The 115,343-nt window shown below is 40.5% G+C and carries 116 protein-coding genes, 1 pseudogene and 1 riboswitch (1 of these 118 running past the window's edge); of the genes and pseudogenes, 55 read left to right on the plus strand and 62 right to left on the minus strand.

Translation table 11 applies throughout. The features are described from left to right. On the plus strand, positions 1-673 hold the 3' portion of the coding sequence (locus tag V7783_RS02910; protein WP_335677458.1) for a LacI family DNA-binding transcriptional regulator. Its footprint begins 329 nt before the window's first position; only the last 673 of its 1,002 coding nucleotides appear in the window; the start codon falls outside the window, past its left edge; its stop codon occupies positions 671-673. A gap of 25 nt (positions 674-698) precedes the next feature. Here the strand turns inward: V7783_RS02910 and V7783_RS02915 are convergent, their stop codons facing one another. Beyond that, positions 699-1,643, minus strand: coding sequence for a LysR family transcriptional regulator (locus V7783_RS02915; protein WP_335677459.1), 945 nt, complete (start codon positions 1,641-1,643; stop codon positions 699-701). Between the two features lie 143 nt (positions 1,644-1,786). On the opposite strand from V7783_RS02915, the gene V7783_RS02920 reads away from it, so the two are divergent. Further along, on the plus strand, positions 1,787-2,734 hold the full coding sequence (locus tag V7783_RS02920) for a sodium-dependent bicarbonate transport family permease (RefSeq protein ID WP_335677460.1): 948 nt from the start codon (positions 1,787-1,789) through the stop codon (positions 2,732-2,734). A gap of 44 nt (positions 2,735-2,778) precedes the next feature. Here the strand turns inward: V7783_RS02920 and V7783_RS02925 are convergent, their stop codons facing one another. The 3 genes from V7783_RS02925 to V7783_RS02935 form a co-directional block, all read right to left on the minus strand. Then, a complete protein-coding gene (locus V7783_RS02925) occupies positions 2,779-5,712 on the minus strand; it encodes a UvrD-helicase domain-containing protein (RefSeq protein WP_335677461.1) in 2,934 nt (977 codons plus the stop codon). An 82-nt stretch (positions 5,713-5,794) separates the two neighbouring features. Next, complete coding sequence (locus tag V7783_RS02930) at positions 5,795-6,310, minus strand: M23 family metallopeptidase (RefSeq protein WP_335677462.1); 516 nt, start codon at positions 6,308-6,310, stop codon at positions 5,795-5,797. Between the two features lie 47 nt (positions 6,311-6,357). Next, on the minus strand, positions 6,358-7,275 hold the full coding sequence (locus V7783_RS02935) for a Gfo/Idh/MocA family protein (protein WP_335677463.1): 918 nt from the start codon (positions 7,273-7,275) through the stop codon (positions 6,358-6,360). A gap of 304 nt (positions 7,276-7,579) precedes the next feature. On the opposite strand from V7783_RS02935, the gene V7783_RS02940 reads away from it, so the two are divergent. Next, positions 7,580-8,749: an MFS transporter gene (locus V7783_RS02940; RefSeq protein WP_335677464.1), complete on the plus strand. Its 1,170-nt coding sequence runs from the start codon at positions 7,580-7,582 to the stop codon at positions 8,747-8,749. Positions 8,750-8,813: 64 nt separating this feature from the next. Here V7783_RS02940 and V7783_RS02945 read toward each other — a convergent pair whose 3' ends face one another. Next, the gene (locus tag V7783_RS02945; RefSeq protein ID WP_335677465.1) at positions 8,814-9,221 is read right to left on the minus strand and encodes a hypothetical protein; all 408 of its coding nucleotides are present in this window, start codon (positions 9,219-9,221) and stop codon (positions 8,814-8,816) included. 298 nt (positions 9,222-9,519) lie between these two features. Here V7783_RS02945 and V7783_RS02950 point away from each other — a divergent pair, with 298 nt between their 5' ends. From V7783_RS02950 to V7783_RS02960, 3 genes are all read left to right on the plus strand, one after another. Further along, complete coding sequence (locus tag V7783_RS02950; protein ID WP_335677466.1) at positions 9,520-10,311, plus strand: hypothetical protein; 792 nt, start codon at positions 9,520-9,522, stop codon at positions 10,309-10,311. 126 nt (positions 10,312-10,437) lie between these two features. Continuing rightward, a complete protein-coding gene (locus tag V7783_RS02955) occupies positions 10,438-10,767 on the plus strand; it encodes a hypothetical protein (protein ID WP_335677467.1) in 330 nt (109 codons plus the stop codon). A 211-nt stretch (positions 10,768-10,978) separates the two neighbouring features. Then, positions 10,979-11,155, plus strand: coding sequence for a DUF6435 family protein (locus V7783_RS02960; RefSeq protein WP_335677468.1), 177 nt, complete (start codon positions 10,979-10,981; stop codon positions 11,153-11,155). Between the two features lie 118 nt (positions 11,156-11,273). Here V7783_RS02960 and V7783_RS02965 read toward each other — a convergent pair whose 3' ends face one another. Both V7783_RS02965 and lepB read right to left on the minus strand, forming a co-directional pair. Next, positions 11,274-11,840, minus strand: a complete 567-nt coding sequence (locus V7783_RS02965; protein WP_335677469.1) for a GNAT family N-acetyltransferase — start codon at positions 11,838-11,840, stop codon at positions 11,274-11,276. A gap of 84 nt (positions 11,841-11,924) precedes the next feature. Further along, positions 11,925-12,572 (minus strand): signal peptidase I, encoded by a 648-nt coding sequence (gene lepB / locus V7783_RS02970; protein ID WP_335677470.1) that lies wholly within the window; start codon positions 12,570-12,572, stop codon positions 11,925-11,927. 190 nt (positions 12,573-12,762) lie between these two features. Here lepB and V7783_RS02975 point away from each other — a divergent pair, with 190 nt between their 5' ends. Both V7783_RS02975 and V7783_RS02980 read left to right on the plus strand, forming a co-directional pair. Further along, complete coding sequence (locus tag V7783_RS02975) at positions 12,763-13,461, plus strand: flagellar brake protein (protein WP_335677471.1); 699 nt, start codon at positions 12,763-12,765, stop codon at positions 13,459-13,461. A 13-nt stretch (positions 13,462-13,474) separates the two neighbouring features. Further along, entirely contained in the window at positions 13,475-13,933 is a 459-nt protein-coding gene (locus V7783_RS02980; RefSeq protein ID WP_335677472.1) for a GNAT family N-acetyltransferase, read from the plus strand. Between the two features lie 90 nt (positions 13,934-14,023). Here V7783_RS02980 and V7783_RS02985 read toward each other — a convergent pair whose 3' ends face one another. The 4 genes from V7783_RS02985 to aceK form a co-directional block, all read right to left on the minus strand. Then, complete coding sequence (locus V7783_RS02985; protein ID WP_335677473.1) at positions 14,024-14,278, minus strand: DUF2999 family protein; 255 nt, start codon at positions 14,276-14,278, stop codon at positions 14,024-14,026. A gap of 76 nt (positions 14,279-14,354) precedes the next feature. Then, positions 14,355-15,317 carry a zinc-binding dehydrogenase gene (locus tag V7783_RS02990; RefSeq protein WP_335677474.1) on the minus strand — a complete coding sequence of 321 codons (963 nt, stop codon included), beginning with the start codon at positions 15,315-15,317 and terminating at the stop codon, positions 14,355-14,357. A 27-nt stretch (positions 15,318-15,344) separates the two neighbouring features. Further along, positions 15,345-15,737, minus strand: a complete 393-nt coding sequence (locus V7783_RS02995) for a hypothetical protein (protein WP_335677475.1) — start codon at positions 15,735-15,737, stop codon at positions 15,345-15,347. 83 nt (positions 15,738-15,820) lie between these two features. Next, positions 15,821-17,611, minus strand: a complete 1,791-nt coding sequence (aceK, locus tag V7783_RS03000; protein WP_335677476.1) for a bifunctional isocitrate dehydrogenase kinase/phosphatase — start codon at positions 17,609-17,611, stop codon at positions 15,821-15,823. Positions 17,612-17,715: 104 nt separating this feature from the next. Between aceK and V7783_RS03005 the strand changes: the two genes are divergently transcribed. Beyond that, positions 17,716-18,663: a LysR family transcriptional regulator gene (locus V7783_RS03005; RefSeq protein ID WP_335677477.1), complete on the plus strand. Its 948-nt coding sequence runs from the start codon at positions 17,716-17,718 to the stop codon at positions 18,661-18,663. A gap of 121 nt (positions 18,664-18,784) precedes the next feature. On the opposite strand, the gene rluB is transcribed toward V7783_RS03005, so the two are convergent. The 3 genes from rluB to V7783_RS03020 form a co-directional block, all read right to left on the minus strand. Continuing rightward, positions 18,785-19,654 carry a 23S rRNA pseudouridine(2605) synthase RluB gene (gene rluB, locus V7783_RS03010; RefSeq protein ID WP_064666048.1) on the minus strand — a complete coding sequence of 290 codons (870 nt, stop codon included), beginning with the start codon at positions 19,652-19,654 and terminating at the stop codon, positions 18,785-18,787. After that, positions 19,651-20,253, minus strand: coding sequence for an SMC-Scp complex subunit ScpB (gene scpB, locus V7783_RS03015; RefSeq protein WP_064666047.1), 603 nt, complete (start codon positions 20,251-20,253; stop codon positions 19,651-19,653). Before scpB ends, rluB begins: the two co-directional genes overlap by 4 nt. A gap of 144 nt (positions 20,254-20,397) precedes the next feature. Beyond that, positions 20,398-20,829 (minus strand): exonuclease III, encoded by a 432-nt coding sequence (locus V7783_RS03020; protein ID WP_335677478.1) that lies wholly within the window; start codon positions 20,827-20,829, stop codon positions 20,398-20,400. A 248-nt stretch (positions 20,830-21,077) separates the two neighbouring features. On the opposite strand from V7783_RS03020, the gene xthA reads away from it, so the two are divergent. From xthA to rlmA, 3 genes are read left to right on the plus strand one after another with little or no spacing between them, the layout of a single operon-like run. Beyond that, positions 21,078-21,884 (plus strand): exodeoxyribonuclease III, encoded by an 807-nt coding sequence (gene xthA, locus V7783_RS03025; RefSeq protein ID WP_335677479.1) that lies wholly within the window; start codon positions 21,078-21,080, stop codon positions 21,882-21,884. Positions 21,885-21,912: 28 nt separating this feature from the next. Further along, on the plus strand, positions 21,913-22,560 hold the full coding sequence (locus tag V7783_RS03030; RefSeq protein ID WP_335677588.1) for an energy-coupling factor ABC transporter permease: 648 nt from the start codon (positions 21,913-21,915) through the stop codon (positions 22,558-22,560). After that, positions 22,557-23,366, plus strand: a complete 810-nt coding sequence (gene rlmA, locus V7783_RS03035) for a 23S rRNA (guanine(745)-N(1))-methyltransferase (protein WP_335677480.1) — start codon at positions 22,557-22,559, stop codon at positions 23,364-23,366. The genes V7783_RS03030 and rlmA overlap by 4 nt, the downstream gene beginning before the upstream one ends. On the opposite strand, the gene yfbV is transcribed toward rlmA, so the two are convergent. After that, entirely contained in the window at positions 23,350-23,796 is a 447-nt protein-coding gene (gene yfbV, locus V7783_RS03040) for a terminus macrodomain insulation protein YfbV (RefSeq protein WP_335677589.1), read from the minus strand. The two genes, rlmA and yfbV, sit on opposite strands and share 17 nt — an antisense overlap. Positions 23,797-24,122: 326 nt before the next feature. Here yfbV and V7783_RS03045 point away from each other — a divergent pair, with 326 nt between their 5' ends. The 7 genes from V7783_RS03045 (at position 24,123) to V7783_RS03075 (ending at position 30,785) form a co-directional block, all read left to right on the plus strand. After that, positions 24,123-25,337 (plus strand): acetate kinase, encoded by a 1,215-nt coding sequence (locus tag V7783_RS03045; protein ID WP_335677481.1) that lies wholly within the window; start codon positions 24,123-24,125, stop codon positions 25,335-25,337. A gap of 2 nt (positions 25,338-25,339) precedes the next feature. Further along, complete coding sequence (pta, locus tag V7783_RS03050) at positions 25,340-27,490, plus strand: phosphate acetyltransferase (protein WP_335677482.1); 2,151 nt, start codon at positions 25,340-25,342, stop codon at positions 27,488-27,490. A gap of 224 nt (positions 27,491-27,714) precedes the next feature. Next, on the plus strand, positions 27,715-28,113 hold the full coding sequence (locus tag V7783_RS03055) for an ACT domain-containing protein (protein ID WP_335677483.1): 399 nt from the start codon (positions 27,715-27,717) through the stop codon (positions 28,111-28,113). Continuing rightward, on the plus strand, positions 28,113-28,607 hold the full coding sequence (locus V7783_RS03060) for a PTS glucose transporter subunit IIA (RefSeq protein ID WP_335677484.1): 495 nt from the start codon (positions 28,113-28,115) through the stop codon (positions 28,605-28,607). The genes V7783_RS03055 and V7783_RS03060 overlap by 1 nt, the downstream gene beginning before the upstream one ends. Before the next feature lie 5 nt (positions 28,608-28,612). After that, positions 28,613-28,960 (plus strand): ArsC family reductase, encoded by a 348-nt coding sequence (locus V7783_RS03065; RefSeq protein WP_335677485.1) that lies wholly within the window; start codon positions 28,613-28,615, stop codon positions 28,958-28,960. Beyond that, complete coding sequence (gene dapE / locus V7783_RS03070; RefSeq protein ID WP_335677486.1) at positions 28,957-30,087, plus strand: succinyl-diaminopimelate desuccinylase; 1,131 nt, start codon at positions 28,957-28,959, stop codon at positions 30,085-30,087. The genes V7783_RS03065 and dapE overlap by 4 nt, the downstream gene beginning before the upstream one ends. Then, positions 30,084-30,785: a M15 family metallopeptidase gene (locus tag V7783_RS03075; RefSeq protein WP_335677487.1), complete on the plus strand. Its 702-nt coding sequence runs from the start codon at positions 30,084-30,086 to the stop codon at positions 30,783-30,785. Before dapE ends, V7783_RS03075 begins: the two co-directional genes overlap by 4 nt. Here the strand turns inward: V7783_RS03075 and V7783_RS03080 are convergent. From V7783_RS03080 to bufA2, 4 genes are read right to left on the minus strand one after another with little or no spacing between them, the layout of a single operon-like run. Next, positions 30,718-31,647: a DMT family transporter gene (locus V7783_RS03080; protein ID WP_335677488.1), complete on the minus strand. Its 930-nt coding sequence runs from the start codon at positions 31,645-31,647 to the stop codon at positions 30,718-30,720. The two genes, V7783_RS03075 and V7783_RS03080, sit on opposite strands and share 68 nt — an antisense overlap. A gap of 12 nt (positions 31,648-31,659) precedes the next feature. Continuing rightward, complete coding sequence (locus tag V7783_RS03085) at positions 31,660-32,439, minus strand: DNA-binding domain-containing protein (protein WP_335677489.1); 780 nt, start codon at positions 32,437-32,439, stop codon at positions 31,660-31,662. After that, positions 32,432-33,271: an MNIO family bufferin maturase gene (gene bufB / locus V7783_RS03090; RefSeq protein ID WP_335677490.1), complete on the minus strand. Its 840-nt coding sequence runs from the start codon at positions 33,269-33,271 to the stop codon at positions 32,432-32,434. Before bufB ends, V7783_RS03085 begins: the two co-directional genes overlap by 8 nt. Before the next feature lie 47 nt (positions 33,272-33,318). After that, positions 33,319-33,777 (minus strand): BufA2 family periplasmic bufferin-type metallophore, encoded by a 459-nt coding sequence (gene bufA2, locus V7783_RS03095; RefSeq protein WP_335677491.1) that lies wholly within the window; start codon positions 33,775-33,777, stop codon positions 33,319-33,321. A 183-nt stretch (positions 33,778-33,960) separates the two neighbouring features. Between bufA2 and V7783_RS03100 the strand changes: the two genes are divergently transcribed. Genes V7783_RS03100 through V7783_RS03115 form a run of 4 tightly spaced genes read left to right on the plus strand, consistent with a single transcriptional unit; the run spans position 33,961 to position 36,894 of the window. Beyond that, positions 33,961-35,325 carry a COG3014 family protein gene (locus tag V7783_RS03100; RefSeq protein ID WP_335677492.1) on the plus strand — a complete coding sequence of 455 codons (1,365 nt, stop codon included), beginning with the start codon at positions 33,961-33,963 and terminating at the stop codon, positions 35,323-35,325. Positions 35,326-35,333: 8 nt separating this feature from the next. Continuing rightward, on the plus strand, positions 35,334-35,759 hold the full coding sequence (locus tag V7783_RS03105) for a YcfL family protein (RefSeq protein WP_335677493.1): 426 nt from the start codon (positions 35,334-35,336) through the stop codon (positions 35,757-35,759). An 11-nt stretch (positions 35,760-35,770) separates the two neighbouring features. Further along, on the plus strand, positions 35,771-36,406 hold the full coding sequence (gene lpoB, locus V7783_RS03110) for a penicillin-binding protein activator LpoB (RefSeq protein ID WP_335677494.1): 636 nt from the start codon (positions 35,771-35,773) through the stop codon (positions 36,404-36,406). Between the two features lie 20 nt (positions 36,407-36,426). Beyond that, positions 36,427-36,894, plus strand: coding sequence for a glycine zipper 2TM domain-containing protein (locus V7783_RS03115; RefSeq protein WP_335677590.1), 468 nt, complete (start codon positions 36,427-36,429; stop codon positions 36,892-36,894). 85 nt (positions 36,895-36,979) lie between these two features. Here the strand turns inward: V7783_RS03115 and V7783_RS03120 are convergent, their stop codons facing one another. Together V7783_RS03120 and V7783_RS03125 are read right to left on the minus strand one after the other, a co-directional pair. Beyond that, positions 36,980-38,197, minus strand: coding sequence for a pyridoxal phosphate-dependent aminotransferase (locus tag V7783_RS03120; RefSeq protein ID WP_335677495.1), 1,218 nt, complete (start codon positions 38,195-38,197; stop codon positions 36,980-36,982). A gap of 104 nt (positions 38,198-38,301) precedes the next feature. Beyond that, entirely contained in the window at positions 38,302-38,646 is a 345-nt protein-coding gene (locus tag V7783_RS03125) for an Hpt domain-containing protein (RefSeq protein WP_335677496.1), read from the minus strand. 150 nt (positions 38,647-38,796) lie between these two features. On the opposite strand from V7783_RS03125, the gene V7783_RS03130 reads away from it, so the two are divergent. Together V7783_RS03130 and V7783_RS03135 are read left to right on the plus strand one after the other, a co-directional pair. Beyond that, the gene (locus V7783_RS03130) at positions 38,797-39,402 is read left to right on the plus strand and encodes a tRNA-uridine aminocarboxypropyltransferase (protein WP_335677497.1); all 606 of its coding nucleotides are present in this window, start codon (positions 38,797-38,799) and stop codon (positions 39,400-39,402) included. Next, positions 39,399-40,178, plus strand: coding sequence for a CLCA_X family protein (locus V7783_RS03135; RefSeq protein ID WP_335677498.1), 780 nt, complete (start codon positions 39,399-39,401; stop codon positions 40,176-40,178). The genes V7783_RS03130 and V7783_RS03135 overlap by 4 nt, the downstream gene beginning before the upstream one ends. Here V7783_RS03135 and V7783_RS03140 read toward each other — a convergent pair. The 3 genes from V7783_RS03140 to apbC form a co-directional block, all read right to left on the minus strand. Continuing rightward, positions 40,129-42,651, minus strand: coding sequence for a putative bifunctional diguanylate cyclase/phosphodiesterase (locus V7783_RS03140; protein WP_335677499.1), 2,523 nt, complete (start codon positions 42,649-42,651; stop codon positions 40,129-40,131). The two genes, V7783_RS03135 and V7783_RS03140, sit on opposite strands and share 50 nt — an antisense overlap. Positions 42,652-42,926: 275 nt before the next feature. After that, positions 42,927-43,514: a dCTP deaminase gene (gene dcd, locus V7783_RS03145; protein WP_145233702.1), complete on the minus strand. Its 588-nt coding sequence runs from the start codon at positions 43,512-43,514 to the stop codon at positions 42,927-42,929. A 3-nt stretch (positions 43,515-43,517) separates the two neighbouring features. Then, a complete protein-coding gene (apbC, locus tag V7783_RS03150) occupies positions 43,518-44,597 on the minus strand; it encodes an iron-sulfur cluster carrier protein ApbC (protein WP_335677500.1) in 1,080 nt (359 codons plus the stop codon). 176 nt (positions 44,598-44,773) lie between these two features. Between apbC and metG the strand changes: the two genes are divergently transcribed. After that, positions 44,774-46,798, plus strand: coding sequence for a methionine--tRNA ligase (gene metG / locus V7783_RS03155; protein ID WP_335677501.1), 2,025 nt, complete (start codon positions 44,774-44,776; stop codon positions 46,796-46,798). Positions 46,799-46,864: 66 nt separating this feature from the next. Here metG and V7783_RS03160 read toward each other — a convergent pair whose 3' ends face one another. Continuing rightward, a complete protein-coding gene (locus V7783_RS03160; protein ID WP_335677502.1) occupies positions 46,865-47,353 on the minus strand; it encodes a GNAT family N-acetyltransferase in 489 nt (162 codons plus the stop codon). Positions 47,354-47,496: 143 nt separating this feature from the next. Beyond that, complete coding sequence (locus V7783_RS03165) at positions 47,497-47,904, minus strand: hypothetical protein (RefSeq protein ID WP_335677503.1); 408 nt, start codon at positions 47,902-47,904, stop codon at positions 47,497-47,499. A 325-nt stretch (positions 47,905-48,229) separates the two neighbouring features. Here V7783_RS03165 and V7783_RS03170 point away from each other — a divergent pair, with 325 nt between their 5' ends. Together V7783_RS03170 and V7783_RS03175 are read left to right on the plus strand one after the other, a co-directional pair. Further along, positions 48,230-49,051: an AraC family transcriptional regulator gene (locus tag V7783_RS03170; RefSeq protein WP_335677504.1), complete on the plus strand. Its 822-nt coding sequence runs from the start codon at positions 48,230-48,232 to the stop codon at positions 49,049-49,051. A gap of 16 nt (positions 49,052-49,067) precedes the next feature. After that, on the plus strand, positions 49,068-49,664 hold the full coding sequence (locus V7783_RS03175; protein ID WP_335677505.1) for a LysE family translocator: 597 nt from the start codon (positions 49,068-49,070) through the stop codon (positions 49,662-49,664). A 489-nt stretch (positions 49,665-50,153) separates the two neighbouring features. Here the strand turns inward: V7783_RS03175 and V7783_RS03180 are convergent, their stop codons facing one another. Then, positions 50,154-50,315, minus strand: coding sequence for a hypothetical protein (locus tag V7783_RS03180; RefSeq protein WP_335677594.1), 162 nt, complete (start codon positions 50,313-50,315; stop codon positions 50,154-50,156). 412 nt (positions 50,316-50,727) lie between these two features. On the opposite strand from V7783_RS03180, the gene sbcB reads away from it, so the two are divergent. Beyond that, complete coding sequence (gene sbcB, locus V7783_RS03185) at positions 50,728-52,173, plus strand: exodeoxyribonuclease I (protein ID WP_335677506.1); 1,446 nt, start codon at positions 50,728-50,730, stop codon at positions 52,171-52,173. 91 nt (positions 52,174-52,264) lie between these two features. Here sbcB and V7783_RS03190 read toward each other — a convergent pair whose 3' ends face one another. Beyond that, on the minus strand, positions 52,265-53,146 hold the full coding sequence (locus V7783_RS03190; RefSeq protein WP_335677507.1) for an NAD(P)-dependent oxidoreductase: 882 nt from the start codon (positions 53,144-53,146) through the stop codon (positions 52,265-52,267). A gap of 122 nt (positions 53,147-53,268) precedes the next feature. Here V7783_RS03190 and V7783_RS03195 point away from each other — a divergent pair, with 122 nt between their 5' ends. Both V7783_RS03195 and V7783_RS03200 read left to right on the plus strand, forming a co-directional pair. Further along, positions 53,269-53,790: a glutathione peroxidase gene (locus tag V7783_RS03195; RefSeq protein WP_335677508.1), complete on the plus strand. Its 522-nt coding sequence runs from the start codon at positions 53,269-53,271 to the stop codon at positions 53,788-53,790. Then, complete coding sequence (locus tag V7783_RS03200; RefSeq protein WP_335677591.1) at positions 53,756-54,736, plus strand: 2-hydroxyacid dehydrogenase; 981 nt, start codon at positions 53,756-53,758, stop codon at positions 54,734-54,736. The genes V7783_RS03195 and V7783_RS03200 overlap by 35 nt, the downstream gene beginning before the upstream one ends. Before the next feature lie 87 nt (positions 54,737-54,823). Here V7783_RS03200 and V7783_RS03205 read toward each other — a convergent pair whose 3' ends face one another. The 4 genes from V7783_RS03205 to V7783_RS03220 all read right to left on the minus strand — a co-directional run bounded on the left by V7783_RS03205 (position 54,824) and on the right by V7783_RS03220 (position 57,542). After that, entirely contained in the window at positions 54,824-55,171 is a 348-nt protein-coding gene (locus tag V7783_RS03205) for a hypothetical protein (protein WP_335677509.1), read from the minus strand. 27 nt (positions 55,172-55,198) lie between these two features. Beyond that, positions 55,199-55,678: a zinc-ribbon domain containing protein gene (locus V7783_RS03210; protein WP_335677510.1), complete on the minus strand. Its 480-nt coding sequence runs from the start codon at positions 55,676-55,678 to the stop codon at positions 55,199-55,201. 5 nt (positions 55,679-55,683) lie between these two features. Continuing rightward, positions 55,684-56,088 (minus strand): biotin/lipoyl-containing protein, encoded by a 405-nt coding sequence (locus V7783_RS03215; protein ID WP_335677511.1) that lies wholly within the window; start codon positions 56,086-56,088, stop codon positions 55,684-55,686. 131 nt (positions 56,089-56,219) lie between these two features. After that, positions 56,220-57,542 carry a sodium-dependent transporter gene (locus tag V7783_RS03220; protein WP_335677512.1) on the minus strand — a complete coding sequence of 441 codons (1,323 nt, stop codon included), beginning with the start codon at positions 57,540-57,542 and terminating at the stop codon, positions 56,220-56,222. Between the two features lie 152 nt (positions 57,543-57,694). Here V7783_RS03220 and V7783_RS03225 point away from each other — a divergent pair, with 152 nt between their 5' ends. Next, complete coding sequence (locus V7783_RS03225) at positions 57,695-58,441, plus strand: 4'-phosphopantetheinyl transferase family protein (protein ID WP_335677513.1); 747 nt, start codon at positions 57,695-57,697, stop codon at positions 58,439-58,441. On the opposite strand, the gene lysC is transcribed toward V7783_RS03225, so the two are convergent. Both lysC and nhaD (V7783_RS03235) read right to left on the minus strand, forming a co-directional pair. Next, positions 58,418-59,821 (minus strand): lysine-sensitive aspartokinase 3, encoded by a 1,404-nt coding sequence (lysC, locus tag V7783_RS03230; protein ID WP_335677514.1) that lies wholly within the window; start codon positions 59,819-59,821, stop codon positions 58,418-58,420. The two genes, V7783_RS03225 and lysC, sit on opposite strands and share 24 nt — an antisense overlap. Positions 59,822-59,898: 77 nt before the next feature. Continuing rightward, positions 59,899-60,070, minus strand: a riboswitch (Lysine riboswitch). 115 nt (positions 60,071-60,185) lie between these two features. Then, a complete protein-coding gene (gene nhaD, locus V7783_RS03235; protein WP_064666008.1) occupies positions 60,186-61,433 on the minus strand; it encodes a sodium:proton antiporter NhaD in 1,248 nt (415 codons plus the stop codon). Between the two features lie 178 nt (positions 61,434-61,611). Here nhaD (V7783_RS03235) and V7783_RS03240 point away from each other — a divergent pair, with 178 nt between their 5' ends. The 7 genes from V7783_RS03240 (at position 61,612) to V7783_RS03270 (ending at position 69,345) form a co-directional block, all read left to right on the plus strand. Then, positions 61,612-62,907: a hypothetical protein gene (locus tag V7783_RS03240; protein WP_335677515.1), complete on the plus strand. Its 1,296-nt coding sequence runs from the start codon at positions 61,612-61,614 to the stop codon at positions 62,905-62,907. Positions 62,908-62,910: 3 nt separating this feature from the next. Next, complete coding sequence (locus tag V7783_RS03245; protein WP_335677516.1) at positions 62,911-63,456, plus strand: condensin complex protein MksE; 546 nt, start codon at positions 62,911-62,913, stop codon at positions 63,454-63,456. Next, positions 63,456-66,254 (plus strand): ATPase, encoded by a 2,799-nt coding sequence (locus V7783_RS03250; protein ID WP_335677517.1) that lies wholly within the window; start codon positions 63,456-63,458, stop codon positions 66,252-66,254. Before V7783_RS03245 ends, V7783_RS03250 begins: the two co-directional genes overlap by 1 nt. Positions 66,255-66,395: 141 nt before the next feature. After that, entirely contained in the window at positions 66,396-66,944 is a 549-nt protein-coding gene (locus tag V7783_RS03255; protein ID WP_335677518.1) for a DUF4136 domain-containing protein, read from the plus strand. Positions 66,945-67,122: 178 nt separating this feature from the next. Continuing rightward, positions 67,123-68,133, plus strand: a complete 1,011-nt coding sequence (locus V7783_RS03260) for a hypothetical protein (protein ID WP_335677520.1) — start codon at positions 67,123-67,125, stop codon at positions 68,131-68,133. 19 nt (positions 68,134-68,152) lie between these two features. Beyond that, positions 68,153-69,028, plus strand: a complete 876-nt coding sequence (locus V7783_RS03265; protein ID WP_335677521.1) for a formylglycine-generating enzyme family protein — start codon at positions 68,153-68,155, stop codon at positions 69,026-69,028. A 17-nt stretch (positions 69,029-69,045) separates the two neighbouring features. After that, complete coding sequence (locus V7783_RS03270) at positions 69,046-69,345, plus strand: hypothetical protein (protein ID WP_335677522.1); 300 nt, start codon at positions 69,046-69,048, stop codon at positions 69,343-69,345. 394 nt (positions 69,346-69,739) lie between these two features. On the opposite strand, the gene V7783_RS03275 is transcribed toward V7783_RS03270, so the two are convergent. Further along, entirely contained in the window at positions 69,740-70,240 is a 501-nt protein-coding gene (locus V7783_RS03275) for a peptide-methionine (S)-S-oxide reductase (protein ID WP_335677523.1), read from the minus strand. A 144-nt stretch (positions 70,241-70,384) separates the two neighbouring features. Here V7783_RS03275 and V7783_RS03280 point away from each other — a divergent pair, with 144 nt between their 5' ends. Beyond that, positions 70,385-72,241, plus strand: a complete 1,857-nt coding sequence (locus V7783_RS03280) for a TonB-dependent receptor plug domain-containing protein (RefSeq protein ID WP_335677524.1) — start codon at positions 70,385-70,387, stop codon at positions 72,239-72,241. Between the two features lie 47 nt (positions 72,242-72,288). Here V7783_RS03280 and V7783_RS03285 read toward each other — a convergent pair whose 3' ends face one another. Then, positions 72,289-72,552, minus strand: coding sequence for a YkgJ family cysteine cluster protein (locus V7783_RS03285; RefSeq protein ID WP_335677525.1), 264 nt, complete (start codon positions 72,550-72,552; stop codon positions 72,289-72,291). Between the two features lie 126 nt (positions 72,553-72,678). Between V7783_RS03285 and V7783_RS03290 the strand changes: the two genes are divergently transcribed. Both V7783_RS03290 and V7783_RS03295 read left to right on the plus strand, forming a co-directional pair. Continuing rightward, complete coding sequence (locus tag V7783_RS03290; protein ID WP_335677526.1) at positions 72,679-73,851, plus strand: efflux RND transporter periplasmic adaptor subunit; 1,173 nt, start codon at positions 72,679-72,681, stop codon at positions 73,849-73,851. A gap of 3 nt (positions 73,852-73,854) precedes the next feature. Next, entirely contained in the window at positions 73,855-77,034 is a 3,180-nt protein-coding gene (locus V7783_RS03295; RefSeq protein WP_335677527.1) for an efflux RND transporter permease subunit, read from the plus strand. 116 nt (positions 77,035-77,150) lie between these two features. On the opposite strand, the gene V7783_RS03300 is transcribed toward V7783_RS03295, so the two are convergent. Continuing rightward, positions 77,151-78,089: a LysR family transcriptional regulator gene (locus V7783_RS03300; RefSeq protein WP_335677528.1), complete on the minus strand. Its 939-nt coding sequence runs from the start codon at positions 78,087-78,089 to the stop codon at positions 77,151-77,153. Positions 78,090-78,226: 137 nt separating this feature from the next. Between V7783_RS03300 and V7783_RS03305 the strand changes: the two genes are divergently transcribed. Further along, positions 78,227-78,883 (plus strand): nitroreductase family protein, encoded by a 657-nt coding sequence (locus tag V7783_RS03305; protein ID WP_335677529.1) that lies wholly within the window; start codon positions 78,227-78,229, stop codon positions 78,881-78,883. 114 nt (positions 78,884-78,997) lie between these two features. On the opposite strand, the gene nhaD (V7783_RS03310) is transcribed toward V7783_RS03305, so the two are convergent. Further along, positions 78,998-80,434 carry a sodium:proton antiporter NhaD gene (nhaD, locus tag V7783_RS03310; protein ID WP_442961341.1) on the minus strand — a complete coding sequence of 479 codons (1,437 nt, stop codon included), beginning with the start codon at positions 80,432-80,434 and terminating at the stop codon, positions 78,998-79,000. Positions 80,435-80,843: 409 nt separating this feature from the next. Here nhaD (V7783_RS03310) and V7783_RS03315 point away from each other — a divergent pair, with 409 nt between their 5' ends. Then, complete coding sequence (locus V7783_RS03315) at positions 80,844-82,043, plus strand: Nramp family divalent metal transporter (protein WP_335677530.1); 1,200 nt, start codon at positions 80,844-80,846, stop codon at positions 82,041-82,043. Between the two features lie 104 nt (positions 82,044-82,147). On the opposite strand, the gene V7783_RS03320 is transcribed toward V7783_RS03315, so the two are convergent. Continuing rightward, positions 82,148-82,603 (minus strand): hypothetical protein, encoded by a 456-nt coding sequence (locus tag V7783_RS03320; protein WP_335677531.1) that lies wholly within the window; start codon positions 82,601-82,603, stop codon positions 82,148-82,150. Here V7783_RS03320 and V7783_RS03325 point away from each other — a divergent pair. Further along, positions 82,588-83,769 (plus strand): PQQ-dependent sugar dehydrogenase, encoded by a 1,182-nt coding sequence (locus tag V7783_RS03325; RefSeq protein WP_335677593.1) that lies wholly within the window; start codon positions 82,588-82,590, stop codon positions 83,767-83,769. The two genes, V7783_RS03320 and V7783_RS03325, sit on opposite strands and share 16 nt — an antisense overlap. Before the next feature lie 149 nt (positions 83,770-83,918). Here the strand turns inward: V7783_RS03325 and V7783_RS03330 are convergent, their stop codons facing one another. The 12 genes and pseudogenes from V7783_RS03330 to V7783_RS03390 all read right to left on the minus strand — a co-directional run bounded on the left by V7783_RS03330 (position 83,919) and on the right by V7783_RS03390 (position 91,977). After that, positions 83,919-84,356, minus strand: coding sequence for a hypothetical protein (locus tag V7783_RS03330; RefSeq protein ID WP_335677532.1), 438 nt, complete (start codon positions 84,354-84,356; stop codon positions 83,919-83,921). A gap of 104 nt (positions 84,357-84,460) precedes the next feature. Then, positions 84,461-84,730, minus strand: a complete 270-nt coding sequence (locus V7783_RS03335; RefSeq protein ID WP_335677533.1) for a Txe/YoeB family addiction module toxin — start codon at positions 84,728-84,730, stop codon at positions 84,461-84,463. Then, positions 84,723-84,977: a type II toxin-antitoxin system Phd/YefM family antitoxin gene (locus tag V7783_RS03340; protein ID WP_335677534.1), complete on the minus strand. Its 255-nt coding sequence runs from the start codon at positions 84,975-84,977 to the stop codon at positions 84,723-84,725. The genes V7783_RS03335 and V7783_RS03340 overlap by 8 nt, the downstream gene beginning before the upstream one ends. A gap of 498 nt (positions 84,978-85,475) precedes the next feature. Then, the gene (locus V7783_RS03345) at positions 85,476-85,886 is read right to left on the minus strand and encodes a hypothetical protein (protein WP_335677535.1); all 411 of its coding nucleotides are present in this window, start codon (positions 85,884-85,886) and stop codon (positions 85,476-85,478) included. 206 nt (positions 85,887-86,092) lie between these two features. Continuing rightward, positions 86,093-87,630, minus strand: a pseudogene (locus V7783_RS21195) (transposase). 182 nt (positions 87,631-87,812) lie between these two features. After that, a complete protein-coding gene (locus V7783_RS03360; RefSeq protein ID WP_335677538.1) occupies positions 87,813-88,607 on the minus strand; it encodes a hypothetical protein in 795 nt (264 codons plus the stop codon). A 103-nt stretch (positions 88,608-88,710) separates the two neighbouring features. Beyond that, complete coding sequence (locus V7783_RS03365; RefSeq protein WP_335677539.1) at positions 88,711-88,998, minus strand: DUF7716 domain-containing protein; 288 nt, start codon at positions 88,996-88,998, stop codon at positions 88,711-88,713. Positions 88,999-89,097: 99 nt separating this feature from the next. Then, positions 89,098-89,604, minus strand: a complete 507-nt coding sequence (locus tag V7783_RS03370; RefSeq protein ID WP_335677540.1) for a tetratricopeptide repeat protein — start codon at positions 89,602-89,604, stop codon at positions 89,098-89,100. Between the two features lie 118 nt (positions 89,605-89,722). Then, on the minus strand, positions 89,723-90,301 hold the full coding sequence (locus V7783_RS03375; RefSeq protein WP_335677541.1) for a hypothetical protein: 579 nt from the start codon (positions 90,299-90,301) through the stop codon (positions 89,723-89,725). A 126-nt stretch (positions 90,302-90,427) separates the two neighbouring features. Then, positions 90,428-90,868, minus strand: coding sequence for a hypothetical protein (locus V7783_RS21200; protein WP_442961342.1), 441 nt, complete (start codon positions 90,866-90,868; stop codon positions 90,428-90,430). Between the two features lie 150 nt (positions 90,869-91,018). After that, positions 91,019-91,417 carry a GNAT family N-acetyltransferase gene (locus V7783_RS03385; RefSeq protein WP_335677542.1) on the minus strand — a complete coding sequence of 133 codons (399 nt, stop codon included), beginning with the start codon at positions 91,415-91,417 and terminating at the stop codon, positions 91,019-91,021. Positions 91,418-91,527: 110 nt separating this feature from the next. Beyond that, positions 91,528-91,977 carry a GNAT family N-acetyltransferase gene (locus V7783_RS03390; protein ID WP_335677543.1) on the minus strand — a complete coding sequence of 150 codons (450 nt, stop codon included), beginning with the start codon at positions 91,975-91,977 and terminating at the stop codon, positions 91,528-91,530. Between the two features lie 281 nt (positions 91,978-92,258). Here V7783_RS03390 and V7783_RS03395 point away from each other — a divergent pair, with 281 nt between their 5' ends. Next, positions 92,259-92,387 (plus strand): phage integrase N-terminal SAM-like domain-containing protein, encoded by a 129-nt coding sequence (locus V7783_RS03395; protein ID WP_335677544.1) that lies wholly within the window; start codon positions 92,259-92,261, stop codon positions 92,385-92,387. Positions 92,388-92,693: 306 nt separating this feature from the next. On the opposite strand, the gene V7783_RS03400 is transcribed toward V7783_RS03395, so the two are convergent. Next, entirely contained in the window at positions 92,694-93,626 is a 933-nt protein-coding gene (locus V7783_RS03400; protein WP_335677545.1) for a LysR family transcriptional regulator, read from the minus strand. A 112-nt stretch (positions 93,627-93,738) separates the two neighbouring features. On the opposite strand from V7783_RS03400, the gene V7783_RS03405 reads away from it, so the two are divergent. Next, complete coding sequence (locus V7783_RS03405) at positions 93,739-94,851, plus strand: VarG family subclass B1-like metallo-beta-lactamase (protein WP_335677546.1); 1,113 nt, start codon at positions 93,739-93,741, stop codon at positions 94,849-94,851. Between the two features lie 176 nt (positions 94,852-95,027). On the opposite strand, the gene serS is transcribed toward V7783_RS03405, so the two are convergent. The 6 genes from serS to lrp form a co-directional block, all read right to left on the minus strand. Further along, entirely contained in the window at positions 95,028-96,326 is a 1,299-nt protein-coding gene (gene serS, locus V7783_RS03410; protein WP_335677547.1) for a serine--tRNA ligase, read from the minus strand. Between the two features lie 9 nt (positions 96,327-96,335). Continuing rightward, on the minus strand, positions 96,336-96,698 hold the full coding sequence (gene crcB, locus V7783_RS03415; protein WP_016707454.1) for a fluoride efflux transporter CrcB: 363 nt from the start codon (positions 96,696-96,698) through the stop codon (positions 96,336-96,338). A 10-nt stretch (positions 96,699-96,708) separates the two neighbouring features. Next, entirely contained in the window at positions 96,709-98,052 is a 1,344-nt protein-coding gene (locus V7783_RS03420; RefSeq protein ID WP_335677548.1) for a replication-associated recombination protein A, read from the minus strand. 5 nt (positions 98,053-98,057) lie between these two features. After that, positions 98,058-98,684, minus strand: coding sequence for an outer membrane lipoprotein chaperone LolA (gene lolA / locus V7783_RS03425; protein ID WP_335677550.1), 627 nt, complete (start codon positions 98,682-98,684; stop codon positions 98,058-98,060). Beyond that, the gene (locus tag V7783_RS03430) at positions 98,685-101,144 is read right to left on the minus strand and encodes a DNA translocase FtsK (protein ID WP_335677551.1); all 2,460 of its coding nucleotides are present in this window, start codon (positions 101,142-101,144) and stop codon (positions 98,685-98,687) included. A gap of 155 nt (positions 101,145-101,299) precedes the next feature. Beyond that, complete coding sequence (gene lrp / locus V7783_RS03435) at positions 101,300-101,779, minus strand: leucine-responsive transcriptional regulator Lrp (RefSeq protein WP_335677552.1); 480 nt, start codon at positions 101,777-101,779, stop codon at positions 101,300-101,302. Between the two features lie 140 nt (positions 101,780-101,919). On the opposite strand from lrp, the gene ald reads away from it, so the two are divergent. Beyond that, positions 101,920-103,041 (plus strand): alanine dehydrogenase, encoded by a 1,122-nt coding sequence (ald, locus tag V7783_RS03440; RefSeq protein WP_335677553.1) that lies wholly within the window; start codon positions 101,920-101,922, stop codon positions 103,039-103,041. A 72-nt stretch (positions 103,042-103,113) separates the two neighbouring features. Here ald and V7783_RS03445 read toward each other — a convergent pair whose 3' ends face one another. Continuing rightward, positions 103,114-103,911, minus strand: a complete 798-nt coding sequence (locus V7783_RS03445) for a M48 family metallopeptidase (RefSeq protein ID WP_335677554.1) — start codon at positions 103,909-103,911, stop codon at positions 103,114-103,116. A gap of 193 nt (positions 103,912-104,104) precedes the next feature. Between V7783_RS03445 and V7783_RS03450 the strand changes: the two genes are divergently transcribed. Further along, positions 104,105-105,304 (plus strand): Bcr/CflA family efflux MFS transporter, encoded by a 1,200-nt coding sequence (locus tag V7783_RS03450; protein ID WP_335677555.1) that lies wholly within the window; start codon positions 104,105-104,107, stop codon positions 105,302-105,304. Between the two features lie 59 nt (positions 105,305-105,363). Here the strand turns inward: V7783_RS03450 and grpE are convergent, their stop codons facing one another. Further along, positions 105,364-105,972: a nucleotide exchange factor GrpE gene (gene grpE, locus V7783_RS03455; protein ID WP_064665981.1), complete on the minus strand. Its 609-nt coding sequence runs from the start codon at positions 105,970-105,972 to the stop codon at positions 105,364-105,366. 58 nt (positions 105,973-106,030) lie between these two features. Beyond that, the gene (locus V7783_RS03460; RefSeq protein ID WP_064665980.1) at positions 106,031-106,996 is read right to left on the minus strand and encodes a hypothetical protein; all 966 of its coding nucleotides are present in this window, start codon (positions 106,994-106,996) and stop codon (positions 106,031-106,033) included. A 100-nt stretch (positions 106,997-107,096) separates the two neighbouring features. Here V7783_RS03460 and nadK point away from each other — a divergent pair, with 100 nt between their 5' ends. The 5 genes from nadK to V7783_RS03485 all read left to right on the plus strand — a co-directional run bounded on the left by nadK (position 107,097) and on the right by V7783_RS03485 (position 111,322). Then, positions 107,097-107,981 (plus strand): NAD(+) kinase, encoded by an 885-nt coding sequence (gene nadK / locus V7783_RS03465; protein ID WP_064665979.1) that lies wholly within the window; start codon positions 107,097-107,099, stop codon positions 107,979-107,981. Positions 107,982-108,060: 79 nt separating this feature from the next. Next, positions 108,061-108,603: a hypothetical protein gene (locus V7783_RS03470; RefSeq protein ID WP_335677556.1), complete on the plus strand. Its 543-nt coding sequence runs from the start codon at positions 108,061-108,063 to the stop codon at positions 108,601-108,603. Positions 108,604-108,692: 89 nt separating this feature from the next. Further along, the gene (gene recN / locus V7783_RS03475) at positions 108,693-110,366 is read left to right on the plus strand and encodes a DNA repair protein RecN (protein WP_335677557.1); all 1,674 of its coding nucleotides are present in this window, start codon (positions 108,693-108,695) and stop codon (positions 110,364-110,366) included. Between the two features lie 121 nt (positions 110,367-110,487). After that, a complete protein-coding gene (locus tag V7783_RS03480) occupies positions 110,488-110,913 on the plus strand; it encodes a hypothetical protein (RefSeq protein ID WP_335677558.1) in 426 nt (141 codons plus the stop codon). A gap of 103 nt (positions 110,914-111,016) precedes the next feature. Then, complete coding sequence (locus V7783_RS03485) at positions 111,017-111,322, plus strand: GRAM domain-containing protein (protein WP_335677559.1); 306 nt, start codon at positions 111,017-111,019, stop codon at positions 111,320-111,322. Between the two features lie 331 nt (positions 111,323-111,653). Here V7783_RS03485 and V7783_RS03490 read toward each other — a convergent pair whose 3' ends face one another. Beyond that, positions 111,654-112,007, minus strand: coding sequence for a DUF6404 family protein (locus V7783_RS03490; protein ID WP_335677560.1), 354 nt, complete (start codon positions 112,005-112,007; stop codon positions 111,654-111,656). Between the two features lie 146 nt (positions 112,008-112,153). On the opposite strand from V7783_RS03490, the gene V7783_RS03495 reads away from it, so the two are divergent. After that, positions 112,154-114,658 carry a M1 family metallopeptidase gene (locus V7783_RS03495; protein ID WP_335677561.1) on the plus strand — a complete coding sequence of 835 codons (2,505 nt, stop codon included), beginning with the start codon at positions 112,154-112,156 and terminating at the stop codon, positions 114,656-114,658. The last annotated feature ends 685 nt before the right edge of the window (positions 114,659-115,343 follow it).

Below are 115,343 nucleotides of genomic sequence, written 5' to 3' on the forward strand. Positions count from 1 at the left end.
TTTGATCAGCCGTAATTGCGATGCCATCATTGCCCATGTTGAAGCCGTCTCAAACGAGTACTTAATTGAACTGAGTAAAGGTAAAACACCTATTTACTTAATGAGCCGTTATGTAGAAGAAATCAAAGAAAACTGCATTAGTTTAGACAACGTAATGGGTGGTTACTTAGCGACTAAAACCATGATCACCCGCGGACATAAAAATATAGCTTATATTGCAGGGCCACAATTTAAAATAGATGCATCAGATCGACTTAAAGGCCATAAACAAGCTCTAAAAGAGTTTGATATCGAGTTTGATGAAAACTTATTTTACATTGGCGATTTCAAAGAAACAGGCGGTAATGATGGCTTAAAGTCGTTCATCGATAACAACGTTTCTTTTACAGCACTGGTTTGCGCTAATGATGAAATGGCCTCGGGAGCCATGAAATATGCCCGAGAGCATGGCTTTAATCTACCAAGCGACCTTGCCATTATAGGCTACGATAACGTTATTTTTACCAATTACCTGTACCCAACGCTTACAACAATTAATAACCCAGTGCCAGAAATGGGCAAAATGGCTGCTAACTTAGTACTTAAAGATATTTATAAGCACACCGGCATCACGATTAGTCATGTATTCCAGCCAAATTTAATTTTGCGCGACTCAACGCCCACTGTTAAATAACTTGTAGGTAAATAACAATATTGACTCAGTTTAGGTCAAGACCGTGAAGCTCGTTACACACCCAACGAGCATCTAAAAAGCGCTCTAAATTGTGCTCTGCAAATTGCAAAAAGCTGCGTGCTGCATGGGATAGATGTCGATCGGTACGGATCACAAAATACCAATGACTGGCAAGTTGAGACTCACTGACACTGAGTACTTTAATACTCTCATCGCCTTTTGGCAGTACATGACGAGAAAGCACTGCAACGCCCATTCCTGATGAAACCGCCACCCGAATCGCCTCATTACTCGCCATTTGTACGCTGTCACTTAGCACTAAGCCTCTACTTTGTAATTCGCTTTCAAATAACATCCGCGTAGCGGAGCCGGGCTCTCTTAATAAAAACCGATAATTTGTCAGCTCAGCTAAGGTGGTCTCAGTTGCTGCTGCAAGAGGATGTTCGCTTGGCACAATGAACTCGAGTGGGTTTTGTAAAAAGCGCGCAGCTTTTGCGTGCTCTAGAGATGGTGGGTGACTAAATACATAAATGTCGTCCTCTCCACGCTCAAACCTTGCTAACACTTCAGCCCTGTTACCAATTTCTAGCGGCAGTTCAACATGCGGGTGCATATTACTATAGGGCCCAAGTAATTTAGGCAAAATATATTGCGCCGTATTGACCATAGCAATTTTACAGCGGCCGCGTTCACCGCCTCTAAGCTCTGCTAAAAAATCTTTGTAATCATCAAACTGACCGAATACTTGCTGGCAAGTTCTAAATAACGCTAGCCCTGCTTCGGTAACGGTTAACTTTTGCTGCTGGATTAAAATTAACGGTTCACCAACCGCCTCTTGTAAGCGCTTAATTTGCAAAGATACCGTAGGCTGAGTTAAATGCAGCGCTCTTGCGGTCTTACTGATTGAACCCGTTTTTACCACACTCATAAATACTTCAAGGAGTCGAAATGATATGTGCCTTAAATCCATGCCAGCCTCTTAAGTAAAGTAAAAAAATAACGAATGAAAAAAACCTATAGATAATAACCTATACATAACCACTAATCATTTTATTATTTTCTATGCAATATTTTCACTACAATAGCGCCACTTCAAATATAAAGGAGAAAGGTGTGCCAGATATTGTTGTTATGTTTTTTATTTTAGGCTTAGTTGCAGGGCTGTTGCGATCTGATTTAAAAATACCACAAGCGACCTACGAAACGCTCAGCTTGTTATTAATGCTCACTATTGGCTTAAAAGGTGGCATGGTTTTACATGGTAATTTGAGCTGGCAGTTACTACCAGAAATGGGCTCGGTGATGTTGTTGGGGGCATTTATTCCGTTAATGCTCTACCCCATTTTAAAATACCTCGTAAGACTCTCTGTCGCTAATAGCGCAAGTATTGCAGCCCATTACGGCTCAGTAAGCGCAGGGACATTTGCCGTTGCACTGGCTTATGCAGAATCGTCACAACTCATTGTTGGCGCAGAGGTTACACTTTATTTAGTAATGCTAGAATTACCAGCAATCATTGTAGGGTTATTACTTTACAGACGTCTTAATAAAGAAAATAACAATACAGGCACGCTTTCATTAAAAACACTCTGGCATGAAACCCTAACCAATAAAAGCATCATTCTGTTAGTCGGTGGCGTGATTATCGGCATGCTTTACGGCACACAACAAGGCAGCCAAGTCACTAACCTACTGACTAGCAGCTTTAAAGTCGTGCTGGCGTTATTTTTACTGGAAATGGGATTAACAGCAGCCAAAACACTGCGCCCTATTCCATGGCATCACTGGCGGGTTGCATTATTTGCGTTAGTCACACCGCTATTTTTAGGCGTAATTGGTGTCGCTGTCGGCACAGTATTAAAGCTCGAGTTAGGTTCTGTGGTTGTGCTAGCAAGCTTAGTGGCCAGCGCCTCCTATATTGCCGCCCCCGCAGCGATTAAAGCCGCCATTCCAAAAGCAGATATAGGCTTGGCAATGCTCAGCTCTCTGGGTATTACCTTCGCATTTAACGTCACGCTAGGGATTGGTTTGTATCACCAATTGGCAGGAATGATGCAATAAATTAAACAACAGATAAGGGCTAATTAGTCCTTATCTGTCTACTGTTAAACTACCTCAGGCCATTTAATTGCTTTACTGTCTTTGCCATTTTTACAGCTGAGCGGATCATTGCCTTGATAGTTTTTACACCCCCAAAACGACCCCTTGACACCTTGGCGCAATACCATCTCAGCGCCGCATTTATCACATATAGGTTGCATGTGATTGCACGACTCATTAACGCACAATTTAAATCCGGCATGGCGGCTGCGGGTCATTGGGCTTTGGCACTGCTGACAAGGCTTTTCTTTGTGCTCACAACGCGGAAATAACGAACAGCTGTAAAATAAACCAAAGCGCCCCGTTTGTTTTTTCAATACGCCGGTATCGCAGCGCATACAATTAATTTCTCCACTATGACTTTGCGCTATGTCACTGTTAAATTCATTCAGCTCTACATCGTATTCGGCGATTAACTCTGTAACAAAACAGCTTGCATTGGTCATATCTGCAATTATATAGGCCCGCTTTTTAGCCCGACTCAGTGCAACGTAAAATAACCGTCGCTCCTCAGCAAATGCGAAATCCTCTTGCTCAGGCAGCAATGCATCAATAATGGCAGGCGTTATTTTTTCGCTTGGAAAACCATGTTTCCCTTTTTGTAAACCGATGATCACCACATATTCAGCCTCTTTGCCTTTTGCTGCATGAAAGGTCTGAGACTGAATTTTTAACAGCGGATATTTCGCTTGCATAGCGTTAATATCTGTTTGGGTTGGTAGTTGAAACCAAAACCGTGCCAAAAAATAAACCGTCGTGGGTTTGCACACTGTAGCGTGAATTGCACCCAGTACATCGGCTATTGCGCCATTACTAAGCTCTGGGAGCTGGCTGTGATTATGGGCAAAAGTAGGGTTAAAAGTAAAAGTCGGCGCTTTATTGCCACGTCTTAGTATTGATACCGCAGGCTGCGTTACTTGAGTTAAAGACGTTATGGTTTTATTAAGTTGCGCAGGATTTTTACTTATAAATGCTGAAGCAACCTCGGCTATTTTATTATTGAAACGAAAAGTAGTGTCCAATTGCGCTTCGGTGGTAAAACCAAAATACGTTTTAAACTGTGTGGTTAACTTTATATCTGCGCCGCTAAAGCGGTAAATCGCTTGCCAATCATCACCCACAGCAAATACCGAGCACCCTTTACGGCTATCACGCAGAGCTTTAACTAATCGCGCTCTAGAGTGTGAAATATCCTGAAACTCATCAACCATAATATAGCGCCAAGGTGAGACAAATTGACCTGACTCTACATAGCCAATTGCTTTGATGATCATATCTTCAAAATCAATTTCACCGCACTGCGAAAGATGTTTATTATAAGAGGCTATAATCGGATTTAGCAGCGCAAGTGCCTGCTTTGTTTGCTTAGCATCGGCACTGCGTTTAATTATATCCGCTTCATCATGAGCATTTAAATAAGCAGCTTTGTACAAGCCAATTAGTTCACTAAATAGCTGAGCTAATACTGTGATCTGGCCCGTTTCTTTTAAGCTTTCAAGCAGTGATTGCTTTGGTAGCATTTGAGTTCGCACACCTGCACTTGCAAGCGCTTTGTTAAGCTCATCTAATAACTGACCTTTTTTATGCTGGCCAAAATTGAGCGCTATACACTGCGTATTATGAGTGGCGTGGGTGGTATTTTTCCAATCAATTGACTGATGATAGTGTTGTTTATCAATATAAGGAGCAGTATTGCCTGCATCATCAATACCATAGTATTCAATATAAATATCGTACTGCGGCAAGTAAAAATCAGGCTTATACTGGCTTCGCTCAACAGTTTTTACCACCACTTTATACGGCGCTTCATACTGATAGTCTATGCCGTGATAAAATAGCCAATTAGCAATGTAGAGTTCGCCAAAGCTTTTTACTTTTTCGCCTTTAAGACTGCGAATATCGTTATCGTTTAAATAACTGTAGTAATCACCTAAGGTTTTAAAATCAAACTCATTTTTTTCGACGTAATAATATTTACTAAAATAATCCAGCACTAGAGTGCGATAACGCTCGTTGTTATCAATCAGTGATTCAAAACATTGTTGCACCCATTTAGCTTTTGCTTGTTCATCTTGGGCAAGCACACTCATGCTGGGTTTGGCATTTTCAACCTTAGCAATAATCGCAAGACCAATGCTGTGAAAGGTTGCAGCCTTTATTTTATCACTGACGAGTTTATTTTTAATCCTTTCATCCATTTCATCAGCTGCTTTTCGGCCGTAAGCTAACAATAAAATATCACTGTATTGCGCTTGCCCACTTGTGACTAAATAACCTGCTCGGCCAATCATTACACTGGTTTTGCCGGTACCCGCCCCAGCTAACAATAAGTTGTTGTCGTCATCAATAATACACACTTGCCTTTGACTGAGTGTTAAAGGGTTTGTCTCAACCGCATCAAAAAAGCGGGCGTGTAATTTAACTTGCTTAGTAAGGTAGCGCTGTTGTAGATGCTGGGTGAGTTGCTCACGCCAATTAGCATATTGTTCAAGTAAGGTTATTTTATTAGCAACTAAGTGCAGTACAGGGCTTTGTTTTACCCAAGGTAACCAGCGCTTAGATTCATCAAGCGCAGCTTGCTTTAAACTGGCCACATGAGATTGACGTAAATATCGCAACTCAACAAACTGCGATATTTTAGTCAATACTGCATTAAGTTTAGCAATATTTGCGTGTAGCCAATATTGCTCACAGTTCGTTTTAATTTGTCGGTGAGTGCCATATGCTCGCATCAAAAATGTATAGTTTTGCTCAGCTGTGGCAAAGCGAATAGTTTGCCCGAAAACCCCATAAGAGAAAGATAATGGCGCCAACAACTCACTCCACTCGATAGGAGTCACTGTATTACCTTGTCGAATGACAAGCGCTTGCTGATCAAATGCTAAGCGTGCTTTGCTCGCAAACACCCGACCAAACAGGCTAACTGGAATAGAATTCATTACTGCTGAATTCCTTAATAAAATTAATTACCTGTATTTTAAAGCAAGCAACTCAATAAATCTGAAAATAACACTAATTATTTTACAGCCCGCTCAGTTTTTCATGGGGATTTAAAAAGAACATCTTTTTCCAGCCTTGGCTTTGCGCGGTCATTAACCATGGATATGGCAGTAGTGATAAAATAGAGTAATGAACATGAGGTTGTTTACCGGCCGCATTTCCTGTATCTCCTAAGCTCCCAATTACCTCATTGCTAGACACTATGCTACCGGCATTAACGGCGTAACTTTCTAAATGGGCAAAATAATGAAACCGCCATTTAGGGCCAAGTACAGCCACTACTTTCCCACCACGGTTAAGTTCACCCGCGTAAACAACAATGCCAGTGACGGATGACACAACCGGTGTGTGTTTTTTACCAAAAATATCGATGCCTTTATGCACACCTGATTTACCCCAAGGGCCGTACCAAAAGGTATTGTGATTCCAATCATTTGCTGTAGCACCTTTGACTGGGATCACTATTTTTTCAGGTATCAGCATGCCGATAGCCAGTAAAATAAGCAGTGTGAATCCTAGGTATTTCATCACTTTCATGACAGCTTCCTTGTAATCGTTTCAGAGTAAAATAGCTTACTAGTGTTTTATACGCGTGCAACCAGCCACTCACACAGCTCATGCGTTAAGCTATCTTTTTTAAGCTGTAATTGATCAACTTGCTGTGCTTTAACTGCTATTATCCATGCCTCTAGCATTGACTCAAAACCCCGTTTATAAAGCGTTGCTTGCCAATCGTTTGGCATTGCGCCCTGCTGCATTCCATTTTTCATAGTGGTCATATGAGTTAGTGATTCAATCCGCCACTTTTCATTCAAACCGGTTATTTCAACAACTTCTTCATTGCAGCCACTTAATCTATCCATAGCACCTTGAAATAACCGCCCCTCAAACTCAAAGCAAATATGTATGGCTGCCAATAAGCCTTGTGGATCTAATTGTGAAAACACCTGTAACTGGTTAAGTTGATCAAAACGCTCTACATTTGCAAAATGGCATAAACTATCAACCACATGAATGAAGTCATCAAAAATAAAGGTGCGCGGCTGTGCTGGTAAATTTAAGCGGTTTTTTTGCCATTTAAGATGGCGTATTTTTGGCTTTGCAATATCGGCCATACTTGGTAAAAAGCGGCGATTAAAGCCTAAAAATAATGGCGTGTTCTGTTTAGTCGCCAACTCAATAAGCTCACTCACTTCACTAAAGCTATAAGCTAGTGGCTTATCTACAAACGTGGCAATTTTTTGTTCAAGCGCTTGCTTCGCAAATGTAAAGTGCGACTCGGTATTAGTGTGGATCATCACCCCATCTGGTTTGCACGCCAGTACTTCCTGGTAATCTGTAAAATATTTTTCTACTCGATACTGCTTTGCCAATTGCGTTAATGTTGTGAGGTTTCGTGTACAAAAAATAGGGTCGATCTGCGCATGTTGCGTAGCAATAGGTAAATAGGCTTTTTGTGCTATATCACCAAGTCCTACTAAAGCGATTGTCAGCTGACTCATTTTACTGCTGCCCTTACTAGATAAAGAAAACCAAAATACAGCATATCAAGTTATTATTTAGATTGATAAAACAACTACAAATTTTAAACAATTTAGCTAAGAAAATGATACCAAAAAGACGTAAATAGCCGGTTAATTTACCTAACTGATCGTTCTAAATAAAATGTTGCGTAAATATTCAAATATAACTTTACTTGTGCTCAAAATCGGATTAAATTCGCCGCAAAATTAACCAACCAAAAATAATTGCCAGCCATTAAAACACCTCCAAGCAATTATTTATGCCTTTTAATCGGATATTTTAATGGTTGAGCTCGCTGTCGGTCATAAACCAAATAACCCACTTGCCCCTGTCATTGGCTTGTCTTTTTTTGCTATCGCATCAGGCTTTTTAATGAGCCTAATACCACTGTCATTGAGCGCCTTTGAGCTTGATAATGAACTAGCCTCTTGGCTGGCCAGTGTGTTTTATCTTGGCTTATTAATGGGTGCTTTTTTTATTGAGCGTATTGTTGCCAAAATAGGCCACCGTCATGCATTTCTCGCATTTTTGGGGTTATTAATTTTCAGCGTTGCAGCACAGCTAATTTTACCTAAAGCCAGTGTGTGGCTTTTAGCTCGCTTTGTGGCAGGTATTGCCGTGGCCGGCGTATTTGTGGTGGTTGAATCTTGGTTACTAATGACCGACACAGCCAAAGCGCGGGCAAAAAGATTAGGCCTGTATATGACATCCCTATATGGCGGCAGTGCAGTTGGTCAACTGGCTATTGATCCGCTTGGCACCAGTGGCTCAGTCCCCTATTTGTTTGTCATTGCTTTATTGTTTTTAGCGATGTTAGCACCGCTGTTAATTAAATCTGGGCAACCGCAGAGTCAACACTCGCAAAAACTACAATTAACTGAGTTAAAAAAGCTCAGTCGCCCAGCAATTTTAGGCTGCTTAGTTTCAGGATTAGTACTTGGCCCAATTTACGGTTTAATGCCGGTGTATATTGCAGCCCAAAGTGACCAAGCCGCTTTTACTGGCACCTTGATGGCGGTGATTATTTTAGGCGGCATGGTAGTACAACCGCTGGTGAGTTATTTATCAACACGAATGGCAAAAAGCTTATTAATGGCACTATTTTGTTTATTTGGCGCGATGGGCGTTGTTGGCATTATGCACGCAGTGCACTTCAACGTATTAATGGCCAGTTACTTTATTTTAGGGGCTGCAAGCTTTGCACTTTACCCTATTGCCATCACCTTAGCGTGTGACGCATTGCCAATTGAAAAAATCGTCTCAGCAACGGAAATCATGTTACTGAGCTACAGCTTTGGCTCGGTCTTTGGGCCGTTGCTTGCAGCCAATTTATTTGATTCTGCTAACGGTATTATGCTGTATTTAGGGGGCTGTTTATTCACCACCTGTATTTATATGCTGATCAAAAGTCTTAAAGGCATTTCCACGGACAATACCCCAGTGGCTGGATAATCGAAAAACAAAAACCCCACATTGATACGCTCAATATGGGGTTTTCTAAATACTTTGCTTTAATCTATAATGAAAGATTTTCTTTAGCTCGCGACAGGTTATGAGAAACCATGACGCTGTCTGCTATTTGTGCAGCTTCATAGAAGTCAGAAAGGCCAGCCGCATCATTGTTTGCCATCATACGAGAAACACCGCGGTTGCTTAATGCAAATGAAGTTAGCTCACGCACTTTCATTCTTGGCCCATCACTTTGCTTTAACAATGCAATTGCTTTGGTACAAACTGCTTCAGCTTGCTCGTAATTTTTTGACTTCACATTCAGTGCGCAGCTATTAAATGACTCTTCTAATTGCAGAGGTGCAGTCTCTTGCTCGATAACCATTAATTTGTAATCACTCTGATCAGCCATAACAGCCGCTGAGCAAGTAAATAATGAGCAAAGAGCAATGGTTTTGATAAGTGTACGTTTCATGATTATATTCCTATTTGGTGATTTACCTAAGTTGTGTCGTATTTATTGCCGACAATTAAACTTTAGTGCGTTGGGGCAATCTCGACAAACGATAAAAATAAACCTAATAGGTGAATAAAATTAACTCATAGACTTTAGTCTAATACCATTTAATGAGTAATTAATATGAATCTAACTGACATCAGTTAATATTTTCAAAGTGGCGTTTTTGTTACCAAATTGATAACTTGTGAATTTACATATACACTCACCTGTACCTAACTCTTGTGCACTTTAATGTACTTATTCGGAAGTGATCATGCTGCCAAAATTCTTAGCTATTACATTGTCGGTGTTAATATTGTTCAACCTGACAGCTTGTGGTTCTGGCTCTACAAGTAATAAACCTGAGCAATCAACACAACCTGATACGACGACTCCTATCGATAATAGTGCAATCGCTGATTACCAGGTGATTATTTATGGTAACAGTCACAGTGCGCAATTAGGCGCAATGCTTAAAACACTTGTCACTAGTCAGCTGCCAAACAGTACAATAGAAACAATAACAATAAGTGGTCGATTTTTAGATGAGATTGTCGCCGTGACTGGAAATTTAGAACAATTACAGCAAAACAGTTGGAGCCACGCTATATTTCAAGGACAAAAATATTCCCAATCAGGAACCGTTGATTACCCTACAGATGAGACCCGGCGTTTAATCGCAACTGCCAAGACAAACAATATCATGCCTATTTTATTCCCTGAGCACCCGCAACGAGGCAATCCTGCTGAAGCTGATCGTGTCTATAATTTACATCAATCGATTAGCCAACAAGAGCCCAGTTGTGTTGCACCTGTAGGTCTGGTTTGGAATCGTGTATTAGCCGCGATGCCAACAGCTAAGTTGTACAATGCTGATGGAAACCATGCCTCTTATGCAGGTAATATGCTGACCGCCATGACCTTTTATGAAGTTATCACTGGTGAATTAGCCGATGCGATCCCCTTCACTTCGGCTCTTGAATTAGAGCAACAACAACACGCTCTGTTTGGGCAAATTGTTACTCAAGTACTCGCTGAACATCCCGCTTGTCCTAACGCTAATTAGCCCTTATTTTATGTGACAATTTAACTAAAAACTAAGTTAAGTTTGCCTGTTGTTATTTCCCATACTACCTTTTAGTAAAGCTGTAACTTTTTTATTATCTAAATGAAAATTAGGAAGGGAAATTATATGAAAAGAATTAGCATCGTTTTAATTTCAATTGCACTAAGTGCTTGTGCATCATCCAATACGTGGGAAGGTATGTCTGAAGGTGATATCGCGCAATGGAAGCAAATTGGCTTTGATGCACAACAAGCTCAACAATGGCAAGAAGAAGGCTTTTCGCCAGAATTATCTGAGCAATGGTCAAGTGCCGGGTTTGACCTTGAAAGCGCCACTGATTGGAAAAAACACGCATTTAAAGCCGAAGATGCAAAGCGTTGGAAAGTTGCTGGTTTTTCATTAGATGATGCTATCGAATCTCGTGAAAAGGGACTAACTCCTATCTCTAATAACTAATACCTCAGCTAGAACCAGTAAAATGGGTTTTCAGCAAACCCATTTACTTTGCCAAAATCAATCCGTAGCCGATCACTTAACTATCAACTTAGAATGAAAACCGAGACTTCCTCGATTAGATAAATTAATAAAAATAAATCGGTTTCTGTACATTTAACGTATAGATAGGTAAAGCAGTGGAACTACTTCCGCTGTTAAGCAAGGAACAACAATGTTTTCATTTTTCAAAAAAGATCCACTGAAACAACTCAACAAACAATACAGTGCTAAACTTGAACAAGCCATGTTCTCACAGCGAAATGGCGATATTAAAGGCTACTCACAACTCACCTTTGAAGCAGAGCAAATACTCGATAAAATTAAAACACTCGAAAACAATATCACTTAAATAAGCCACTGCTATTTTTTTCGAGAGCGCAAGTATCTATGTGCTAAGCCCAAGGCCTTTAAGCTAGGTTACTTTGAAAACTAAGAGATCAAGAAGTGCAGATGCGATAGGTAAGTTTTTACGCTTTACTATTATTTTGCTGTAAGTCATCCACTAATAAACCGTATAAGGCTGAATCTGAAATCACACCATTGATTTCCCAGCGTTTACGTAATAATCCCTCTTTAATAAAACCAAGACGTTCAAGTGCTTTTGCCGATGCAATATTGTCAGGATCCAATTCTGCCTCAATCCGCCTTAAGCCAATCTCTTGAAAGCCATAGTTTAGTAATGCTTGTACTGCTTCAAAAACCAGCCCTTTCCCCCAGTATTGAGGACTGAGAGCATAACCAATTTCAGCACGCTTTGAATCAGGTACATAGTTATGCAGCATACATTTACCAATCAACTGTTGGGTGGATTTTAAAATAATGGCCAAACAAACTTGTTTTTGTTGTTCGCTGGCAGCCTGGCTTGAGGCAATAAAATCAACGGCATCATCGTGTGACTGCCAAGGAGGTGTATGCCAATACTCCATAACGATTGGATCTGCAAAAATAGCGAGTAAACCCTCAGCATCATTAATATGCAGTGGTCGTAGTTGCAGACGTTCAGTGTCGATTATAGGCATAAACTTATTAGGCATAGCATCTCCTTGAAGCAATTAATCCAAAAAAGCAGCCTAACTTAGTTCCTAATTTAGTTCAAATTAATACGATCAAAATACTAATTAGAGTGCTTTTAAAACCCGATCCTTACGGGGTAAATAGTAATCATCGTAATCAAGGGACACGATAACCCGCTTTGCTCTACCAAGTAATTCAGCTCTGGGGACTAAACCAATTACTCTAGAGTCAGCACTATTATCACGGTTATCACCCATTGCTAAGTACATGTCTTCAGGGATGATAACGGGTGCAAAATTTTGCATTGCAGAGCGCTGTTTAGACAATTTAACTGCGTGCTTTATACCATGAAGATTCTCTATCTCTACGCGATTTATAGCGGTTTCACTCACTGGATCATAATTTAATTTTTCACCATTGATCACTAACTGATTATCGACCAAAGCTACGCTGTCACCGGGTACACCTACAACCCGTTTTATCAACCGATTTTGCGCTGCAACAGAATCAAATACAATAATATCGCCTGCTTGCGGCTCTGCAAGTTTCAACAATGAAATTTTCGTAAACGGCACGCGTAAATCGTAGGCCATTTTATCGGTAAAAATGCGGTCCCCTTCGACAATCGTTGGCTTCATTGAGCTTGTAGGCACTTCATACCAGTCGGCTACTGCGCTTCTAAACACACACATAAGCGAAATAAATACGATTAGGGAGCGGTTATTTTTCCATATTTTATACAGGTATTTCATTGTGTTGATCTATTTAATTTAGTAGTTCTAGATAGACAAAAACCTAAGCAATCCGTTCAGTTAACTTTGTAACAAAGTATGTCTTTGTGCTACTTAAAATAAGCTTTTAATACCACTCGTTTGTCGTAGTGATTTTTTAGCTAATTTAAAGGATACTATTTGGAAACAAATAATAATTACTACAAAATATATGGAAATTACTCAAGCCAAAACAACACTCGATAGCAAAGCCAAATTTTGTTTAGACCTCTTACCTGGCAAAATAATTGATATTCAATTTACCAACCCATTAACTGTTAGATTTAAATTGACCTTGATTGGCTATGAGGCAGGTAAGTACTTAATTTTAAAGTACCCTCCCCAAGCAAAAAACAGTCAGTATAGCGATGTGTTAAAAGAAGGTAATGGCGCAATAGTACGTTACATTGTTGAAGGTGAACGAGGTGAGTGTGTAGCATTTTCAACGACAATTTTAGCCATTGCCGTTCGACCAGAAAAATTAATCTACCTTACTTATCCTAAACAAATTGAAAGCCGACAACTACGTGAAGTAAATAGATTACAAACCCATATTCCAGCCAAAATTAGTATCAACAAAGATCAAAGATTTGACAGCGAAAATCTACTGCAAGGGATCATCATTGATATTTCCACCACCGGTTGTCGCTTTACCGTACATGTTAATTCTGGGTTCTTGGCTCTTAAAAAACGCCAAGTCTTCGTGCACTTACTATCCCCCATAGACAATGAAGCCGTAGTGATAAGCGCTCATGTGCGAAATAACCAGATGCAAGGCAACCGTTTAAATGTTGGGATTGAATTTGCGGGAGCAGAGCAGCAAAAAATGCATAATTTACTAGCCGCATACGCAATTGATATTGGCCAATGAGTACCCATTCAATATGAAGTTAATTAAACCTACAGAGAATCATCTCACAACAATGATGGGTTGGTTTTCTAACGAACAAGAACTAAGCAATTGGTCGGGTCCAAATTTCAGGTTTCCCCTTAATTTATATTCGTTTATTGAAGATCTCAACATGGGCTCACTGAATTCATTTGCACTTACATCAAATACGTCAGAGCTTTTAGCATTCGGGCAGTTTTATCAACGTTTAGATAAATGCCATTTAGGTCGATTGGTAGTGAACCCTCAGTTTCGCGGGAAAGGGATTGTAGGAAAACTGATGTCTCATTTATGTGAGCGAGGACGACAAGAGTTAAAACTAAACGAGTATTCTTTGTTTGTTTTAGCGCATAATGAAAGTGCTATCAAATCTTATCAGAAATTTGGCTTCACATTTGCAGACTATCCCGATGAAATACCATTAGCTAATTGCTTATACATGGTTAAATCATAATTTCAGCGGTTCAACGCTTAAATTACAAAGTTCAGCTGTCAGCTCTACTCTAAATACCAAAACCAGAGCTGACAGCTTACAAATCAACGCTTATTGATTTTTATACTGATCTTTGGCTTTTTCAAGCTCGCTATCGGTTATACCTAAAGAGGCTGCTGCTTCTTTAATTAACTGTGGCTGAGTCATTACCAAAGCCATTAACGCTTGCAGTTTCTCTGGTGGAATACCAAGCTGCTGTACTAGGGCCATTGCCATCATTGGGTTTTGAGTAAACGCTTGAAAAAGCTCATGCACTTTTTCGTCGCTTACGTTATGTTCTTTCAATGTTGCTATAATTGGATTCATATTCTTGCCTTACATCGCTTTTTAGTTACCTCAGTTATATGGGCATATAAATCAACTTTAAACCTACACAATTGAATTACTGAACTGTTAATATTACTTTTCCGGCATTTTCGTTACGCTCTAATATTTCATGCGCCTGCATAGCCTGTTGCCACGGCAGCGTTTCATAAATATTAAAATCAAAGCGTTGATTAGCGATATCATCATAAAACATTGCAACAAATTCATCGCGAAGTTGACGTTTGAATGCTTGGCTACGATTGCGCAGTGTTGATGCATGAAACGAAATACGTTTTTGCAATAAACGAGCAAAGTCTACTTCTGCAAAGCGGCCATCTAAAAACGCTAACATAATGATTTGACAATCCATTGCGGCAATCCCAGCATTTTTATTTAAATAGCGCCCTGAGACAGGATCAACAATAACGTTAGCCGTTAACTGATGGTGTTGCATGTATTCAACAAAATCGGTGGTTTTATAGTTAATCACGTGATCGGCACCGAGATCTTTAGCATGCTGACATTTTTCATCACTGCCGGCGGTGATCACCACCGTTGCACCAACACGTTTAGCCATTTGAATTGCCGCACCGCCTACACCGCTGGCACCTGCATGAATTAGTGCAGTTTGCTCTTGCTGTAAATTACCCAACTGAAACAGTGCGCCAAAGGCAGTTAAGTAGACTTCACTGATTGCTGCACCTTGTGCCATAGTGAGGCTTTTTGGTAACTGCATCAATTGGCTTGCATCAACAGCCACATATTCGCTATACGCACCGCCCGAACACAAGCTAAACACCGCTTGATTAAGCCAGTCATTATCTACCTCAGCACCAAGCGCTACCACAGTTCCTGCGCACTCTAACCCTAAAATTGGGCTGTCGCCTTTAGGTGCGGGGTACTTGCCTTGGCGCTGCATGCAATCGGCACGATTAACTCCTATTGCCGCCACTTTCACTAACACTTCATAAGGCTGTAACTGTGGCTTTTCAGTTTCGCTCAAGCTCAATTGCTGGTCGTGATGAGATATAAATTGCATTGTCGCTCCTAGATCGGTTGACTAAATTTAATCAATTTTACGCCATACTTCGGCTTCAACTAACTTACCATTTTCAGTTAAAGAATGATGCCATAAATTACCTTCGATTTTGTAATCAAAGGCCATGGTTTTTCCCAATAACGAGGGAATATTGCCATACGCAAATGTTTCAACAAACTGTTGGTTTTTAAGTGTATATTTGCCGCCACCAGCATAATGAAATTCACCATTTTTTTGCGTAATGTAGTTAAAGTGATTAGCGGTAATTAATTTAATTGACGTAAGCTCAGGTGCTTTGGCTGTAACAAAGCCACCATCAACAGCATATTTCCCTTCTACAAACTCCCAACTACCTAGCAATGGATTAGCCGATGCAAGCGGTGAGGCAAGTAATAAGCTAGTTAAAATCAGTGTTTTCATGAAATATCCTGTTCTGTCTTTTTATAGTGTTTTATCAATTGTACCTGTTACTTTATTAAACACGTATCAGACTTGTGGCTAATTTATACAAATCGCCAACTTTGTTTGTAAGGGTATACGTCATAAACGTAGCCCGCATTAATTTGCGTTTGACATTGCTGCCAAAACGCAGGGCTAAATAAGTCGTTATGCTGCTCACTAAAATAGTTAAATGCACGCTGATCCGCACTAAAAAACACCTTAAATTGACTCGGAAACACGTCATTTTCAGCAACGTCGAAATAGCTTTCATTACTGAGTTCATCAAAGCTATTTTCACTACTGGGTAATTGCCTGAAATGACACTGGGTGAGCGGGCAAATTTCATCATAGTCATAAAAGACCACGCGCCCCCAGCGGGTGACGCCAAAATTTTTCATCAACATGTCACCGGGGAAAATATTCGCTCCAGCTAAGTCTTTAATTGCTTGACCATAATCATGCATTACCTTGCTCAGTTGGTTATCATCACAGCGATTAATATATAAATTAAGCGGGGTCATTTTACGCTCTACATAGACATGCTTAAGCACTAATGCTTTGTCAGCAATCGATATACTACTGGCGATATCAGCCTGCATTTGGGCAAGCAGTTCATCACTAAAACGGCTTAAATCAAATGCCAAATAGCGAAACTCATGAGTGTCGACCAAACGCCCTACTCTGTCGGCTTGTTTAACAAAGTCATACTTCGCCATTACCTGTGCTTTGGTGGCTGTTTTTGGCGCATTAAACTTATCTTTTATCACCTTATAGACATAATCTGAGCCGGGCGTGGTAAATACCAGCATCACCATGCCTGGCGTGCCAGGGGCGGTAATATACTTATCCTCAATGGGGCTATTTTTTGTAGTATCAACCTTGTAGCGATAGAACTCAGTTTTAGCATGCTTAATAAAGCCAATAGCATTAAATAGCTCAAAGCGTTGTTTATGAGGCATCAGTACAGATAAGTAATCAACATACCGCGCAGGTTGATCGGTATCGACCATAAAGTAAGTACGTGCAAAACCAAATAATAAACTGAGTTGATCCGCTCCCATCATTACAGCATCTAACTTTAAGCCTTCATCAGTATTTAAAATAGCGATCGCAAAAGGCATATTATCGCCATTTTTAGCAATGCAGCGGCCAATCACGTAACAGGCTTTGTTTCTAAAAAACAGCGAATTAGCGTATTCGATATAGCCGTCGTTTAAATTCATTAATTCATACACTTGGCGGCACTGTTGCTTCGCACCTAACTTGAGCGTAGCTTGTAAATTATCAATGTCTTTAGCTAAATCGGTAAATTTAACCCGAAAAGCTTGGCGGTAAATAAGTTGCTGTACCGCATGCGTAAAGCCATTTTGTAAGGAAATGCGACTGACTAAATTATCGAAAGGCCTTGGTTTTGCACGATATTTGGCTTTTAGTACAAACAAATGCACAGTGCGAATTTTTTTGTCATCCCAAATTGAGCCAAAGGTTGAATTAAAAAAGGTATGTGCAATTGGCTGATTTTCATGCTCCGCGACCATTTGCCCATAAATATGTTTTGCCCGTTGCCAAAGTAGTGGCTCGTTTAGTTCTTGAAAAGCAATGATCCGTACTGCTTCACTGACATTTTTTACTTGCCGTTCGTAGACTTGTAATCGCTCGCGCATTGCCGATTGTACGCCTTGCCATTGCTGTTGCTCAAAGCGACTTTGCGCCCCCAAAGTGATATTTAAAAATTCTGCAAACATGGCTTCAAAACCTGCAAATACCGCACGTGCTAATTTAGTAGCAATCACTTGCTGTAGCGCGTTTTCTGGCTCATTTAATAATGGGTATTGCGGCTCTAATTCAGGCATATTTTTATCACTTATGGCGACTATTTCTCATTATAGGTTTACACACCTTAGCAAGCAGGCTTTAATTTAGATAATTAATACAGCGAATGAATAAGATTGATCAAATGAATATACGCAATGTCGATCTCAACCTGCTGGTGTACTTAAATGTACTCATAGATGAGCAAAATGTCTCTAAAGCAGCGAATAAACTGGCGCTCACCCAACCTGCTATGAGTAATGCCTTAAAGCGGTTGCGTGATTTATTTGACGATCCTTTACTCGTTCGCGCCGCAGGCTCAATGACCCCAACCGCAAAAGCACTGAGTTTAAAGCCCGAAATTGAAGCGTTATTAAAAATGGCGGAGGCAATTACTCAACCCAGTGACATTTTCGACCCTAGCACTGCACACGTGACTTTTCGCATCATGGCCAACGATTATTTAGAATCAACCTTAGTCGCCCCTTTTATTACTGCGCAACTTAACAAACACCCTGGGCTTAATTTTGATGTACTCAGCCCAAGTGATGTTAGCCTACAAGATATGGAAAAAGGCACTATTGATTTAGCTATCAATCGCTTTAATGGTTTGCCTCGCTCGTTTCATCAAGCCAGTGTATGGCGCGACAATTACTGTTGCTTAATGCACCCCGCAAACCCTTATTTAAAAAAACCGGACTTGGAACAATATTTAGCGAGTGAACATATTTGGGTTAATCGTGCAGGCTGGGGAGCAGAAGCGGCGGTGACCAATAAATCAGGCAGCCAAAAACTAGGTTGGGTAGATGAAGCACTGTGGCAACTTGAACAAACGCGTCATATTCGAGTGTTTACTCGCCACTACATGGTAGCCAGCTTGCTGTGCCAATCACCGCAATTAATCGCAACACTGCCACGACGACAAGCCAAATTGCTAACCGAGCACACTGAGCTGATTATTAGCCCAGTGCCATTTCAAATTGTGCCGATAGAAGTAAAAATGCTCTGGAGTCCGCTGCTTCACCATGCTAGCCCCCATCAATGGTTACGCCGCGAATTATTAGCCTTTGCGCAAACTATTGCTGACAGATAAGCTGTTAAACACGACTAAATATGATTTAAATAGCCATAAAAAAATCCGTAATTAGTAAAACTAAGTACGGATCATTGACGCTGCGCTTGTCATTAGCGGCTTACTTTACGTATAACAAATATTAACGACGTTTAGTTTGTTTAACGCGGTTATTATGTTTTTTAACAGCTTTGCGAATTTGATTAATTTTAGCGCGCTTATCTTTGCGCTTTTCAGGCATTACTGACAACTTAGTTTGTGTTTCACGGCCTAACTTCACTGTTTTACGCAAGTAGTTAACAGTCTCTAGTTCAAGCTCAGCCCAACCACCTTGTGGAAGGCGTTTATCAAGCTCTAACTTACCGTAACGAATACGAATAAGGCGTGAAACTTCAACATCTTGAGATTGCCATAAACGACGTACTTCGCGGTTACGTCCTTCAGTTAATGTGACATTATACCAACGGTTAATGCCTTCGCCACCCAGTGGTTTTATATTTAGGAACTTAGCCATACCATCTTCAAGCTCAACGCCTTTGGTTAAGTTTTTGATGGTTTCTGCTGTGACTTCACCAAATACACGGGCTGAGTATTCACGTTCAACTTCATAGCTTGGGTGCATTAAACGATTGGCAAGTTCACCATCATTGGTGAACAACATTAAACCGGCAGTGTTAATATCCAAACGACCTACTGCAATCCAACGTTCGCCATCAACGCGCGGCAAGCGATCGAATACCGTTCTACGTCCTTCAGGATCTTTACGCGTACATAACTCGCCTTCAGGTTTGTTATACATAATGACACGGCAAATACGTTCTGCTTTTTCTTCAATTTTAACGGTGTGACCGTCAACTCGGATCAAATCTGTTTCTTCAACACGATCGCCCAATTTTGCTACTTTACCATTTACACTGACGCGATTTGCATCAATGTATTTTTCCATCTCGCGACGCGAGCCAACGCCCGCTCTTGCTAAGACTTTTTGTAACTTTTCACCTTGTATACTCATTCGGATAGTTCTCTCACAGAAGGATCACTCAATAACTGGTCTATTTTACTTTGCTGCTGTTTTGGCAGTGGCGGTAAATTATCTAAACCTGTTAACGAAAAATAATCTAAAAATTGTTTTGTTGTCGCATATAAAGCAGGCCGTCCCGGCACTTCTTTATGACCTACGACATGTATCCACTCGCGTTCGAGCAGACTTTTAATAATACCAGAGCCAACAGTTACGCCACGTACTTGCTCAATTTCACCTCGGGTGATTGGCTGTCGATACGCAATAAGCGATAACGTCTCTAATAAGGCACGAGAATATTTAGGTGCGCGTTCTTGCCAAAGGTTATTTAACCAAGGCGCCAAACTCGCACACGCTTGAAATCGAAAGCCACTCCCCACTTCAACTAACCGAATACCTCGGGTTTGGTAGTGAATTTGGATTTGTTCAATTGCGAGGTTAATGCGCGTCATCGACACACTCAAGTCACTTAATACCGTTTCTTTTAAGTGCCGCTTACTGAGGGGTTTTCCAGCAACAAAAATAGCCGCTTCAATGATCTCAACAAGTTGTTCATCACTAATTCGTTTTGTAGCCGATTTTGTCACCATAGACACCAAGACGCTGAGGTATATTCAACGCGTTATTATGACAGAACTATGCAACGGTTGGAAAAGTTATTATTCAAAAATACAATATTAGCGGCTATTAACAGCCACTAATATTGTATTACGCATTAGCACAACCTATTTGAATCAAATAGTTGTGCCTTTATAACGTTTAACAAACTCAGTAACCACTTCACCATTGCATTTCAAAGAGTTTAGGTCTGTAATCTTTGCTTTCACCGGTGCCAAACCTTGTTGCAATGCCGTAATGCACAATTGCGTTTCTGTTTGACTGTTTTTAGCAAACACTTCTATTACTTTTTGTTGGTGAATTTTATCATCGCGCTTTTTAGCAATATGGCGAATATCTTCGCCATTACATAAAATGCTTTTTGACTGACGTGATAAATAGACACCATGTTGCGCAGCGACTTTACGCGCAGCAGTAAATCCTTGGTTAGCGCTAATTGAGCACAGCTTAGATTCAATTTTCTGGTCTGCATTAAAGTATTGGGCTGCACTTGCAGTATTAGAAAATGCAGCCGTAGCCGCAAACAATGCTAATAATTGTAGTTTCATGATTTACCTTGGGTGGAGTGATAATGTGAGCATTTTTTGCGCATTATATAGACCAACAAACACAAATCAACTGGATTATATATTTAATTTTTTATTTAAAATCGCATTAACAATATTTAATCACAACTCACAAACTGTTCATCATTTGAGCAGTTTATTTTTAATAAATAAGCACATGTACCAGATCTTATTTGATGATAGAATTTGCCATAATCTGCGAAAAGCTAATTCTAATTTAAGGTCTAGCCATGAAAGTAATTTCATTTAACATTAATGGGCTGCGAGCTCGTCTGCATCAACTACAAGCTATTATTGATAAACATCAGCCTGACATCATCGGTTTACAAGAAATAAAAGTACACGATGAAGCTTTTCCACTCGAAGATGTGCAAAAAATGGGTTACCACGTATATTTTCATGGTCAAAAAGCCCATTACGGTGTGGCTATGTTATGCAAGAATGAACCTAAGTCTGTTGTAAAGGGGTTTGCAACCGATACTGAAGAATCGCAAAAACGCATGATCAGTGTCACTGTCAGCCAAGAAAATGGACGTGATTTAACCGTAATGAATGGTTATTTCCCACAAGGCGATAGCATCACCCATGAGACTAAATTCCCGTACAAGCGCCAGTTTTACCGCGATTTAATGACCCACTTAGATAGTCACCACAATACTGATGAAGATGTGATTGTAATGGGTGATATTAATATCTCTCCTACTGATCTTGATATTGGCATTGGTGAAGTTAATCGTAAACGCTGGTTAAAGACCGGTAAATGTTCGTTCCAACCAGAAGAGCGTGAATGGCTTGCAACCTTACTTAACTGGGGCTTTAAAGATACATTTCGTGAACTTCACCCAGACACAATAGAGCAATATTCATGGTTCGATTATCGTTCAAAAGGTTTTGATGATAACCGTGGTCTGCGTATTGACGTTGTATTAGCAACACCAGCATTGGCTGCGCGCTGTATTGATTCTGGTATTGATTATGAGCTGCGTGGTATCGAAAAACCATCAGATCACGCACCAATTTGGTCAACATTTAGCTAATTGTATGCATGAGTTAATTACAGTACCGATAATAAGCAGCAATTTACAAGCAGTTGCTTGGCTTGTTGTCGGCTGTATTTTTTTGCTCAGTATTAGTAACAGACAGTATCAACAATTATTTGCGACCCCAGAGCGACAAACCGGCGTATTCGCCTGCGCTTTGGTGTTTATGCTGCTGTGGCGCATTAAAGCGGGTATATTACCAGGCCTTGAATTACACATTCTTGGTGTTACCGCCATAACACTTATTCTGGGTTGGCGATTTGCATTACTAAGCGCTTCGCTTGCCAGCTTGCTATTGGCCGCCTTTAATCAAATTAGTATCACGCAGTTACCAATACAGTTATTGCTGAGTGCTTACTTGCCGATTTTAGTAAGTTATGGCCTATTTATACTGTGTTACAGCTTGTTACCACGGCATTTTTTCATCTATATTTTTGTCTGTGCGTTTCTTTGTGCTGCTTTAATTGCCTGTTTTAAAATTATTACCGTGAGTGCCTTTTATTATGCGACGGGCAATTACAATTGGTTTGAATTAAGTGAAAATTACCTCTACTTATGTGCCATCATTTGGTTTCCAGAAGCGATGCTCAATGGTATGGCTATCACTTTATTGATCACCTATCGCCCACATTGGGTGAAAACTTTTTACGATAAGGATTACCTAGACTCATGAGTCTTGACTATCAATGCCCGCTTTGCCAACAACCGCTCACATTACACATTAATGTGCTCAAATGTAGTAATAATCATAGCTTTGATATGGCCAAAGAAGGGTATGTAAATTTATTGCCAGTACAACAAAAGAACTCCAAACAACCCGGCGATAACCTTGATATGGTGCAAGCAAGGCGTGCATTTTTAACAACGGGGCATTATCAGTTTTTACAAACAGCCATTGCTCAGCGCGTAGCAACGCACTCTCCACACTGTGTTATCGACTTAGGCTGTGGCGAAGGTTTTTACACCCAAGCAATAGCTAATGCGTGCGATGCTAAGGTTTATGGGGTAGACATTTCAAAGTCAGCCATTAAATACGCCGCAAAACGATACGATAATTGTAATTTTAGCGTAGCGTCAATAAGCCAAGCACCGTTTAATGACGGCGTGGCCGATGTGTTGGTAAGTATTTTTGCACCGTTATTTGATGCTGAATTAGCACGCTTAGCTAAATCAGCTGGAACACTTATTGTTGCAAGCCCCGGCCCTTGGCATTTAAAAGAGTTAAAACAATATATCTACCGTGACGTTAACGCACATACAGCCATTAGTGTACCGAGTGGTTTTGAGCTAATAGAGCAAACATTGTTAGAGCAACAAATAAGCTTGGCGTTTAATGATGTGAAGAACCTCATAACCATGACCCCATTTGCCTGGAAGTTTCGCCCAGAACATTGGCAACAGTTAGAGCAACAAGGTGAGCAAGCTGTCACCTTGTCATTTTATGTAAGTCAATTTACCCGTCTTACAGATTCTCTTTAGTAAAAGCACGGTCCATTTTATCAAACATATCATTGAGTAAATGGGCCAATTCTGCATATTTCGGCTTGTCTTTAGGGGTGTGTCCTTGGTAGCCGTTAGCAACCATTTTGCTGTGCAGCTCTTTATACCAATGCTCCATTGCAGGCTCAAGTGCAGTATCTGCTCGCTTGCCTAACCACAATAAACCTTGCAACGGTAACGATAAAAAAAACAATGCAATGGCGATTGCTTGGGGCAAGAAGCTGCTGCCTAAATAATTAATTTGCATGAATAAAGTGAGCATTGCCAGAATTGGCATAACGGTAATTGCCAACTCAGTGGCTTTAATCACTCTAAACTCCGTGAAAATAGGCGCGAGCTCTTTACGCATTGGCCACTTTTTAGCATATTCACGACCAGTTTGAACTTGTGACATCACACTTTTTTGCATCATGGCTCCTAGGTGTCGCTGGTGTATTTATAAATGTTAGCCCAATGAGTGTAACACATTGATGGCAACATTCCTGTGTAAAATCCCTTCCACCTTTTCGTCCAAAACATGTTTTTGATCACGGTTTAAACTTACCATAAATAAATTAATCAGGTAAAATAAACGTACATTTAGTCAACTAGACTTTAGTATAGGTACAGCCTATATCCATAGCAATTTATCGACCGCTTACACGGTAACTTTAGTCAATCTAGTTCGATTCTTAGTTATATAACAACTAAGCTTAATGTGCACTTACCGATATTGTCATAAAATGGGATCCTGATATGTCTGCGCAACCTTCATCGCCACACCATGTGCTTGTTCTTAATTGTGGAAGTTCAAGTTTAAAATTCGCTATTTTAGATGCCACCAGCTCTGAAGAAATAATTTCGGGCTTAGCTGAGCGCTTAGGATCGTCATCTCCATCCATTAAATACAAATACTTAGGCAGAAAACACCTCCTTGAATTGGCAGCAAATCAAGCGCACAAGGAAGCAATCGACACACTGGTTAAACTCATTAATGAGTACAATTTAGCGAATAACCTCATCGCAGTCGGTCATCGTGTAGTGCATGGTGGTGAACACTTCACTAAGTCAATGCTGATTGATGATGCGGTTATTAAAGGCATTACCCAAGCAGCAACGCTTGCCCCATTACACGGACATGCAAATTTATTAGGGATCGCTGCAGCGCAAGCCGCCTTTAGAGGGTTACCACAAGTTGCGGTATTTGACACCGCATTTCATCAAACAATGGATAAAGTTGCCTATTTATATGCTTTACCTTACAAGCTTTATACAGATTACGGTGTTAGGCGCTACGGTTTTCATGGCACCAGCCATTATTATGTGGCAGGTCAAACAGCTGAGCTACTGAGTCAACCGATAGAACAAAGTAATTTTATCAGCGCCCATTTGGGTAATGGTTGTTCAGTCTGCGCGATTAAAAATGGTAAAAGTGTCGACACCAGCATGGGTTTAACTCCGCTTGAAGGTTTGATGATGGGCACCCGCAGCGGCGATATCGACCCTGGTTTATTTAACTTTTTAACCACGCAACTAAATTATGACGCGCAACAAATTGACGATTTATTAAATCAACAAAGTGGCTTACTCGGTATCAGTGAACTGTCAAACGACTGCCGTACTATCGAAGAAGCAGCAGTAGCTGGCAATGAAAAAGCTATTTTAGCGCTGGAGATGTTTTGTTATCGCTTAGCGAAACAAGTGGCTGCGTTTATGGTGCCATTACAGCGTCTTGATGCCTTAATTTTTACCGGCGGTATTGGCGAAAATTCAGATATTATTCGTGAAAAAGTGATTACGCAACTCGGCTACCTTGGCCTAGATTGTGATAAGGACGCAAACCTTGCCGCCCGCTTTGGCACGCAAGGTGTAATAAGTTCAAATAACGCCTCAACAAAAGCCGTGGTCATGCCAACCAACGAAGAATGGGTTATCGCCCGTGATGCTGCAACAATTGCACAGGAGCAATAACAATGGCACGTCGAATTATGTTAGTGCCAATCTCAACGGGGGTTGGTTTAACTTCAGTATCAGTTGGTTTAGTGCGCGCGCTTGAGCAGAAAACCGTTAAAGTTAACTTTTTCAAACCGATTGCACAACCGCGCTCTGGGGAAACTGGACCGGAAAAATCAACCCAAATTGTAACTCAAGGATCAGCTATTACGCCGCCCGTCCCTTTTGCCCTTGATTACGCAGAGCAAATGATTGGTGATGGTAAAGGTGATGACTTACTTGAAGAAATAGTCGAGCGCTTTGAAAACGCCATAGGCGATGATGTTGTGGCGATTATTGAGGGCATGGTGCCTACCCGCCGCCAACCTTATGCCGGGCGAGTAAACCGTGAAATCGCACAAACCCTCGGTGCTGATATTGTATTTGTGCTTACACCAGGTAATGACACAAATGACCAAATTGAAGACCGCTTAGAAATTGCTGCCGGATACTATGGTAGTGTTGACCATGCTCGCGTACTAGGCTGCATTTTTAATAAAGTAAATGCCCCACTGGATGATGAAGGTAGAGCCCGCGCTGACTTGGTTGAATCACACGAGCCTGATGCACTTGAAAACGAGCTGAACCGTTTAGCATCATTGCCCATTTTTAGAAAACATCCCTTTATGTTACTAGGCTCGATCCCATGGGATTTTGAGCTGGTGGCACCGCGTGTTAAAGATTTATCGGCCTATTTAAAAGCACAAGTGATCAACGAAGGTGATATGGCGCATCGTCGCCTACGCCGTGTTACTTTTTGTGCCAGAACCGTCTCTAACATCTTAAATCATTTTACCCCGGGTGCTTTATTAGTCACCCCAGGCGATCGTTCTGATGTCTTAGTTGCAGCCTGTTTGTCGGCGATGAATGGCACTAAATTAGGCGCAATTTTATTAACTGGTGGCTTTAAACCAGAGCCACGTATTATGACTTTATGCGAACAAGCCATGGCCACAGGCTTGCCTATTTTAAGTACTGATGCAGATACTTGGCGCACCTCATTATTGCTACACAACTTTAATATGGAAGTCCCCTGTGACGATGTGCAACGTATTGATAAAGTTAAACATCATAATGCCAGCCACATTGACTCTGACTGGTTAGATACCCTTGCTAAAAGCGTGGGTAAAACACGTAAAATGTCACCACCTGCATTTCGTTATTTACTTACAGACAAAGCACGTCAAGCTGCAAAAACCGTTGTACTACCTGAAGGGAATGAACCTCGTACAATTAAAGCCGCAGCTATTTGTGGTCAACGTGGGATTGCAAAAACCATTTTATTAGGCGATCGAGAAGAAATTGAGCGCATCGCAATGCAACAAGGTGTTGAGCTTAACGAAAACGTGACCATTATCGAACCACAAGATGTGATCAACGATTATGTTACCCCTATGGTTGAAATTCGTAAAAGCAAAGGGCTAACTGAAGTTGTGGCGCTTGAGCAATTACAAGATAACGTGGTACTGGGCACTATGATGTTAGAGCGTGGTAAAGTAGATGGTCTAGTCTCTGGCGCCGTAAACACCACAGCCAATACCATTCGCCCGCCGCTGCAACTAATAAAAACAGCACCGGGTTCATCATTGGTTTCATCTGTGTTCTTTATGCTTTTACCCGATCAAGTACTAGTATATGGCGACTGCGCGATTAATCCAGATCCTACGGCTGAGCAACTGGCTGATATTGCGATTCAATCAGCCGATTCCGCTGCAGCATTTGGCATTGAGCCGCGCGTTGCCATGATAAGCTATAGTACAGGCACGTCGGGCACGGGGGCGGATGTTGAAAAAGTCCGTCTAGCAACGCAATTAGCACAGCAAAAGCGCCCAGATCTGATCATCGATGGGCCGCTGCAATACGATGCCGCAATTATGGAAAATGTCGCTCTTAAAAAAGCGCCCAATAGCCCAGTCGCAGGTAAAGCGACGGTGTTTATTTTCCCAGATCTAAACACCGGTAATACCACTTACAAAGCTGTGCAACGTAGTGCTGATTTAATCAGCATTGGGCCAATGCTGCAAGGCATGCGTAAACCCGTTAATGACCTAAGCCGTGGTGCTTTAGTCGACGATATTGTTTATACCATTGCCCTAACAGCCATTCAAGCGGCACAAGTACAAGGTAACTAACGTATAAGGTAAAGCGATCAAAAGCTGCTCGCTTTACCTTGCTGTTAATCTAACCCCATTTAAAATAGTTAATAAAATAAGTAGCTTATTAACTTTATACCTCACTACTCCCAATGTTATCCACAGAAATTGTGGACAACATTGGCCTTTTATTTCCCCCTGATAATCTATACTATTGACCAGTATATGCTGATGGAAAGCTTTACAATTACAAAGGGTCCGCAATGTCTAAGCAAACTTTAGAGCTACATAGTACAACCTTTACCATTCATTCTCTTGAAGTGACCGCCGTGATCCCACCTGCGTTATTTAACCAGTCAATGTTTGTGGTAGCCAAAACCAAAGATGAATTATCGATTGTATGCCCTACTGAGTTTACCATTGACAGCCTTGATGCTGAACATGATTGGCGTGCTTTAGAAGTCATTGGCCCTCTTGGTTTTTCGCTCACGGGGATCATGGCGAATATTTCAGGCGTTTTAGCTAAAGCTAATATCTCTATCTTTGCGATTTCAACTTACGACACCGACTACGTGTTAGTAAAACAACAGCGCATCAATGATGCAATCAAAGCATTAAAAAAAGATGGCTATCAGCTACTTAATGACGCTAAGTTGGCATAATGAAAACCCCTGAGATTAGCTATTTACCACAGCGACAATTAACGCCAAGCAGCATTGCAATTTGCAGTCCATTTAGCGGTAAAGTAATGTCATTAACAGAGCATCCAGAACCATTTTTTAGCTATGGTACACTCGGGCCTGGCATTATGGTTGCCCTGAGTAATCACAAAATATTAGCGCCTTTTGATGGCACATTATTGCAAGTAAAAAATGCTGGCACTGAATTTATTTTACAAGCTAATAATGGCTTAAAAGTGCTACTAAATTTGCATTTAGATCCACAGCAGCATATTAAGCAAACACACATTGCTCAGCTAAATGGCAGTAAAGTGAGCAAAGGTCAGCGACTCGCCTATTTTGATCTCAGAGATCTCAGTAGCCCATTACTCGCTTGCCTAATTTTGCTCAACGGCCATCAGCTTACACCCATGCATTATTCTTTATCCCACGTAAGTGCAGGGATAGACACTCTTTTAACTATCACTAAGAAGTAATAAATATGACTACTCTTTACGGCATCAGTAACTGCGACACTATAAAAAAAGCCAAAAAATATTTAACCGATAACGCCATTGATTATACATTTCATGACTATCGTAAAGACGGCGTAAACCTAGCTATGATCAGCGAGTTTGCAAATCACCTAGATTGGCAAGAGTTAGTTAATAAACGCGGCACAACTTATCGCCAATTAACTGATGAGCAAAAACAAAATCTTGAGAAAGACAGCGCACTTGCCATCTTGGTAGAACAACCTGCGATGATCAAACGCCCAGTATTAATTCATAATGACACTTACCACTTAGGCTTTAAAGTGGCGCAATACGATGAGATTTTTGCATTATGATCCATCCCGTTATTGAACTTGCACAAGCGTTGATCCAACGTCGCTCAGTCACACCGGAAGATGCAGATTGCCAAACGATGATGAATGAGCGTCTACAAGCGATTGGCTTTAATATTGAGTCAATGTTTTTTACTGATACCTTGAATACGTGGGCACGTAAAGGTCAACAATCACCGCATTTTTGCTTTGCAGGCCATACCGATGTGGTACCAACTGGGCCTGAAAAAAACTGGCAACACCCGCCATTTTCAGGTTTGCTTGCCGATGGCATGCTACATGGACGCGGTGCTGCTGATATGAAAGGTTCACTGGCTGCGATGATAGTTGCAACGGAGCGCTTTGTTGCAAAGCACCCCGACCACAAAGGCTCAATCTCGTTTTTAGTCACCTCAGATGAAGAAGGCCCTTTTATCAACGGTACAACCCGTGTGATTGATACACTCGAAGCGCGCGGTGAAAAAATTGATATGTGCTTAGTCGGTGAGCCATCATCGCGCAATGTATTGGGTGATGTGGTTAAAAATGGTCGCCGTGGTTCTTTAACCGGCTTTTTAACCGTTAAAGGTATTCAAGGACATGTGGCCTATCCGCAACTTGCCTTAAATCCAGTGCACTTGGCCGCCCCGCTGCTTACGCAGTTAAGCCAAACGGTGTGGGATAACGGTAATGAGTTTTTCCCTGCAACCAGCTTTCAGATCTCAAACATTAATGGCGGCACTGGTGCGGGTAATGTGATCCCCGGTGAACTTGAAATACAGTTTAATTTTCGTTTTAGTACTGAAGTCACCCATCAGCAATTACAGCAACGCGTTGTTGATATGTTAGCTGACTATGATTTTGAATATGAGCTTAATTGGATTGTTAACGGTCAGCCATTTATCACCGAAGGCGGACCGCTTATTGATGCAACGGTTACAGCAATCAAAGCAGTAACCGGTTTAGATACCGTACTTGAAACCACTGGCGGTACATCCGATGGTCGTTTTATAGCGCAAACGGGCGCAAAGGTGATTGAGCTTGGGCCACGTAATGACACTATTCATAAGGTCAATGAGTGTGTAAGCAGTGACGATCTCATTGCCCTTGCCGATATTTACGAACATATTTTAGAGCAGCTGTTAACATGAGCCAAAGTACACTCACTGCACAACAATTAGCTGAGTGTGCGTGCGGTAAAAATGAGCAACTGCTTGTTGATCATCAGGGCTATAAACTGCATAAAGAGATTGTTGACGACTTTATACGGTTACAAAATGCGGCGCATGATGCGGGCTTTGAACTAGCTATCGCATCTAGCTTTCGGGATTTTGAACGCCAAGCGTTGATCTGGAATGCTAAATTCACTGGACAACGTCCGGTGCTAAATAAACAACAGCAGCACGTTGATTTAGCGAGTATGTCGGATATTGAAAAATGCCATGCAATAATGCTTTATTCAGCACTGCCAGGCACCAGTCGACATCACTTCGGTACTGATCTTGATATTTTTGACCAAGCAGCCGTAACAACAAACTATAAATTGCAATTAGAGCCGAGTGAATATACTGGAAATGGCCCGTTTGCTGCGATGACTCAGTGGCTTGATAGTAATTTAGAAGACTATGGCTTTTACCGTCCTTATCAACAAGACTTAGGCGGCGTTGCACCAGAGCCTTGGCACATTAGTCATATTCAACAAGCGCAACAGTTAATGCAACACCAGAGTATTGCAGCTTTGACAGATACAATCCAAAATAGCGATGTTGCCGGCAAAGCCGCTATTTTGGTGCATTTGCCGCAGCTTTATCAGCGATATGTGCTGAATGTGAGTGCACCGGCTGTTTAGCCAACATAAAGACCAATACAGCGCCGAGAATAACGGCGCTGGCAATCACAAACTGTATACTGAGTTCTTCTTTTAAAAATAACATACCTGCTAATGCCGCTATGACTGGCACACACAGTTGCACCACCGCAGCCTGACTACTTTTTAACAAGGGCATAGCAACATACCAAATACTATAACCAATACCCGAAGCCAGTGCACCAGAGGCACAAGCAAGCGCAACACCTTGCCAGCTAAGCCCCGATAAATGACTAAAACCAATCATAAATAACACGGGTAACGCAAATAAACTACGGGCAAAATTAAAGGTGGTGGTTTTAAGCGGTGAAATACATACCTTACCGCGAATACTGTATATACCCCAAGCAATACCGCTTAACATCATCAATAGCGCCGGTATTACTGACGGGATGGTCGCTGATGGCAACATCAAATACACAAAGCCAATTACAGCGATAATAAAAGCACACCACTGCACAGCGCTTAATCGCTCTTTATTATAAATACCCCAACCAATCATGGTTAGCTGCACCGCTGAAAATAAAATAAGTGCCCCAGTGCCAGTATCTAATTCCACATACGCAATTGAAAAGCATAGCGCATATACCAATAAGCTGATACTGCTGCGCCAGCTGCCACGGTCATCTATATCGAGTTCAATATCATCGTTATTATTAACGACATTAACGTTCGGTTTTGCTTGTATCAGTACGATAAAGCCTAAGCACAGTGCACCACTAAGTAACCGCAACGCAGTAAAGTTCCAAGCATCTATGTAGTTTTGAACTAATGCCATACGGCATAAAAGAGAGTTTGCAGCAAATGCCAGCAAGGCAAGTACCGTATACAATGTTGCTTTCAAAGTGTTCCTTAGTTATTTTGTCGCTGACACCAGCCAACCCCGTTCGAGCCATTGATTTATCAAATTGATAAGAAAACCAGTAATTTGCTCACTGGGTATATCAGTTATACAGGATTGACATAATTGCACAAAATTTACCTGTTGTCTGAGTAATGTCAGTAATCGATATTCGAGTAAATCAACATTAATAAACTGGGTACGTCGTTCACAATCACGAGCAACTACCCAGTATCGCGTGCTATCACTATTAGGCTCTGGTGGTAATTGCTTATCTTTAATTGCTTGCCACGATTCTACCGCACGGCTGTTAAAGTGCGTCAGCTGCACACTTGGGTGTAAAGCCAATCGCAAAGATGACCATTGCTCAACCGTTAGGCTTTCGAGTTCATCAACAGTGAGTAACGGGTGCTCTTGCGCATCAAATGCAGTGAGTAACAGCCTTTCAAATTGGGCTATATCGGCTAAAATAGGATGCTCGCTAAACGGTGAGTTATTGCGTAAGTAATGCGGTAAATCGTCAGCAAAAAAGCGTAATGACGTATAATTTGATGGATATTGTACGAGATACTCAGCGACCATTTTATCAAACAATTCATCACCTAAATAAATACCTAATTGAGCATGATCTTGTTCAATTGCAGCACGTAGTCGAAGCTTATAAGCATTTTGATAAATAGCTAAACGTTGGCTTGTTGCTAATTGCCCATGAGAGGCAATATGGTTCGCCAACTCGTTATTTTGCCCTTGCAGTAAAGCCATAAATTGCTGTTGTAAGGTAGCTAGATCACTCATTATTTTCTCCTAGCTGCCAGATAGGCGCGACTAGCTGACGCGCACGTTCAAGCTCAGTCATTAAATCTTGCAATGAACCAATATTATCATCGCGTTCAATCATCGTACTAACTGGGCCAAGCTGTTTGGCATAATTTGCGTACAATTCCCACACTGCCGGTGGCACATCTTCATCATGAGTATCAATAATATGACTACCGAAGTCTTGATGCCCTGCAAGGTGAATTTGTGCGATCGCCTTCTTAGGGATAGCGTTTAAGTAGGTCATCGCATCAAACTGATGGTTGCGGGCACTCACATAAACATTATTTACGTCCATCAAAAATCGGCAACCGGTTTTATTGTGCAATGCCGCTAAAAAATCCCATTCACTCATTTGTGAGTCTTTATAAGTAAGGTAACTTGAGACATTTTCAAAAATCATCTCTCGGGAAAGGAATTCTTGCACTTGATGAATACGCGATGCTAAATGTTCAAGCGCTTCATCGGTGTATGGCATCGGTAGTAAATCATGGCTATTAATATCGCCCACTTGACTAAAGCATAAGTGATCGGACACCCATTGCGGTTCAATCCGGGCGATAGTACGTTTAAGTGTTTTTAAGTACTCTAAATTAAGTGCCCCAGTACTGCCGATAGACATAGATACACCATGCATAACAACGGGGTAATCAGCACGTATTTTATTTAAATAATGCCACGGCTTCCCGCCGCCAACAAAATAATTTTCAGAGATGATCTCAAACCAATCAACTGCAGGTTTATCCGTGATAATTTGCTCAAAATGCGGGGCTCTAAGCCCCAAACCAAAACCTAAAAATTGCGTTTGCATAGCCATCCTCTTTAATCCTAGGTGGCAAAGCCACCTAGGGCACGACTTTATGAATCTACAGAGCCACCAACATCAGCACATGATTTTGCTGGCATAGATACAAAACCAGTGCCTTTGCATGAGGCATGACCTGCACACGCATTTTCAGCGGTTTTACAATCGTTATGGCCACCACAAATGTTCACATCATTACAATGCACTAAGTCAGCCTTAGCAATAGAGCCAACCCACTTATCTTTAACTGCCCCACCAATATCTGCACATGCTTTAGTCGGCATAGCGACAAAGCCAGTACCTTTACATGATGCATGACCTGCACAAGCATTTTCAGCCGTTTTACAGTCATTATGACCACCACATACATTGACATCATAGCAATGCACTAAATCCGTTGTTGCAGCCCCAGTATTGGCTGCGGTAACTGTGCGTATTTCAGCTTCAGTGCTGTTGCAACCAACTAATCCTGCAACCATAACCGCCATTGCTGCGCCAGTAAATTTCTTCATAATTGTATTCCTCTGATTATGTAATTATAGATATTACAAATAGCAAGACCGTATCCAGCACTGATCTATTTCAACTTGGGTACGTAAATATAAAATGAGTGCTTACGATTTTTTACATTGTTTATCATCGCTCTCAGATTAGATTATGCTAATCTGTATTAACGGTGATAAAAGGAGTCCCCTGTGCAACGTAGTGTTATTTTTGGCTTTTGTGCTATTTTAGGTGGCTGCAGTACCATTGGATTTGGTGATCTTTTTACAGATTATGCCACTCAAATGACGCCTGTACGCCAAGCAATTAATAGCAATAATTTGGCTCAAGCCCAGCAACTATTGCCAACTAATGGGCAATCGCACAGTAACTACTTACTTAATCAATTAGAACACGCCCGATTAAACAACCTAAGTAATCAAGATAATACCGCGCAACCGCAATACGAAGCGGTCTATCAGCAAATGGAAATAAAGCGCCAAGCCGCAAAAGTACAACTCAGTGCCGGACTTGAACAAAGTAACGCCCTTTTAACCAATGATTCAGTTATCGCTTATACTCCCGCTCCTTACGAAATGAGCATGCTGCATAGTTACAAAGCACTTGGTTATTTATTTAAAAATGATGTTGAAGGTGCGCTGGTTGAAGTTCGCCGCGCGAATAAAGTACAAACCGATGCGCTAACGGCTAACCAAGATGACATTGATGCCAGTGTAAAAGAAGCGCAAAAGCATTATCCCAGCATGGATGATGTAATCAAAAACGTAAAAAATGGCTACCAAAATGCCTTTACGTTTTATCTGTCGGGCTTACTCTATCAAAGTAATAAACAGTACGATGATGCCTACATTGATTTTAAAAAAGCGCTAGAAATCAATCCTGAAAATACCTATTTACAGCAAGATGTAATGCACTTAGCTAAGCGACAAGGGTTTGATCAAGATTTTGCTGAATATAAACAGCGTTTTGGCGAGCCAACTAAACATACGGCTAACAGCGGTGAGGTCGTGGTGTTAATTGAACAAGGTTTAGTACCCGAAAAAGATGAATTTGTTTTGCGTTTGCCGATTTATACATCTGGCGGCGATGCGCGTTTTTACAGCCTAGCGATGCCCGTTTATAAAGATAACGCCTTTATACCGGCGATCAACGAAATTAGCATCGCAGCACACGCTTTACCGCTAAGCCCTTTAGTACGCCTTGAAGCATTAGCGGCAAAAACCCTTGAAGAGCAAACACCAGCAAGGGTTTCTCGACAAATATTGCGTTTAGTCGCAAAAGAAAAGGTGCGTGCAGAATTGGCACGCAGTGGCGGCGATGTTGGCAATATTCTCGCGAATATTTACAACTTAGCCTCCGAGCAAGCAGATACCCGAAGTTGGTTAACACTGCCGAATCAAATAAGTGTCGCGCGGACCCAGCTCAGCTCTGGGGAGCATGTGTTAAAACTTGGTAAGCATAGCGACATAAACTTTACCGTTAGTAAGCAAGGGTTAACCTTGATTTATCTAACCTCTATTAACAACTATTTTAATTCCCATGTAGTGCAACTTTAGGAGCTACCATGAAATATTTAGTGCCATTATTAGCGGTGTGTCTACTGGCAGCCTGTACAAGTAGACCAACCACCTCAGGTATTGGTGTTGAACAAGCTTCAGCACAATACCAGCAACAGTTAAAAGTAGATAACCCAGAGCTGGGTAAAAAATTGGCCATTACGGATGTAAAAACTCGGCAAACTAATCAGTTAACCGATGTCGTGGTGACACTGTCTAGCCAATATAAAAAGTCTCAATATTTGCAGTACCAATTTACTTGGTACGACGGCGATGGTTTTGTGATCAAAGGCAATCATTCACCATGGCAAGCACTGACTTTATTTGGTTTTGCCAATATGCAGCTACCTGGCCTTGCACCAACATCTGATGCAGTGACATTTTCATTAGCCGTTCGCGAAGTATCGACTGAAGCGCAAGAATTTAAAAAATAAAGGACACCACTATGAATACTGAAAACACATCGAAAAAACCAACACTTAAAGCACTTTCTGGTTTTGCTTTACTTGGCTTAAGCGCATTAGCGCTCAGTGGCTGTGCTAATAAAGCTGTGGTCAGCTATGGTGACGCACAAGCTGTTGAAACAACAGATATTAACTTTGGTTCAACCGACTTACAAAAAGTCGCTACGCAAATGACCGACTCGCTCTTGGCTTCGCCAGTCGTCGGTACTATGACTGCTAATACTCGACCTGTGGTATTTGTTGAACGTATTAAAAACAAAACCAGTGAGCACATTGATACTGAATCAATCACTGATTCAATTTCAACCCAATTACTACGCAGCGGTAAATTTCGCTTTGTTGATATGGGCCGTGTAGAAGCAGTGAGAGAGCAACTTAACTTTCAAAATGTGGATGCATTAGTTGACCCTTCAACGGCGGTAGCCTTTGGTCAGCAAGTGGGCGCGCAATATATGCTGTATGGCAACTTATCAAGTATCGTTAAGTCAAACGAAGATAAAGCCGACGTATACTATAAATTTACTATGCGCTTAATGGATTTAAAAAGTGGCTTAGTCGAATGGGCTGACGAAACAGAAATTCGTAAAACCCGAGAAAAATCAACCTTTGGCTGGTAATCCAGCTTAGGAGGTAAATGATGAATAAACTCATAATCGGGCTGTCTACAGCCCTGCTCATCAGTAGCCCAAGTTTTGCGGCGTATGAGCGCAATAAAGCAGTGCCCGTACAGCAAGTCCTGTTTGGCAACGTGCAATCCGTGCGTAATATTACTGAGCAAGAACTAGTGCAAGACAAAAATAGTGGCTGGAAAACCTTTGGCGGTGCCTTATTGGGTGGTGTTATTGGTAATCAATTTGGTGGTGGCAGTGGTCGCACCGCAGCAACTATTTTAGGCTCGGTAATTGGTGGCAGCGTTGCACATAACAGACAACAAGGCAGTCATTATAATCAATATCATTTGGTTGAATTAATGATCAAAGTTGAAAATGGCGAGCAATTTATGGTGGTGCAAGACAAAGACAGTCAAATGACCTTTAACACCGGTGATAGCGTGCGCTTAGTGTATCTATCTGATAACACCGTCCGCGTTGATAAAGCCTACTGATTTTTAGCTAGTCTGATAACAAATTAAAAAAGCGAGCTATCATTTAACTATGAGCTCGCTTTTTTTTGTTTGTGAGTATTACAGCTTAACTTTGTCGATAATTATTAAAGAAGCGCTGCATCTTGCCCATCGCGGTCGATAAATCATCTTTATTTGGTAAAAATACCAGTCTAAAGTGATCAGGGCTTGGCCAATTAAATGCCCTACCATGTACTAATAATATTTTTTCTGCTTTGAGTAAATCAAGGATCATTTTTTCATCATTTTTGATGTTAAAACGTTCAGTATCCATTTTGGCAAAAGCGTACAAAGCCCCTTTTGGTTTTATACACGAAATACCCTCAATGGCATTTAAACCACGCCAGGCAATATCACGTTGTTCATACAAACGACCACCTGGATTAATTAACCCATCAATTGATTGTACGCCACCTAGCGCTTGCTGAATCGCGTATTGCGCTGGCACATTAGCGCATAAACGCATTGAGGCTAAAATATCTAGGCCTTTACGTAAATCGTCCATTACCGACGTGCGGCCACTGAGTACCATCCAACCCATGCGTAAACCTGCCGCACGATAAGTTTTTGCTAAACCGTTAAAAGTAATGATTGGCACATCATCACACAGTGCGCCGATAGAACTATGAGTAGTTCCATCGTATAAAATCTTTTCGTAGATTTCATCGCTTAATAACAACAACTTGTGCTCACGCGCTACGTCAATTAACTGTTGTAATAATGCATCATCGTAAACCGCACCAGTCGGATTATTGGGGTTGATCAACACTAATGCTTTGGTTTTTGAAGTGATTTTGCTGCGAATATCAGCAATATCAGGGAACCAATCTTGCTCTTCATCACATAAATAATGAACGGGGTTACCGCCTGCCAATTTCACTGACGCGGTCCATAAGGGGTAGTCAGGTGCAGGGATCAACACTTCATCATCATTATTGAGTAATGCTTGAGTCGTCATTTGAATTAATTCGCTGACGCCATTGCCAATATAAATATTGTCAACGTCTAGATTGTATAAACCGCGTTGTTGGTAGTGCTGATAAATAGCCACACGGGCTGAGTAGAGGCCTTTAGAGTCACAGTAGCCTTGGGCTGAATAAAGGTTACGAATAATGTCGCGGTGCATATCTTCTGGCATATCAAAGCCAAACGCTGCCGGATTACCAATATTCAATTTTAAAACTTTTTGGCCTTCATCTTCCATTTTGCGAGCCTGCACTAACACGGGCCCACGAATGTCATAACAAACGCCTTGTAATTTATGACTCTTTTTAATTTCTGACATTTTTACCTCTACTAGTGGAACAACTAGATTACCCTAGTAAAGGGGCCAAATACTAGTGTATTTGAGACCTTAAAACTGAAATAAATTCACGTTTGGGTATATAACTAACGGCTTTGCAACCAATCAGTTAACTTGGCTTTTGAACCTGCAACTTGACTATCAAGTTGTTGCGATGCCTCGATTGCCTGAGCGGTATTATTATTGTTTAAACTTTGTTCTATTTCTCTTGCCACTTCCGACAAACTACTGGCGCCAAATTGCGCAGCGTTTGACTTTAAGCTGTGAGCATGACGGCAGGCAACTTGAATATCATTATGAATAGTTGCTAATACTTCTGAGCCTAAGCGCTCAAATTCAGCACAGCAAAACACCAAAGTATCACTAAATTGGTCTCCTAATAACGATTCCATACTTTCCAATGCGCTTTCATCAATGATAATTGTGTTCATTTTTCATCCTTTTATACTCATGCAACACTACATCAGTAACTTATGTTAATTCTATACTTTATCGTTGTCTCGAAAAAAAACCAACTAATAGTCTCATTCAGCGTATAATTAACGAGTTTTGAAACTATTCACTAATAAATAGATTATTTTATGTCTCGTTCGCTGTGTGCTCATTGTAAATTTAGCTTATCAACTTGCCTTTGTGAAGATTTATCCGTGCTTGATAATAAACTTAAAATTATTATTTTACAGGATCCTAACGAAATCAAAGTGAGTAAAAACACTGCGCGCCTATTAACACTTTGTCTTAGTCAATGTGAAATCATTGTTGGTGAAACCCAGAATGATTTCAGTATTTTGAAACAGCTACCTATTACATCAACGGCACTGCTCTACCCTGCTGAGGATGCTATGTTATTAGATGAAATGTGCACTTCAACAAAAACATTCACCGAGCAGCTGAGTCATTTAATTGTACTTGATGGCACATGGAAAAAAGCATTTAAAATAATGCAATTAACGCCTTTGCTAAACAACTTTAAAAAGGTTAGTTTTGCCAGCATTCCACAAAACCGCTACCGTATTCGTAAAGCCCCTCGTGAAGATAGTTTATCGACCTTAGAAGCCGTAGCGCATAGTTTAGCGTTAATTGAACACGCCAACCCTGCAGGCTTATATCAAGCGTTAGAAGCTCTTAATAACAAACAAACTCAGTTTATGCCTGAACATGTTAAAGCGCGTTATCAAGCAAAATGACCGCTAAAAATCGCTTAAAACGTGGATTTTACCGCCAAGGCCCTGATTATCGCTTTGATGACCAAGTTGATTTTAATGATATTCGCGACACCTTTGGCTTTCGTACTATGGTGGTTGGTAACTGGGTTACTAAAGAAGAGCGCTTTATTAGTGCTAATTTAATCTATGATGCGCTGGCCGATTTAGCGCAAATTTTGCAAGTACCGCCCAGCGCGATAGGTCTTCGAGGAAAACTAAACTTTGCATTTGGTCATGGCGGCCAACAAAATGTGCAGGCCCATTATAATAGCAGAACACGTACTCTGGCACTGGCAAAAAACGCCGGAGGTGGCGCGCTGGCACATGAATGGTTTCATGCCTTTGATCATCATATAACCGGGCATGCTTTTCCTGTGCACTCAAAAAGCCATTTCGCATCCAAACTGTGGCTTGAACACTCCATTGAGCCATCCCATCCTCTGAACTTAGCGTTAAATCAATTTTACCAAGGGGTGTTTTTAGAACCTACCGGTGACAATGCCAATCAATATGTACAGCAATGTATCGCATTTGATAAACAACATGGTCAGTATTATATGAGTATGCCTGAAGAATTAGCTGCTCGTAGCTTTGAAGCGTGTATTGCTCGCGATGAACACATCGTTAATCATTTTTTAGTCTCAGGTATCAATAGCTCAGGCCTAATATACCCTGACAACGACACTTTAATAACCTGCAATATGGCACTTAATAATTATTTTTCTCGATTAGGTCAGTTACTCTTTGCCCATCGCTAGTAACTAGCGGTGTGGTTTCAAGATGTTGTTCAAGCCATAGCATGTAAGCATCAAACGTTAAAGGTCGTGAAAAATAATAGCCTTGGCCAATTTCACACCCGTAGCTTTGCAATTTAACCATACTTTGGCTGTCTTCAATTCCTTCTGCAACAACATAAGAACCCAATGATTTAGCTATATCACAGGTCGCGCGACAAATAGTTTGGTCATTCTTTGAATACTCAATATTCATCACGAACTGCTTATCTATTTTTATTTCATCAAAGCCCATTTTACTCAAATACGCCAGTGATGAATAGCCAGTACCAAAATCATCAATGGCAATTTTAACACCAATTAAACGGTAATCATTCAAGGCATTCTTTATATCCACACCTTCAAAAAGAGTCGCCGACTCGGTCAGCTCTAGCATTACGTTACTGGCATTGAGTTTAAACTCATCTAACAATGTAATAAACAACACCGGTAAATCTTTACGCAGCAAATCTTTTGCAGAAATATTAATTGAAACAATATGCTCCGGTAATAATGCGGTGATCTGTTTTTGATAAATCAATGCCTGAGTAATGACCCATTCGGTAAGATCAGAAATGATCCCCGATGATTCAGCTATCGGAATAAATAAATCCGGCGGCACATGCCCCAATTGCGGATGCTCCCACCTTAATAACGCTTCACCGCCGTGTACCTTACCTGTATTTAAGTCAATTTGCGGTTGGAAAAACAAACTAAGCTGATCACATTCAATTGCTTCTTTTAAGGCCGATGCGATGGCGATGCGGCGCTGCGAAAGAGTCACATTTTCAATATTAAACATATGCCAACGTTCGCCATGTAATGGTTTTACACCTAATGCTTGTAAGCCACGTTGGACCAATTGCGAAGACGTACTTGCGTGTAACGGGTAATTTGCCACGCCAATTTCTACTTTATCAATTAAATGCAGCCGTTTATGAGTAATACCCTCAGCAAACACACTATTGATCACACACACCAACTGTTCTATTTGGCTTAACTCTAGCTTGCCAAGTATTACCACTGCGTAGGTACTGTCATCAAGCCTAACAATACAGCGTAGTCCTTGTTTATTGGTTTCAACGCACAACACATTCATCGGTGCTAATTGCTGCGCCAATTTACTCATGGTTACTTTTATATGCTCATTGACATGCTCATAACCAAAGTTTGCCCGCGCATTCGACAATACGGCGGGTCTAAATAGCAAGATAGAATGCGCGCTTGATAGCTTTACTTGGCTATCAAGGCGCTTTATGAGTAACAGTTTATTTGGCAGCTGTGTTTCATCATCATGAGTGAGGCTATAGTTGTATTGCTTAACCCGCTTACGTTCGTGGATAAGCAGCGCCATCACAAACGCCAACGCATTTACCACAATTAATACATCATTAAATGGGTATAGCTGTGAGCCTGCAACTAAGGTTGCTTGCCAACATAGTGTTTGTAAAATAACAGCGCACCACACAACTAAAAACTCATATGGGATTGCTTGTTTGCTGTTACTACGCCAATAAAAAAACAAATAACTGAGTAGCACCAACATAAAGCCTAAGCTCAAAGTCACCACCACAAAGTGAACTGATTGCGCCATGAAACAACTTAATATTGCCGTAACACTAAATAAACTAACATACGCAAATAACTTATATTGTCGTGGTTTTAAAATAGTCAGTGATTGTAAGTAATGAATAAAGCATACGTTTATTACTGCCAGTGCCAGCACCTGAAATGAAAACTGCAGTTTTATATACCACAATGGTAAAAGCGCATCACTAACATAGTTTAATGCGCCTTGCGCTATTAAGAACTCGCTCAATATACACCCGAGGTACGCAAGTAAATAAAGTGATATAGTTTGATGTGACAAAATATAAACAGTGCCAGCAATTGAAATACACAGCAGTAGCAGGCCAATAATCAATATGAAATTTCGCAGTTTAGTATTTACCAACTCAATAAACTGTTGTTTCGTAGCAAAGCCAATATTGATCCATTCAACATCATTATGACGAGCTGAAATCACGGCCCAATGCGCCCTGTCACCGCTATACGTTTGGTGAGGTAACACCTTATTAATTAAACGATGAATATCATCATGAACTGCATCTAACTGGTTAAAATCATCGTCTAGGGTGTAAAAATCAACATGTGATAGGTGTACGTTGTCAGCATAAATAACACTTAACGGCGACTTTCGGTACTGAGATAAATCAATAATAAACCAATAGTCTTGCGCGGCTTTGATGCGAACATGTGATAAATCTGATTTAGTCTTGGTTTTTATTGCATTTTGTAACAACGGTTTTGCCGTTGCAAAGGACGTATCTGCTGGTACGATCCAGCCTGTCACTGCGGAGTTATTTGCAGCAAACGCACACGATGAGACAACGATACTAAAAAGTACTAGCAAAAGGTTTATAAAAACTGCTCGCGCGATTGTACTTACCAGAACCACTGTCACTCCATGTGCTTTGAATATATCTAGCTAATTAACATCAAGATCCAAACATCAGCGCTGTTAAAATAAACAGCTAATGCGTGATAGTCAGCCACAATGAAGCACTGAATTCTCCGCCTTAATTTAATTTAGCTATCGTACATTTCAAAAAGATACCTAAAGTATGGAAGTATTGGGTAAAATTGCCAGTAATTAACCGAAAGGATATTGTTTTTAAGCAATAAAAAGGCCTACCCTAGGGTAAGCCTTTATTTTAAAAACGTATTTTTTAATTAATTACTATCGTCACTGATACGGCTAGCAACAGCGCTGGTCTGATCTTTATATTTAGCATCTTTACGTGTGTTATACGGGTTTTCAGCAGGGCCTGACATAGTTTCAAAACTCATTGCGCCAATTTTCATCATTGGACGCAGCGCCAACGGCAATTTACCCGAGTTATAAAACTCTAATACGATATTACCCGACCAACCGGGATCAATGCGGTGTGCAGTCACATGCACCATCAAACCTAATCGCGCCAATGACGAGCGTCCGTCAAGCCAACCGACAATATCAGCAGGTAATGTTACTTTTTCATAGGTCATCGCAAGGGCGAGTTCGCCCGGGTGTAAAAAGAATGCATCGCCCTCTTTTAGCACGATTTCATCGCTCATTATCGATTCCATCGCTTTATTAAGCTGATCTTTAGGCCCGCTTAAATCAACATACGCTGCGGTATGATCTTGAAACACACGAAATTTATTGCCTAAGCGTAAGTCTGCCGTTACTCCAGATATCATCTCATCCGTTGGGCTTGGCTCAATAATGATACGTTGCTGGGCAATATATTCTTTAATATGGGTATCTGATAATCTCATTAGTTAATCATCCGTAATCACAATCTCAACTGAGTCATGATGGGGTTGTTGATAGTAAAGCGTACTGGCAATTAAGCGCGCAGCATCAGCATAAGTTTTACTCACAGCAGCTTGGTTATCCATTGCTATTAATTTGCCTTGCTCTGAGTATTCGCGAATATCAATCGCCAGTGGAATTTTTGACAATACAGGCACACCATGACGCTGAGCTAATTTTATTGCGCCATCTTTACCAAATACATGATTAGGTTCACCACAGTGAGAACATAAAAAGTGGCTCATATTTTCAATCAAACCTAACACCGGCACATTCACTTTATTAAACATGGCAATGCCTTTTTGCGCATCTGCCAAAGCTAAATCTTGTGGAGTGGTGACAATCACTGTGCCACTGGCAGGCACCTTTTGGCTCATTGTTAATTGAATATCGCCTGTCCCTGGCGGCATATCAACAATCAAGTAATCAAGCTCGCCCCATGCAGTTTCGTTAAGTAACTGATTAACCGCACCCGAAGCCATTGGCCCGCGCCATACAGTGGCATCATCACTGGGCACTAAAAACCCGATTGATTGTGCTTTAATGCCATTAGCATCAAAGGGCAGTAATTGTTTATCATCTTGTGCCGTGGGCGCTGCACCGGTTAAGCCCAGTAACATTGGAATAGAGGGACCATAAATATCCGCATCTAAAATCCCAACTTTGCCGCCTTCTGCGCTCAGTGCCCCAGCCAAATTTACAGCTGTGGTTGATTTACCAACCCCGCCTTTACCAGATGCGATCAAGACAATATGTTTTATAGATTTGAATTTACATACACCAGGCAGCTCAACATGGGCGTTGATCACCACAGTTTGCTTTAGCTTTTGACTGACAAATTCAGCCACTTTTGGCATTTCAGACAGTGCAGCAAATGGCAGCGTTAAATTGAGCAATAATGAGTTATCATTTTGTGGTTCAATACGATTGATAAATTTTTCATCAATGCCAACTGCAAAAGCGGCACTGCGATACCCTGCTAAAGCAGTAAGAATCGGTTGTTTTTGCACCGATTTAGAAGAGAATAGTTTCGACAGTCCAAACATAGCAATAAAATAGTGTTTCTTTGATGAAAATTGCCTCGGAATTATGTAACATTCAGGGCATTAACACCAGTCAATTAATGAAAATCGGCTAACCACTAAGGTGTTTCCTTTAGGTTTGCTGATAATATTATGATTTTCATCCGTTCCCTAACCGGAACCGTCAATTCGGAATGATTATGGCACAGCGAAAGATCCTCATTACCAGCGCATTACCTTATGCCAATGGCCCAACACATTTAGGCCATTTATTGGAATATATTCAAACTGATATTTGGTCACGTTTTCAAAAACTCCAAGGCCACGAAGCATATTATGTTTGCGCCGACGATGCCCACGGCACACCAATAATGTTAAATGCGCAAAAGCAAGGGATCACGCCGGAAGAAATGGTAAAAAATGTCAGTATTGAACGTCAACGCGACTTTGCTGATTTTAATATCAAATTTGATAATTACCACAGCACCCATAGCCAAGAAAATAAAGAACTAAGCGAGCTTATTTATAATCGCCTAAACGATGCCGGTCATATTAAAAAACACACTATTTCACAGTTATTTGACCCTGAAAAAGGCATTTTCTTACCTGATCGTTTTGTAACGGGTACATGCCCTACCTGTAAGTCTGAAGACCAAAATGGCGACAGCTGCGACGCATGTGGTGCAACATACAGCCCAACAGAGCTTATCAACCCTCGCTCTGTAATGTCGGGTGCTGAGCCGATACTTAAAGATTCTGAGCATTACTTTTTCGATTTACCAGCGTTTGAAGGCATGCTTAAAGAATGGCTGCACTCCGGTACTATTCAACAAGAAATGGCCAACAAGCTAGATGAATGGTTTGCCGATGGCCTACAGCAGTGGGATATCAGCCGTGATGCACCCTACTTTGGTTTTGAAATCCCAGGTGCACCAGGTAAATACTTTTATGTATGGTTAGATGCGCCAATTGGTTACATGGCCAGCTTTAAAAACCTGTGTGACAAGCAAGGCATTGACTTTGATGCATTTTGGCAAGAAGGTTCAGACGCTGAGCTTTATCACTTCATCGGTAAAGACATCATCTATTTCCACAGCTTATTTTGGCCTGCGATGCTTGAAGGCGCAAAATTCAGAAAACCAACTAATGTATTCGCCCACGGTTTTGTCACCGTCAATGGCGCGAAGATGTCTAAATCAAAAGGCACGTTTATTAAAGCGCGCACTTATTTAGACAACCTAGATCCTGAGTTTTTACGTTATTACTACGCAGCAAAACTTAACAGTGGTATTACCGATCTTGATTTAAACCTTGAAGACTTTGCACTGCGCGTAAATTCAGACTTAGTTGGTAAAGTGGTTAATATCGCCAGCCGTTGTGCCGGTTTTATTACTAAAAAGTTTGACGGTAAATTAAGTGACACTGTAATGGAGCCACAATTATTAGCTGAATTCCAAGCAGCTACCGACACTGTTGCTCAACACTATGAAAACCGTGACTACAGCCGTGCAATTCGCGAGATCATGGCGCTTGCTGATAAAGCCAACCAATTTATTGATACCGCCGCACCTTGGGTATTGATTAAAGACGAAGCAAAACAAGAAGAAGCGCATCAAGTGTGTTCACTTGGACTTAACTTATTCCGCGTACTAATGACTTACTTAAAGCCTGTATTACCAGGTATGGCGGCCAATGTAGAAGACTTCTTAAATGACGGTCTATCTTGGCAAGGCGTGCAAACTGCGCTTGTAAGCCACCCTATCAATAAGTTTAAACCGTTAATGCAACGTGTAGAAATGGATAAAGTGAACAAAATGGTTGAAGAATCAAAAGAAAGTTTATTAGCAGCAAAAGACAAAATCGACCCAAACAGCCCACTGGCAAAAGAGCCAATTGCCGCTGAAATCGAATTTGATGATTTTGCCAAAGTAGATTTACGGGTAGCGAAAATAGCCAAAGCAGAGCACGTTGAAGGTGCTGACAAGCTACTAAAACTTACTCTTGATTTAGGCGGCGAAACACGCCAAGTGTTTGCCGGTATAAAATCAGCCTACGCGCCAGAAGACATCGAAGGCAAATTAACGGTGATGGTCGCCAACTTAAAGCCACGTAAAATGCGCTTTGGCATGTCAGAAGGCATGGTGTTAGCAGCAGGCCCTGGCGGTAAAGAAATCTACATACTCAACCCAGATGATGGTTCAGAGCCAGGCATGCGAGTAATGTAACTTAACGTTTAAACGTTAATCACTAAAAAGCCGTTGTGTTAAACAACGGCTTTTTTGATTGTCTTATTAAATACCGATATTTTTACTACGCCTTTCAAGCAAGACAACATCACGCCACGTACCATGCATTTTGCCAAGCTTTTCACGAATACCAAGTCGGCGAAAATTATTCTTTAGATGTAGCTTAATGCTACCTAAATTTTCCGGAAAAATAGCAGCTTGCAACGTCCATATATTATTTTTTTCAGACTCAACGATTAGCTGTGCTAATAATTTATTGCCAATCCCTTTTCCTTGCGCTGATTTTGACACATACACACTAACTTCAGCGATGCCTGAATACACGTCTCGGTTAGATACTGGTGACAAAGCAGCCCAACCACAAACATTACCATTATCTTCAGCAACGAGACGAGAATGACTATGCATAGATTTATTCCATTCATCCCACGTTTTACTGGTAAGCTGAAATGTGGCATTTCCGGTGTCGATGCCTTGTTGATAAATTTCTTTTACAGTTGGGTAGTCTAGCTGTGTGAATTTACGAATAACCACCTAATTTTCCTTGGTAATTAACGAGCAGATAGAGCGACTCGCTTTTAATTTATATAAATCATAACCAATTAAAACGCAAAAACCCATACTGACTAATCAATATGGGTTCTTTGTAATGCTGTTTATAGCTTTACAGAAATAACTTATAGAGAAAGGTATTCTTTAGCGCGAGTAAGGTTATGAGAAACCATTACGCTGTCAGCCATTTTTGACGCTTCGTATAAATCTGACAAGCCAGCAGCATCATTTTTTGACATCATGCGTGACACGCCACGGTTGCTTAAGGCATATGATGTAAGCTCACGTACTTTAAGTTTAGACTCACGGCTTTCTTTTAACAGTGCAATTGCTTTAGTACAAATTGCTTCAGCTTGCTCGTAGTTTTTTGATTTAACATTCAACGCACAACTGTTAAACGACTGCTCAACTGGCTGTGGTGCAGTAGCCGTTTCAATAACCATTAATTTATAATCACTGCCACCAGCCATAGCAGCTGCTGAGCAAGTTAGTAATGAGCCAAGTGCGATGGTTTTAATTAGTGTAAGTTTCATGATTATATTCCTATTTACCTATTTGATTATTTGCCTAAGTCGTGTCGTATTTGTTGGCGACAACTGAACTTTAGAGTGTTAGCTCAATTTCGACAAACGATAAAAATAAACCCGATAGGTGAAGAAAATTAACCTATAGACTTTAGTCGAATAAAGTAGCAGTAATTAAAGTGGCGCTTTATCGGTAAACCATAAAAAGAGTTAACTGTGATATAAAAATAGAATAAATGCTAAAACCAGATCAATTGCGCAATTTTGTTCAAGTTTTTAAATTCTAACCTGCATATACTAAGTGCTATAAGTTACTTACAAAAGCAAGGCAGTCATGAATCAATTTCAGTACATCAACGATAAAACATTAAACCAGTTTACCCTGCTTGATGCGAAGATGACTGACTTTAGCTATTCAAAACACGCCCATGAAGAATACTCTCTGGGTGTGACCTTACAAGGTCGACAAGACTTTTTCTGCCAGCGGGCGTTTCATAAAAGCGCAAGTGGCGGCGTCATTGTATTTAATCCTGATGATATACACGATGGACAATCTGGTGTAACTGAGCACTTAGAATACGTGATGCTCTACGTCCACCCTGATGAATTTGCACCGATGTTTAACGCATTGGGCTACACTAAAAATACAGCGCCAAGAGTGGCATGCCCTTTATTAAACGACCCTGTATTAGCGCAGCAAATTCTAGCCCTTAAACAACTGACACATAGTGGCAATTACACGCGTATTGATGGTGAAGCTGCGCTATTTAATATTGCTCATTCGTTCATAAAGCACACCGGTTGCGCGATTGATCCGCTCAGCATCAGCTCAAAAAAAGACACTCTATTGCTTAAGGCCAAAGATTACATCATGGCAAACTTAGCTAATGACATCTCGATTGATGACATTGCAGCTGCCGCGACTATGTCGAAGTATCATTTCATTCGTCTATTTAACCAACAATTTGGCATCACACCACACCAATATGTGTTGAATTGTCGAATCAACCAAGCTCGAAAATACATAGAATCTGGTTTGAGTTCCTCGCGAGTAGCATTAGATGCAGGCTTCGCCGATAACAGTCATTTAAACCGCCACTTCAAACGTATTTTTGGTTTAACGCCCAAGCAATACCAACGACAACTCTCGCGCTAAATTACAAAGGCTCACTATGTTAGAAATATTCGCTTATGCCATTGGTATAATGTATACCCCTGGGCCAATAAATTTGCTCGGCCTGCAAAGTGGTATCAATAATAAAACCACTGCACACTTAGGTTTTTTTGCCGGAGTAGCAAGTGCGATGCTTTTACTATTTTTACTTTTAGGTTATGTAGGAATTGCACTGATCCCAGCAAAAATATTGCCAGTTATAAGTTTTGCTGGATGTTTATATATTCTCTATATCGCGGTGAGGGTAGCTAAAACACCAGTCAATTTTGATAACCAAGCAACCAATATAAAGTCGCTAACCTTTAGCAACGGCCTATTTATGCAACTACTCAATCCCAAAGCGCTAGCTGCCACCTTGCCAATTACCACCATTCAATTTCCCGCCGCAGGCATTGCTGGCAGCAGTATTGTATTGTGGTCATGTATCCTGGCGTTATTCGCATTTGGCGCACCAGCGAGCTACTCACTTGTAGGCAGAGCCATAGGTAAACACATGACAAACGCACATTACTTTAAAATAATAAATTTATTGATGGCCGCATTGCTTGTGGTGGTCGCAGCAGATATAGCCGTCACGCAAATTTTTATACAGTAATAGCGGTAAAGAAGTTACAGCAGTTTTTGTAACATACTCGCCCTTCCCTGCGCTATAAACGCAAAAAGCCCATATTGAATTAATCAATATGGGCTTTTCTATAAACTGTAAGCTTATAGTGAAAAGTAGTGTTCAGCGCAGATCAGATTATGAAAAACCACCACGCTGCTGGCAACTAGCGTCGCGTCTAATAAACTGAGCGACCGCAATCATGCGTGATACGAACGGTTAATCACTTTTTATGCTGTAAACTCATATACTCTAAATTGTGACTCACTGCTTTTTTGTAAAAGTGCAATTGTTTTAGTGCAAATCGTTTAAACTTATTCATGATCATATTCCTATTAAATTAGTCGCGTTTGTTGCCGACAACTGAACTTTAGAGTATTGGCTCAACGTCTACAAACGATATAAATAAACTCAATAGGTGAATAAAACTAACTCATAGACTTTAGTCTAATGAATAGGCTGGTATTAAAAGTGCCCGGCTCAATTAAACCAGTTCATCCAATCGTGTTTGTTGTATACGGCCAATACTCCGCGCATGGTATGATCTAGCATTTTTTCGGTTACGTGTGTTGCAACACTGTTTTCGCTTAGTAATGTTGATATAGGCTGGCGGATTGCTTTTTTTTTTGAGTTCTTAGTCAATGCTACTCTTGGCTAAACCAACCTCTGACTGCCTAGCCCCTGTTATGTAAATTAGCTATAAATATGCTTTTAAGCTCTTCTCGTCGTAACAATCTGAAAATAAGCAATTGATGATGAATTCCATCTAAGCAATGGGAAAAGCTTTAAAGTATAGAACATGGTAAAAAACATTCGTGGCTAAAGCACACTCCTACTTATAGGCCTCACCAACAATTTAAATATGGCTTTTCTTTTAATGAATGGTTAGGTTTCGTAACACTCAAGCCAAGCTAGCCGCGAATAGTATGATTACCATCATTTAATCATCCAAACCTATAAACTCCTGCGCCCATATGCCATAATCTAAATAATTCATGAATTTAGTAACTTGGCGGTATTGCAACCGTTTCAAGCTAACTTAAAGGGTTTTTAAATGGCTTATCAAGAGCAAAATCAAGCAACTATTTATTGGCACGATTATGAAACGTGGGGGGCTAGCCCACAAAAGGATAAGCCGAGCCAGTTTGCGGGTATTCGTACCGACCTTGATTTAAACATTATTGGTGAGCCACTCATTGAATATTGCAAACCTGTGGCTGATTATTTACCGCATCCGGAGGCGTGTTTGATCACCGGTATTACTCCGCAAGTTGCGATGCAAAAAGGCTTAGTTGAAGCTGAGTTCATTGCCAAAATTCATGCAGAATTTAGTGTACCCAATACCTGTGTAGCTGGTTATAACAGTATTCGCTTTGATGATGAAGTAAGCCGCTATAGCTTTTATCGTAACTTTTACGACCCTTACGAGCGTGAATACAAAAACAACAATAGCCGCTGGGATATTATTGATTTGGTACGTGCTTGTTATGCGCTACGTCCTGAAGGTATTGAATGGCCGTTAAAAGAAGATGGCAGCCCAAGCTTTAAACTAGAACATTTAACGGTTGCCAATGGCATTGAACACGCAGCAGCCCATGATGCACTAAGCGATGTGACTGCGACTATTGCATTAGCAAAGCTTATAAAAGAAAAACAACCTAAGTTATATAACTTCTTTTTTGGTTTACGCGGTAAAAAAGCACTCGCGGAATTGGTCGATGTATTTAATATGACGCCACTGGTGCATACTTCATCACGTATTCCAGCCACACAAGGTTGCACTAGTTGGATTGCACCGATGAGCTTTCATCCAGTTAATAAAAATGCCGTGGTGTGTTTTAATTTAACTGAAGACCCGCAGGTTTTACTGGATTTATCGGTAGAAGAATTACGTACTCGTCTTTATACGAAACGCAGCGAACTTGGCGAAGATGAACTGCCTGTTGGTTTAAAACTAGTGCATTTAAACAAGTGCCCTATTTTAGCGCCTGCAAAAACGTTATTGCCAGAGAATGCGGCCCGTTTAGGGATTGATCGCGAGCAATGCTTAAAGAACTTAGCGATATTAAAGGCAAACCCAAACCTTCGCGATAAAGTCACTGAAGTGTTTAACGACAAACCCGATTACGGCAAAACCACTAATACCGATTACATGCTGTATGACGGTTTTACTAGCCATGCAGATAAAGCAAAATTTGCCATTATACGTGATGCCAGCCCAGAGCAATTGGCGGGTATGAAGCTTGATTTTGAAGATAAGAAGTTTGATAACTTATTGTTTAAGTATCGCGCCCGTAACTGGCCACAATCGCTTAATCAAGATGAGCTTGATCAATGGCGCCAATATTGTCAAAACAAGTTAATGCATGGCGAAGATCAGCCGTCGATCAGCGCCCAAGATTTTATGATCACCCTTGAAAATCTGGCCCATGAACATGACGATAATGAAAAGAACCTGACTATTCTAAAAGCGCTGTATAACTACGCGCAGAGTATGTAAGCGGTAAGCGGTAAGCGGTAAGCGGCTTGATGTTAATAAATATAGCGCCTTCGTCAATATGATTTAAGGCGCTAAGCTACAATTAAAGCTATTACTTTTTATGCAGTGATTCAATGCGCGCTAATAAGCTTGATGTATCATAGCGACCACCACCGAGGGCTTGTACATCAGCGTAGTATTGGTCAACAGTGGCTGTCATTGGTAAAGTAGCCCCATTATTTTTTGCTTCATCAAGCGCAATACCTAAATCTTTACGCATCCAATCAACAGCAAAACCAAATTCGTACTCACCTGCCCACATAGTTTTGTAGCGGTTTTCCATTTGCCATGAGCCTGCTGCTCCTTTTGAAATTGTCTCAATTACTTTTTCGCCATCAAGGCCTGCTTGCTTAGCAAAATGTAAACCTTCGGCTAAACCTTGTACTACACCCGCAATACAAATTTGATTAACCATTTTACATAATTGGCCTGAGCCCACTTCACCTAATAACTGGCTAAAACGACTAAATGCAGCCATCACAGGTTGTACTTTAGCAAATACTGCTTCATCGCCACCTGCCATCACAGTGAGTACACCATTTTCAGCACCAGCTTGACCACCAGATACAGGCGCATCAATAAAGGCAATATTTTGTAGCGCTGCTTTTGCTGATATTTCACGGGCAACTTCGGCCGATGTGGTGGTGTGATCAACTAACACTTTGCCATCAGCCATACCTGCAAGTACACCATCTTCACCATAAACCACTGAACGTAAGTCGTCATCGTTACCTACACACATAAATACGATATCAGCCCCTTTTGCAGCAAGTGCTGGGTTAAGTGCCACTTTGCCCGAGTATTGCTGTGCCCATTGCTCTGCTTTAGCTGTTGTGCGGTTGTAAACGGTAACTGTATGGCCTGCATTAGCTAAGTGACCCGCCATTGGGTAACCCATAACACCTAAACCGATAAACGAAACATTCATTGACATAAAATTGACCTATTTCAGTGGTAACTTAAAAAGATACTTTGATTATCTCAACCGAACAGTAAAAAAGCGAATGAAAAAGTCTTCATTAAATTTCTTCATGGACGGTTCACAGCAGGTACATTATGGATAGCATCTATCAATTCAGCGCCCCACTTTATAACGGCGAAGATTTTTCTCTAAGTCAGTTAAAAGGTAAAACGATTTTAATCGTCAATACCGCCAGTAAATGTAATTTTTCAGTGCAGTTAAGTGCACTTGAAAAGCTCTATCAGCAATATAAAGACCAAGGGTTTATTGTATTGGCCTTTCCGTGTAATCAGTTTGACTATAATGAACCAATAGCCAATGCTGATATTAAAGACTTTTACCAACAACAGTTTAATGTTAGTTTTCCGGTGTTTAGTAAAGTAATGGTGAATGGGCCGGATGCCCACCCACTGTTTAATTACTTAAAAACCCACACCCGAGGAATTGCACAAAACCGTGCTATAAAATGGAATTTTACTAAGTTTCTAATAAACTCTGAGGGACAGTTATCAGTGCGCTACGCACCGCGTACTAAACCCGAAACCTTAAAAATGGTGATAGAGAGTACCCTTAATGACGCAAATAACGATAGCGCTTTTCAGTTCGCAGAAATATGATCAGGCGTCTTTTGATGCCTGTTTAACTAATCACACAGGCATTACCCTCACCCATTTTGAACAAGCACTCAACGAACAAAGCGCACTATTGTGCCAAGGCTTTGATGCTGTATGTGTATTTGTAAATGATGTAGTCAATGAAGCAGTCATAAAACAAATTGCCGAACTTGGCGTAAAATCTATTTTGCTACGCTGCGCCGGATTTAATAACGTTGATTTAACAGCTGCAGCAGCGCATGGTATTAAAGTATGCCGCGTCCCTGCCTACAGCCCTGAAGCGGTAGCCGAGCATTGTGTGGCATTAATGCTTACTTTAAACCGAAAAACCCATAAAGCGTATAACCGTATTCGTGAAGATAACTTTGATTTAAATGGCTTGCTAGGTTTTAACTTATTCAAAAAAACCATAGGTATCATTGGCTGCGGCAAAATTGGCTTAGCATTAGTAAATATTCTCAATGGCTTTGGTGCTAAGGTATTAGTGTGTGACCCTTATGCAGAGCAAGGTAATTACACAATTTGCGATCTTGATACTTTATTAACGCAAAGTGATGTGATCTCATTACATTGCCCGCTTAACGAGCAAACCCATCATTTAATTGATCAGCAAGCCTTTAGTAAAATGAAAAAAGGCGCAATGCTTATTAATACCTCCCGCGGCGCACTAGTTGATAGTAAGGCATGTATTGTTGCATTAAAAAATAAGCAACTCGGTTATTTAGGCTTGGATGTTTACGAGCAAGAATCCGAGTTATTTTTTAAAGACCGCCGCGACGAAATCATGCAAGATGATGTATTTTCACGTTTAGTGAGCTTTCCTAATGTATTAGTGACCGGACACCAAGGCTTTTTTACCAAAGAAGCACTGAGCGAAATAGCCCACACTACATTACAAAACGCTCATGAAATCGCCAATCAACTCACTTTGAGTAATGAAGTTAAATAAAGAGGTATTAGGTGCTAGATGCTAGATGCTAGATGCTAGATGCTAGATGCTAGATGCTAGAAAAAGTTTAAAAACGAAGGAGCAAAGTCAACTAAGTTGGCTTCGCTTCAATCTTTTAAGTTGCATAAATCCTAAAATCGAGCCAATCGGAATAAATAACAGCCAAAGATAGGCAAAATATCTACAGAAAAGATTAAAAGACTTTGAACTGTTATTTTTTTTAATAAGCCACATACTAAGAAAAAGACCAAATAAAGCAGGAACTATTTGAATTACTGAAATAACCACACCAGCAGAGAGCTGCGCTGAAATTAATTTAGGATCATTTGTGGGTAACTCTAAAAAAGCACGGCATAAACCCGAACAAAAACTAATCAGTGATAATAGTAAAAAGCTCTGTAATACAAGACTGATTAATTTTAATAATTTATACAAATTAGCTCCCCCGATAAAAAACACCGCTTACATTTTACGAATAGCGTTTAGTTTATTTATCTTGTTGATCACACCTAAATCAAACAGTTGCTCCGCTGTAGACTTGAGCAATTGAGTTTCCTCTGGCGTTCTATGTTCTTTAATAATTAAGTTTGCATAGCTAATTTGCAGCCGGTTTATTGCACGGGTTTTCTTTCTGCATTCAAAGCATTTAATTGCATGTGCATCAATCCAAAACCTTAATTGTTCAAACCAATATTGCTGCTCTTTAGCAAAAAATATAAAAGCTCTGTGACAATCGACACATTGCTCTTCTATATCAATGTAGAGTTGTCTTGGATATACACAGTAACTTTGTTTTTCAATTGCTGCGGGGATTGCCGTCTCAGGAAAGTAACGCAAACTTTTATATCGCCAAAAGGCATTATTGATTTCTTGCTTTGGGTAACTATTTCCAGAGGGAATTGGCTCGCTGCCATATTTTGGGTGGTTTACATAATTGCTCATCTTAGCTATTTCCCCAGCACAAAAAGGATGACTAAAGCCCCTACTGCTAGAGCAATAATTAAACTTTTATTTAGTTTAGACAACCAAGGAGAAACAACAGCGTCATTTTCTGAGCCGTTTACTCGCGGTGGAGGTTGTTGAGCTGTAGGCCGTGCTGGCATTTCGTTGTCTGCAAGCTGCTGCAAAGTCATCACAACTTGCTCAGCATTAACATGGTCACCATTGGCAATCGTTATATTCTCAATAATACCATTACAGTCGGCCATAACTTCTAAGACAACTTTTTCAGTTTCTACATCAAAAAGTATATCACCTGCATAAACTAGTTGCCCTTCACTAACATAAAGTTTAGCGACATCTGCTGTGCGTATTGAGTCTGGAAAGGCTGGTACTTTCACATCTATGTTCATAATTCCTCCTTGGATAAAACGCAGCGTTAACGCTGCGTGTATTCTCTTATGCCTTATAGTCTAACGCTTAAAACTAAAAAACTGACGGCTGACGGCTGACGGCTGACGGCTGACGGCTGACGGCTAAATTATCAACCAAATGCTACATTAGCAAACACGGCGGTCATCAGTACTGGGCATACAAAACGTATGTACTGTGCAAACCAAAAACGTACACCACTTGCTGCTTCATGAAGTTGATTACCTCGGCGCCATAACCACCCTACCGTAATAAAGTAAAATAAGCCCATTAAAGGTAATTGATATTGAGTAAGTACCATGATCACTAAACCAAATAGCCAATCAAAGTTAACAATTATCAGCGATGAGGCAGCAAGGACTGTTAAACTGACCAAAAAGGTGGCCTTTTTACGCTCAACTTGATGATTTTCAACTAAAAAAGCCACGGGAATTTCGGTTGATGAAATAGTTGATGTGAGTGAAGCTATCGACATTAATACAAAAAACAGTAAGCCAACTAACAAGCCAACTTCACCCATGGTATTAAATAACTGCGGCAAGATGGCAAAAATTAACTGCCCTTCGCCCACTAATTTACCGTCACTAAATACTTGCACACCGTTATATTGCGCCACATAAATGGCAGGAATAATTAATAATCCGGCTAAAAATGCCACCCCAGTATCAAGCAAGGCAACAGAGGCTGTTAAACGTGGGAGGTTAGCATCCGGCTGTAAATATGAGCCATAAATCATCATACAACCCACACCCAATGACAGTGAAAAGAACGCCTGCCCCATTGCCGCAATAATTAAACCTGGGTCGAGTATTTGGCTAAAATCTGGCACTAAATAGGCTGCAAAGCCTTCGTTAGCACCATCAAGCGTTGCTATGTAGGCAATTAAACCGACCAGCAGTACCAGCAACATCGGCATTAACCGGCGTGACCAGGTTTCAATACCTGATTTCACCCCTTTGAGAATAATGCTGGCGGTCAGTATTAGCATCAATGGCGTGAATATAAAATTACGTGCCATAGAGTCAGTTTGTAAAAACTGGCTTAGCACTGTGAAGCCGAAAAAAGTGCTTATTGGTTCAAGCGCATAAGCCAACATCCAGCCTGCGACGATTGAATAAAAGCTCAACATCACGATAGCGCCCACTAAACCTAAGTAGCCAGCGGCAGCTCCAACATTAGGTGCTTGCTGTTGCCATGCATTTTTAAGTGCTTTAACTGGGTTAGCTTGTGCTTGGTGACCTAAATATAATTCAGTATATAACGCGGGTAAGGCCAGTAAAAAGATAACAATAAAATAAACCAGTAAAAACGCACCACCGCCATGATTGGCCGCTTGCGTAGGAAACCCCCAAATATTACCTAATCCAACCGCAGCGCCAGAAGCTGCTAAAACAAAGCCAAGGCGGCTTTGAAAACCATCACGCAATTGTGCCATACATCTACAATCTGTTATTATTTTTCATTATTGTGAATTAAACCATATTTCACAGTCACTGAGTAATAAATTTGCCTTGGCTTAATTAACCAGAGCACAACCGCACAAAATATAAACATATTTGTTCTTTTATCACCTTAATTGTGGATTTTATGCCTGGCTTATTTTTTCAACAGCGATTAGTTATCAACAAGTACCGCGAACACTTACTCAATACAAATACTGTATTGTTATTTGATGCCCAGCAGTTAAATGTTGATGAATTTGATTTACACGCACTTTTAAGCCCTTTTGAACTGGCAATAATAAAACGGCGTAAGAGTAACAAAGCCAAGCAAGAATATTTAGCTACTCGGCTATTACTTAAGTATTTGGTAAAACAAAGTTCAGCGCAGTTTAGCCATTTAACCGCAAATCAGATCAGTTCTGAATTTGATGAGCAAAGCAGTAAATTACGCATTCATATAACCGGCAGCGAAACGGTGTTTAGCAGTTGTTTGTCACACTCGAATGGCTTTGTCGGTGCGGCGCTGAACATAGAGCAGGCTGAGTTTGGTTTTGATATTGAAAAAATAAGTGTACAACGCCCGTTTGTAAAACTCGCTAAGCATTTTTATCATCAAGATGAAGTAAATTTAATTACGCAAAGCCAACAGCAAAGCGCTGAGCGTTTTTTTAGAATTTGGACTTTAAAAGAAGCGCTGGCGAAAGCCACAAGCAGGCCAATTGCAAAACTATTAAGCCCCAATGTATTTACTGAGCTTGAGCAAGCAAATTTAGCGGCGCTGAGCTGCCAATATAATGAGTTTGATATTAGTGTAGTAAGTGACAAGAGCACTGACTGGCAGTGCTCTGTGGTGAATTCTATTTCGCAGTTACGCGGCGTGTTGGGCTTCTAACAAACGGCTGTGAATAGCTTGTACAACTAAGTCAGATTCACTTTGTTCTACCAAAAAGCACAAGTTGTGCTTGCTTGCGCCATGGCAAATTAGGCGGATATTAAAATCACTTAATACCTGCATTAAATTAACTTGCTGCTGACGCAACTGAATTTCAGAACCAATCAGCGCCACTAAGGTTAAATTGTTTTCAACCGATACATGGCAAAACTCTGCAAGTTTGTCTAAACATTCTTGATCAAGCTCAGGACGCGACGCATTAGGTGCATTATCTAACGTAATTGCGACACTGATCTCAGAGGTCGTCACTAAATCAACGGAGATATTAAACTCACTTAAAATTGCAAACACGCGGGCTAAAAAGCCACTCGCCAATAGCATTTCTGGGCTTTTAAGCGTTAATAAAATTTGGTTTTTACGTTGCGTTACCGCACGAATACCGGGTACTTGTGATTTTTCACGTTCGATCCAAGTGCCACCACGCTCTGGTTCACGGCTTGAACCAACAAAAACACTGATGTGGCTGCGGCTGGCCGGTAAAATAGTCGCCGGGTGTAATACTTTAGCCCCAAAGGTCGCCATTTCTGCCGCTTCATCAAAACTTAAACGAGCAATCGGTGTGGCTTTTACGCATAAACGCGGATCAGTACTAAAAATACCCACAACGTCAGTCCAAATGTGTACACTCTTCGCGTTGACAGCTTCTGCAAGTAATGCCGCACTGTAATCTGAACCACCACGACCAAGTGTGGTGGTTTGCCCATGCGCGTCACTGCCAATAAAACCTTGAGTGACTACAACATGTTCTTTTAAAAGTGGTATTAAATGCTCTTTCGCAGCCACAGCGGTTGCAGCTACATCCGGTGTTGCTTTAGAAAACTGGCTATCAGTTTTAAGCACTTGGCGTACATCAAAACGTACCGCATCTAAACCATTTAAACGCAGTACTTGGGTAAATAAATACGACGATAAGCGCTCACCAAAGCTGAGTAGTTCATCCTGTTGTTGTTTGTTTTTTAATGGCTCGCTCGCCAAGGCTTTAAATGCTTTAATTGTTTCTTCAAAGCCATGGGCTAAATCAGCATCAAGTGAAAGCTCATTTAAAATGGTGTCTTGAATAGCTATTACGCCGGCAATATTTTCAGCGCGCTCATCACTTGAAATCTCTTTTTTACACAAGGTAACTAGGTGGTTGGTAACACCGGCACTGGCACTAACCGCCACTACCCGTACATTGTTATCGGCTACAATAATTTCACTGCAACGGCTCATAGCTTCAAAATTAGCGACGCTGGTGCCACCAAATTTTGCTACAACTATCTCTGATTTTTGATTTTTCGCTGACTGTTGCACGTTATTAGCAGCTAATTGGGTATTCATGTCGTCTCCTTTTGTGGCATTCGTACCACGATAAAACAAGAAGAACTTGGCAAGGGGGTGCTCGATAAGAAAAGTCCACTGCCAGAAGCTCTCCACCTAATTGGTGACAGTTTTGAGGATTCAGCCCCATAAACCGAAAAACCACTGTGACGTGCAGTTGTTTTTCTCGGCGAATATTTCCCTCCTTAATGGTCGTTGGCAGTCGTCGCCTCACATTAAGTACCTAAATACCGCACCTCTTCTGAATGTTAGATTAATTGCATTCTATAATTACCAATTAAAATAACAAAGCCCACATAAAGTGGGCTTTGAAAGTTATCGTTTAGACGTCTAGCTGTCAAGTTGTTTTAAATAATAAAGGCTATTAAATAAAGCTACCTGCTAAATACGACCCAATATAACCGATTGTATACGCTATTAATAAATACACCGACATACGTAAATAACTCATAAAGGTCAGCGCTTTAACTTTACTCATGGCAATAATACCTGCCGCAGAGCCGATGATTAGCATAGAGCCACCCACGCCGGTTGCATAAGTAAATGATAGCCATTGCTGCGGACTCATCACGATTTCTGCTTTAAGTAGAGCGGCCGTCAGTGGTACGTTATCAACCGCGGCTGACAAAATACCCATTAAGTAGTTAGCGTATTGCGCAGGCATTAGTTCATAAAGATGCGTGAACTTACTTAGCATACCTACTTCTTTTAAAGCACCTACCAGTAATAATACACCAACGAAGAACAGCAAAGTGTCGTATTCGATTTCACGAATATAATCGATAATTTTTTTATTCACGTCTTTTTTGCGCATTAAAAATTGCGCCACTAAAAACATCAATGACAACCCAAATAAGAAAGTTAACAACGGCGGCACATGATAAAGCACGCTGAGTGTCAGTGTAGCGAAAATAGTTGATAAGAAAATAACTGCAATTGTAATATCGGTTTTTTCAATACGGCGCTCTTCTTGTTTAGTAAACTCAACAGCACCATTTAAGCCAAACGATAGCATGATCGCCAGCAGTGCAACACTTGCCAGTGCAGGCACTACTAACAATAACAAGTTCGCAATACTTACTTTTCCATCTAGGAAAATCATTAGTGTTGTTACATCGCCGGTGATCAATGACACACCACCCGAGTTAACGCTAAAAATAATTAATGTGGCGTATTTAATAAGCTTTTTCGGATCGAGTTTTAACGACATCACTACCGCAAGGGAGATCAAGGTAGCTGTGATATTGTCTGAAATCGACGAAAATAAAAAGGAAAACCCACCAATCAAAAACATCAACTTGCGTTCGCTTATTGCACTGGGCATGACTCTGTGCACAATATTTTGGATAAAACCTTTGGAGTTTAAATAGGCAACAAAGGTCATTGCAGCCATTAAAAACAACCAGAGTGTGGCAATCTCTAAAATATTGTGATCAAGTTGATGTTGTATGTTTTCGGGGCTTTGCCCGTTGAGCGGCGAGATAAATAAGATAATCCAGCATAAAGTACCAAAGAAAAGCGTGGTTTTGGCCTTGTTTACATGGATAATATCCTCTATAACGATGAGCACGAATGCAAGCGTTATCAGGGTTAGGATAATTGCAGATACCATGGTGTTTGAACAACCTTTATAAAAATGTAAAAATTGTATGCTATATGCCGCAGGACGACACGGCGCGCAGTCTAGCACCAAAGACTGTGTAAAACTATTGCAAATTCATTTTTATAAGACAAATCGCTGATAGTCTGTACCTAGGCTATACAGTATTAATTAGAGTTACTGGAGCTTTATGATCCCAGCTAAAAAGTTACTAAATACCCTAACAGAGCATTGGGGAATGTTAGAACTGCTATTTAAACGTTTTAAAATGGCTGATTTCAGCTTAAAAGACGTACAAAATGCGATCAAACAAAAACAGCCAACGTGGTCAAATGAGCGTATATACAAAGAGACCAACCGCCTTTTAAACCAAGATATTATTATTCCTTTGGCTAAGTCGTCGCAGCTTGAAATTAATCGCGCGATTGCAGATTTTGCCACTTTTTTATTGCAAGAAGAACATCTTGGTTTAGCACAAGAAATTAGTGTATTGGTAGACGATTTAGCTCGCTTGGGTAATCGTTTAGATAACGCAGGCAGTATTGAAGACTACGACGAAATGCGCCGTTTTAGTCGTATTATGGATGATCGGGTGCGTAAAATAATGAAGCTATTTGCCCACAACGAAAATGCTATTTTAAATATCGTTGAACAAGCAAAAGCTAACAATGCCGTACAATCGCTGCAAAAGCGCTACAAAGCCGTTATTGAAGCCTTTGATGAATACATAGAGCCGATGCTAGAAATGGTGGATATTCGCGGCGATTTTCATGCTTGCTTTAATACCATCGAAGCGCAAATAAGTACGCAAATTGAGTATATCGAGCGCAGCGGTAAAGCGTATCAAGATAAACGTATGCTGGAACGACTACGCACCCGTATATTAGAAATGCACTTAGTTGGCCGAGAAAGTCTACGTAAAAGCGCTGATATGCTGATGCCACTGCGTGAAGAGCTACGCCGAAATAATATGATCACTCGTCAAGCAGCCAAAGTCCTTGGTTTAGTGCGTAAAAATGGGGTTGATAATATGCTCAGCGCCGTACAACCACATTTTGTGTCTGACACACAGCGGTTCTCATTGGGGCAACAACGCCACATGGTGGCTTATATGGCTGCACTTGTTGAGTTTGAACACAGTGAATACGAACTTCCTGATCAACAAGATGTGCCAGCTTTTGTTACACCCAATATTCCAGATTACAACAATGTGAAAGCGAACTTTAAAAAGCGCTTCAATACGAAGCGTAAAAAGCCTCAGCCATTATTGAGCTTTTTAGGGGAGAGTTATCCCGACCTTGAAGCCGACGAAATGCTGTTTTTATATCAAAAACTGGTCAGCGACACTGAGCTTGAAATCAATCAAAGTGATGAAAAAATGCGGGTAAAAATCGCAGGACAACATTTTTCACTCTTTCCGTTTAATACAAAACCATTTAATTCTAACTCTGTTGCATCAGAGCAATCTTCAACAGGGAATGAGTAAGTTATGACACAAATAAATTTAGCTGAATTAACGCACCTTCAAGCGATTAATAAAAAATTAGTGACGGGTTATCATATTAGCGAACAAGATACCGTTATGTGGCAAGAGCTTGATCAACAAATTGATGCCTACCGTGACTTGTTTAACGCTCTAGGGCACGACTTACAACACGACAGCCGCGGTTTTTACTATTTTGCCAGCGATGAAAGTACGCCAAACATGGGCAAAATATCCCGTGCGATTGCCTTAACCGTTTATATATTAATTGAGCATTACGCTAACTCAGGTAAAGATCCGATGCGCGCTTTATTTGACGAGGTAAATGATTTAGAACTTATGCAAACCCTGGTGCAAATGAATAAACACTTGTTTGATCAACTGGAAATTTTCTCTGGCTCTGATTTACGCAAAGACGTGTACTTGCGCATGGTACGTTTAGGCCTCAGCCGAGAAGTAGAAAATGGCTTTATGCTACAAGCCCCTATTTACCGTTATATAGATGCCCTAATGGAAGTAAACGAAGAAACCTACCTTGGAGAGGACGAATAATGAATAATCTATACGGCCTCAGTAAACTGGCATTATTAAATACCGCAGGCTATGCCAAATGTGTGATCCCGCTTGATAAAAGTAGCTCGATTTGTGCACCAAATAATACCGGTAAAAGCTCAGTTATAAACGCCCTGCAGTTTCCACTTATCAACGATTTGCGCCTTACCGAATGGGACGGCCATGATTTAGACGAAACACGTAAATTTTATTTTGCCTCCGATCAATCGTATATTTTGCTTGAAGCCGACCTCCCCCATGGCCCTGTGGTTATTGGTGTGGCTGGGCTTGGTAAAATTGCCGGTTACGCGCATCAGTTTTTTTGTTACCAAGGCAAACTCAACCTAGAGCAATATACTCAAGGTAAAACCATCATTAAGTTCACTAAGCTATTTAATCATTTAAAAGAGCAAGGTTTTAACCCAATTGAGCTTAAAGCCCAAGAGCTAAATGCCCTGTTGACTGGCGGTGCTACACCATTTGATGGTGATATTAACTTAAAAATGATCCCGCTTAATAACGTACAAGACTCGGCTATTTATAAAGAAATTTTTCGCCGTATTTTGAACTTACATAAACTCGGTGCCGCCGATGTTAAACGCTTTATGCTGCGTGTGTTTGAACGCCATATGTCAAACTCTAAGGTCGACTTTTATGAGGTATGGCGACGCTCATTTGATAAAGTAAACCGTTCAAAGCGAGAATTAAAAGCGCTTGAATCAATGCAAGAACCGATTGCAGCACTTGAGTCAATGCTTGAGAATCAAACGGTACTCAAAGGAAAACTTGCCGCCTACGCGCCTAAAATTGACCAAGCATTAATTGACTTTGATACTTATCAAGAAGCGCAATTGAGCGAGCTTAATGTTGCCCTTGAAGACATTGAACACGAAAAACACGAGTTTGAGCAAAAACAACAACTTTATGTCCAGCAATCGCGTGATATTGAACGCAGACAAACTCAAATTGAGCAATGGTTTTTAGACTTCGGCGCGCTTAAATCTGAATTTGAACTGGTTAACTTAGCGACTTTAAAAGTCAGCCTTGGGCAATTAAAGCAAGATTACGAGTCACTGTCTCATTCAATCAACAGTGCCCAAGGGCAAAGTTTACATACCCTTGATTACCGTATTAGTGAAACGCAAAAACAAATTAAGAGCTTAAAGCTGCAACTTAAAAACCTTGAGTTTAATTTGTTTACTCGCATGCGCGAGGATTTATCGCTCAAAGAAGTGGAAGAAATTTCACGCATTCTAAACCCTGATATTCTGTCATTCGCCACCACTAGCAATGGTGATATAGATATTACTGATGAAGCGGCATTTGGCGAATTTTTAGAACAATTATCAGATAACGTGAAAGGCGGCGTACTCACTCTACCCGGTGCGACTATTAAGCTGAAAAAGCTCTCGCCGGTGCAAATGCAAACAGGTGAAAATAAAGAGCAACTCAGCGCCCAACTCAGCGCTCTTGAGCATTCTCTTTCTGAGTTCAAGCAACAGCGTGACGTTGCCGCAAACGTAGCCGAAAAGCAAAAAGAAAAAGATGCGTTATATGATGAACTAATGGCAGCAGAAAGCGCATTAAAGCGCTTTGAGCAATACCAAACTATGCTGCAATCTAATGATGCACAGGCATTATTAAAAGAGCAGTTATTAGCTGAACGCGAGCAAGTTGATAGCTACCTGCAAGATATTCAAAACAACAGTGGCTCAATTAGTGATAGACGCTCAATTATTAAATCGAAAAAAGATCTGATTTCCCGCCAAGCAGATCGCCTACGCCAAGTTAAATCGGAGCGCATTGACCATACCCTCGATTTATACAGCGGTAAAGTCACCCCGTATATGATTGATATTCAAATCGACTTTGATAATCTCAGCGATTTAGTACATCACTTCAATAAAGACTGCCAAGAGCTGCGTAATTTTGATATCAACGTGCGTAATACCTATTTGCATATCTATAATGCCGGTATTACTAAATTTGATAACGAAAACGACGAGTTTAGTAAATATCAAAAACTCATTGGCGCGTTTCATAATATTGATAACGAACGCGACGCGGTTGAACGCCAAGCACGTGTTGCATTGACTGAAGTAGCTGCGACGATTAAAGGCCTGCGGGAAGATTTAGACCGCCTGCGCCGTGAAATGAACAGCTTTAACAAAGGCATTAGTCAGCATCGTATTTCTAATCTGCAAGCGTTTAAAATTAACGTGATCCCTCGCAAAATGCTGGTAGATAGTATTGATACCATTATCAGCACGTCAAATCAGTTTGAGCAAGGTGACACACTTGATCTACTAAGCCAAGAACCGTATAGCGAAAGTGCTGTAAACGAAGCCAAAGATCACTTAATTAAACTCGCCTCTGATAAAGCGGGTTTAACCTTAACTGATTTATTTGATATTCGTTTTGAAGTGGTAAATCGCGCAGGCGAAACTGAGCACTTTGAAAAAATTGATTCAGCTGGTTCAAATGGTACGCGGATCACTATTAAGTTATTGTGCGGTATGTTGTTTATTCGCTATCTATTAAGCGATCAAGAACAAAACTTATACCGTATTCCAATTTACATTGATGAAGCAGCTGATATCGATCCGCAAAATCAAAAAGCGATTATCGAAACAGCATTAAGCTTTGGGTTTGTGCCTATATTTGCCTCGGTGAAACCGCAAATTAGTTGTGACTATATAGTTCCCATTCGTTCGGTTAAAGACGGCGCGCAAAATTGGGTCGATGAAAAAGACTGGATAGAAGTAGAGCATGAACAGGCTGAGACATCTGAAAATTAATTTATCATTCAGCCTGAGACGACTAAACTCAGTTGTAATCAAGCAGTTTGTATATAATAGGTAAAAAATGTCATTCCGTTGAATTATTTTTATGTTATGTTATCAAATGAATAGAGCTTAAATTTGCCAAGGAGCAAAAACATGAAGAACTTACTAATTGCCGCAGCAGTGCTTATGCTAGCAGCCTGTGCAAAAACACCTGATGTTGATTACGATAAATCAGTTGATTTTAGTAATTACAAAACATTTGCTTGGATGCCACAAGCTACTCTTGCAAATGCAGGTAACTATCAAATCAGTCCATTAATGGAACAACGTGTACGTGAAGCGGTTAATACACAATTACAAGCGCAAGGCATGTCACTTGTTGATTTATCTGCCGCTGACGTATTACTTAACTACCATGCGTCTGTAGATACTAAAATTGATGTTGATACGTTTAACGTAGGTTATGGCGCACGCTGGAACTACTGGGGTATGGGCTACAATACGCAAACTACAACTCATGAATACGATGTGGGTACGTTGATTTTAGACGTTGTTGATCGCGAGTCTAATCAACTAGTATGGCGTGGTGCACGCGAAGGCCGTTTACAGAAGAAGCAATCTCCTGAAGAGCGTAACGAAGCAGTAAGAGAAGCAGTTGCGACTATTCTTTCTGGCTTTCCGCCTGAAAAACTAGCACAATAATCTGCTATAAATAATTTTTAAAAGCTCACTTTTTAGTGAGCTTTTTTGTTAGTAAATCAGTCTAATATTGTTTTTAAATAACATTTAATAATTCCAAAACCTCAATTCAAAACAAAAGAAATTTAAATAACAAATAAAATATGTTAGATTATCGGAAATATTTAAAGGAATAAATAATATGTCATTAGATCCTACTTTCGTACTTAAAATTCAAAAACTATTCCCAAAAGATGTACTTCGAGAAATGTACGCTTCCCTTGACTCAGACCCAGAGTTTAGACACTCAGGTGTAATTTTTGAAGCTGAGAAAGATAGTATTGCTAAACTTTCAGTAAACCCAGGTAGTTTACTTTTGAATCCAAACAGCCACTACAATAGTAAAGTGCTCCGAGCAAGCTGTAGAGCAGACAGAAAAAATATTTATATCCGCGAATTTGTATTCCCTAAACAAATGAAGGTCGAACAAAGAATAGATAAGATTAATTCTTCATTATGGGATGAAACTACAACCATGGGCATTTCATGCGCTGGCGCAACTTCTGGTTGGGTTTTAGTTTTCGCCGAAATGGGTGGCGGAGCTGCAAGTCTTGGCGCTACATGGGCTGCAATTCCATTAACTTTAACCTCAACTACCGCTGCCACTTTTCAATGTGGAGTTGGTGTGGGTCGTGTATTTAACCATTTAAGCGGTAATGCAGAGTATAACCAATGGCTTGATGCATCTCCTACTTTTTCAACTTTAATGTTTACTTTAGATATAATTCAGGTTGCAGATTTAACTAAAGCAGGTTTGGAAGCTGGCTCGTTACTTGTTAAATTTAAACAAAATAAAGCGTTAGGACAGAATAAATTATTAAAAATGTACAAAGGAATGACACGCGAAAATCGTAAAAAGCTCGCTGTTGAAATGTTAAAAATCAATAACCCTCAATTAGTTAAAAATCAAAAGTTACTTAAACAAGTTATACGCGGTCAAGTTTTGTTAGACGATGGAACTAAAGCAACCAAAGTATACACTCAAGCACAAGTCCAGCGATTAATAAGAAGTTCTTTTTACAGAGCTTTTCTTACTAAAGCATCATTAGCAACAGGAGCTGGAGCTGCAGCTACAATATACGGAAGTGCTCGCACCTTGCCTGAGAATACTAAAAAATCAGCAAGTTTTGTTATTGGTATTACCACTTCTTAAATTTATTAATGAGTAAAACATGTTATCTAAATTGAAAATTAAATATTTTTTTGTATCTATAATTTTGATGGGAATATTCGTTGGTTTTTTTAATATTAGTTGGTCTAGTTTAAAACTCACTAACCATAAGGTTGTTTATATTCAAGACAAACTAACCGATGGTGAAAAATCTCCAAAAATGGTAATAATTCCGGCTGGAGTTGGCACTATAGGCGGAGAAAATTTTCGTTCATTTCAAAATGAAGCCCCTATATTTAAAGCAAAAATAGAGTCTCCTTATGCATTAAGTGAAACTGAAGTGACGTTTGAGCAATATGATAAATTTTGTAAAACCGGAATACGTTCGTGCCCTAACGATGAAGGCTGGGGACGTGGTAAACAACCTGTGGTAAATATTTCTTGGTTCGATGCAGTCGCGTACACAAAATGGCTAAGCAAAGAGACTGGCAATATTTATCGCTTACCTAGCGAAGTTGAATGGGAATACGCTGCTCGAGCTGGAACAGATAGTAAATTTTGGTGGGGTGATGAATATAGGCAAGGAATAGGCCACTGCGATAGAGATCTAGGAGGCTGCCCAAAAGGCACTGACAAAGGACATTCTTGGCAAGTGGGCATACTAAAAGCAAACCCTTTTGGTTTATTTGATATGACTTCAAATGTATCTGAATGGGTGGGAGATTGCTATTCAGATAGCCATCTGAATACTAATAAAACGACTGATGCCAACTATCGCGGTGATTGTAATGAAAAAGTTGCTAAAGGCGCAAACTGGTTAACAGCTCAACCTTATGTACACCATTCTCTTAGGATGAGTTTAGATGATTATTACGTTTCTTATGCTGTAGGATTTAGAGTATTAAGAGAAATAAATAAAGACGAATTAAAGGAATAAAGGAATAAAGGAATAAAATGAAAGTAACGTGCCCTCATTGTAAAAGTAAGATTACAGCTAAAGATATAAAAAATATTAACAAAAATCGTATTTTCATTGAAAAACAATGTCCGTCTTGTAAAGAGTGGTTTTGTTTGAATAAAACACTAACGATTATAAAAATTATTGGTGTTTTTTTATTATTAATAACTAGCTTATTAAATATTTTCAATATTAAAAGCCAATATAGTCTGGTTTTTTCAAGCATTGGTTTTGTAGGAATATTGGTATCAGTAATTATTACTTTTTTTGGTAAAAATGAAGCAATCAAAAAATAAAAAAAAGAAACCAAAAGTAAAATATATAGATATCAGTAATACTAGAATGCTATTGAATCAAATCGCATTCTCTATTTTTTCTTGTGCAACAGGCCTTGTTTTAATAGTTTGTGCGATAAAATTTATATATGACGGCTATATTCTGACTCCAACAGATTACCGGGTCGAATCTGACGTTTATTTTTTTTCAGCGTCGCCGTTTACTTATCTTTTTTATCTTCTTTTTTATTTTGGAACTGGGATCTACTTTTTAGCTGTGCCCTACCTTTTTAGAGATATGTTTCCTCGTAAGCAAAACAAAGCTAAAAAGAAGCGCAAGCAGAATAAAGTTTGATTCTAGCTTACTAAGCCATTAAAGCTTTTTTTTAAATACCCTCTCATTGAGATCACTCAGTTATTCGACTTTATATTTATGCAGCAAGTCCCGCGGAATATGGCAGTAATCATCAGGGTAATTAGTTAAGCGGTCTTGGTGCTCAGGATCGCTTGCTACGTAATTTGTTAACGGCAGTACTTCAACTACGATTTTAGCTGCATCATCGCGTTGGCTGATATAATCACGGGCTATGTATAGATGCGCTGTCTGTTTACTGTAAATGGCCGTACGGTATTTTGGCCCTACGTCATCACCTTGCTTGTTAATACTGTAGGGATCAATAATTTCAAAGAAATAACTGATCAAGGTGTTCAACTCCACTTTATCGGTATCAAAAACCACCTGCACACATTCTGCATAACCATCATATTCGCCCGCGGTCGTATTACTGGTGCCATTGGCACGCCCTGCTTCTGTGCTTACTACTCCAGGTAAATGCTTGATAAACTCTTGTACACCCCACAAGCAACCGCCAGCAAAATAAACACAGTCTAAATTGGTGTTATCTAATGTGCTCATATATTAAACCTATGTGAATAACCATGAATGATTATCAAATGCAATTTTCTCTTATTCATATACAATAGCGCCCTAATTAGATAATACGCTGATATAGCGTGTTTGCTCATGCAGCAATATATAAAAGCGTAAAGAGATTTTAAAGTGATAAAAACAGTACAACTAGTCCTACCTGCTATTTTTTGCAGTTTATCAACCACTGCACTTGCGACTAATGAGAAAAATAACACTGATAACATTGAACAAATAACAGTAAAAGTGTCAGCAACCGCAAATAACGAACCTGTGGGCACCTTTGCCGCGCCGATCTCAAATTTAGAATACGATCCACGTGTTGATCTGCAATCGCGAAATATGGCTGAAGCGCAAGCGGATGTCACTATCCGCGGTGGCATTTTTGAAAACACCGGTTTTCGGGTTGGCAGTGCCACCTTATTCGATCCTCAATCAGGTCATTACTTTGCTGAAATTCCAATTGCACCACAGATGCTTGATACCGCAGATATTTTTACTGGCGTTGATAATGCCCTGTATGGTGTGAATAGCTCGGTTGGTACAGTATCGTTTGGTTGGACGCCCATTATTACTGGCGGCAGTGTGTCATTAGGTACGGGTAATAACGACTTTAACTTACAAAGTATCAATGCTGGAGTCAGTGTGCCACTTGAAAGCCAACCTAATTGGCAACTGGGTTTTCAAGGTGACTACGCTCATTCGCAAAGTGACGGCACCATAGACAATGGCGATCACGATTTTACCCGTGCCTCTGGCCGCGTGCAATTAACTGGTCCGCAATCGCAAACAGATTTATTTTACGGCTCGCAGCAAAAGTTTTTTGGTTGGCCAAACTTGTACACGCCATTTGGGGTAAACGAAACCGAAGATCTTGATACGCAATTACTGATGCTTAACCATAAACAAGGCTATACAAAAAACAGCTCTTTTGAAGTATCCGCTTATTATCGTAAAAATAACGACCATTATATTTACTCGCGTGAAAACCCCAGTGCATTTGAAGCGTTTCATGAAACAGAAGTCAAAGCACTCGCGCTTTCAGGGCGCCATAGTAATACTGACTCGTTTGCAATAAACTACTCAGCGCAATACATGGAAGATGCAATTGAATCTACCACCCTTGAGAATAAGTTTACCTCACGCAATTATTATAAGCTCAGCGTGTTGCCAGAATACAAAACTGCGATTGATACTAACCAATTGCTGACAGTACGCTTAGGCGCCGCTTTTGACGATACCAACAGAGACGACTCGCAACTCTCGCTGCTTGGCGACTTAGCTTGGCATACCCTCAATAATGATGGCACAGAGCGCACAGTGTACTTATCGTATGCACAGGCAAGCCAAGTTGCCGGATACACAGCCATCGGCGGCAGTGAATCAGGTGGTTTATTTAGAAGTAACTATGATCTTGAACGCGAAACCACCCAGAACCTAGAGCTGGGTTTATTGCTTGAAGAATCTACTTGGCGTTTAGATTCAGCGATTTTTTATCGCCAAGATGACAATCTAACTGATTGGACTTACAGCTTCGACTCTACCTCTGCCCGAGCAGCTAACGCTGTTGATATCGACACCGCAGGTATTGAGTTTTTAGCAACTAAGCATTTTGATACTGTTGAACTTATTAGCAGTTACACTTACCTGCATAAGTCAGAAACGTATGGCGCAGCAGATATAGATGCTAGTTTTTATGCGTTAAATTTCCCTGATCACCGCGCGACCCTAGGTGCAATTTGGCAACCGACGGATTTGCTGGAATTTAGAATAGATAATGAATGGCGTAAACAACATGAAAATTCATTAAGAAATGGCGATGATGAAGCGTTATTTACCCACTTAACGCTAAAGATAACCCCGTCAGCGCTTGATAACTTATTTATCACCCTCGCAGCTGATAACTTATGGGGCGAATCATTTGAAGAAATCCCCGGCACCCCTGGCCGTGGCGAGCAATACACTTTGAGTGCAACTTATAGCTGGTAAATAAAAAAATATGTATAAAAACCGCATTTTTTTAAGATGCGGTTTTTTTATGTCATCTGTTCAAGCTCAGTGATCAACTGCAATGCTTGTGCGTTGCTGGTGCCACATACATCAATTGTTGCACTAAAATCACTACATACTTTTGGCCGGATTTCATCACCAAACAATTTACATAAGTTGTTGTTATCTAATTGAATACACCGCTCTCCCGCTTTTTTACCATGCGGCATACCTGGGATCGGTGAGCTAATGCTTGGTGCAATACAACATGCCCCGCAGCCAAGCCGACATGCCATTGTTGATGTGTTCATACTCTGCCTTTTTGTGATCTATTTCATTAATATGTTAATTGTGTAATGACTTGTTACATCTTCATACGCCTTGTAAACACTTTCTTCATTATAATGACAATGTCACCTAATTATGAGGAAAGCCCTGTGGCTACTAAAAAACAAATCATTTTACCTATTGCCGTGCTAGTCGCGGGTATAGGTCTAGCGGTTGCGTTTTCAGCAATGAAACAACCGCCGGAAGAAAAACCAGCACAAGATACACGCCCATTGGTCTCTGTTAACCCAGTTCACCTTGATGCAATTACCCTCGATGTTAAATCGTATGGTGTTGTTAAAGCAAAAGATCACACTCCACTGGTTGCGCAAGTAAGTGGCCAAGTGGTGTTTGTATCTGAGCAATTTGTGCAAGGTGGTTTTGTTAAGCAAGGCGATATTCTAGCACGAATAGATCCAAATGATTATGAAGCGGCACTAATTGAAGCACAAGCTGGGTTGGCGCAAGCAAGCTCTGACCTAGAAATTGAACGCGCACAAGCACATGTGGCACAAGCTGAATGGGACCGTATAAAAGACGATTCAAACCAAATGATCCCATCACAACTCTATTTGCGCAAGCCGCAATTGGCAGAAAAACTAGCTCGCTATCGCGCAGCGCAAGCAGCTGAAAAACGCGCTACCCGTAATTTAGAACGTACGTATATTAAAGCGCCTTATGATGCGATTATTTCTGAACGCGTAATTAGTTTGGGTAGCGTGGTTAACCCGGGCAGCCAGTTTGGCGCTCTCAGCTCGACTTTAGTCGCTGAAATTCGCCTGCCAGTGGCTGATAAAGAATTACAATATCTGACTAACAGCGGTATCGGCGCTAACGTTACGCTCAGTGCTGACTTTGCTGGCAAGCCTACGACGTGGCAGGCTAAGATTGTCCGCAGTGAAGGTGTTATCGATCAAAAAAGTCGTATGAGCTATTTAGTTGCGCAAGTGAATACCCCTTATGCCAGTGAACAACCACTGCGTTATGGCTCTTATATCAATGCCACTATTGCTGGCCGTGAATTGGATAATGCGATTATCGTTCCGCATCATTTAGTGAAAAACGGTAAAATAGTAGTAATGAATGACGATTTAACGCTGTCATTTAAACCTCTCAATATCGTTAGAGAGCAAAATGGTATGGTCATCGCGTCACAAGGCTTAAATGATGGTGAGCAATTGATCACATCAGCTTTAGATTTTCCAACCGAAGGCATGCAAGTCAAACTCAATAACACTGATAAACCTACTGGTGCAACGCAACTTGCGCTAAAAGAGGAATAAATCATGAGCATTGAGAATGAAAAAGGCTTAATTGCTTGGTTTGCGCGTAACCCAGTTGCGGCAAACTTGATTATGATTTTTATACTGGTGGGTGGCCTGCTAACAGCCTTGACCATTCGCAAGCAAGCGTTTCCACAATTTGAAAGTAATTGGGTAAGTGTACAAGCAGTCTACCCAGGTGCAGCTCCACAAGAAGTGGAAGAAGGCATAACCATCAAAATTGAAGAAAACCTCGAAGGTACTGAAGGTATAAAACGCCTGATCACCTATTCTAACCGTGGTTATTCTCAAGCTTGGATCGAAATTGAAGAAAAGTACGACCTTCAAGAAGCCCTAGACGAAATAAAAGCCCAAGTAGACTCAATTAACTCGTTCCCTGCAGGTATGGAGCGGCCAATTATTCAGCGCGAAAAGTTTCAACAAGAAGTGATGGTACTTGCGCTTTATGGCGATATGACCTATGCACAATTAAAGGAACTAGGTACCAATTTAGAGGATGAATTACTGGCTTTACCTAGCGTCAATTTAGTCGATTTTTTCAGCGGCTTAAATTACGAAATAGGTATTGAGATTAGCCCAGATAAACTGCGTGAATATGGCCTTACTTTTAGAGATGTCTCTAACGCGGTGAGAAGCTTTTCGACCAATATGTCAGCAGGTCAAATACGTTCAGAAAATGGCTATATTTCGATGCGTGTTGAAAAACAAGCCTACCGCGGTAATGAGTTTGAGAAACTTCCTTTAATTACCCTTACTGACGGCGCACAAATATATTTAGGCGATGTAGCCACTATTAATGATGGTTTTGAAGAAGGTCTACTCTACTCTAAATATAATGGTAAAAACTCGCTAATTTATGAAATTAACGCATCTAAAGATCAGGATATAACAGACGTTGCCAAAGTGCTGAAACAGTACTTAGCTGATAAAGCAGACCAACTGCCTGCAGGTGTCAAACTCACCCCTATGGTTGATCTAACTTACTACCTACAAGGTCGACTCGATATGATGGTCGACAACATGGTTTGGGGTGGTATTTTGGTCATGATTGTATTGGCACTATTCTTACCACTAAGATTAGCGTTTTGGGTAATGATGGGCTTACCTGTATCGTTCTTAGGTGCATTTTTGTTTATGCCAATTGGCTTTTTAGACATCACCATTAATATGGTGTCGCTATTCGCCTTTATTATTGTACTGGGTATTGTGGTGGACGATGCCATTGTAGTGGGCGAATCAGCCAGTGCAGAAATTGAAAAACACGGACACTCTCTCAATAATGTTATCCGTGGTGTAAAACGCGTTGCTATGCCTGCAACATTTGGCGTGTTAACGACGATTGCCGCATTCTTGCCACAAGCGATGGCCTCTGGTCCCGGCGCTGCATTTTCTAAAGCCATTGGTGTCGTTATTATATTATGTTTAATTTTCTCGTTGATTGAATCAAAACTTATTTTGCCTGCTCACATTGCAGCAATGAATCCACGTAAAGCTAATCCTAAAAATCCATTACACAAACTACGCATGATTGTTGATAATGGCCTGAAATCGTTTGTTGAGAATTATTACACACCATTTATAGGTCACTGTATTCATTACCGTTATACTGTGATTATTGGTTTTTTATGTATTTTAATTGTCAGTGCTGGTATGTTTGCTGGTGGCTTGGTTAAGTTTGTACCAAACCCAAAAATACCACACGACTTCCCCCGTATTGTTGTAGAGATGAACCTTGAATCGTCTGAGCAAGCAACACTCGAAACCGCTAAAAAAATTGAAGCGGTACTACTTAGTGTCGATGAAGAGCTTGAAGCCCAGTACGGACAAAAAATGATCCGTGACCTTTCGGTAAGTCTACGAGGCCGAACCAGAGCTCAATTAATGGCAGTTCTTATTGAACCTGACAAACGCCCTATTGATACCTTTACACTCAGTACCTTATGGCGTGAAAAAATGCCGCCACTACCGGGGGTTAAAACCCTTACTATTCAAGATAACCTGTTTGGCGGTGGCCGGGATGACGGCGATATTAGCTTTAGGCTTGAAGGTAAAAATGCCGATGAACTTAAAGAAGTAGCTACAGTACTAAAAGCGAAGCTACAAAGCATGGAAGGTGTGGGCGATGTGAACGATTCAATGCAAAGTGCTACTGACGAAGTGCAACTTAATTTAAAACCACTTGCCTACAGCATGGGCTTAACGCTTGCTGATGTTGCATCACAGGTTAGTTTTAGCTACTACGGGTTAGAAGCACAACGTATTTTACGTGAAGGCGAAGAGATCAAAGTGATGATTCGTTACCCAGAAGACGAGCGTAACTCAATCAGTAATATACATAGTACGCGGATTATTACGCCATCAGGCGCTGAAGTTCCGCTTAGCGAAGTAGCAGAAATAAACTTGGTCGATGGTGTTAACAGCATCCGCCGTGAAAACTCAAACAGAACGGTCAATGTATGGGCCGCTATCAATACCGACAAAGTTGAGCCATTTGCTATCGCACAAGAAATTCGTGACGAATACTTACCTTCGCTACTTAAAAATTACCCTGGCGTTAAAAGTAACGTTGCTGGTCGAGTACAAGAAGAGATGGAAAGTGCTGATGAACAATTGCGTGATTTTGCTATTTCACTGATGATTATCTTTGCTTTATTAGCCATACCGCTTCGCTCATACTCGCAACCACTGATTATTATGTCGGTGATCCCATTTGGTGTTGTAGGTGCCATGTTTGGCCACATGGTATTAGGCATGACTATGAGCGGCCTATCAATGTTTGGCATCATTGCCGTGGCAGGTATTGTTGTTAATGACTCACTTGTTATGGTTGATTTTGTAAATAAAGCCCGCGCTGAAGGCGTAGCAATAAAAGAAGCGGTTATGCAAGCAGGTGCTCGTCGCTTTAGAGCAATATTACTGACCTCAGTAACCACCTTTATTGGTGTATTACCCATCATTATGGAAACCAGCTTACAGGCACAAATTGTAATTCCGATGGCTGTATCACTGGCCTTTGGGGTGTTATTTGCCACCGTAATCACATTGATTTTGATCCCATGTCAATACGTCGCACTAGAAGATACAAAACGTTTAATTCGTAAATGGCGCGGCAAAGAAGCGTTGGTAGATGGTTCGTCAATTCATAGCAAAGTGAATACGGTAATAAACCGCTCACCTTTATAAAATTTGATATCCCAACCAACTAGCCCGAGCAGTATACAGTTCGGGCTTTTTTATTTGAATCAATCAGAATAATAAAGGACTTATCTTTAAGCTAAATCGCAGAGTGTATGAAGTGATTAATCATCAAGAACACTGCGTTCAAGTACACCTTTATAAATTAGCTGGCTTATTATCGTATGTGCTTTTTCTCTGCATACATCACGTAATAAACGCACTGCTGGCGTTATTGATTGCCGGCTTGGGCAAATTAACCACAGCTCACCACAGGTATGCTGGTAATCATTCATCACAGTAACGACTCTATCGTTAAGTAAATCATCAGCAATATCCAATGCCGACTTTACTGCAAACCCTTTGCCTGCAACACACCAACGCCTGACTAAATCACCATCATTAGAGGCGCGCTTGCCCTGCATTTTTACTTTGTATTTGTTTTCCCCATCGGTGAATTCCCACACGTTATTGATAATATCTTGCAGCTGATAGAATAACCCTTGATGCTGGGCTAAATCATCTGGGTGCTGAGGTTCACCATATTGCTGCACGTATTCTTTAGTGGCGCACAATAAACGGGGCACGTTACAAATTTTAAATCCGTAAACATTGGCATCATTTGGCGAACCATAACGCAGTGCTATGTCTACCGAATCGCGGTAAAAATCAATGTTACTGTCGCTAATATGCGTGCGTAGGCTCACTTTAGGGTAATTATCCATAATTTCATCAATCCAGGGGATCACTAAATTACGGCCAAGATCAGATGATAATGCGACCCGCAGCTCGCCTTCAATCTCATCATGTTCACCTTTGAGGTTTTGCCGAGCTTGCTCAAGTATCACTAGCGCTTGCTCACACTGTGGAATGTAGCGCTCGCCGGCAGCTGAGAGCCTTAAGTGGCGCGTAGTACGTACAAATAAATCTACACCTAATGTTGTCTCTACCCGTTTGATAGCAGCACTGGCCGTGGCTGTGCGCATATCAAGCTTAGCCGCTGCAAGCGTGATACTTTTAAACTCAGCAACTTTTATGATCAGTTTTAAATCTTCAATCTGCATATTATCTATTTTTATTTGATAATGATTCAATGATTATGCGGTTTATCAAAAGCAAAGCAAGGTTTAATATCGCTGCATTAAAGGCTCTCTTGTAAACACAAGATGCTTATGTCAAGGCCACGCTATCTGGAGCAAACATGACACATCCAATTATTAGTGATTTAGAAAAACGCTACACAACCAAAAAATACGATGCAACAAAACGTGTATCAGCAGAAGATTTAGCTGTTATCTATCAAGCAATGCGTTTATCTGCGTCGTCAATTAACTCACAGCCGTGGAAATTTATTGTTATTGAGTCTGATCAAGCCAAACAGCGTATGCATGATACTTTTGCTAACAAGTTTCAATTTAATCAGGCCCATATTAAAACGGCATCGCATATTATTTTGTTTGCTTACAACCCAAAATATAGCCGAGATGATTATGCAAAAGTGATTGATGCTGATATCTCAAATGGCCGTACGCCGGCAGAAAATCGTGAGCAAGCATTTGGCGCATACGCATTTGTTGATTTAAATACCGATGATGCTGGTAACAATGGAGCATGGACCAAAGCACAAACCTATTTAGCACTGGGTAATACTATGCATGCTGTTGCGCGCTTAGGGATTGACTCAACACCTATGGAAGGCGTGGATAGCGAGCTAATTAGTGAACTTTTTGCGGATGAGTTAGATGGCTATATTTGTGAAGTCGCACTAGTGATCGGTTATCACGAAGCACAAACAGACTATAACGTTAAACTGCCAAAATCACGTTTGAGTCAAGAGCAAGTTATTCAGGTGATTTAAATAATATTGTTGACTTAAATTGGCTCAAAGAATTTAACTATATTTGTATAAAGAAAAAGCGAACAAGTATCAACTTGTTCGCTTTTAGTTATATTGTTCTGTGTTCTGTCGTTTTTAGAAAAGATCAGCGTTTAACCATAAGTGCAACATGATACTTGCACCATAACCAAGGGCTATAACTGGCATCCACTTTAAATGGCCAAAGAAGGTATAATACCCGCGCGCTTGTCCCATAAGCGCAACACCCGCCGCAGAGCCAATCGACAATAAACTCCCACCAACCCCAGCAGTTAAAGTGATCAATAACCATTGCCCGTGGGACATATCCGGTTGCATTGACAACACCGCAAACATCACCGGGATGTTATCGATAACCGCAGAAATAACCCCTAAGAATATGTTAGCCGTTGTAGCTGACCAATTACCGTACAGCATCTCAGACATTAAGTTTAAGTAACCTAAAAAGCCAAGGCCGCCTACACACATCACAATCCCGTAGAAGAACAATAAGGTATCCCACTCGGCACGAGAAACTTTACTAAACACATCAAAAGGCACCACACTGCCAAGCTTTGCTAAGCGGTCATTGTCACCTAGTTGCTCTGCATGTGCTCTTTTTCGAGCGAGTGATCCTGGTAACGTCATTCTTAAAAAGTAGCCAAAAAATTGTAGATAGCCTAAGCCCATCATCATGCCAAGTACCGGTGGTAAGTGTAAAAAACTATGGCTGGCAACTGCTGTGCCTATGGTCAATAAAAACAACACTAAAATTCTGATTGCACCGCGTTTAAGCTCTACATCTTCGTATTGTGCCGTGGGTTGTTTATCAGCTACGTAAAAACTCATAATTGTCGCAGGTACAAGGTAATTTACTAATGACGGTAAAAACAAGACTAAAAATTCATTAAAGTGGACTAAACCCGCCTGCCAAACCATCAAGGTGGTAATATCACCGAATGGGCTGAATGCTCCGCCGGCATTGGCAGCAATGACAATATTGATACAGCTAAGATTAATAAACGGTTTATCACCTTCTGCTACTTTCATTACCACTGCACACATTAACAGTGCAGTTGTTAAGTTATCTGCAATTGGAGAGATAAAAAATGCTAAAAAGCCAGTGATCCAAAATAAATTTTTATAATTAAAGCCTTTGCGGATCATCCAAGAACGCAGCGCATCAAAAACTCTGCGCTCTTCTAATGCATTGATATAGGTCATCGCCACTAATAAAAACAACATGAGCTCGGCAAATTCGAGCAAGTTATGCCTAAATGCAGCTTCGGTAATTTCTGGCATATCATTGTTTACATAATATGCGCCAATTAAAATCCAAATAAGTCCTGCTGCAACCAACACCGGTTTTGATTTTCGTAAATGCAGTTTTTCTTCAAGCATAACGACAGCATACGCTAAAACAAATATCGCAATGCAGATTATGCCAACTGTTGAAGTCGTTAAATTTAACTGTCCATCAGCTGCCCATGTTGGGGAGCAAAAGAGTAACAGTACTAGACTAAATAGATTAAAGCCTCGTAGTAAGTTTTTCACACGGTAGGTCCTGTTTTAATTTTGAATTTTGTGTTTTTGATTAGTTGTATTTCAATAATTAGTATTTCGAATATCAGCGTTGGTTTTTATTTTTAGGCATACTGTTAACAAAGTGCTATCAAAAAGTTGACGTAAAGTACCATAATAAACACCACACGCCATTATACAGAAGTCTAAATTCTTATTGTTTTTCGTTATATCACTGCGACTAACTGTAGATATTAAACAAAGACAAAGCGCTAATATCTTTTAATTATGCACAAGCTCACGTTACCTTTACTGAGTGAGCTGTATTGTTTAACTTCTATTGTACTTTTAACAATTTAAATTAACTTGTATGCTGTAACATTGATATCAAGCCAAGTAACTAAACACAGTTACAAATATCAAACAAACTCTAAGGTTACTTATGCGATTAGGACCAGGCCTACTTGTTACTGCTGCCTTTATTGGCCCAGGGACTATAACCACGGCCAGTATAGCGGGTGCCAACTTTGGCTTTACGTTGATTTGGACATTACTATTTTCAGTGATAGCGACCATATTATTGCAATCAATGGCTGCCCGCCTTGGTGTGGTAACAGGCCAAGATCTTGCCCAAGCACTGCGCACACATATACAGCACCCATTATTTAAACCCCTCGCCGCCTTTTTAGTGATCAGTGCCATTGGCGTTGGTAGCGCAGCTTATGAAGCCGGAAATTTAAGCGGCGCCACGATGGGATTAATTGAAATTTTTCCTCAAGTGCAAGCACAAGTTTGGACACCCTTAATCGCTATTTTCAGCGCCCTATTGCTTTATAGCGGCAAACATAAAGTGGTAGAAACCGCACTTATCTTTTTAGTGTTGTTGATGAGTTTAGTGTTTATCTCTACCTTGGTTATGGCCGCACCACCTATGGCTGAAGTATTTGCGGGCTTTATACCAAGTATACCTGAAGGCTCTATAACTACGGTATTAGCCTTAGTGGGTACCACCATTGTGCCTTACAACTTATTTTTACACTCAGGTATACTCGCCGCAAAACACGACAAACAAATTGATCAGCCTAAACTCATCAAACACACTAATTTAGATACCAGTATCTCAATCACGCTGGGCGGGGTGATAACACTTGCAATTTTATCCACTGCGTCGGTCGCTTTTTATGGCTCTGAGGTCGGCAAAGTCAGCGCAGCAAATATGGCAATGCAGTTAGAGCCATTACTAGGCAATGCTGCACATTACTTTTTTGCGATTGGCTTATTTTCCGCAGGGCTAACCAGCGCTATCACAGCGCCTCTTGCTGGTGCATACGCCGTATGTGGCATGCTTGGTTGGTCTAATGATATGAACAATAACCGTTTTAAACTTGTTGCTATTGTTATTTTAGTATTTGGGGCTGCGGTTGCCTCACTTGGCTTAGACCCTGTTGCCGTGATCATCTTTGCTCAAGCCGCCAATGGCATATTACTGCCGATTGTGACCACCTACCTTGTATGGCTAGTCAATCAAAAGTCTGTAATGGGCAACTACACCAACTCAATTATTGTTAATCTGTTGATCTTGCCTGTGCTATTACTTATTTTCGGCCTAAGTAGCTATAAATTAATTAGCTTGATTTTTTAGCTTGCCTCTTAAAATCCAAAGCCGCTGCTTATTAGCAACAGCGGCTTTTTGATTGATAGTCGCCAAAGAAAAATATACCGCGGCGAGTTTTATTCATATTAAAATTAGCAGCGGCCATCTTTACTAATATAGTTTTTAGCTAACATAGCGAAAACATACCCACCTACTGCACCAGCAATCAGTTGTGTATAGAACCCCCATCCTCTGGCACCTGCAATAATCGTGATATTCATAATTGACTCAATGGCCACTAAAGCAACTGCAAACGCCGTTACTCCAGCTATAACAAATAGTTGAATGCCATATTTAGGGTGTTTTCTATACAGTAGTCCTGTAACTGAAAATGCGATCGCAAGTGCGACGGCAATTATTGCACCATAGGTTGGTAGTAACCCGAGCCAATCATCAAGCGTTAAATTAACACGATCACTAAAGCTTATCTCTATACCCACATTAACTAATTGATTGACAACATATTGACTATGAAACAAGCTAGCAAGTGTGAATGTAAGTAACCAGGAAGCTAAAAATGAAGGCAACAAACGTGTTAAAAATGGCATGGTTATCTCAACTTAAAATGAAACGCTTTATCCACATTAGCAAAGGCTTAAGCTGTAAACAATCTATCTGTTGTATTACGCTTATTTGTTCTTTTGCGTTTTCAGTACACGCTGGCCCAACATTACCTACCAAACAATACACCATAACTCCCCTTGCTACTGAGCTTAATTCTCCTTGGAGTATGGTTGAATTACCTAATGGCAGCTGGTTAATCACCGAGCGTGACGGCCATGTAGTAGTAGTAAAAAACAACCAGCTATCAAGAGTTAAACTACCTCTTGAAGGATTATATGTTGCCGGCCAAGGCGGTCTACTCGATATCGTGTTATCTCCTGACTACAATGAGTCCAATGAAATTGTTTTTACCTACGCGCAGGGTAACTTAGACGCTAACCGACTCGTAATTGCCAAAGCCGCCTTTGATGGCACTGATTTTTCTCAGCCTAAAATTATTTACCAAGTGGCAACAGATAAAGACACACCACAGCATTATGCTGGCCGCGCTTTAGTATTACCCGATAACACCTTATTATTTTCAAGTGGTGATGGCTTTGATTATCGAGAGCAAGCGCAAGTCATTACCAGCCAACTAGGTAAAGTATTACGCATTAATTTAGATGGCAGTGCGCCCCGCGATAACCCATTTAGTGAGCACGAAAACAGTGCCGCTCAGGCTGTTTTTTCATTAGGCCACCGTAACACCCAAGGCCTAGTGTATGATTACGACACACAGCAAATAATCAGCCACGAGCACGGCCCTGCTGGTGGTGACGAGCTAAATTACTTAACTGCTGGCACTAATTACGGCTGGCCGGTGATCACCAACGGAGATGATTACTCACAAGCACGTATATCACCGTTTAGAGAATACCCTGGAATGGCTAAACCAACCGTAGATTGGACGCCCTCTATCGCCCCATCAGGCATGGCGTATTATGGCTCTGAGCAATCTGCCTTTCCTGTACTGCAAAAGCATGTGCTACTCACCACCCTAGTTGACAGAAAGCTCTACAGCGTTAATTTAGCGAATGGTGAACTTACCCAGACTCATATATTCCCAGAGGTTAATGGACGTTTGCGGGATGTATTTGTGACAACCGAGGGGAATATCGCCGTGTTAACCGATGGAAAAGATGCAAAGTTATTATTCATTACTCCAAAGTGATTAACTTAAATTAAGACGATACCAATTTAACAGGGGTCAGTTTCTTCATCATATTTACTGTGTCAGAATAATATCTTATTAATCACAGTAAATCCTTGGGTTCAGGTTAAAAAGCGAGAAGCTGGTAGCAGTGGCGTTTTAAATTTTTGCTATATTGCGCTTTTACCTAAACCTTTATTTATTTTATGTTGCATGTACACCACATGGAAAATTGATGTGATAAATGGATTCAACCAAAGTTTGTCTCCTCTATTAGAGCCTGTAATTACATTAATACGATTACGTACCATAATTATCCACGTTACATCAAAAACACTTGACGCTAAATGAATAGCCATCGAGCTTTTTAATATTGAAAGATCATGATAATTAACTAAACCATAAATTAAACTACCGAATGAAATAATAAATAAAGCAATGGCCGTTGTAATAAACAAGTTAGAGATTTTAAGTTCGGTATGCTGGTTGATTTGCCTAGAAAACCAGTAAAGTTTATATATAAAATATGAACCTATAGTCAGTACACATAGAACTAAAACCTTTAGCACAGAATCAATTTCAAATATGTCTGTAAGGCCTTTTTTCATTCATTCTCCAATGCTGAAAACATATTTAATCAATCTAGCAATATTACGCTGCGCTTGAAATCACTCTTAAACGCTTTGTTAGCTGCCAGTCTAAGGTGATAGAGTTAATAATGATAACGACATGAGATTATCGTAATTGCCTGTTTATCAACCACATAAACCAGCCTATTTGTGTCATCAATTCGACGTGACCAAAAACCTGATAAGTTTTCTTTCAATGGCTCGGGTTTACCAATACCTTCAAATGGTGAACGCTTTACATCGTTGATGAGCTTGTTGATACGTTTAAGCGTCTTTTTATCTTGGGTTTGCCAATACAAATAATCCCCCCAAGCTTCATCAGTCCAAGATAATAAACGCTGACCATCACTCATCTATCAGCTCTTGCGCTGTTGTTTGACCTGCTCGATACTGTGCGATTGAACGATTCAAGTGTTCCGCATTTTCAGGGGAGCGAAGTAAGTGAACAGTTTCCATCAAACTATTGTAATAGTCCAAGGACATAACAACTGCATCTTCTGTATCTCTGCGCGTAATCACTGTTGTATCAGCATCATTTACCACGCCGTCTAATACTGCTTTTAAGCCATTTCTAGCTTCTGTAAAAGATACGATTTTCATATAACCTCCACATGTACATGTTGTAAGACAAGTATAACCACCGCCTTCATACTTGTACAGTAAGTTGGACATAATATGTGATGACTTTTACAGTAACTAACGAGGCTGTAAAATCTTTCTTTTAGAAAAAATAGCCTCAGCAGAAATTAAAATGGCATATATGTCTTGGTTATTTCTTTATTTAATAGCGCCATGATGAGGTTAACCGATGAATGTCTCGGCTCTGGCATCCTGCTTCGCTCTACCTTCTAAATCCATTTAGTCGTAGTGCCCCAGTATGCCCAAAAGGATATGGGAAAACCCTGGCTGCGATGAGATCGTAATAAGAGATTACTGCGTAACGCACCCTATATGTGTTTGCTGTAAGCTACTTGCTTAACAGCCGCACCGACAGACGAAGTAAACGAATTTGTTTATTGATTTAGAATTGACCGTCAATTTATAAAAACGGTCAAAAAGAACACTAATGCCTATTGACAGAGTTAAGGCTCATATGTGTTATAAGACATTGATTCTTTTATTAAACATATACCAGTATGCAGCAGCCACAATTACTGAGCAATACGCATATATTAATAGAACGCCAAATTCTGCATCTGTGGCTACAGAAATTACATACGTAGGCACCAAACTAAATGGCACTAACATTTTTAAATTAAACCTTTGATACCGTTGAAGTATTAACGCTGTCGGTAAACCATAAGCTAGGGTTAAAAATAAAGCCATGACCCAACCTATAAACGCAACTAAAAATCCAACTTCAAACCCAGTTGTTGAAACTGAAGATTTTGCAACAACTGCATAAAGAAATAAAACTAGATATAAAGCAAATATTGCAGGAAAAACGGAAAAAGGAGCAATTATGCAAGCAATAATATTTTTACGAGTAGTTTCACTAAATGTTTTCATGGCTTATAACGAGCCTGTAGAATTACTCGTTTTTAATTTATTTTTATTGATGGATTAACCATAGCCGAGTTCCTATTTTGATTCAATTAGTTACTTCAATTTTTCGTAAAATATAAAAAGAGGGTTTGCTGTTGCTTTAGTTGGTGTTTTGGAAGGGATTGCAGGTATTTGAGTCGCTATATTTTGGCTTAAAAGGGCTTCTTTTTTTAATGCAGCCTGTTTTGCAGCTTTTCTATGTTATGAACAAGGCAATACAGCTGCCACTGAGCATTCACTTTCGTTTAACCCCGTAAAGTCAATTTATTCATGCCCTTATTGACGGTAATATTCCCGAACACCGGTTCTATGCAGCCAAGTCGTTTACTGTACTGTCGTCGCCCCATTGGACTATCTATTTTGACCTTCATTTTGTCGATGTAGCTTTGCTTTTTACGCGATTCATCATTTTTAAACTGAACTTGCCGCCCTGTTTTTATAGGTGGCTTTCGCATGCATTGCTGTTGCAGGGGGCATACTTTGCAATCTGTTAAGTAACCGCAGAATCGCGTGTACTTTTGATTATGACTGTTTACATTGATACCACTTCGCCACATGGCATTACCTGCGGGGCAACGGCAAGTTTGTGTTGTTTCATCATAATGAAAGTCCTCCGAGGTAAATAGCCGTGGCTTGCCTTTACTGCGTTTTAATCGGCGTTTTTCTTGCTCTGTTTCGTAGGTTTCGTTGTCTTTAAACAGCGGGTTTCGTTTTCTAAATTGGTTATCCGCAATGTAGGCATCAAAGCCACTTTTCGCCATAAACTCAAGATTCACTTCGCTGTTAAACCCACTGTCGGCGGTGAATTTGATGGCGTGTTTATCTGAGGATTCATCTGTGCTCAGTTTATCTAATTGTTGTTTTAATTGCTTAACTGCTGGCTGTAAGGTTTGTTGCTCACCTACCGAGCCCCATGCCTGTGCTTGCAATATAACTTGATGTTTATCGTCATTAATCGCAATGCCATTGTAGCCTTGGATTGTACCTTTTGACGTGGTCATCTTCGCGCTATCGGGGTCGGTAATATTACTTTTTATCGGCTTGCCTTTACTGCCTGTCTTTTCCTCGTGGGTCGCTAAGAACTCGGTGATTTTATCTGCACTTTTATCCAGCTTTTCTTTTGCTTTAAATCCTGAGCTATCAACTCTTCGCCCAGTCCATCTTGTGATTTATGGCGTTCAATAATACGTTTGCTTGCGCGTTCTAGCTTTGCTTTTTTACGGCCAAGTTCATCGAAAGTACCGCTCCACTCTTTACTTGCGTTGGACTTTAACTTGCACCCATCAATGGCGAACATGTTACGGCCTATCAAACCTTCTTCATCACATATCATCAGCACTTGAGTGAACAGCGGTTCAATCTGCTCGTGCATTTTAGCCACGAAACCTGCTATGGATGTATAATGAGGTTGAATATCTCCCGACACACTCATGAACAAAATATTGTTCTCACAAGCTTTGGCTATTCGGCGGCTACTAATTAATCCATGAGCATAACCAAGTAAAATAATTTTTAACATCACCGTGGGTGGATACGCCGCAGCGCCTGTTTTGTCGTTATTATACCACGCGTCAAAGCCCGATAAGTCGAGTTTATTTTCGACAATATAACAAAGGGCATATTCAAATGTTCCCGGCAAAATTTGCTCAGCGAAATTGATAGGAATGAATTTGTTTTGGCAGGATAAGTCAGGCTTGTAGTTGGCCATAACAGTTTACCGTGGGTGAATAATATCTATTAGATCACAGTCACCCAGTGGATTCAAGGTTAAAAAAATCAAGCCAAATGCGTAGAGCCAGTTCCTAAAAAGAGTAATTCTACAGCCTCAACGCCTTACTAAGCGGCGCGAAATGTTGGCTAAAATTGCGAGGAACGAAGCTAGCCAACTGTTTAGCGTCCGTTTGAGTAACTTGTTATACCTAAGTCACACTCCTCTGTTCTAAATGATTGATTAGAAGGGGTAAATATAGATATATGTCCACGATCTAAATACGCCGATAATTCACTCTCTTTGACATTAAGACAATGCGAATTCTCAAAATACTCCGTTGATATTATAATATGTTTGGCAAATAAATATGCATACGAATCTTGATCTTCAAAAAGTTTAGTCGATTTTTGAGCCCAAACTAGAATAACTGTTAGACCAATAAAACGTGCAAGATACTTCCAACCTTCGAGTTGTCTCTTTTCTGTAGATCGTTCAATAGGGATAAAAAACCAATTTATGAAAATAAATAAAGTTAAAAAAGAAGAAACAGCAACAAGCCAAGAATATGGCAGAAATATAGTAGCCAAGACTGCAGAGCCTGTTGGAAAGTAACTTGGTTCATTAAGAGTAAATTCATTAATAAAGTCTTCGGCATGTAACTCTGAGTATTTATATATAAGTACTGCAATACCTCCTAAAACCCATTTAAACCATTTTTTTGAATATAGTTTTTCTAATTGATACCAATACTCTATGGCTACAGCAATAGTAAAAACTGACAAAATTATAAACACAAAAGCGTTTGCGACTATTTGTATTCCTGCTTGCTTAAATATTATTAGGGCAATGATGCCCAAAATCATGTAAAGGCCAAAGCTCAATGCTCCTGCTTTATAAAACTTATCGTGCAACGCTAAGCCTTCAAACTGCGAAATTAAACGAGATAACAGTTCTTCTTTTATTCTTTTTATCAATCTAGACACCAAACTTTTAAATTAGGTATAACGCCTGCCATAAGAGGCGGCATGAAATGCCGTCCGGCCCACGTCTTTTTGTGGGCCAATCTTAATGGCTTTGTTAACCCTTGATCTGGATAAATGCATCGTTGGCATGATAATGCTTAATTGCCTCTAATATTTGTCCAGAACTAGGTTTTTTAATTTGAGCTTGAAGATTCTCTGCTATGGACTGGAGGTATTGCATAGTTAAGAAATACTTCAACTCTTCGAATGTATCGCTAACCCCGTCATCTTCAATTACGGCTGCGACGCTATCAAGTGAAAGCTCACCTTCTGCAACGTAAAGGTCATGATCCCAAGGTAATGACTCAACACGTTCGATTATTTCATTTAAGGTTGATTTCATACTCAAACTCAAGAGGGTTAACGCTTAACATATGGGGATTTTAGGAGCGCTTTTACAGCGAGTAAAATTCCCACCATGATGTTTTTGTTATAAGCCGTTTTACTGTAAATACTGTTTAATAAAAGTAGCAGCAGGTTGATAACCTAATTCGGCTGACTTTTGATACCATTTTTTGGCTATTTCGATATCTTTTGATACCCCTAAGCCATTGAAATAAAGACCACCTAATCCATACATTGCTACAGGATGACCTTTCTCAGCAGCCTTTTCAAACCACTCTGCTGCCTTTTTATAATCTTTGCTTCCAGAGTCTCCAGTTTGATAAGAGTATCCAATATCAAACATCGCCCCAACATTACCTTTTGCCGCAGCTTTTTGGTAATATTCATAAGCTTTTTGAACGTTCTTATTGGTTCCCCAGCCTTCTTTGAAAAGAATACCGACTCCATATTGAGCATCAGGATCTCCACTATCAGCTAGCGGTAACAAAATATCGAAACCTTTTTTATAGTTTCCATTTTTAACTGCATCGTATCCTTCAGCGACAGTATTGGCTGTTACATTGAAAGAAAAAATTATTGAAATTAAAAGTGCAAAATACTTCATGACTATCCTTAGGCTTATAACGCCTCAATAATGGGCGTATAAATGCTTGGCTAAAATTAGTGACGAAGGAGCGCAAGCCAAGCATTATGCGTCCTTTTAATTGACTTGTTATAGCGCCTTACCTACAACACTTTTTTCGTTTTTTATTGGAGCCACAAAAGCAATAATCGTTTTTGTTAGTGTGTTTTTTAGCTAACTCAAGAATAGACGGGTATAGCATTGAAGCTTTCAGTTGTATTTGCTGAATTTCGATAGCTTTAACATTGCCACTATTTTCAAGTCTTAGTTTATCCATACCTCTTTCGATTTCAAGATACTCATTCAGAGTATTATTTTGAATAAGTGGAATGAATTTCATTGGCAAATGATTGTTCTTAATCAAGTGCTCTACTGAATCGTCTGGTGAAAATCTAAGTTCATTATTTCTGTATTCATTAGGAGTTACACACAATAAAGAACCGTCTTTTTGTTTTACAACGGCATGAGCGGTCAGCTTGAGTGCCAAATTGCCCATAATTGAAAAGATCCAACCTAGTTGAACTTCTCCACCATTTGAATGAATATAACTATTGGCATTATTAAGGCAGTTTAATGGAGTTGCAGTTGCATGAGGCTTTATTGGAATTATCTCAAGATTAGATATTTTTGCTTTCCTTAATATTTCCTTATCAAGGCTTGGTGGATCAAAATAATGCATAAATTATACCTGACTCCATTTCGCGCTATAACGCCCTCGTTAATGGGCAAAATATAGTTGGCTAGAATGAGCGACGAAGGAGCAAAAGCCAACTGTATTTTGTCCTTGTTAAACAGCTTGTTATAACTACTTTTCATCTTCGTCATAAATTATTGACGCAAGAGCTGGGCGAACAACAGCAAGAATTAAAACAATAATTACGAGTGCCCCCATAACCAATTTAACTAATTTAAAGAACCACGGTCTCTGCCATATTTTTCCAGTTTCTTCTTCTAGCTTCTTTTGCTTGATGAATTCATCGTATGCTTTATTCAGATCATTGTGTTTAGTAATTTCTGGGTACTCAATGACAATACCAATTTTAGCCAGCGAGACACGAGCTAATTCTGTTTGTTCTTGGTTGACGTAAAGCATATGATTTTTCACATCGGCATAGTAGTGAATACGCTCTTGATCTAATACATCTGCGATTTTAACTGAGTCAACTAAACGCATATCTTGAATTAGCGGTCTATAAATTGGGCTATCTTCATTTGCCCATTTAACGACAAAAATCGCAAGAAGCATTGATATACCCAATACAAGAAGTAGTTTGTGTTCTTTTGTGATTAGTTTACTAATTTTATCTCTCCGTGATATCGACACTACTGCCGAGTTTGCGAGTAGTTATAACGCCGCCATCACGCGCTTGTCGCGTGCATGGCATTGTTAGCCTACCTAAATTGTGACAATGCACTTGTTTTGCTCGGGAAACATTTGATACTGGTAGTCGGAGATAATTTTATTCCAAAATAAACCCGAGTCTCCGACTGTCTCAATTCCAATCTCTTTAATTTCTTGCTCCCGTAACAATGAAACAGCATGATTGAACAAGGCTCTCCCGACTCCCTTGCGACGGTGCCCTTTGGGCACATAAAGTTTGTAAACCTCCGCCATCTCATCGCCTACAGAAAGCGATAAAACCCCTGCATTTTCTCCAGACTCAACCGCTAACAGATAGCTTGGATTCAAACAGCACCAAATATCTACGATGCCCAACCCCTGCTCAAAAGAAAGCTGTTCTTGTACTTTATTAAGCACTCCGACTGGCGGGTTCTCAATAATTTTTATATTCATCTTCGGTGCCTTCATGTACGGCTAACGCCGCCAACACAGGCCGAGCGTAGCGAGGTCCAGTGCAATGCGCTTTTTGCATTGCACGATTGTGCTTGGCCTTGTTAGCTGAATCATAACTGACGCTCTAGAAAAATGACTTTGGTTTTACCTAGCTGAGCGGTTTTGAACTGAATATAACCCCGACGTTTATACATAGCCAAATTTGAAGCGCTGTGTTCGCCAGTAAATAGTTCAACTCTATTTGCTTCAGGAAATGCGCTTTCTAAAGCGGATAGCAATTTAGAACCAATACCTTTTCCCTGTAGTTCCGGCCATACAGACATGCGTCCAATATGACATGTGTCTGACTCTAAATAGGCTTGACCACTTGCCAGTATAGTGTCGCCATCCATGATTTTAAGGACGGTTTTTTGAGAAAAACTATTTTTTAGCTCCTCTAAGTTTTGAGTCAGAGGTGGAATCTTGAAGTCATTATGAAGCTCAGCTTCTGATTTGTAAGCCTCTCGTTGCAGATCAAGAAGTATCTCTGCATCTTCAATTGTCGCCTGAAGTACTTTCATGCACTGAATTCCTCTTTCAGCTAACAGCTTATTGAACACCACTTTGGGGGATTATAACACCCCAAAACGGCGTATATTACATTGCTCCATAATTCCACTAAACTAATCCAATGTAAACAGACAATTACGTATGTTATAAAATTACCGCTGCTAAAATACACCAAAACGACTTTTAATAATGTTATTGGACAAAACACAAACAACTGTCTATACATACAGTATGATTTAAAAATTAAATATTCTTTATGAAATCTCTTTTTTTAAGCATGATTAAGGATCATATGTATAGCAAGCGGTATGCAAAGAGCACTATTGAAGCTTATCTGTTTTGGATAGCTGCCTATATCCGTTTTAATAATATGCAACACCCAAGCTCTCTTTGGGAGACACTCAAGTGGAATTATATTTAAACCATTTAGTCAACTCACAAAATGTAGCGCAAGGCACACAATTTAAAGCATTGAAAGCATAAGTTTCCTATATAAATTTTACGCACTAAAGCACGCCTACAGATGAGCTTGATCCATCATGGCAAACATAATCTCCATATCAGCGTCGGCAAATCATGGCTAAAGCCTATTCCTGCGCAGTGAGCTTCAGACCGAGTTAATCTCACAGCTCGCTAACTTTACTCTCGCTAACTTGCTAACTAAACCCTAAATAAAAAAAGCCGCTGTTCGTTACAAACAGCGGCTTCTCTTCTTAAAGCTTAAAACTTACAGCGCTTTATCGATTTCTTCATCCACCATATTTTTTATTTCCTGCCTTACCCACTGGTGGATTGGACTATTGTGATGAATGAGATGCCAAAATTGTTCAACTTGAAAATCAGCCGTGTAAAACGGTAAATCGTCCACCGTGATGTCGTAACGTTTAGCTAAGTGAGTGACCAGACGTTTTGGTAAGGTAGCAATCAGATCAGTGTTAATTAATAACTCAGGCACCATCGAAAAATGTGGCAAAGATGCCACCACTTCCCGCTGATAACCCAACCTTTTCAGCTCATGATCCATATCAGTTTTACACAAACCATTACCAGAAATGATTAAATGTCGGCTCTGGCAATAGCGCTCTAACGTCATAGGTTGATCAGCCCATTTATGCTTGCAACACATCACTACGGCATAATTATCATTAAATAAACGCTGTTTAAACACGTTAGTGGGTGTCTCATCTGTGGAATACAGCAATAAATCAGCCACCTTTTCCAAGTAGTCATGCAGCGGTATAAACGAGTTGTAAGACACAATTTGTAATTTCAAGTTTGGAGCACGCTGTTGAAAGCGCGCCAACAATTTCGGCACAATCATCATCATTTCGAAATCCAGCGCCCCTATAGTAAACACGCCTGAGTATTGCATAGGGTCAAATTCATCGTCCACCAACATATGACGAATGGTATTGAGTAATATCTCCAGTTCGCTACAAAGGCGCTCACCTTTTGCAGTTAAACGGTACTCATTTTTCACCTTCACCAACAATGGATCATCAAATTGTTCACGCAAGCGCATCAGGGCTCGGCTCACTGCAGGCTGGCTCATATTTAATACTTGAGCGGCTTGACTAATATGCTTATGGATCAATACCTTTTCTAAGATCGTTAACAGATTTAGGTCAATACTACGTAGATTCATCTCAGATATAGCCATGGCATCACCTTATAAGATTATGCGTAAATGATCTACATACTATAACAAACATGCATTTTTGATATATTGGTTTTTCATTTATCTTTTCTTAACCTTATTGAGGAGAGAAAATATGAAACTATCCATCCTAGCTTTAACCCCTATTGCTGCTGCAGTGTTTACATTTAATGTAAGTGCGAAAGGCCATGACCATAATAACCAGCGCGCAATTTTATTCCCTGGTGAAACGGTTCAAATCGAAGTAGATCCATCAGCCAAGCAATCACTGAAAATCGGCCAGAAAATCAATAGTCTTTATGAACGCCAGTTTGATGACAGTCAATTCACTATTCAAAAATTGGGCAAAAATACCTACTGGATTGGCGTGAATTATTACAACGCTACCGTTGTGGTTTCCAAAGACTCGGTGTTGCTGATTGACCCGCTTGGTGATGGCCGGATTGATGCTCTTTTTCAAGGCATTCAATCCATCACCGATAAGCCGATCACTGCTATTATGTACTCCCATTACCACCTAGATCATGTCGGTGGTGGTAATCAACTAATTGACTTGATTAAGAAAAATTATCCAAAGGTAGATAAAGTCCGTGTGATTGCTAGTCAAGCCGTGGCCGACAAAATCAGCCACCACGCTGAACTAGACGAAAACGGTGTGAAAACCCCTAAAGTTCCAGCACCAAATGAAGTGTACGACTTGGAAAAACCTCAAATAGTCAGATTTGGCTCAATAAAGCTGAAGATGATGGCACCAAAAGGCTCTGGTCATACACCAGATAACACTATGATTCTAATTCGAAACGATCGCGTGCTGCATTTCGCTGACATGATTAACCCTGATCAATTGCCATTTTATAATTTTGCGGGAGCGGAAGATTTCAATGGTTATGAAGCGGATCTACAAAATCTTCTGAGTAAACCGCTTAGTAAGCATTGGGACTTTATTAATGGCGGCCATGGCAACATCGGTTCAAAAAAAGACGTAAAAGACCTGCTGCAATACATCGCTGATGTTAGAACTGAAGTCGGTAAACAATTGGAAGTGGCGCCCTACACCCCAATTCTGAGGGACGGTAACCACTTCGTTTGGTTTAAGCGCTGGCAAGAAGAGATCATTAACAACGTGCATACCGAACTAGCGAACAAATATGGTCACATGTATGGTTTCGATTCAGGTGCAGTTGAAACCCACGCAGCCATGATTTTGGCAGATATGATCGACCATTAATTTTATTCGGATCAACGGCGCTCTAAGCGCCGTTTTTTTATGACGGAAAAAATGAGCATGATAAGTTCTCATAAAAGCTATTTACCGCCTACAACACATTCAAATGAAAAAGCCGCTGTTCGTTACAAACAGCGGCTTCTCTTCTTAAAGCTTACAGCTCTATAGCTTTAACGAGCTTATTTAATCACTTCAAGTCCGTTCATATACGGGCGTAACACTGCTGGTACTACAACTGAGCCATCGGCTTGTTGGTAGTTTTCAAGTATTGCCACTAATGTACGACCAACCGCTAAACCTGAACCATTTAATGTATGTAGTAACTCAGGCTTCTTCTCACCGGCACGGCGAAAACGAGCTTGCATACGACGCGCTTGGAAATCATGCATGTTTGAACACGATGAAATTTCACGATAAGTATCTTGCGCTGGTAACCATACTTCTAGATCGTAAGTTTTTGCAGAGCCAAAGCCCATATCACCCATACATAAAATCACTTTACGATACGGTAACTCAAGTGCTTGTAGGATTTGCTCAGCGTGACCTGTTAGCTCTTCCAATGCTTGCATTGAATCTTCTGGTTTTACAAGTTGTACTAGCTCAACTTTATCAAACTGGTGCTGACGGATAAGGCCTCGGGTATCACGACCATAGCTGCCTGCTTCACTTCTAAAGCACGGAGTGTGAGCTGTTAAACGAATTGGTAAATCTTTTTCGTCATAGATTTCATCACGGGCGCTGTTAGTAAGCGGTACTTCTGCTGTTGGAATTAAGCTGAAGCCTTCTTGCTCTTCGCCGTCATCGTTTACTAAACCTTTGGTATGGAATAGGTCTTCTGCAAACTTAGGTAATTGACCTGTGCCGTATAGGCTGTCACGATTAACTAAGTACGGTACGTACATTTCTGTGTAACCGTTTTTATCCGTGTGCGTGTCTAGCATAAATTGTACTAGCGCACGGTGCATGCGTGCAGTTGCGCCGCGCATAACAGTAAAGCGAGAACCGGTGATTTTAACACCCATTTCAAAATCGAGACCGTTTAAATCTTGGCCTAAATCAACGTGATCTTTAACTTCAAAATCATATTTTTTAGGCTCACCCCAGGTTGAAACCTCAACGTTGTCAGACTCATCAGCACCTTCTGGAACTGATTCGTCAGGCAAGTTAGGGATAGCTAGCGAGATCTGCTTTAACTGTTCTAAAATTTCATCTTGCTCAGCTTTAACGCTATCAAGTTGGGCGCCTAAGTTACTTACCGCGTCTAATAACGGTTGTGCGTCTTCGCCTTTTGCTTTTGCTTGGCCAATCGCTTTGGAGCTGCTGTTACGCTCACTTTGTAATTCTTGTGTTTTTACTTGTAAAGTTTTGCGTTTTTCTTCAAGTGCGCTGACAGTCGCAGTATCTAGCTCGTAGCCACGTGCTGCTAAGCGCGCCGCTGTTTGCTCGAGATCTTGACGTAATAATTTAGAATCTAACATGTTAGTTTTTTAACCTTTTTGCATTACCAGCTGAAGGCCCAGCCAAGCCATAAAAATACACACCGTCACATTTAAGACGATATTGAGGGCCATTTTAAAAAAGTGACCTTGTTGTAATAACAACAACGAATCCATTGAAAATGTCGAAAAGGTGGTCAAAGCACCTAAAAAGCCAATTCCTATAAGGGTTTTAGCGGGGCTGGCGGTGATAATTTCACGCTCTATCAAACCGTACAAAATGCCCATCAACAATGAACCAAGAATATTAACTGCCAACGTGCCAAAAGGGAATCCCCTGCCCAGTAGTTTTAGCATGGTTTCGCTAATAAAAAACCGTAAGCAGGCACCGGATGCTCCCCCGGCGGCAATCATGAGGTATATCTTAAGGCTTGTCATAACGTTTTATATCACTGTGTAGGTCGCGCTCTTTAAGATAATCGAGCTTTTGTTTAATTTTTTGCTCTAAACCACGTTCGGTGGGAAAGTAATAACGTTTATCGGCGATTTGCTCTGGGAAATAGTTTTCGCCAGCGGCAAACGCGCCTTCTTCGTTATGGGCATAGCGATATTCTGCGCCATAACCTAAATCTTTCATCAAATTTGTTGGGGCGTTACGTAAATGCTCTGGCACCGGATAGCTAGGCTCGTTTTGAGCATCCTGCTTAGCTTGGTTAAACGCAGCATAAACCGCATTACTCTTTGGTGCGCTGGCTAAATACAAGGTTGCTTGAGCAATCGCCCGCTCACCCTCGCCTGGGCCTACCCGCTGAAAAATATCCCACGCATTAAGGGCCACTTCCATCGCACGTGGATCGGCATTACCAATATCTTCTGTGGCAATAGCAAGTAAACGTCTGGCAACATATAGCGGGTCGCCACCACCGGCGAGAATTCTGCAATACCAATACAAAGCGCCATCAGGTGAGCTGCCACGTACAGATTTATGAAAGGCTGATATCAAATCGTAAAATTCATCGCCGCCTTTGTCATATTTAGCTAAATGCGTTGGCAATACTTGGCTAAGTACGTGTTCATCAACCAGATACTGGCCGTTTTGCTCAACGGTTAAATCAATCGCTTGTTCGAGTAAGTTAAGTACTTTGCGGGCATCACCGTCACTTGCTTGGCACAGTGCTTTTTTAGCATTTTGTGCAAGTACAATGGTTTTATTTTTTAGCTCATCATCGTTTGCCAGTGCGCGTTCAATAACATTATGAAGATCAGTTTCTTGCAGTGATTTAAGTACATACACACGAGCGCGGGATAAAATAGCGTTATTAAGCGCAAACGATGGATTTTCAGTAGTTGCGCCGACAAATATAAAAGTACCGTCTTCAATATGCGGTAAAAAGGCATCTTGTTGCGATTTATTAAATCTGTGCACTTCATCTACAAACAATAAAGTACGCTGTGCGCGACCTTCCAAGTTATTGCGTGCTTCGCTTACCGCATCACGAATGTCTTTAATACCAGCAGTGACTGCTGACATTTGAATTAACGCAGCATCGGCGTGATTGGCAATAATTTGCGCTAAGGTGGTTTTACCAACGCCTGGCGGCCCCCATAAAATAAGACTATGGCATCGCCCTGCTAAAATAGCTTGGTAGAGTGGTTTATCTTGGCTCAATAAATGTTGCTGGCCAATATATTCATCTAAACTGGTTGGTCGCATGCGCGCCGCAAGTGGGCGCACATCGGGGCCAAAATTAAAGCCTAAATTACTCACTGTAATTATTCACCTTGGCTTTGGTCGTCTATTTCAACACCTTCAGGAATACTAAATTCAAAGGTGGAATGAGCTAAGCTTTCATTTACTTTAGCGTCACTAAAGGTAAAGGTTGATGATTGCCCTGAACTGTCTTTTACTAATAATTGCGCTAAACCTGTTTCATCTTTTGCAAATACAATGTCCAGTTGTTCCACTTGGCTTTCAACGCCTTGGTTTGGCGTGACACTAAAACCGGCCTCTGTGGCTGTTACTTGATACTTTTGCCACTGCGCAGGGTCTTTTGAGGTAAGTAATACAAACGGTGTTGAATCAATCAAACTGTGAGTATTCATAATCGTTACTTGTTCTGCAAAGCTGTCGAAGTAATAGGTTTTATCGCCATTTGAGACAAATAAAGTGTCATCAGGGCTGGCTTGTTGCCAACGGATCATCATAGGCTGTTGGAGCGCAATATTGCCCTTGCCTTGCATAATTGACTGACCTTGGTCGTCATTCACTTGCTGTTCGAATTGCGCTTGAAAGCTTTTTAATCCAGCAAGTTTGTCTTGTAATGCTTGGCTGTCGTCTGCATAGACAGAGGCTGATAACAGGCAGCTGATCGCCAAAGCTAAATAGTTAATTTTTTTCATTTAATTTGCTCCACCATTGGGCACTAATACATCACGGGCACCATTATGACCTGGTGCGCTCACAATACCCGACGTTTCCATTTGTTCGACTAAACGTGCTGCACGGTTATAACCTACACGCAGCTTACGCTGGACACTTGAAACCGATACCTTGCCTGTTTCAATTACAAATGAGACGGCTTCATCATATAACGGATCTGATTCTTCATCGGCATTCTCACTGGCTTCGCCTGGGAGTAAAATATCTTCCGTGGCGTCACCATTTAAAATTTCATCTATGTAATTAGGTTTAGCGCGCGCTTTCCAATCATTTACTACCGCATGTACTTCATGATCATCAACAAACGCACCATGTACACGCACTGGCACACTGGTACCTGGTGGTAAATACAACATATCACCCATACCTAGTAGGTTCTCTGCACCTTGTTGATCTAATATAGTGCGCGAGTCAATTTTACTTGAAACCTGAAACGCCATTCGCGTTGGTATATTCGCTTTAATTAAGCCAGTAATAACATCAACAGATGGACGCTGAGTTGCAAGTATCAAGTGAATACCAGCTGCACGGGCTTTTTGTGCGATACGGGCAATAAGCTCTTCAACTTTTTTACCAACAATCATCATCATGTCGGCAAATTCATCAATCACCACCACGATACTTGGCAGTTTGCCTAGCTCATCAGGGCCCTCTTTCATACCATCGGTGTCTTTAAACAATGGATCAAGAATTGGGTAACCCGCTTCTTTAGCATCCATTACTTTTTGGTTGTAACCTTTTAAATTACGAACACCTAGAGCCGACATTAGCTTGTAACGGCGTTCCATCTCGCCGACACACCAACGCAGCGCATTGGCGGCTTCTTTCATATCGGTGACCACTTCACATAATAAATGCGGAATGCCTTCGTAAACAGAAAGCTCCAACATTTTTGGATCGATCATGATCATACGCACATCATCAGGGCCCGATTTATACAGTAAGCTTAATATCATCACATTAACGCCCACTGACTTACCAGAACCTGTAGTACCTGCCACAAGTAAATGCGGCATTTTACCCAAATCGGCACAGATTGGCTCACCAGCAATATCTTTACCAAGCACCATAGTTAATGGTGATGGATTTTGCTCAAACTTAGGTGCATCGATTACTTCTGATAAACGCACAATTTCACGATGTTTGTTAGGTAACTCGATACCAACATAAGTTTTGCCGGGTATGACTTCAACAACACGTACACTTACCGCAGATAGCGAGCGGGCTAAATCTTTTGCAAGACCGGTAATTTTAGATACCTTTATACCGGGCGCTAAATCAAGCTCAAAACGGGTTACAACAGGTCCGGGGTATACCGCAACAACCGTAGCTTGCACGTTAAAATCAAGTAGCTTGGTTTCAACTAAGCGTGAAACCGCTTCAAGCTCTTCCGGCGAAATTGGGTTTTTCGCTTTGTCTGGCCTATCAAGTAAATCAAGTGTTGGCAAAGGCGTGCTCGGCGGCTTATCTTCTAATAGCTGTTCGAACTTCTCTTTTGCCGTCGGTGGCGGCTGATATGTACTTTTTGGCTTCGGCATAGGGCGCGCAGGAGAAACCACTGTCGTTACCGGTTTTTCAGGCTCTGCAGCATAACTCTGGTCAAGTGCATTTAAAGCCGCCGCTGTATCCATTGGCTCATCATCAATGGCACTAAAATTAATTTCTTGATCTAGAATATCATCTAAATCATCAAATGCTGGATGCGAGTCTTCGTGAGCAGGTGCGTCTGTATTTGCTTCAGTAAAACGAATCGATGGGGTCTCTTTGCTGGCTTTTGGCTCATCAACGCTCGGCTGCTCGATAGTGACTGGCTTATTTGCTGCGCGTTCACGTTGTAACCATGCTTGTAGATTATCCGCGATAAAATGATAGCTGCGCATGATCCAATCGCCAATAAAGTCGACAAATTGCACCCAAGAGACACCGGTTAACAAGGTTAAACCGGCAAAAAAGAAACACAGCAATAAAATAGACGTGCCGGTAAAATTAAATGCAGGCATCATCGCTGAGGCAATTACATCCCCTACTACCCCACCCGATGAAAAGTTATAAATATCATCAAAATTAATACTACTGATGGCCGTTGCAGAGGTTATAAATAGAGCAAAGCCAATTACGCGAAGCGACAAGGTTGTATAATCGAGTTGAAAAATTTTATGCGGTTGCTTAAATAATAAATACCCAAAAATTTGGATCGCAGCGGGCACTAAATAAGCCAACCAACCAAATGTAAGTAATAAAATATCAGCAATCCACGCGCCAGCGGCCCCAGTTATGTTTCTTACGCTTTCATAACCTGTTTGCGACCAGCTAGGATCAGCGGGATCAAAGCTTATCAATGCACATAAAATAAATATGGCGGCAAAGGTGCTGATTATCAAACCGGTTTCTAGTAGTCTTTGTACACCGTTTAGGCGCATAACTCGCTATTCCTCATTTTCTTTGTACTTCTTTGTACTCATCTCTTAGCAATAGAATACCTTAGCAGGAAATACTTTTTGTTGCACTTGATCTTATACCTACAGCCCACTATATCTTGTTGACGATGGCCTGATTATGAACAGCTTTTTACAATTTAGGCTATATAAGGACGAATTATAACGCCTTGCTCACCTTTAACTTCTTCCATTACCACATAAGTACGGCTTTCGCTTACATTTGGCAGCTTTAGTAGGATGTCGCCTAATACGCCTCGATACTCAGACATATCGTTTACTCGGGTTTTTAGTAAAAAGTCAAAATTACCAGACACTAAATGGCACTCAATAATTTCATCGTGCTTTTTAACTGCGGCGCTAAATTCATCAAATACGTCTGGTGATGTTTTAGTTATTGTTACTTCAACATACACAGAGAGACCTTGGCCAAGTTTAGCAGGGTCTACCACTGCTTTGTAACCTACAATATAACCTTCTCGTTCAAGCTTTTTAACACGCTCTAAACAGGGGGTCGCACTTAAACCTACTCGTCGGGCCAGTTCGACATTTGAAACACGGCCATCGTGTTGTAATTCCATCAAAATCTTACGGTCAATACGGTCTAATAACTCATGCATACAGCCAACTAGTTTTTTACACTGTTTAAATTATATTTTTAGATTATATCACTAGCATGTTAATTAAAAAAGGTGAGACACACTGGCTTGTCATGAATATAATAGTGAAAAATTTTATCCCGTTCTAACAAGGCAATATTATGATTATCGGTGTACCTAAAGAAATTAAAAACCATGAATACCGTGTAGGTATGGTCCCTGCGAGTGTTCGTGAGTTAGTAAACCACGGCCACCAAGTTTTTGTTGAAACTGACGCTGGTATGGGCATTGGTTTTACTAATGACGACTACATTCAAGCTGGTGCTGAAGTGTTAGCAACTGCAGCAGACGTTTTCGCAAGCGCAGAGATGATCGTAAAAGTAAAAGAGCCGCAAGCTGTTGAGCGTGCAATGCTTCGTGAAGATCAAATTCTTTTCACTTACTTACACCTTGCACCTGATCTTCCACAAACTGAAGACCTAGTGAAAAGTGGCGCAGTATGTATTGCTTACGAAACTGTGACTGATTCACGTGGTGGTTTACCATTACTTGCTCCTATGAGTGAAGTTGCTGGCCGTATGTCTATTCAAGCGGGCGCACAAGCACTTGAAAAATCTAACCACGGCCGTGGCATGCTATTAGGTGGCGTACCAGGTGTAGAGCCTGCTAAAGTAGTTGTGATCGGCGGTGGTATGGTTGGTCGCAGTGCAGCTCAAATGGCTGTTGGCCTAGGTGCAGATGTTGTGGTACTTGATCGTAACATCGACGTACTACGTGCCCTTGACGCACAGTTTGGTAATAAAGTTAAAGCTATTTACTCAACTGCTGATGCCCTTGAAAAGCATGTACTTGAAGCTGATCTTGTCATTGGTGGCGTACTTATCCCTGGTGCTGCTGCACCTAAGCTTGTAACTGCTGAACACATTAAAGCGATGAAGCCTGGCTCTGCTATTGTTGACGTAGCAATCGACCAAGGTGGTTGTATCGCAACGTCTAAAGCAACCACACACGCTGATCCTACATTCATCGTTGATGAAGTAGTTCATTATTGTGTTGCTAATATGCCAGGTGCTGTGCCACGTACATCTACGTTTGCACTTAACAATGCAACATTGCCTTTCATCATTAACCTTGCTAACAAAGGTTATAAGAAAGCATTACTTGATGACGCTAACTTCCTTAAGGGTCTTAACGTGATCAAAGGCCAAGTAACTTATAAAGAAGTTGCTGAAGCATTCAACATGCCATACGTTGATCCACGTACTGCTGTTGAAAATGCATAATTAGCATTTAAGAAATTAAAAAGCCTGTGAGTTTTTGCTCACAGGCTTTTTTTATGCCTTTAGAAAATAATACTACAGCTTACACTGTGGGTTTTTACCCGCTGCGTTCGCCGTTTTTTGCTCATTCAATGCCTCTGGTAATTTTGCTTGTAACTCTTTAATTCGATTACCCGGTGCCGGGTGAGTAGACATAAACTCAGGTGTACCGCTACTGCCCGCTTTACTCATATTTTGCCAAAGGGTAACTGATTCTTTTGGATTAAAGCCCGCTTTTGCCATTAAGTCTAAGCCCACTTCATCAGCCTCAGATTCATGTGAACGGCTAAAAGGTAATATCACACCGTACTGCGCGCCTAAGCCAAGCCCCTGCATGATTTCGTTTCGGTATTGCACGTTCCCCATTTCAAGGGCTGCACTGCCCGCTTGCATACCCGTTTGTAGCATTGAGCTTTGCGATACACGCTCATTTGAATGTTCAGCAATAACATGACCTACTTCGTGACCAATTACAGTCGCAAGCTGATCTTGGTTTTCAGCTACTTTTAATAAGCCCGTATGTACACCAATGTAACCACCGGGTAATGCAAATGCGTTAGCTGAGTCTTCCTCAAAAACCACTACTTCCCAAGCTTGGCTTGCGTATTGTTGTGGTAATACTGCAATCACATCATCCGCAATACATTTTACATAGGCATTTACAGCCGGATCATTATTAATTTTTTGATTCTTTTTCATGTCAGCAAAACTTTGCTGACCCATTTGACTCATTTCTTGATCAGAATAAAGCGCAATTTGCGTGCGTCCTGTGGGTGATGTTTTACACCCTGCTAATACTGCAGTGGCAAGCACAGCCAAAACTAATTTTTTCATTGTATTCCCTCAACTAACATTTAATTATCCCTAGAATAGCAAACCAACTTGTGATTGAACATATTGCAATAGCAGCTAAACCCAGAAGTTATATTATTTATATGTTAAAGATGATAGTTAGCGTGCAAACTAAGTACCAAAGACACAGGAGCACTGTTACAATGTAGGTCTCTTTTTATTTAATGGGTGAATCATGCAAGACTCGGTCTCTTTGAATAAGCGCATTCTGTTACCATTACTTGCCAGCATAGTAGCAATTACACCATTGGCAATTGATATGTACTTACCTGCAATGTTAGTTATTGCTAATGATCTCAATACCACTATGCCCAATGTACAAATATCGTTAAGCTTGTACTTAGCAGGCTATGCGCTAGGCATGTTATTTTTTGGTCCAATAGCGGATCAGATTGGTCGTCGGGTACTTACCAAATTTGGACTGGCATTATTTGGCGTAAGCTCAGTCGCCTTAGCCTTTTGTAATGATATACATCTATTTTGGGCGCTGCGTGCCCTGCAAGCATTTACAGGTGCTGCGGCAACCGTGGTAGTACCGGGGATCATTCGCCATATCTATAAACAAGATACCGCTAAAGGTATGTCTTATGTATCAATGATCATGATGGTGGCTCCGTTGATAGCCCCTACTGTGGGCTCTATGATCATGGGCTTATCTCACTGGCAAACTATCTTTTTAGTACTGGCAAGTTACAGCTTTGTAATTTTAGCGCTAGTGCAATTTTACCTCATTGATATTCCTATTTTTAAAAGCCCACTAAAAGGCTTTGCGCTGTTTTTTGATAGCTATAAAACCGTGTTTAAAAATAAAGATACCCGTGCCGATATTGCCAGTTCAATGTTTGTATCATTTGGCTTTTTTTGCTTTTTAACCGCAGTACCGTTTGTATACCTTGATTACTTTAAAGTGTCAGAGCAGCTATTTGGTATTCTATTCGCGTTTAACGTAATGGCGCTTATGTTTGGTAACTTTTTAAATACCCGGTTAGTGCCAAGAGTAGGCTCGCGAAAAATGCTCTATTATGGTTTAGCCGTTGGCTTTGTTGCCGGTACTGCGCTACTGACCTTTAGCATATTGCACTTGTCACTGTTTTATATAGTCGCAGCAATAGCCCCCTTAATGATGAGTTTAGGGGTGACAGCAAGTAATGCAGATGCACTCATTTTGATGCAGTTTGAAGAGCGCTCTGGTACTGCTACAGCAGTTATTGGGACCTTACGTTTTGGCAGTGGCGCATTAGTGGGGCCAATTTTAGCGCTGATGCATGCACAAAGTGCAGTACCATTTTCAAGCTTAATGTTCAGTGCATTAGTGCTCACGCTTATCGCGCAACTTTGGCACAGAGCTAGAAACAAAAAAAATGCCCGTAGTTAACGGGCATTTTTTACTAAGTTAGTTACTTAACTAACTTAGTGATTAACTAGGCAACCTACTTATTCAGCCGCTTTAGATACCATCACCATTGCCGGGCGTAATAGACGACCATTTAATGTGTAACCTTTTTGCATCACTGCTAATACAGTGTTAGGTGTTACATCATTACTTGGTTGAATCGACATAGCTTGGTGAAACTCAGGATTAAACTGCTCACCCTGTGGGTTTACAATTTCAACACCAAATTTTGCAACCGCATCATTAAAGCTTTTCACAGTCATATCAATCCCTTCAAGCAATGGCTTTAAGGTTTCGTTTTCTTTGTCTGAGAACTCAATAGCGCGTTCTAAGTTATCAATAACTGGCAATAATTCGTTGGCAAACTTTTCAAGTGCAAATTTGTGGGCTTTCTCTACATCTTGTGCAGCACGACGACGCATATTGTCTACATCTGCGGCAGCGCGAACAACACCGTCTTTTTGACTAGCAATCGTTTGTTTTGCTTCTTCAAGCTCTGCATATAGCATAGCAATCTCAGCTTCAGGGCTAACTTCTTCGCCTTCGTGAGCATCGGCAGCTTCTACAGCGGCTTCGACTTCTGCTTGCATTTGCTCTAGTTCTTCGTTTAATTCGACTTCTTGCTCTGGTGATTTTGTCTGCTCAGACATAATTTAAGTGCTCCAATTCTTTTCAATTGCGGTAATTATGGGGATTGAATCAAAAGATTCAAGAGCCAAATGACTCGATTAATTTAAATTCTTGAATGATTGCTTCAATTTGCGCCGATTTAGGACAAATTACACAAAAACGACTTTGATATTCTTGATTTTGAAAATACGGTACGCTGATCACCATTAATTCATCACAATCAGTAAATGGTAATTGAGCGGTGTTTAATACTGACACGCCGTTTTTAAATGCCAATTTATCTTCCACAAAATTTAAAAATGACACGCCGATGTTTAAGCTTTGCTCACAATCAATTTTCCGATAGAGATAATTTTCGCCAACGACTATGCTGTTATCTGAGCCTAATTTTTGGCTCAACTCTCGCGTCCATTGGTGTAATGAATCATGACAATTACGTGGCGCAGTATTTGCCATCGCTTGCATACGATACAAGCCTTCCATTAACGTTTGTTGACTAAACACCGTATTAAGCCAAGTAGCAAACTGATAACGCAATGTATCTGACGCCTCATCAGGCTTGTGAATACAAATATTATGACTTTGCCCTGCTCTATCAAGCAATAATATAAGCCAATCATTACTATCAAAATCCAGCACTTCAACTCTAAAAACATGCTGCGAGCTGACTTGTGGTAAACCAACGCAACAACACACTTGATAACGCTGGCTCAAGCCATGGGCAAGCTCGACTAATTGCGCTTGTGCTGGTTGCCAATATTGGGCTATATCAGCAAGTGGGAAAAACTCACTTAGCCAGTAATCAAAGCCTGCATTAGTAGGTACTCGTCCGGCAGAGGTATGCGGTGAATATAATAGGCCAATTTTTTCAAGGCGTGACATGGCATTTCTAACCGTTGCAGAGCACACTGCCATGCCTTTTTGTTTTGCAATACGACTCGACGCCACGGGTTGCCCTTCACCATTACAGTACAGGCTCATCACGGCGGAAAATATTTGCTGATCTCGAGGGTTTAAATTCATAGTATCTACATCTTGCTGCATATAGGGGATATCGGGGCGCAATGAGTTTATTTCAAGGTTATTTTCAAACTTACCATTTATAGGTTACTCTATTGATATTAATACTATTGATGCATTTATCATGGAATCACCGTTTAAAACCATAGGCTTAATTGGCAAACCAAATCACAGTGGCGCAGCTGCAACTTTACAGCGCTTGTACACTTTTTTAAATGCGTTGGGCTTTGATGTACTATTAGAGCAACGTACAGGGCACCAGTTAGCCGATGTTCCTAAGGAAAAGTTAGTCAAATTAATAGAGCTAGGTGAGCGAGCTGATCTTGCTATTGTGGTCGGTGGTGATGGTAATATGCTCGGTGCGGCACGGGTTTTAGCCCGCTTCGATGTTGCTGTAATTGGTGTGAATCGAGGCAATTTAGGCTTTTTAACCGATTTAGACCCAGAAGGCTTTGAAGCCAGTTTAGAACAAGTACTAAGTGGCCAATACATTGAAGAAAAACGTTTTTTACTCGAAGTGGAAGTATACCGCCACGCCGAGTTAAAAAGTGCTAACTCAGCAGTTAACGAAGCGGTTTTACATGCTGACAAAGTGGCCCATATGATAGAGTTTGAAGCCTTTATTAATAATGACTTTGTATTTTCACAGCGCTCTGATGGTTTAATTGTATCAACGCCTACAGGCTCTACCGCCTATTCACTATCTGGCGGCGGACCAATTTTAACCCCTGAACTTAATGCAATTTCATTGGTGCCGATGTTCCCTCATACATTATCCAGCCGACCTTTAGTAGTCGATGCGGATAACGAAGTACGCTTAAAACTTAGCTTAGAAAACACCGATAGCTTACAAGTGAGTTGTGATAGTCATGTGGTGCTTGCCGTATTACCAGGCGATGAAGTACTGATCAGAAAAGCTGATAAGAAATTACGCCTGATCCACCCTAAAAATTACTCGTATTATCATGTACTAAGAACCAAGCTAAATTGGGGTAGCCGTTTGTATTAATTTCATTGCGCTTACAGACACTTTAGAGCAAAATAGCTTAAAATTTATTTATTACCTTTTTCAGGGAAATTAACACATCATGACTTATGTTGTTTTCTTTGCTTTATTATTATTGATCACCCTTCTTGGTAGCTATTTAGTGATTGAAAATAACCGCCGTAAAGCACTCGCAGCAAAAAAGAAGTTATTTAATACTCGCGTCAACGAAGTGAATGCGAATCTAAAATCAAAGCTCAATGAATATTATGAAGCAAAAATAATCCGTCCAAAATACATCCCGCGTTTACAGGTGATTGTTAGTAATTTTTTTGTTGTGCAAGCCCATAACGACGAAAATTTACTTTATTTAGAGCGCGTTGTAGAGTCCTTTATCAGTACGCTTAATAGCGAACTGGCAAAAACTTATGTGACCGGTGAACGTGATGCGCTCGCAGAGCGTTTAGATTTTTTTGTTAGTGAACTGCCCTCTGCAGGCTTAGCTTACAATAAAACCTTTTACCATGAATTATTACCATCGATGATCAAAGTTTTATGTACCAGCGAATTATCAGCTAACCCTAGCGATTATGAAAAAGCTATTGATCCAGCAAACAATTTTGACACTTCAATAAATGAGCATTAAATAAACTCGCTAATTTAATAAAAAATTAATTTGCAAAAACCCAAAACACTGTATAAATTAACAGTTAATTGACTGGATGGATAAACAGTATGTTAATTGGGTTAGAAATTAAAAACTTTGCAATTGTAAGCAATTTAAGCACCGAATGGCAAAGCGGTATGACGGCCATTACAGGTGAAACCGGTGCGGGTAAATCAATCGCTATTGATGCATTATCATTGTGTTTAGGGGAACGTGCTGAAGCATCAGCCGTACGACCCGGCACAGAGCGCGCAGAAATTTGTGCACAGTTTGATATTACTGCCCTGCCCCTTGCTCAGCAATTTTTAGAACAACAGCTGCTCAGTAATGCTGATCAAGAGTGTTTATTACGCCGCGTGATCTGCAAAAATGGCCGCAGTAAAAGCTATATCAATGGCAGCCCTGTAACCGCCGCACAGCTTAAAGAGCTCGGCCAACATCTGATCTCTATCCATGGCCAACATGCACATCAACACCTGTTGAAAAGCGAGCATCAATTACAACTACTCGACGCATATGCTGGGCATCATACCCTTGTTGATAATGTGCGAAATCAGTATCGCCATTGTCAAAACCTACAAAAAGAATTTACAGCCCTTGAGCAAGCCCAACAGCAACAAGCTGCACAAAAACAGCTATTAGAGTACCAAGTTGCTGAGCTTGATGAGTTTGCCTTACAAGCCGATGAGTTTAGCGATATTGAGGCTGAACATCACAAATTAAGCCACAGCCAAACGATCCTCGAAGCATGTCAGCGTGAGTTGCAATACTTGTATGAAAGTGACGAACAAAACGCCTGCTCAATGTTACAACATAGTGCGCAGCAATTTGCAGAGCTGGCAAACTTTGATGAAAGCTTAAATAGTGTTGCTACATTGTTGGCAGAAGCCGCTGTACAAGTAGAAGAAGCTAGCCGTGAAATTCGCAATTACGCAGAGCAAACAGAGCTTGACCCTAGCCGTCTGCTCGACGTTGAAGCTCGCTTAAGTGGTGCGATGGATCTAGCGCGCAAGCATCATATAAAACCAGAGCAATTAGTGGAATTTCATCAGTCAATTAGTCAAGAGCTTGAATCGATCAGTACCAATTCAGCAAGACTCAATGAGCTTAATGACGAAATACAAACCGCACTTGATGACTACCACAGTGCCGCAACCGCACTTAGTGCAAGTCGTCAAAGTGCAGCGCATACTTTAAATGAATTGATCAGTGCGAGTATGGCAAACCTGTCAATGGAAAACGGCCTGTTCGAAATTGCTTTAAAACAAGAGTATGACCGAGCACCAAATAGCTTAGGTTTTGACGGCATTGCCTTTCTAGTTTCGACTAACCCAGGCCAACCGTTACAGCCATTGTCAAAAGTTGCCTCAGGTGGCGAACTGTCACGTATCAGCTTAGCGATTCAAGTTATCATTGCGCAAAAAGTAACAACTCCAACCCTTATTTTTGATGAAGTGGATGTGGGTATTTCAGGGCCGACCGCCTCTGCTGTTGGTAAGTTATTACGCCAACTGGGTAAATCAACTCAGGTTATTTGTGTAACACATTTACCACAAGTGGCCAGCTCAGGACATCAGCAATTTTTTGTTGCAAAGGAAATTGCTGATGGTGAAACTTTCACGCAAATGCTACCACTGAATAAACATGGCCGTATTGATGAAATTGCCCGTTTACTTGGCGGCGATAATATAAGCAAAACAGCCAAAGCTAACGCCAAAGAATTAATTATGGCGCATGCTTAAAACTGTTGCTTACAGAGTCAATAATGCAATTAATACTGCAATTAATGCATCCTTTTACACAACATTAGCAAGCCTTACTGACGGTTGTAAGGCTTGAAAAGAACCTAAGTACACTTTTACAATGATGAAAAAAACAGACACAACAAAATTAGTAAGCCTATTGTTTAGCTTAATGCTACTGAGCGGCTGTAATGACTACCTTATCACTGGCGGTGCATCATCTTTCTCTGCATGGCAGCCACTATTAATCATTGCAACTAGTTGCTTGATGTTAATTCCAATACTGAGTTTAGCGCTGTTGATATTTAGCCAGTGGAAGCATATTCAGTTTAAAATTACCCTACAGCGTTATTTGCATGGTTCACTCATTTTAATGCTCGCTATTGCTTGGTTTATAGAGATAGGTTTAGTGCAACCTACTGATAGTCGTGCAGATTTAATGCTAACTTTATTCGCACTTGGTGCGCAAATGGCGTTGGTTTTGTTTGCGTTTGTGCGTGTAAATAAACAGCAAAAAATGCTCTACCGTGCTAATAACTTTTTATAAATCGTTGTAAACACGGCCTAAACAAAACATTTTATTTACATGATTGACACATTAAGGTTACCCGCATACACTCAAGAAAATAATAAAATCGATGGAGTGAATAATGAACGCAACACAATTAAAACGCTGTTATGCAACATTACAACTAGGAGTCGGTAAAGCAGATGGTCGTCTTACTTTGACTGATAATATACTGCACTTTGAAGCACTTAATAAACAGCTTCGTTTAGGCTGTTACGCGATAAAACTTAATAATATTTCTCGTGTTGAAAAATGCTCAGGCAAAGCAGCCGGTTTGATCCCTATCACAACATCTGGGATTAAAATAACCACTAAAGAAAATCATCACTTAGAGTTTATTTTAGCTGAACCCGATGAGTGGCTTGATTGCTTACAAGCGAGGCATTAAAAAGGTTAAAGGGACAAGTTGCTAGGTTGTAGGTGCTAGGGAAAAGCCAAAACAGTCCAGTGTTAAATTTACCACCGTTTGTTGAGTTGAGTGTAACGAAACTCAGCCATGAATGATTAAAACTGAATGGCGGCTTTGAGCGATAACCGTTCGGTCGCTCTAACACTCTTTTGGACAAAAACGTATTAGTGTATTTATTCGGTAACGCTCTGTTAAGGGGTGAGTAACGCAATACCGAAGCCACCTCATATCGCCTTAAACACTAAAACCAACGCATAGCACAAATGCCACGCGTTACGAATCCCTCTTGAACAGTTTGTAGGTTTTGGGCTTATTCTCTCAATGAACCCCAGTCTGTTAGATTTAATTGCTTGCAACTAATGTAGTAGAGGGTTGCCATAACTAAACCAAACAATGCGCCAGTAAGTAACGAGATATAAACTGCTTCTAAAACTGGTTTACCTAGCTCGCTCCACACAAGAAAGCATTGGAAGATTCTCCAAACCGGAGCAAAAAAAGCCACACAAAGCATAACGTTTGCGAAAAAACTCTGATGATAAGGCGGTGGTAAATATAGCCCAAGTTTGCGTAACAACTTTACAAGTGGAGGGTTGTAGTCCGACTTCCAAACACCTTTATCACTTAATTCTTTGTGCGCAAATTGTAGCTTCGTTTCATAATCCATGTAATAGAGCTTGCTAAATTCAATTTGTTTATGTATTCCAGATGATGGTTGTTCTAATTCTAATTCTAATTCTAAAATAACTTTTATTTCAACAAGGTAGCTGTTAGTGTCGGAGTTTTATAGCAAATTAAATGAAGGAATATTGCTTGAAGTATGTTTTAGCTTTTTGTTTCTTCTGTAGTGTTTATTCTTACGCGACAGGAGTTAATAACTATCGACTACCCCAAGAAATTACTCTAGATTCACAAGTCGTCAATTTAGAATTAGATCCATCAAAATCTACCTTTAGTGGCACCACAATTTTATCGTTAGATATTTCTTCACCAAAAGATACTATTAGCTACCACAGCCATGGTTTAAATATTCAGTCTGTGGAACTTTTAATGGATGAATTATCAACAAACTTACCGGTTGAAACGGCAAATAACTATGACATTGTTAAGCATAAGCTCGATCACAACGTTAGTGGTCAGGCAAAGTTAGCTATTAAGTTTATTGGGAAATTCTCTAGTCACGGACAGGGTCTATTTGTACAAACAAGTGGTGCAGAGGCAGATTATATTTTCTCACAATTTCAGCCAATGCTTGCTAGGCAAGTCTTCCCTAGTTTAAATGAACCAGATAAAAAAACATCATTTCAGTTTACTTTAACCATCCCTTCAAATTTAACGGCGCTTCACAATACACGTGCTCTTTCTACAAAAATTGATTCAAATAAAAAAACGATTAAGTTTGAAAAAACGGCTGTAATTCCGACAGATGTTTTAGCAATCGCCGTAGGCATGTTTGATAGCAAGAAAATGGAGGAGACTAAATACAAGAGTACTTTGTTTTCGCCACAAGGTTTACAGTATCAATATCATGAAGAATTGCCTCTATTAATCAATAACACAATTGATTATTTGTCAGGCTACTTAGGTAAGCCTTTTCCTTACGACAAATTAGATTTCTTCATCGCACCGTTTGACTCTTCTGCTGCAATGGAGAATGTTGGCTTAATTGCGCTTAGCCCAAAAGAAATTCCCTCGGCCGGAGCAAGTAGCTACGATATGTGCGTGTTCCGAAAACTCGTTGCTCATGAAGTTGCACATATGTGGTTTGGTAACGATATCACTATGCAGTGGTATGACGATTATTGGATGAATGAGTCTTTTAGCGAGTTTTTTGCAGCACAAGTAGTGACTCATTTTTATCCCACAGAAGCACAGTGTACTTATACGCCACAATCAAGTTCATTAGAAAGTGACAACGACATGGATCGAGCTGTAATTACTGAAGTGAAGGTAGCTTCAGAGCAAGATGGAACAGGTCAGCTTGTTTACAGTAAGGGCTTTTCTATACTGGCTATGCTTGAGCAGGCAATGGGAGAGGATGAATTTAAAGAGTCAATTCGCGAGTATGTAAAGACTTTTCAAGGCACAGTTGTGTCATTCGATAGCTTTAAACGCTATATCCCTAAAAACCTAGTAGGAGTGGCCTCCTCATTTTTACAACAGTCATCATATCCATTAGTGACCTTGTATCGTAAAGATGATGCACTTTACTTAAAGCAAGATAACTTCTTTAGGCAAAATAAATTGTGGAGCATTCCGCTTACATTGAAAATTTATAATGTTGGCAATGAGGTTTCTTATAAAAATGTTCTGTTAAATACTCAAACAATGTTATTGAGTGAAGTTTCACCTTCATCGCAGGTTTTTATAGACACCAAAGGTGTGGGTTACTTTAGGTATATTGATAAAACAGATAACGCTGAATTTCCACTTCATTTGCTCAGTGATGCAGAAAAGCTGTCTTATATGGAAAATAATGATGCATTGGCAAGCGCAGCACTCGTTGATTATATAGATTATGTTGATACGCTAGTACTAACGCTAAATAGTTTACCTACAGACAGTGTTGAATCCTTAAAAGCACTGAATAGCCTCATAGACTCGTTTATTGAATTTGTACCAAGCGATTTAAAAGCGCCTTACAGTAGTTATTTACAAGCAAACTTACCAAAGATTATTGATTGGCAAACTGTATTTAACAAAGAAAATGGTGGAGCTTGGCTTTCGTTTTATGGTGTTTATTTGAAATCTGACAGTGCAATAGCCTTTGCTAAAGGAAAAATAAAACAAGGTAAAGTTATTGATTTGCCGGCACGCAGTTCCGTGCTGCGAGTAGCCGCCGCAAACTCTACAGACAGTGAATATTTAGCGCTTTTATCTATGTTCAATAGTGGTGACATTACATTTAAAGAAGATGTTTTGGACTCAATTGGCTACACATTAAAAGAGGATCAAATTAAAGCGTTTTATGAGTTACTGCTCAGTGATTCAACTACTGAGTTTGTTATTGATTACCGTTTCCAGTTTCCAGCATTTTTTGCAGAAAATAGAGAATTTGTTGCTGCATATTTTTCAAAAAATAAAGGCCGTATTTTAAAGCGGATTCCAAAAGAAGGCGCCCAATGGGTTGTTTATAATTTCATGACCGCTTGTTCAAGTGCAGATAGTAAATTGATACAAGATACTTTTGAGGGATGGAAAAACATAGATGGTTTATCAAGTAAATTAGAGGTTATTTTAAATAAGGTTGGAGAGTGTGCTAGGAGCTCAAAAGCGAAAGTGAAAAACTTAGAGCAAAGGATTTATGGTAAAGCTTAAAAATTCCCAAACTATAATAATTACCATGTGATTGGGGCCATTAAATTGTCTAAATATTCCCAACCTAAAACTAAAAACTCTATAATGAAAAATGCGGTCTAAAAAACTGCATTTTCCCAAACTATAACTCTAGTAAAGGTGAGCAGAAATGTTCACCTTTTTATTTGTGAAGATACGACCAGACAAACTCTTTTTTGGACAAAAATGAGTTAGAGTTAACGGGCCGCTCTGTGCCATAAGCAGACCTTGAGTCACTTAGCGATTAAGGCAGCAATGATACGAAACCAGACATTAGCCTTGGCTTATCTAATGGCATCGAACCTGACAAAGGGGACATAAGTATTTCGTACCTACAGAGTAAACTAAGCAAATATTAGCGACAAAATTAATTTACTCAGTAATTCGTCAAATGGCGCTAACTTTGTATTTGAAATTTTCTATCCATATTCGAATTATAGAAAAAGTAACCATAATTTTTTTGTCGGGCGGGGAAAACTATATGCTTGCCATGCAGGCTTTATTAAGAAGATGTTATGCACTATCAAGTTTTGAGGAATAGCTTAGCTTTACCTAATACCAATCTGAACACATCAAGATAATCAACGAAAACACTGGTTTTCCGCTATCCAATACCGAAATGATAAGAATAAAAAGAGTAATTACAAGTAAATAGTAGGAGTACATA

It is taken from the genome of Pseudoalteromonas sp. (assembly GCF_036960685.1).
In the GTDB taxonomy this organism is placed as follows: domain Bacteria; phylum Pseudomonadota; class Gammaproteobacteria; order Enterobacterales; family Alteromonadaceae; genus Pseudoalteromonas.

Excerpts from the sequence above, each read along its gene's own strand:
- V7783_RS02915 (WP_335677459.1), bottom strand. The coding sequence starts at position 1,643 with ATGGATTTAAGGCACATATCATTTCGACTCCTTGAAGTATTTATGAGT.
- V7783_RS02925 (WP_335677461.1), bottom strand. The coding sequence starts at position 5,712 with ATGAATTCTATTCCAGTTAGCCTGTTTGGTCGGGTGTTTGCGAGCAAA.
- V7783_RS02930 (WP_335677462.1), bottom strand. The coding sequence starts at position 6,310 with ATGAAAGTGATGAAATACCTAGGATTCACACTGCTTATTTTACTGGCT.
- V7783_RS02935 (WP_335677463.1), bottom strand. The coding sequence starts at position 7,275 with ATGAGTCAGCTGACAATCGCTTTAGTAGGACTTGGTGATATAGCACAA.
- V7783_RS02940 (WP_335677464.1), top strand. The coding sequence starts at position 7,580 with ATGGTTGAGCTCGCTGTCGGTCATAAACCAAATAACCCACTTGCCCCT.
- V7783_RS02945 (WP_335677465.1), bottom strand. The coding sequence starts at position 9,221 with ATGAAACGTACACTTATCAAAACCATTGCTCTTTGCTCATTATTTACT.
- V7783_RS02950 (WP_335677466.1), top strand. The coding sequence starts at position 9,520 with ATGCTGCCAAAATTCTTAGCTATTACATTGTCGGTGTTAATATTGTTC.
- V7783_RS02955 (WP_335677467.1), top strand. The coding sequence starts at position 10,438 with ATGAAAAGAATTAGCATCGTTTTAATTTCAATTGCACTAAGTGCTTGT.
- V7783_RS02960 (WP_335677468.1), top strand. The coding sequence starts at position 10,979 with ATGTTTTCATTTTTCAAAAAAGATCCACTGAAACAACTCAACAAACAA.
- V7783_RS02965 (WP_335677469.1), bottom strand. The coding sequence starts at position 11,840 with ATGCCTAATAAGTTTATGCCTATAATCGACACTGAACGTCTGCAACTA.
- lepB (WP_335677470.1), bottom strand. The coding sequence starts at position 12,572 with ATGAAATACCTGTATAAAATATGGAAAAATAACCGCTCCCTAATCGTA.
- V7783_RS02975 (WP_335677471.1), top strand. The coding sequence starts at position 12,763 with ATGGAAATTACTCAAGCCAAAACAACACTCGATAGCAAAGCCAAATTT.
- V7783_RS02980 (WP_335677472.1), top strand. The coding sequence starts at position 13,475 with ATGAAGTTAATTAAACCTACAGAGAATCATCTCACAACAATGATGGGT.
- V7783_RS02985 (WP_335677473.1), bottom strand. The coding sequence starts at position 14,278 with ATGAATCCAATTATAGCAACATTGAAAGAACATAACGTAAGCGACGAA.
- V7783_RS02990 (WP_335677474.1), bottom strand. The coding sequence starts at position 15,317 with ATGCAATTTATATCTCATCACGACCAGCAATTGAGCTTGAGCGAAACT.
- V7783_RS02995 (WP_335677475.1), bottom strand. The coding sequence starts at position 15,737 with ATGAAAACACTGATTTTAACTAGCTTATTACTTGCCTCACCGCTTGCA.
- aceK (WP_335677476.1), bottom strand. The coding sequence starts at position 17,611 with ATGCCTGAATTAGAGCCGCAATACCCATTATTAAATGAGCCAGAAAAC.
- V7783_RS03005 (WP_335677477.1), top strand. The coding sequence starts at position 17,716 with ATGAATATACGCAATGTCGATCTCAACCTGCTGGTGTACTTAAATGTA.
- rluB (WP_064666048.1), bottom strand. The coding sequence starts at position 19,654 with ATGAGTATACAAGGTGAAAAGTTACAAAAAGTCTTAGCAAGAGCGGGC.
- scpB (WP_064666047.1), bottom strand. The coding sequence starts at position 20,253 with ATGGTGACAAAATCGGCTACAAAACGAATTAGTGATGAACAACTTGTT.
- V7783_RS03020 (WP_335677478.1), bottom strand. The coding sequence starts at position 20,829 with ATGAAACTACAATTATTAGCATTGTTTGCGGCTACGGCTGCATTTTCT.
- xthA (WP_335677479.1), top strand. The coding sequence starts at position 21,078 with ATGAAAGTAATTTCATTTAACATTAATGGGCTGCGAGCTCGTCTGCAT.
- rlmA (WP_335677480.1), top strand. The coding sequence starts at position 22,557 with ATGAGTCTTGACTATCAATGCCCGCTTTGCCAACAACCGCTCACATTA.
- yfbV (WP_335677589.1), bottom strand. The coding sequence starts at position 23,796 with ATGCAAAAAAGTGTGATGTCACAAGTTCAAACTGGTCGTGAATATGCT.
- V7783_RS03045 (WP_335677481.1), top strand. The coding sequence starts at position 24,123 with ATGTCTGCGCAACCTTCATCGCCACACCATGTGCTTGTTCTTAATTGT.
- pta (WP_335677482.1), top strand. The coding sequence starts at position 25,340 with ATGGCACGTCGAATTATGTTAGTGCCAATCTCAACGGGGGTTGGTTTA.
- V7783_RS03055 (WP_335677483.1), top strand. The coding sequence starts at position 27,715 with ATGTCTAAGCAAACTTTAGAGCTACATAGTACAACCTTTACCATTCAT.
- V7783_RS03060 (WP_335677484.1), top strand. The coding sequence starts at position 28,113 with ATGAAAACCCCTGAGATTAGCTATTTACCACAGCGACAATTAACGCCA.
- V7783_RS03065 (WP_335677485.1), top strand. The coding sequence starts at position 28,613 with ATGACTACTCTTTACGGCATCAGTAACTGCGACACTATAAAAAAAGCC.
- dapE (WP_335677486.1), top strand. The coding sequence starts at position 28,957 with ATGATCCATCCCGTTATTGAACTTGCACAAGCGTTGATCCAACGTCGC.
- V7783_RS03075 (WP_335677487.1), top strand. The coding sequence starts at position 30,084 with ATGAGCCAAAGTACACTCACTGCACAACAATTAGCTGAGTGTGCGTGC.
- V7783_RS03085 (WP_335677489.1), bottom strand. The coding sequence starts at position 32,439 with ATGAGTGATCTAGCTACCTTACAACAGCAATTTATGGCTTTACTGCAA.
- bufB (WP_335677490.1), bottom strand. The coding sequence starts at position 33,271 with ATGCAAACGCAATTTTTAGGTTTTGGTTTGGGGCTTAGAGCCCCGCAT.
- bufA2 (WP_335677491.1), bottom strand. The coding sequence starts at position 33,777 with ATGAAGAAATTTACTGGCGCAGCAATGGCGGTTATGGTTGCAGGATTA.
- V7783_RS03105 (WP_335677493.1), top strand. The coding sequence starts at position 35,334 with ATGAAATATTTAGTGCCATTATTAGCGGTGTGTCTACTGGCAGCCTGT.
- lpoB (WP_335677494.1), top strand. The coding sequence starts at position 35,771 with ATGAATACTGAAAACACATCGAAAAAACCAACACTTAAAGCACTTTCT.
- V7783_RS03115 (WP_335677590.1), top strand. The coding sequence starts at position 36,427 with ATGAATAAACTCATAATCGGGCTGTCTACAGCCCTGCTCATCAGTAGC.
- V7783_RS03120 (WP_335677495.1), bottom strand. The coding sequence starts at position 38,197 with ATGTCAGAAATTAAAAAGAGTCATAAATTACAAGGCGTTTGTTATGAC.
- V7783_RS03125 (WP_335677496.1), bottom strand. The coding sequence starts at position 38,646 with ATGAACACAATTATCATTGATGAAAGCGCATTGGAAAGTATGGAATCG.
- V7783_RS03130 (WP_335677497.1), top strand. The coding sequence starts at position 38,797 with ATGTCTCGTTCGCTGTGTGCTCATTGTAAATTTAGCTTATCAACTTGC.
- V7783_RS03135 (WP_335677498.1), top strand. The coding sequence starts at position 39,399 with ATGACCGCTAAAAATCGCTTAAAACGTGGATTTTACCGCCAAGGCCCT.
- dcd (WP_145233702.1), bottom strand. The coding sequence starts at position 43,514 with ATGAGATTATCAGATACCCATATTAAAGAATATATTGCCCAGCAACGT.
- apbC (WP_335677500.1), bottom strand. The coding sequence starts at position 44,597 with ATGTTTGGACTGTCGAAACTATTCTCTTCTAAATCGGTGCAAAAACAA.
- metG (WP_335677501.1), top strand. The coding sequence starts at position 44,774 with ATGGCACAGCGAAAGATCCTCATTACCAGCGCATTACCTTATGCCAAT.
- V7783_RS03165 (WP_335677503.1), bottom strand. The coding sequence starts at position 47,904 with ATGAAACTTACACTAATTAAAACCATCGCACTTGGCTCATTACTAACT.
- V7783_RS03170 (WP_335677504.1), top strand. The coding sequence starts at position 48,230 with ATGAATCAATTTCAGTACATCAACGATAAAACATTAAACCAGTTTACC.
- V7783_RS03175 (WP_335677505.1), top strand. The coding sequence starts at position 49,068 with ATGTTAGAAATATTCGCTTATGCCATTGGTATAATGTATACCCCTGGG.
- sbcB (WP_335677506.1), top strand. The coding sequence starts at position 50,728 with ATGGCTTATCAAGAGCAAAATCAAGCAACTATTTATTGGCACGATTAT.
- V7783_RS03190 (WP_335677507.1), bottom strand. The coding sequence starts at position 53,146 with ATGTCAATGAATGTTTCGTTTATCGGTTTAGGTGTTATGGGTTACCCA.
- V7783_RS03195 (WP_335677508.1), top strand. The coding sequence starts at position 53,269 with ATGGATAGCATCTATCAATTCAGCGCCCCACTTTATAACGGCGAAGAT.
- V7783_RS03210 (WP_335677510.1), bottom strand. The coding sequence starts at position 55,678 with ATGAGCAATTATGTAAACCACCCAAAATATGGCAGCGAGCCAATTCCC.
- V7783_RS03215 (WP_335677511.1), bottom strand. The coding sequence starts at position 56,088 with ATGAACATAGATGTGAAAGTACCAGCCTTTCCAGACTCAATACGCACA.
- V7783_RS03220 (WP_335677512.1), bottom strand. The coding sequence starts at position 57,542 with ATGGCACAATTGCGTGATGGTTTTCAAAGCCGCCTTGGCTTTGTTTTA.
- V7783_RS03225 (WP_335677513.1), top strand. The coding sequence starts at position 57,695 with ATGCCTGGCTTATTTTTTCAACAGCGATTAGTTATCAACAAGTACCGC.
- lysC (WP_335677514.1), bottom strand. The coding sequence starts at position 59,821 with ATGAATACCCAATTAGCTGCTAATAACGTGCAACAGTCAGCGAAAAAT.
- nhaD (WP_064666008.1), bottom strand. The coding sequence starts at position 61,433 with ATGGTATCTGCAATTATCCTAACCCTGATAACGCTTGCATTCGTGCTC.
- V7783_RS03240 (WP_335677515.1), top strand. The coding sequence starts at position 61,612 with ATGATCCCAGCTAAAAAGTTACTAAATACCCTAACAGAGCATTGGGGA.
- V7783_RS03245 (WP_335677516.1), top strand. The coding sequence starts at position 62,911 with ATGACACAAATAAATTTAGCTGAATTAACGCACCTTCAAGCGATTAAT.
- V7783_RS03250 (WP_335677517.1), top strand. The coding sequence starts at position 63,456 with ATGAATAATCTATACGGCCTCAGTAAACTGGCATTATTAAATACCGCA.
- V7783_RS03255 (WP_335677518.1), top strand. The coding sequence starts at position 66,396 with ATGAAGAACTTACTAATTGCCGCAGCAGTGCTTATGCTAGCAGCCTGT.
- V7783_RS03260 (WP_335677520.1), top strand. The coding sequence starts at position 67,123 with ATGTCATTAGATCCTACTTTCGTACTTAAAATTCAAAAACTATTCCCA.
- V7783_RS03265 (WP_335677521.1), top strand. The coding sequence starts at position 68,153 with ATGTTATCTAAATTGAAAATTAAATATTTTTTTGTATCTATAATTTTG.
- V7783_RS03270 (WP_335677522.1), top strand. The coding sequence starts at position 69,046 with ATGAAAGTAACGTGCCCTCATTGTAAAAGTAAGATTACAGCTAAAGAT.
- V7783_RS03275 (WP_335677523.1), bottom strand. The coding sequence starts at position 70,240 with ATGAGCACATTAGATAACACCAATTTAGACTGTGTTTATTTTGCTGGC.
- V7783_RS03285 (WP_335677525.1), bottom strand. The coding sequence starts at position 72,552 with ATGAACACATCAACAATGGCATGTCGGCTTGGCTGCGGGGCATGTTGT.
- V7783_RS03295 (WP_335677527.1), top strand. The coding sequence starts at position 73,855 with ATGAGCATTGAGAATGAAAAAGGCTTAATTGCTTGGTTTGCGCGTAAC.
- V7783_RS03300 (WP_335677528.1), bottom strand. The coding sequence starts at position 78,089 with ATGCAGATTGAAGATTTAAAACTGATCATAAAAGTTGCTGAGTTTAAA.
- V7783_RS03305 (WP_335677529.1), top strand. The coding sequence starts at position 78,227 with ATGACACATCCAATTATTAGTGATTTAGAAAAACGCTACACAACCAAA.
- V7783_RS03315 (WP_335677530.1), top strand. The coding sequence starts at position 80,844 with ATGCGATTAGGACCAGGCCTACTTGTTACTGCTGCCTTTATTGGCCCA.
- V7783_RS03320 (WP_335677531.1), bottom strand. The coding sequence starts at position 82,603 with ATGCCATTTTTAACACGTTTGTTGCCTTCATTTTTAGCTTCCTGGTTA.
- V7783_RS03330 (WP_335677532.1), bottom strand. The coding sequence starts at position 84,356 with ATGAAAAAAGGCCTTACAGACATATTTGAAATTGATTCTGTGCTAAAG.
- V7783_RS03335 (WP_335677533.1), bottom strand. The coding sequence starts at position 84,730 with ATGAGTGATGGTCAGCGTTTATTATCTTGGACTGATGAAGCTTGGGGG.
- V7783_RS03340 (WP_335677534.1), bottom strand. The coding sequence starts at position 84,977 with ATGAAAATCGTATCTTTTACAGAAGCTAGAAATGGCTTAAAAGCAGTA.
- V7783_RS03345 (WP_335677535.1), bottom strand. The coding sequence starts at position 85,886 with ATGAAAACATTTAGTGAAACTACTCGTAAAAATATTATTGCTTGCATA.
- V7783_RS03365 (WP_335677539.1), bottom strand. The coding sequence starts at position 88,998 with ATGAAATCAACCTTAAATGAAATAATCGAACGTGTTGAGTCATTACCT.
- V7783_RS03370 (WP_335677540.1), bottom strand. The coding sequence starts at position 89,604 with ATGAAGTATTTTGCACTTTTAATTTCAATAATTTTTTCTTTCAATGTA.
- V7783_RS03375 (WP_335677541.1), bottom strand. The coding sequence starts at position 90,301 with ATGCATTATTTTGATCCACCAAGCCTTGATAAGGAAATATTAAGGAAA.
- V7783_RS21200 (WP_442961342.1), bottom strand. The coding sequence starts at position 90,868 with ATGCTTCTTGCGATTTTTGTCGTTAAATGGGCAAATGAAGATAGCCCA.
- V7783_RS03385 (WP_335677542.1), bottom strand. The coding sequence starts at position 91,417 with ATGAATATAAAAATTATTGAGAACCCGCCAGTCGGAGTGCTTAATAAA.
- V7783_RS03390 (WP_335677543.1), bottom strand. The coding sequence starts at position 91,977 with ATGAAAGTACTTCAGGCGACAATTGAAGATGCAGAGATACTTCTTGAT.
- V7783_RS03395 (WP_335677544.1), top strand. The coding sequence starts at position 92,259 with ATGTATAGCAAGCGGTATGCAAAGAGCACTATTGAAGCTTATCTGTTT.
- V7783_RS03400 (WP_335677545.1), bottom strand. The coding sequence starts at position 93,626 with ATGGCTATATCTGAGATGAATCTACGTAGTATTGACCTAAATCTGTTA.
- V7783_RS03405 (WP_335677546.1), top strand. The coding sequence starts at position 93,739 with ATGAAACTATCCATCCTAGCTTTAACCCCTATTGCTGCTGCAGTGTTT.
- serS (WP_335677547.1), bottom strand. The coding sequence starts at position 96,326 with ATGTTAGATTCTAAATTATTACGTCAAGATCTCGAGCAAACAGCGGCG.
- crcB (WP_016707454.1), bottom strand. The coding sequence starts at position 96,698 with ATGATTGCCGCCGGGGGAGCATCCGGTGCCTGCTTACGGTTTTTTATT.
- lolA (WP_335677550.1), bottom strand. The coding sequence starts at position 98,684 with ATGAAAAAAATTAACTATTTAGCTTTGGCGATCAGCTGCCTGTTATCA.
- V7783_RS03430 (WP_335677551.1), bottom strand. The coding sequence starts at position 101,144 with ATGCGCCTAAACGGTGTACAAAGACTACTAGAAACCGGTTTGATAATC.
- lrp (WP_335677552.1), bottom strand. The coding sequence starts at position 101,779 with ATGCATGAGTTATTAGACCGTATTGACCGTAAGATTTTGATGGAATTA.
- ald (WP_335677553.1), top strand. The coding sequence starts at position 101,920 with ATGATTATCGGTGTACCTAAAGAAATTAAAAACCATGAATACCGTGTA.
- V7783_RS03445 (WP_335677554.1), bottom strand. The coding sequence starts at position 103,911 with ATGAAAAAATTAGTTTTGGCTGTGCTTGCCACTGCAGTATTAGCAGGG.
- V7783_RS03450 (WP_335677555.1), top strand. The coding sequence starts at position 104,105 with ATGCAAGACTCGGTCTCTTTGAATAAGCGCATTCTGTTACCATTACTT.
- grpE (WP_064665981.1), bottom strand. The coding sequence starts at position 105,972 with ATGTCTGAGCAGACAAAATCACCAGAGCAAGAAGTCGAATTAAACGAA.
- V7783_RS03460 (WP_064665980.1), bottom strand. The coding sequence starts at position 106,996 with ATGCAGCAAGATGTAGATACTATGAATTTAAACCCTCGAGATCAGCAA.
- nadK (WP_064665979.1), top strand. The coding sequence starts at position 107,097 with ATGGAATCACCGTTTAAAACCATAGGCTTAATTGGCAAACCAAATCAC.
- V7783_RS03470 (WP_335677556.1), top strand. The coding sequence starts at position 108,061 with ATGACTTATGTTGTTTTCTTTGCTTTATTATTATTGATCACCCTTCTT.
- recN (WP_335677557.1), top strand. The coding sequence starts at position 108,693 with ATGTTAATTGGGTTAGAAATTAAAAACTTTGCAATTGTAAGCAATTTA.
- V7783_RS03480 (WP_335677558.1), top strand. The coding sequence starts at position 110,488 with ATGATGAAAAAAACAGACACAACAAAATTAGTAAGCCTATTGTTTAGC.
- V7783_RS03485 (WP_335677559.1), top strand. The coding sequence starts at position 111,017 with ATGAACGCAACACAATTAAAACGCTGTTATGCAACATTACAACTAGGA.
- V7783_RS03490 (WP_335677560.1), bottom strand. The coding sequence starts at position 112,007 with ATGGATTATGAAACGAAGCTACAATTTGCGCACAAAGAATTAAGTGAT.